Source organism: Rheinheimera pacifica, assembly GCF_024809855.1.
GTDB classification, from domain to species: Bacteria; Pseudomonadota; Gammaproteobacteria; order Enterobacterales; family Alteromonadaceae; genus Alishewanella; species Alishewanella pacifica_A.
The window spans coordinates 115,343-230,685 of the sequence record NZ_JANUEM010000002.1; the positions used below are offsets into that span (position 1 = coordinate 115,343).

A 115,343-nucleotide genomic window follows, 5' to 3' on the forward strand; every position below is an offset into this window, starting at 1 on the left:
CAAAAACGCCACTTTGCTGGATGTGTATAACGCCGATATCTACCCCAACGACCCGGTAAGCCGACGCAGAGTTGATATTGCAGTACCACTGCCAAGCGGCACCGGTGGTGAGTTATATCTGAATAAACTCAGTGCGGCATTAGAGCAGCTAAGCAGCGGCTATAAACTCGCTTTTGTGGTAGCCGGTACAGATGTTTTAGCGACAGACCCGCTTGGTGGTTTATCGCTTAGCGTGGCCGACGTAGCACAAAGCCATAAGCTGGTGTACCAGCGCTTAAAATCGCTGCATATTCCAATGGTGTTTTTAGGTGGTGGTGGTTATGGCAAAGATAGCGCAGTAGCGATAGTGGCCGGTGTGAAGGCTGTGTCTGGCGGCTAAAAACCAATGCCATTGATCCTATTGATTTTAGGGATAGCTATTAGTCATGCTGTCATTAACTTCTTAATATAAAGCTGCTGACAAAATTCTATATTTGAAATAAGCTTGCCCAATGAATTTGGTATTTTATTAATAATAACAATGTAGGCTGTAATAATTTAATGCTCAGGACAAGTTTAGCTGTATATGGCTGGTTAAATTGGGCTGCTCGAGGTTATCAAAGAGCTAGTAGCTATATTGCAAGTTCTTGTGGCTTATTTGTGCTTATAGACACAGAAGAAAGTGAATTTCTTAGCACTAGGCCGATAATAACTAAGTTTGTACAAGAAATTCAAAATAATATGTTCATTCTTTTCTGTATATTTCTGGTTCTTGCTGTTATTGCCCATATTTTAACCAAGAAAACCAGCCTTGATGTTTGGAAAGAGATAAAGTTTATTCTTGATAGATACCAAGAAAAGTGTTTTCCAGACAATAAAGAAAAAGATTTACACCGAGTGACTTTGTTTAGATTAGAAAAACGCAGTCTGTTTAGGCGACACTGGTCCTCTAAAAGTTGGCTAAACTTCAGGGGGCATTGCAGGCTGTTTTCGAATTTCTTGGTGCCGGTGCTACGTTCAGGCCATATTAACGGCAAATCGAATACTTTTTTCCAAGTTGGTAGTGATCAGAACTATGAAGGTGTTGCAGGTCTAGCTTTTAGACAGAAGTCACAAGTTACGGTAAAGAATTTACCAGATCTAAGCTCACCATTGATGGAAAAAGTAAAAGATAGAAAGCGATTAATTACTGAGTATGCGCAGCAAACAAATTGTAAAAGAGAGATGATCGAAAAATGGGTTGGGCTTGGTAAAACAGTTCCAAGATCAATTGCTGCAACTCCTGTAGAAGTTAATGGTCAGATATGGGGTGTTTTAGTGTTAGACAGTACATCGCCTGAAACATTGAGTGCCGAATCAGTTTCAGACTATACTGTTGTCATAGCTGTTATTGGAAAGCTATTGGAGAGAATGTGATGTTAGTTACTAAATGGGTGCATGTACCTGAAAAAGCGATTAACAAACCTCGCCAAATTGAGCAGGATGGCGTCAAATTTACTCAGTCCATATCACCATGGGATTTACCTCAGCAGTTCCGATTTTTAATTGACAGAGAGTCTCTAACAATCGAATGGCGTTATCTCTCTGATTCTGAACCAGTAAGACGTAAAGATTTTCCGGATGGTTTTGCTGTTGAAATAGGTAAAACGTCTTCAAGGATATACAAAATTACTGTTTCTTTATCAACACTAGAAAAGAGCATTTCAGCTATGCCAACAGATGAAGCTGAAGCTGCTACAAGTGCTTTAATAAAAATGAGAAATGCTTTAGCTGAAATGGAAAATTACCCTAACGAAAACAATAAAGTTGCAATGACTAAAACAGCACATTGGTGGGCCAATCTCCCAAATAAAGCAGAGTTATTTGCGGACGCTATGTAAAGTTAAAACGCCGGAAAGTTTCTATCTCCGGCGTTTTTAATTCCTTAGAATATAGATCTTGATGAAGTATTACTTGTCATCACTTCTTCGGCTGGGCGATTTTTAAAATTTCGGTTAAACCGGCTACTGCGCCGCCGATATTAGCCAGCTCGGCTGGTACTATCATGGTGTTGTTGGCTTTGGCCAGGTTACCGAACTCTTTTACATATTGTTCTGCTACGCGCAGGCTTACTGCTTCTTGTCCGCCCGGGTGGTTAATGGCTTCGGCAATCTGGCGGATACCTTCGGCGGTAGCAACCGCGATAAGCTCAATTTCTTTTGCGCGGCCTTCGGCTTCGTTAATCTGGCGCATTTTGTCACCTTCAGACAGGTTGATGACTTCCTGCTTTTGGCCTTCAGATACGTTAATCATGGCCTGGCGCTCACCTTCTGATTTGGCAATAGCGGCACGGCGCTCACGTTCGGCGCGCATTTGTTGCTCTAATGCGTCTTTAATGCTGATTGGCAGCTCAATATCGGCAATTTCGTAGCGCAGCACTTTTACGCCCCAGGGGGCTGCGGCTTCGTCCAGTGCTTTTACGACTTCTTCGTTAATTTTGGCGCGTTCTTCAAAAGTTTTATCCAGATCGGTCTGGCCGATAACCGAACGCATAGTCGTTTGTGCCAACTGCGCTGAAGCGTAACGGTAGTCATTGATACCGTAACTGGCTTTGTGCGGGTCAATAACCTGCAGGTATAAAATGCCGTCAATACCTACCTGTATGTTATCCCGGGTTACACAGGTTTGGCGCTGCACATCGATCACTTCTTCTTTTAAGCTATGGATATAGGCTACTTTATCGACAAAAGGGATCAGAATATGAAAGCCTGAATCCAGCGTGCGTGAATACTTACCAAGGCGTTCAACAACAAAATTGCTTTTTTGCGGCACTACGCGCGCGGTTTTAATAATGGTAATAACAACGGCGATGGCGAAACCAGCCATTAAAATAGTGTTGATATCAATGGTTTCCATCAGATTTACTCCTTAAACAGATGGTTATTTACAGAAATTAGGTTGGGTTGGTGGCAGATACCACCAGTTTGATACCGTGATTGGCCACAACAAAGGCTACATCACCGGCTTTTAGCGCATCGGCTGACTCGGCATCCCACTGTACGCCGTTTAACACCACGCGCCCGGCACCCTGCTGAAAATCGCTGTGTACGGTAACGCGGCGGCCAATATCATCAGCCAGCCGGGACGGTTGCTCTGTGCTGTCGGCAGTATAACCAACAAACCAGCGTTTACAGCGACCACGGGCAGTAAACAGTAATACCAGCGATAACACGCCGAACAATAAATACTGCACGCTGTAGCTTTCAATCAGGCCGAAATTCAGCAATAAACCAACAATAATGGCGGCAATACCAAAAAACACCGCAACTATGCTGGTGGCCATAAGCTCAGATAAAATCAGCACTATGCCAACGATGATCCAGATGGTAGCAATACTCACTTATTTTGCTCCGTAACAATTGTTATGCTGCACATTAACGTAAGGCATACAAAGCGGTCAATCTAATACGTAATTGCTTTGTAACAGCATTTTACGCCGTCGGCACCAACGCTATACAAGCCAGTGCCGGGGTAACGTAAATGGCTAAACCGGGCTAAACAGTTTTTGCTCCAGGGTTTGGCCTTTGGTGAGGTTGCGGTAGCGCCAGCCATTGGCCGCTAAGCATTGCAGCACGGCCAGGTCAAAATCGGCGTTGTGCTGCGGGTTATAGCTTAGCACCAGCTCTCTGCGCTGGGCACAGTGCAGATCAATTAAGCCGGGCAATTGGCGCAGAGCCGCGCTGATGGCGTCGCTATTGTCCTGCTCTAAGTGCAGGGTAAGGTGTTGCAACTGCTGTACGGTATTGTCGCTGTTGCTGTGTTGTTTTAGCTGGCCATTTTCCAGATACAGCACGTTATTACACAGTTGCTCCAGCTCAAAAATATTATGCGAGCTAATCATAAAGCTAACTTCACCACTTAAGCGGCTGATCAACTGGCGAATATGCAGTGCATTTACCGGGTCCAGCCCGGCGGTGGGCTCGTCCAGCAGCACCAGTTGGGGGGCGCCGATAAACGCCTGGGCAATAGCTGCCCTTTTTCGCATGCCGTGGCTTAGTGCGCCGGCTTTATGTTGTAGTTGCTCAGTAAGGTCTACCAGTGCCAGCACGCGCTTGCTTTCTTCGCGGGCGGTTTTACTGCTTAAACCTTGTAAGCGGCCGTAAAAATCCAGTTGTTCGCCAATGCTAAAGGCGGGGTCAAACTGGGCATCTTGTGGCAGGGCGGCAACCTTACCAAACAGGGCGCTGCTACCGGCTTTATGGCCGAAAATACGGGCGTTGCCAATGTCCGGGCGCAAATAGCCGCATAAAATGCTGAATAAGGTGGTTTTACCGGCGCCATTGGGGCCAATAAGCGCAGCGACATCGCCCTGGTGTAGTTCAAAACTAAGTTGCTGCAGCACAGTTTTGCTGCCAAAGCGCTTTGCCAATTGCTGGCACTGAATAATGGTGTTCATAGGGCTTTCCTTGTTAACAGCATTGTGGCACCACTTAGTAGCACCAAGGTTTGCAGCAGCGGCAGCATGGCATGTTGCAGAGTTTGCCAGCCTTGCATAGGCAGCAACTGCATGACCTGGGTGCCAGGCATATAACCGAGTAAAAACAAGAAATCAGGAAAGTAGAAAACAAAAGTGCTAAGCAGCACAAACGCCAGCCCCAGGCTGACAATGGCCAGGCTTACCGCAAGGCGGGATGAACGCACCATGGCAGAAAAACAGCTCATTAGTGCCGTAAAAGGCAGTAACACCAGTAGTAAATTAACAGCAATAATAGCAGCGGCGTTTAGCATAGCCAGGGTTAAGCCGCCTTCACGCCAGGCTGCCAGCGACAACGTGGCTACCAGGGAGAGCAATATTAAGCAGCTTTGCACCAGCATCTGGCCGCTAAAACGGCCCAGTACTATGCTTAACCGGCTGCTGCGCAGTGCCAGCAAGCGCAGCGTGCCCCGTTCTAAATCACTGCATAGTTGGTTAGCGGTAAAAAATAAGCACAGCAGCGGCAACAGCAATAAACTGAGGATCCAGTATATTGCCAGCTCTGGCACGGGCCAGGCAAATAGCTGGCTTAAACCAAAAGCACCAAAAACATCGCGAAACATTTGCTGAAAGCCTTCACTGGCAATCAAATCGCTGGCGGGAGCTATGGCATAACGTAGTAGAAAAAACCACAACACCGTTGTAGCGGCTAATGTCATCAGGCCTCGGCGGGTTAGCCACAGGCGGCGTAGTTCAAAACCGGCATACAGCCCGGCGTGTTGCAAAGTCATTATAAGTTTTGGCATAGCTGCTTCCTGAGCATGGTGTTATCAGAGGTTTAACAGCTAATGCTAAGCAGCAATAATGCCAATTATTTAGTTGTTAAAAATCATTGCTTTATGTTTTTCGCCATCTGTCTTTGGTGCATGTTTGCCAAACAATAAGTGAATTTAACCACTAAAATGGCATTTCAGCGCCCGTGTTTGCCATAACCCGGATGTATTATTGTGCGGCAATAATTTTAATTTCAATTTTCCAGCCCGGATCCGCCAGTTTAGCCTCAACAGTAGCGCGGGCCGGTGCTTGCCCCGGCGCAACCCAGTTATCCCATGCCAGGTTCATTGCGGCATAATCGGCCATATCGGCCAGGTAAATAGTGGCGTCAACCAGTTTGCTTTTATCGCTGCCGCACTGGGCTAACAAGGCATCAATTTGTGCCAGCACATCTTCTGTCTGTAAGGTGGCATTGTTGCTGGTGGTAGACGGCACCATACCGGCACAAAAAATTAAACCGTTAACAATTACCGCTTCAGAATAGCGGCTGGCAGGTAAAATACGTTGAATAGTCATGTGTTACTCCTTTGATCTTTGGCAACAGGTTAACCTGAAGCACAGCTTATAACCAGTTAGAGTAGTATTGGTAGCAGGTAAAAAAAGACGCGCTGTCAGGATGAGAGCAGCGCGCCAAAGTCGTGGTTGGGAGGTACACGAATCCTTTTGTTAGTTAAATACGGGCATCAGTTGTACAGGTAAAACGCTGTGCTGTTGTGGCTGTTTGTTTCAATTAAATCGTATTGCTTCATTTGTGGTATTGCTTGCTGAATTTGACTTTCCAGCGCATCTAAGGCTTGCAGGTTGCTGCACATGGCATCGCCACGTTGTTCCAGCGCCTGGGCTTTAATATCCATCCGCGCTTCTAAATCTTTACCAAAGTGTTCCATGCGTTCGCCAAAGGCTTGCATGCGTTGCTCAAAATTGCCTTCGCTACTGGTCATGGCTTTACCCACCTGCATTAAAATACTGCCCATCGAGTTGGTAACGGCTTCTTCAATGGCTTGCTCAAACTCGGCACCAAAGGCGTCATCCAGGCTGTCTAAACGGCTGCCGTATATGTTGATATTCTCGCCACTGCTTACAACGATGTTCCCGGTGCTGGTTTTAATGTTGTCCAGCGCAGTTTGCAGCGCCGGATGCTGCTTAAGCGAACTACCGCTAAGCTCGGTTAACACTGAATCTACTGCATCAGCCGCCAGCACCAATGCGTCTTCTACCAGAGCTACGGTTTCCAATGCTTGCGTGCGGACCCCGGCCTGATACTCGCGCAGCAGTGCCTGGGTATTGCTGTCGGTGGTAACAGCTTTGCCATCCAGCCACAGCTGGCCGTTGTTATTAATGCGCCACAGTTCGGTATTGCCATCTTTCATGCTGACCAGCTGGCTGCTGATAGCCAGGTCTTTATCAAATTTAATGTTACAGCTGTGCCCGTCGTGTGCCATCACGGCAGTACTAATGCTGGTTAATATAAAACTGCCGGCAATAAGTAAGTTTTTCATTTTGGTTATCCTTTAGGCTGTTAGCCGTTGTTAATCACGCCAGAACTATTACAAAGTTAATACTTACAAAGTTGATGCCAATGTTTAAGTCGATGTTATTTATAAAAAAGTTTGAATGCCGCTGCGAAATATTTTTCCGTGCTTAGCATTTTTCACTATTTTTTGGTCTGTTTATCAGTGCTGCGGTATAACAAAGTAGCCGTTTTTAATTACTTATTGGAATAAAGAAGAGAGATCCATTCTTTTACTGATATACATATAGATGGCTAAAATGGCTGTAACTATTGTGAGCAGGGTGTTTTATGCTTTTATCTTCGTTAGTAGCGCAGGCCAGTCCGTTGTCTGAGCAGCAGGTAAGCCAGCTGCAGGGCTTAGTAAGCCAGTTAAACCCTATCCAGCAAGCCTGGGTTAGCGGTTACCTGGCGGCCAGTGCCCAGCTTGCCGGGCAATTAGCTGGCGCGGCGACAGCGGTACCGGCTGCGGCCAGTGCCGGCCTGACCATTTTATTTGGTTCACAAACCGGCAATGCGCGGCATCTGGCAGAAGCTTTAGCCAAACAAGCGCAGGGTAAAGGCATGGTGGCCAAGGTGGTTGATATGGCCGAATACAAAACCACTCAACTGAAGAATGAGCAATATCTGGTTATTGTTACTTCTACCTATGGCGAAGGCGAACCGCCGGAAAACGCCATTGGCCTGCATAATTTTTTATTTAGCAAAAAGGCACCGAAATTAGCCGGGCTGAAATATGCTGTGCTGGGCCTGGGCGATACCAGCTATGAGTTTTTCTGTAAAACGGCGCAAGACTTTGATCAGCGCTTAGCCGAGCTGGGTGCCAGCTCTGTACTGCCGCGCATTGATCTGGATGTTGATTATCAGGCCCAGGCTGATAGCTGGAGCAGCGAACTGGTTACTAAGCTGGAGCCGGAGCTTAAAGCTTCTGCTGCCCCGTCAGCACAGGTTATAGCCTGGCCCCGCGTGGATTCGCCGGGCGCAGACACAACCACAGGTGCCGCCAGCCAGTACAGCAAGCAACAGCCATTTACCGCTGAGCTGTACACCAACCAGAAAATTACCGGCCGTGATTCAACAAAAGATGTGCGCCATATCGAAATTTCACTGGCTGGCAGTGGTTTAACGTATCAGCCGGGTGATGCGCTGGGTGTATATTTCAATAATGATCCCGAGTTAGTACGCGAACTGCTGCTGTTAACGGCTATTGCCCGTGATACGCCGGTTGCGCTCTCTGATACCAGGCTAACCATAGAACAGGCATTAACCGAGCAACTGGAGTTAACTCAGTCGTATCCGGCTTTTGTCGAGAAATACGCTGCTGCTACCAACAATGCGGCGTTAACCGCGCTGACCGCCGACAAAGCTGCACTGCGCGCTTACATTAACGAGCGGCAGATTATCGATATAGTGCGCGACTATCCGGGCTTACTCAGTGCCCAGCAGTTAGTGGATGCACTGCGCAAGCAACAGCCACGGTTATACTCTATTGCCTCAGCCCAGGCCGAGGTAGAAGACGAAGTGCATTTAACCGTCGGTGTGGTGCGCTACGATGCTTACGGCCAGCCGCATCTTGGCGGTGCCTCCGGCTTTTTAGCTGAGCGCCTGGCAGAGGGCGATAAGGTAAAAGTGTTTATTGAGCACAACAATAACTTCCGCTTACCCGCTAACGACGACACGCCGGTAATTATGATTGGGCCCGGCACTGGTATAGCGCCGTTTCGCGCCTTTTTACAACAGCGTGATGCCAACGGCGCCGCTGGCAAAAACTGGTTATTTTTTGGTAACCCGCACTTTACCCAGGATTTTTTATACCAGCTGGAGCTGCAGAATTACCTCAAGCGTGGCCTGTTAACTAAGCTGGACGTAGCCTTTAGCCGCGATCAGGCGCAAAAAGTGTATGTGCAGGACAAACTGCGCCAACACGGCAGCGAAGTGTGGCAATGGTTACAAGACGGCGCCCACCTGTATATTTGCGGTGATGCCAACCGCATGGCGAAAGATGTGCAACAGGCGTTACTGGATATAGTGCAACAATATGGCGCTAAAACAACACAACAGGCGCAAGCTTATTTAGACGAATTACGTGTCGCAAAACGTTATCAGAAGGATGTGTATTAATGAGTCAGTATCCAATTAATCCAGATTTAGTGGCTCCGGGTGCACTGTCTGATAACGAGCGTTTAAAGGCTGAAAGTCAGCATTTACGTGGCACTATCGCAGCCGATCTGAAAGATGAGATCACCGGCGGTTTTAACGGCGATAACTTTATGCTGATCCGCTTTCACGGCATGTATCAGCAGGACGACCGTGATATCCGCGCTGAACGTACTGCACAAAAGCTGGAGCCGCTGCACAATGTAATGCTGCGTGCCCGTATGCCGGGCGGTATTATTACGCCGCAGCAATGGCTGGCAATTGATAAATTTGCTGCCGATAACACTATGTATGGCAGTATCCGCTTAACCACACGGCAAACTTTTCAGTTTCATGGCGTGTTAAAGCCACATATTAAACCAATGCATCAGTTTTTAAACAGCATTGGCATTGACTCTATAGCTACTGCCGGCGACGTTAACCGCAATGTGCTTTGTACCTCTAACCCGGTGGAATCAGAACTGCACCAGCAGGCATACCAGTGGGCGGCAAAGATCAGCGAGCATTTACTGCCGAAAACCCGTGCTTATGCCGAGATCTGGCTGGATGACGAAAAGGTAGAAACTACCGAAGTAGAGCCAATCCTTGGCGATACTTACTTACCACGCAAGTTTAAAACCGCAGTGGTTATTCCGCCGCATAACGATATCGACGTACATGCCAACGACCTCACTTTTGTTGCCGTAGCCGAACATGGCCAACTGGTGGGTTTTAACGTGCTGGTAGGCGGCGGTTTAGCCATGACGTTTGGTGATGATGCTACTTACCCGCGTATGGCTGATGACCTGGGGTATGTCGCGCTGGAACATACGTTAAAAGTAGCTGAGCATGTGGTAACGGTGCAGCGTGATTACGGCAACCGTTCCAACCGTAAAAATGCCAAAACCAAATACACGATTGATCGCATTGGCCTGGAGGCGTTTCGTGCTGAAGTTGAAGCGCGCACCGGCGTGGCTTTTGCGCCTGTAGTGCCATACAGCTTTACCAGCCGTGGTGATCGGATTGGCTGGGTAGAGGGTATCGACGGCAAACACCACTTAACCCTGTTTATTGAAAACGGCCGGGTGCTGGATTTCCCTGGTAAGCCGCTAAAAACCGGTTTAGCGAAAATTGCCGCTATTCATCAGGGGGATTTGCGCATGACGGCGAACCAAAACCTGATTGTTGCCGGTGTACCTGCCGCGCAGAAAGCCGAAATTGAAGCGATTGCCCGCAGCCACGGCTTAATTGACGATGGCCACAGCGAACAGCGCAAGAACTCAATGGCTTGTGTGTCTTTCCCCACCTGCCCGCTGGCGATGGCCGAAGCCGAGCGTTATCTGCCGGAGTTGGTAACTAAAGTAGAAAGTTTATTGGATAAGCACAGTATTGCTGATGAACACATAGTACTACGTGTTACCGGCTGCCCGAATGGCTGTGGCCGTGCGATGCTGGCCGAAGTTGGCCTGGTAGGCCGTGGCCCGGGCAAATACAACTTGTATTTAGGCGGTAACCGCGAAGGTACCCGTATTCCGCGCCTGCTGCTGGATAACGTTGGCGAAGCCGATATTCTGGCCACGCTGGATGGCTTAATTGGCCGCTGGGCCACTGAGCGCAGTAACAATAGCGAAGGCTTTGGTGATTTCGTGATTAGGGCCGGTGTAATAGCGCCGGTAGTGGTGCCCAAAGATGACTTCCATAGCTAAAGCATCGCGTACAGATTACCGCGCTATTCTGCAGCAGGATGATGCTACGCAACGTGCCTGGCTGGCTGAGATTAACCATCATCTTACGCCGCTAAGCGCGGTAGAGCGGGTGCGCTGGGCGCTGCATAACCTGCCGCAAAACCCGATGCTAAGCTCCAGCTTTGGTATCCAGGCGGCGGTAATGCTGCATCTGGTTACGCAGCAACAGCCGGATATTCCGGTGGTATTAACTGATACCGGCTATTTATTCGCCGAAACCTATCAGTTTATTGACCAGCTTACTGAGCAACTTAAGCTGAACCTGAAAGTATACCGGGCACAGCTAAGCCCGGCCTGGCAGGAAGCACGCTTTGGTAAATTATGGCAAAGTGCGGAGGGCATTAAGCAGTACAATCAGCTAAATAAAGTAGAGCCAATGCAACGTGCCCTGCAGGAGCTGAATGTAGGCAGTTGGTTTACCGGCCTGCGCCGCAGCCAAAGCAGCAGCCGCGCCGATAAAGCCATTGTTGAGATCAGCCGCGGTGTAGTGAAAATTCAACCGATTATCGACTGGAGTAATAAAGACGTATTTTATTACTTAAAAGAACATGGCTTAAGTTACCACCCGTTGTGGGAGCAGGGTTATGTTTCGGTAGGTGATACTCACTCCACGCAAAAGCTGGAGCTGGGTATGAGCGAAGAAGACACCCGCTTTAACGGCTTTGGCCGAGAGTGCGGCCTGCACGTAGACGGAGATGGTATTTAACCTTACCCAATAAAAAAACTGATGTTACTTTTATTCAGTCTCTGCCATAGTCAATATTAGTAGGAGTACTTAAGCAGAGTTAGGGTATGCAGAAAATCTGGTCAGGCTTGGTTGTTGTCATGTCAGTGTTTTTAACTGCTGCTGCGCCGGTGGATAGTGGGCTGACCATTTACACTGAGCATTTCCCGCCATACAGCTATTTGGCCAGTGACACTGTTACCGGCCTTAACACTGAACTGGTAAGGCTGAGCTGTGAAAAAGCAGGCTTAAATTGTCATTTCTTACTTTACCCCTGGTTACGTGCTTATGAAGCGGCGCAAAAAGAACCGGCAGCGGCTGTTTATTCTACCTCGCGCAACGCACTGCGTGAGCCGCTGTTTAAGTGGGTTGGACCACTGGCGCATTCGCATGCCAATATGTACCGGTTAAAAACCCGGCCTGATATTAACCCTGCTACGCTGGAAGAGGCAAAACGCTACGTGGTGGCGGTTGCGCGGGGCGATGTGTATGAACTGTATTTACAAAGCCAGGGCTTTGAGCACGGCGTTAATTTGCTTGGCCTTACTGCCAAGGCCGATGCTGTAGGTTTATTTTTGCAGGGCAAAGTGGATCTGCTTATTGGCTCGGAGCTGATTTTGCCGGTGTGGCTGGCAAAATATAACGAAACGCTGGACAGTATTGAGCCGGTGCTGGATTTATCTGTTGTGGGGGCAAATTATTTAGCATTGAATCTGGCAGTACCAAACGAAACGGTTGAAAAACTACAGCTCGCATTAGACGAGCTGTATAGCAACGGCGAGTATCAGCGTTTGATGCAGCTTTATATTCATAACAACTCAAACTGATATTCCGTGTCATCTTTACGTAATGTCATCACATTATTGTTAAACGTTACTTTGGGTCTGCTTTGCAAAAAGCTGCTAAACGCTTGTTCGCGCTGCATTATGGGTTCTGAACATGCCATCATGGTACCGGCCAGTTGAGAAACCACCAAACTGCCCTCATCTATGCTGTAATTGCCAATCATATTGTTGCAACCGGTAAAACCTGTCAGGCGGTTGTCCTGCAGGCTAAGGCGCAGTGGTTTGAGAGGAGTATCGTTGTTTAGTTGCTGGTACTGGCCTTGTGGCAAGCTTAATTGCTGGCAGGCAGTAACTAACAGCAGCAGACAGCAAGCTGCGACAGTACAGAGAAAATGCTTAGTAAACATAACAGGCTCCTGATGCGTTGTGTGGTGATACCACAATGCCATAGCGTAGCTAAGCACAGGCTGAACAAGCGGCAAAAAATATTTTACATCAAAAAAAGCGATTAAATTAATTTGTTTTATTCGTTTTGACAACTGATTGCAGCACGGTACACTGGCTGCAGTTGAAACATTACCTGTGAACCAACCTAAAGGAGTAAGACTATGTCTTCTATTATCAACACTAAAATCAAGCCGTTTAAAGCTACTGCATTCCATCAGGGTAAATTTGTACCAGTTACTGAGCAAGACTTAGCAGGCAAATGGTCGGTTGTCGTATTTTACCCGGCTGACTTCACGTTTGTATGTCCTACAGAATTAGGTGACCTGGCTGATTTCTACGCTAAATTCCAGGAAATTGGTGTTGAAGTGTACTCAGTATCTACTGACACACATTTCACGCACAAAGCATGGCACGATGCGTCTGAAACTATCAAGAAAATCAACTACCCGATGATTGGCGACCCAACAGGTGCCATCACCCGTAACTTCGGTGTAATGATTGAAGAAGAAGGTTTAGCCCTGCGTGGTACTTTCGTAATTAACCCTGAAGGCGAAATCAAAGTTGCTGAAATTCACGACTTAGGTATCGGCCGTTCAGCTGCAGAACTGTTCCGTAAAGTACAGGCTGCACAGTATGTTGCTAACCACGATGGCGAAGTATGTCCAGCTAAGTGGACACCGGGTGAAGCTACTCTGGCTCCATCACTGGATCTGGTTGGTAAGATCTAAGTAGTGCAACAAGCTGCAGTTAATGCAGCGGGATCTGGTTACAGCCTGCCTTAAGAAGCTGTAACTCAGCTTCCCTCTGCCAAACTCCGGTTTGGTATCCGGGCAGGCAACGCCTGCCCGGATTACCCCAAAACTGAATATTCACAGTCTGTTTTACAGGCTGAGGCTTTGTGACGCTGATTTTTTATCGTCTTATTATTTACCCAGTTAATTTTCCGGGAGTTTTTATGTTAGATACTAACCTGAAGCAACAATTAAAAACCTATTTGCAGAACCTGAAAACCGAGGTTGAACTGGTGGTATCTTTAGACGATAGCACCAAAGCTGCTGAAGTAAATCAACTGGCAACCGACATTGCTGAGTTGTCTGATTTAGTGTCATTGCGCCGCGATGACAACGCCCTGACACGCAAACCCGCCATGCTGGTGCGGTCGGTGGCTAACGACACCCATATCACCTTCGCCGGTGTGCCACTGGGCCATGAGTTTACCTCTTTAGTACTGGCGCTGCTGCACTCAGGCGGCCACCCGATTAAAGTGGCAGCCGATACTATTGAGCAAATCCGCCAGTTGCAGGGCAGCTTCGCCTTTGAGACCTATGTGTCATTAAGCTGCCAAACCTGCCCGGAAGTGGTACAGGCGCTGAATATTATGTCGGCGATTAACCCCGGCATTACCAACGTAATGATTGACGGTGCCATGTTCCAGCAGGAAGTGGCCGACAAAAACATTATGGCTGTGCCATCAGTGTACTTAAATGGCGAGTTGTTTTCACAAGGCGCCATTACACTGGAAAAAATTATCCAGAAACTGGATGTAAACGCGGAAAAACGCCAGGCAGAAGCACTGAAAAACAAAGCTGACTTTGATGTGCTGGTAGTGGGCGGTGGCCCGGCCGGTGCGGCAGCTTCTATTTATGCTGCCCGTAAAGGCTTAAACACCGGTATTGTTGCCGAGCGTTTTGGCGGTCAGGTAGCCGATACAGTAGGCATTGAAAACTTTATTTCGGTGCAGTACACCGAAGGGCCAAAACTGGTAAACAGTTTAGAAGCCCATGTGCGCGAATATAACGTTGATATTATGAACAACCAGCGCGCTGTAGCACTGCGTAAAGATGGCAAGGTACAGCTTGAGTTGCAAAACGGCGCCGTGCTGAACAGCAAAACGGTAATTTTAAGCCCCGGTGCGCGCTGGAGAGAAATGAATGTGCCTGGCGAGCAGGAATACCGTGGTAAAGGCGTGGCGTACTGCCCGCACTGTGATGGCCCACTGTTTAAAGGCAAAAAAGTAGCTGTAATTGGCGGTGGTAACTCGGGAATTGAGGCGGCTATCGACTTAGCCGGTATTGTTGAGCATGTTACCGTGCTGGAATTTGCTGCTGAATTACGTGCTGATGCGGTACTGGTGAAAAAAGCCAAATCGATGGGCAATATCACTATTATCACTGAAGCGCAGTCGACCGAAGTTACCGGCGATGGCAGCCGTGTAAATGGTATTAACTACACTGATCGTAAAACCGGTGATAAACATCATGTGGAACTGGCCGGTATTTTTGTACAGATAGGTTTGGTGCCAAATACTGAATGGTTACGTGGTGCGGTGGAATTATCACCGCGCGGTGAAATCATTGTCGATGAGCGTGGCCAAACGTCACTGCCTGGCGTGTTTGCTGCCGGTGATGCCACTACAGCGCCGTACAAGCAAATTATTATCGCTATGGGCTCGGGCGCCAATGCTGCCCTGGGTGCTTTTGACTATATGATCCGCCAGTAAGCGGATAGCGTAACAGTTTAGCTTCACTCTCTCTGTAGCTTTGACGGCAACTTCGGTTGCCGTTTTTTTGCTTCCGGCTTCATCGCTGCTTATTACAATCTTTGCATTAATTCCTTTTAGTTATATCTGAGCGTAATTAACTATTTTATAAAAGCCATACAGACGGCTATGCTGCAAGCTTGAAATTCAAGTAGCAACCTGACAGCAGGAGCTGGTGTGCAGTACTTACCCTTATTTGTAAAGTTAACCGATAAACCGGTGCTGATTGTTGGCGGTGGCTCGGTAGCGCTGCGCAAAGCTGGTACTCTGCTAAGTGCTGGCGCCAGGCTAACTGTTGTTGCTAAGCAATTCGCCGATGAATTTGTCCAGTGGCAACAACAAGGTAAAGCCACTCTGATCCCCGGCAGCTTTGACCCGGTGCAACTAGATGGCAAGTTGTTGGTGATTGCTGCTACCGATGATGAACAGCTAAACGACAGCGTGTATCAGGCAGCTTCGGCGCGCAATATGCTGGTCAATACTGTGGATGATCAGCCTAAATGCGGCTTTATCTTTCCGTCGATTATTGACCGCAGCCCCATTTTAATTGCTATCTCCAGCTTTGGCACTGCCCCGGTGTTGGCAAGGCGGCTGCGGGAAAAACTGGAAACCCTGCTGCCACAACATTTAGGACCGCTGGCTGAATTAGTGGGGCGTTTTCGCAGCAGAGTTAAGGCGAAAATAAGCGGTTTTGCTGCCCGGCGTCAGTTTTGGGAGCAGGTATTCGATTCTGATGTGGTGCGTGATGTGCAGGCAAACCAACTGGAAAACGCCGAACAACGCTTACAGCAACTACTGGATGAACCACAGCAACAAGCCGGTGAAGTTTATATCGTCGGTGCCGGCCCCGGTGACCCGGAGTTGTTAACACTAAAAGCCCTGCAGCTGATGCAACAGGCTGATGTAGTGGTATACGACTACTTAGTGTCGGCACCCATTATGGAACTGGTGCGCCGTGATGCTGAGCGTATTTGCGTTGGCAAAAAAGCTGGCGATCATTCAGTGCCCCAGCAGGATACTAACCAACTGCTGATTGATTTAGCTCTGGCCGGTAAAAAAGTTTGCCGCTTAAAAGGCGGGGACCCCTTTATTTTTGGCCGTGGCGGTGAAGAAATTCAGGCACTGATACCACACCATATTGCCTTTCAGGTAGTACCGGGAGTTACTGCTGCTGCCGGCTGTGCGGCCTACGCCGGTATACCGCTAACCCACCGCGACCATGCGCAAAGTGTGCAGTTTGTTACCGGCCATTGCCGGGCAGATGGCAGCGAGCCGGATTGGCACAGCATGAGTAAAGCTAACCAGACACTGGTTATTTATATGGGGCTGATGAAAGCCAGCCATATTCAGCAACAGCTATTACTGGCTGGCCGGGCGGCAAATACACCGGTCGCCATTATTGAAAACGGTACCCGCAGTGATCAGCGGGTAGTTACCGGCAGCCTGGAGCAACTGGCACAACTTATCGCGCACCACCAGCTCGGTTCACCAGCTTTGCTAGTTATTGGCGAAGTGGTAAGCTTGCAGCAGGACTTACATTGGTTTGGTAAGCGGCCGCAACCTGCGGTGTTTAACCAAACCATTACCCAGATGGAATGAGGATCATAAACATGTCTGAAGTAGCAGGCACTTTGTCACATCTACAGCAGCTGGAAGCGGAAAGCATTCATATTTTCCGCGAGGTGGCCGCCGAGTTTAAAAAGCCGGTCATGCTGTATTCAATTGGTAAAGACTCGTCAGTATTACTGCATTTAGCCCGCAAAGCCTTTGCGCCGGGCAAAATACCGTTTCCGTTGTTGCACGTTGATACCAACTGGAAATTCCGCGAGATGATCGAGTTTCGCGATCGCCTGGCCAAACAGTACAACTTTGAGCTGCTGGTGCATAAAAACCCGGAAGGCTTAGCAATGAATATTAACCCTTTTATTCATGGCAGTGCCAAACACACCGACATTATGAAAACTCAGGGTTTAAAGCAGGCGCTGAATACCTACGGCTTTGATGCGGCCTTTGGTGGTGCGCGGCGCGATGAGGAAAAATCCCGTGCTAAAGAGCGGGTGTATTCGTTTCGTGATAAACACCACCGCTGGGATCCGAAAAACCAGCGGCCGGAACTGTGGAATCTTTACAACGGTGCTATTAACGAAGGCGAAAGTATCCGCGTGTTTCCGCTGTCAAACTGGACAGAGCTGGATATCTGGCTGTATATCCTGCAGGAAAAAATCGACATAGTACCGCTGTATTTAGCCAAGCCGCGGCCGGTTGTTGAACGCAGCGGCACGTTGATCATGGTAGATGATGACCGTATGCCACTGGAGCCGGGTGAAACACCGCAGCTAAAGTCAGTACGCTTCAGAACCCTGGGCTGTTATCCGTTAACCGGCGCTATTGAATCTACCGCCGATACGCTTGAAGGCATAGTGGAAGAAATGCTGCGTGCCCGCACATCAGAGCGCCAGGGCCGGGTGATTGATCAGGATCAGTCGGGTATGGAATTGAAAAAGCGCGAGGGGTATTTCTAATGTCAGCATCTTCGGTTACCTCGTTAAACGAGCAATTAAACAGCCTGGGCATTCGTGGTTATTTACAGCAGCATCAGGACAAAGGCTTACTGCGGGTACTCACCTGTGGCAGTGTGGATGATGGCAAAAGCACCTTAATTGGCCGCCTGCTGCACGATAGCCAGCAACTGTATGATGATCAGTTGGATGCGTTAAAGCGCGACCATAAAGGCCGCAACAGTGACGGCGAGCTTGAACTGGCAATGCTGGTAGATGGCTTGCAGGCTGAGCGTGAGCAGGGCATTACTATCGACGTGGCCTACCGTTATTTCTCTACTACCGAGCGCAAGTTTATTCTGGCCGATACGCCCGGCCATGAGCAATACACCCGTAATATGGCTACCGGCGCATCTACCTCGGACGTCGCCATTTTGCTGATCGATGCCCGTTACGGCGTGCAAACTCAAACCCGGCGCCACAGTTTTATCTGCGCTTTGCTGGGTATTAAGCATTTAATTGTTGCCGTTAATAAAATGGATATCGTTGGCTACAGCGAGCATATTTATAACACTATAGTGCAGGACGTACAGGCACTGATGGCGCAATTGCAGGTGCCAACGGTAGATGTGGTGCCTATTAGTGCGCTAAAGGGCGAGAACATTTTAGCGCTGTCTGCCAATATGCCGTGGTACACCGGTACAGCCTTACTGCCACTGCTGGAAACCCTGCCAATACCACAGCATGGTGGAGCCGCCACCCGGTTTCCGGTGCAGTATGTTAACCGGCCGGATCTGGATTTTCGTGGTTTTGCCGGTACTTTGGTCAGCGGCCGTTTAGCTGTTGGTCAGGCTGTTACGGCGTATCCTTCGGGCAAAAAAAGCACCATTAAGCAAATTGTCAGCTTTGCCGGTGAACAACCTTCCGCCCGCGCTGGCGAGGCTATTACGCTGACTCTGAGCGACGAAATTGATATCAGCCGTGGCGATTGGCTGGTGCCGTCAGACGATACAGTTAACCTGAGTAACCGGGCTTTGGCCTATGTAGTGTGGTTTAATGAACAGCCGCTGCAAACCGGCCGCCTGTACGATTTAAAACTGGCGACGCGTAAAAGCAGTGTTAGCATTAACCGGCTAAACCATAAGGTAAATATTAATACGCTGGCGCAGGAAGCGGCAGAGCAAGTAGCAATAAATGATATTGCACTGGTAGAGCTGGAGTTAACTGAAACGCTGCCGCTGGATACCTTCAGAACCCAACCCGGTACCGGTAACTTTATTCTGATTGACCGTTTAACCAATGCCACAGTAGCGGCCGGATTAATTCAGAATGTGCTGGCAGAAGAAAAAGTTGCCGCCAGTAATATCAGCGCTTTTGAGCTTGAGCTGAATGCACTGATCCGCAAGCATTTTCCACACTGGGGCGCGCAGGATGTGCGTGAGTTGTTTAAGGCTGGATTGGATAAGGAAAAACCATAATGCCGTATCAGCAGTACGGTGTCATCGCCCTGCTACTGGCGTTGGTAGCGGGGCTGGTGCTCAGCAAGCGCTCGCCGGCACAGTGGTTTGGTGGTGCTCTGCTGCTGAGTTATTTGCTTGGCTGGTTACCGCTGGAAAGCGCCTTGCAAAATTTCGCCAATCCATCGCTGATTACGCTGCTATTGCTGTTATTAGTGTCAATTGGTATTGAAAAGTCGCAGCTGGTTAGCTGGTTAAGCCGGGGGTTCTCCGGCAAACGTTTAAGCAGTGTTATTGCCCGTTTAAGCTTATCCAGCGCTTTGATGTCGGCTTTTATTAACAACACTGCGGTGGTATCTACGCTGATGTCATCGCTTCGGCATCATAATCATTTTGCCGCATCAAAATTGCTGTTACCGCTGTCGTACAGCGCTATTCTCGGTGGTATGCTCACACTGATTGGCACCTCAACCAACCTTATTGTTAATGGTTTTGTCGAGCAAAGCGGTGAACCGGCGCTGGGCTTTTTTGACTTTACCCTGCTCGGTGTTTTGGTGTTAGCCGCCGGTACTGTTGTGCTGGTGATCGGCAGCCACTGGCTGCCCGACAACAGCAAAAATGCCAGCCAGGCCACGCCATATTACCTTACCGCCCATGTGCGTAGCGACAGCCAGCTAATTGGCAAAAGTGTAGAGCAAAACCAGCTGCGTGAGCTGCAGGCACTGTTTTTGGCAGAAATTCAGCGCGGCCCGCAGCGTATTTGCCCGGTAACGCCGGAAACGGTAATTGAAGCCGGTGACGAGTTGCGGTTTGTCGGCGATCTGGAAGCGGTATCGCGCTTACAGCAATTTCCCGGTTTAGAATTACTGCGCCAGGATCAGCAGCAGGGTGAGTTACTTGAAGCTGTGCTGAGTTATAGCTCGCGTTTAGTGGGTAAAAGTTTAAAACAAATCCGCTTTCGCCATGAATATGATGCTGTGGTTATAGCAGTGCGCCGCGGCCATGAACGCCTGCAGGGCGGTTTAGGCGATCTGGTGCTGCATGCCGGTGACGTATTAATTTTATCCGTCGGCAAACATTTTCCCGGCCAGCATCAGCTTAGTCAGGAGTTTATTTACGTTAATGGTTTAGCTATTTCTACACCTTTATCAAAAAAGCGCAGTCATTGGGTATTGCTCGGTTTTGTTGCCGCACTGGCGTTGTCTGTTTTTGACATAGTGCCGCTGATTAAAAGCTTGCCGGTACTGCTGCTTGCCTACGTTGCCGGTGGCGCGGTAACGGTAAATGAAATTAAAAACCGTTTTCCGCTGGAGCTTTGGTTAATTGTGGGGTCGGCTATCGGTTTGGCGCAGCTGATGATCCAAACCGGCGTAGCCGGGCAGGTGGCAGCTGGCTTAATTACGCTGGTAGATGGTAGTGGTGCTTATGGTGCATTAATCGCCGTATTTATTGCCACCTGGTTATTTACCGAGCTGGTAACCAATAATGCTGCCGCAGCACTTACGTTCCCTATTGCCTATGCGATAGCGCAAAACCTGGGCGTAGACCCGGTGCCATTTTTTATGGCAGTAGCCTTTGGCGCTTCAGCCAGTTTTATTTCGCCGTTTGGTTATCAAACCAACCTGATGGTGTATTCGGCCGGTAATTACCAGTTACGGGATTATATTCGCCTCGGCGTACCGATGGCGTTGGTATACGGTGCGGTAGTGTTGATATTTTTACCGCTGATTTATCCGTTTTAAGTGATGAAAAGCAATGACACATAACGATATTAAATGGCAACAGCACGATGTTAACGCTGCGCAGCGCGAGCACTTATTTGGCCACCAAAGTGCAGTGATCTGGTTTACCGGTTTTTCCGGCTCGGGCAAATCGACTGTGGCTAATGCACTGGAGCAGGCGCTGGCCGCACAGGGCAAACATACTTATTTGCTTGATGGTGACAATGTGCGCCACGGTTTATGCGCTGATTTAGGCTTTAGCGCTGAGGACAGAACCGAAAACCTGCGCCGTGTTGGCGCAGTAGCAGGTTTAATGGTTGATGCCGGTTTGTTGGTGTTAAGCGCCTTTATTTCGCCGTACCGCAATCAGCGTGAACTGGTAAAAAGCCTTGTTCCGCCGGGTAAGTTTATTGAAGTGCATATCGCTACCCCGCTGGAAGTATGCGAGCAGCGCGATGTAAAAGGGCTGTACAAAAAAGCCCGCGCTGGTGAAATTAGCCACTTTACCGGTATTTCTGACCCATACGAAGCGCCGCAAGCTGCCGATCTGGTGCTGGACACTTCGGTAACATCGCTGGAAGATAGCGTGCAGCAGTTGTTGGCGTTGTTAAAGCAAAGGGAAATTATCCGATGAATTATTTGCCAGCCATTATCGACATAGCAGAACAAGCTGGTCAGGCGATCCTGACGGTATATCAACAAGACAACGCCGCTTTTAATATCACCGGCAAAGCCGATGCCTCACCGTTAACAGCCGCCGATTTAGCTGCGCATCAACTCATTGTTAAGGCGTTAACGGCACTGACACCAGAGTTGCCGATTTTATCTGAAGAAGCCGCTGATATCAGCTGGAGCATCCGCCAAAACTGGCAGCGTTACTGGCTGGTTGACCCGCTGGATGGCACCAAAGAGTTTATTAAACGCAACGGCGAATTTACCGTTAATATCGCGCTTATTAATAATGGTGAACCTGTAATGGGCGTAATTCACGCCCCCGTGCTGGCAAAAACCTACTATGCTGCTAAAAGCGAAGGCGCTTTTGTTAAAGCTGCTGGTGAGACGCGTGCTATTCAGGTTGCCAAATCTGGCAATACCGTGCGGGTGGTAGGCAGTCGCAGCCACCCCAGCCCTGATCTGGCAGGTTATCTGGCGCAATTTGCGCAGCACGAAATGGTGCCGGTGGGCAGCTCATTAAAGTTCTGTTTAGTGGCCGAAGGCAGTGCCGATGTGTATCCGCGCTTTGGTCCGACTATGCAGTGGGACACCGGCGCAGGCCATATTATCGCGCAGGAAGCCGGTGCTACAGTAAGCTTTGATGGTATTGCCGCTAAGGTGTATCAACGCGAAAACCTGCGCAACCCTAACTTTATTGTGTCTGCGCTAACGCCGTAAAACGGCACTGAGTTAGCGACGAACAGGCCAAATTTGGTTACACTAGCTAAATACCCAAACTAATTGAAGTTGTAGCTAGGCGGCAAGCGAGTGAATCCCCATGAGCATAGACTGCTATGTGATTGGGGTGAGCGAGCGCAGCCAACAACGCTGCAGCTTTAAGTAGGACGGGGATTTATAGGTGAATTATGCGTTTAGATAAATATATATGTGACTGCACCGGTTTAACCCGCAGCCAGGCCGGTAAAGTGATCCGGCAAAAATTAGTAACAATAAACGGCGAACTGGTAAAACAAGCCGCTTTGCAGGTTAACAGTGACGACGTAGTGTGCCTTGATGGCGAACAGCTACAACTGATTGGCCTGCGCTATTTTATGCTGCATAAACCGGATGGCTATATTTGCTCTACCGACGACCCGGATCACCCGACAGTATTCACCTTAATGGACGAGCCGTTAATAGAGCGGCTGCACACTGTCGGTCGGCTCGATTTAGATACTACCGGTTTAGTATTAATCACCGATGACGGCCAGTGGTCGCACCGTATCAGCAGCCCGAAACATCACGTAGCCAAAACCTACCGCGTCTGGACAGCTGACCCAATTCCTACAGCAGCCATTGCGCAATTTGCCGAAGGTGTAATGCTGCGTAACGAGAAAAACGCCACTTTACCCGCCGAACTGGAAATTATCAGCGAAAACGAAGCCCTGCTTACCATTCATGAAGGCCGCTACCATCAGGTAAAGCGTATGTTTGCTGCTATTGGCAATAAGGTTGAGCGGCTGCACCGGGAAAAAATCGGCGGCTTGCAATTGCCGGATGATTTGGCGGAAGGGGAGTACCGGCAACTGACAGCGGTTGAGCTGTCGCTGTTAAAGGGCTAAAGCTATGCGCTGCGCGCTGTTTTTCTTGTTATGTTGCAGTAGCGCTGTAGTCGCGGATGACGCTGAATGGCGTTTTTATAAGGCGGCAGGCGAAACCCGCGTAGAATACCGCCACGATGCCGGGAAACTATTGGAAGTCAGAGCGCAAACCAGGGCTAATTCAACGGCCGCAGCCTTCCTGCATTTGTTGGAAGACACCGCCAATATCAAAACATGGGCGGCAAACACCGAAAAAGCCGAACTGCTGGGCCAGCCAGATACCAACACTCATATAGTGCATACTTATTTCAGCGCCACCTGGCCTGTATCGAAACGCGATATGGTAACACAATCAGTTTGGCAACAAGATGCTGTCAGTGGCGTGCTGACCATACAGGTGAGTGATGTAGGGCAGCTTTATCCACTGGTTAAAGGCTATATGCGGATGCAACGCGTGCAAGGGTTGTGGACTTTAACGCCGCAGGCTGATGATGTATTGCTGATCCAGTATCAGGGCCAGGCCGACCCCGCCGGTAAGTTACCGCACTTTATCGGTGATAAAGTGGCGTTAAAATCTGTTCTGGAAACATTTCAACAGTTGCAGCAAGTGCTGCCCGCATACCAACGCCCTGATCCTAAAATGTAGGATAGTGCCGGGGCACAATTTCATATTGAACAATACCTTTACTAATATCACATCTTGCGCTGTAATTTTTATTCAAGTACATTTTGCTGGTGCTTACGCAGCACTGGGTGCCAAGTTGTAAAGCAGGGATTGCTTCAATAAAGCTTTTCTTTTAACTTCTTCAATCTTGTACAGATTGAGCACTGTATCCATAATAAAAAACATAAAGGATATCAAAATGAATAAGATTCACTTAATAACGGCTTTGTTATGTGCTGGTCTGATGGCAGGTTGTACCATCAAACACCCGGTTGCTAAAGACTATCCGCAGTATCTTGCTAATAATAAAGGCGAAGTTGTGCTACCTAAATCTACATTGGAAGCAGACTACGAGATTGCTACAGGTACAGAAACGCATCGTTATGAGTTCCGGGCAGCTACGGTGGGCTATGCGCATTTGTGGATCGTGGAATTTGGTCAGATGCTGGATGCAACGTTAAAGTCAGATGATGTACAGGCATCATTTGGTAAACTGTCTAAAGTAAATGGAACACAACAGAACCCTGGCTTACTGCGTTTCAACCTGGAAAATTATGAGTTTAAAGATCATATGGCGCATGTGACATTAAATATTAGTCTGGAACAGAATGGCAAAACCGTGCTGAATAAGACATATCATGCCAAAGGTAAATCGCAGGGCGGTAAGATGTTTTTTGGCGGTCCTTTTGCAATGAAAAATGCAACGCAACAATCGACTAAATTTGCTATTGATGAAATTCTGCGGGACTTTATCAATGACAGTAAAGTTGCAGCTGTGGCCGGTATTTAATTAATTTAAAGAAGGCGCCATTTCGGCGCCTTAATATCAAAACTTAACCAAATCGCCTTTTAATGCGACACCGGCCATAATGGCACCGGCTCCGCATTGGAACTCAGTAGCACTGCTGAATTCTTTATTCTGATAGTTAGAGCGGATATTGACGACAGCATCATAACCCCTTTGCTGGGCGGCTTCTTGCAGCACTTTCAGTGCAGACAACAATACCCACTGGCAGGCCTCTTCGTCTGATTTACCAAATGCATTGGTTTTACGGCTGGTACTGATTTCGCCCCAGTTGCTGCTAACGGCCGGATGGCTTTGGCCGGCAAAGTATACCGGCACGTTATGTAATGCCTGATTAGCTTTATCGGTACCGATAATTTTATCCAGTGGCAGGCTTAATACATCGTTTCTGGCTTCAGCGGTACCGCAAATCAGTGCTGCTGACATTGCAACTAACATTATTTTTTTATTCATCTAAAGCTCCGTATTGTGTGAATTTCCATCGCAAAACATACACCGACATATCGCGGCAGGCTGCTGTTAGCTTTGCCAGCGTTTAAAAATCAGTGAGGTATTAATGCCACCAAAGGCAAAATTGTTACTCATGACATAGTTGGTATCCAGCGTGCGGCCGTTGGCGGTTATATAGTCCAGCTCAGCGCAGGCGGGGTCTACTTCGGTCAGGTTCAGGGTGGGCGCATACCAATTGTCCCGCAACATCATAATGCTGGCCCAGCTTTCTATCGCGCCACAGGCGCCGAGCGTATGGCCAAGATAGCTTTTTAACGAGCTGATCACCTGTTGTCTGCCAAATACTCTTGCTGTGGCGTGGCTTTCGGCTATATCGCCTCTGTCGGTGGCAGTGCCATGCGCATTAACATAACCTATGTAACCGGCGTCCAGTTCAGCGTCGGCCAGTGCCAGACGCATAGCGGTTTCCATAGTCGTGTCTGTTGGCTGGGTAACATGTACGCCGTCAGAGTTTGAACCAAAGCCTACCACTTCGGCGTAAATTGTCGCACCTCGTGCCAGAGCATGCTCCAGCTCTTCCAAAATCAGCGTACCGGCGCCTTCGCCAATCACCAGGCCATCGCGTGCTTTATCAAACGGCCTTGGTGTTAACGCCGGTGTGCTGTTTTTGGTGCTGGTAGCGTACAGAGTATCAAATACGGCCGCTTCGGTTGCACACAGTTCTTCAGCACCACCGGCTACCATCAGTAGCTGCTTGCCGTACTTTATCGCCTCATAGGCATAACCAATACCTTGTGAGCCAGAGGTACAGGCCGAGCTGGTGGTATATACCCGGCCTTTAATACCAAAGAATACGCCGACATTGACGGCAGTGGTATGCGCCATCATTTGGATATAGCTGGTTGCGGTAACGCCGGTCATATCGCCGGTAGACATCATGCGGCCAAACGCCAGTACCGGCTCTGTACTGCCGGTAGATGAACCATAAGCAATGCCACAACGGCCATCACTTATTGCCGGGTGTTGCAGCAGGCCTGCGTCACTCAGTGCCAGTTCGGTGGCGCGGGTGGCCATTAATGATACCCGGCCCATAGAACGCACCAGTTTTCTCGGATAATGCACCGGCCGGACAAAACCCTGTACCGGTGCGGCCAGCCGGGTTGTCATACTGCTGAACCTATCCCAGTCTGGCATGGTACAAACAGCGTTGCGGCCCTGTTGCAGCGCTTGTTTAAATTGCGGCCAGTTATCCCCCAATGCAGTAACGACAGACATACCGGTAACAACGACTCTTTTCATTAAACTAAACCACCGTTCACCGAGATCACCTGCCGTGTAATATAAGCCGCAGGTTCAGAAAATAAAAATGCCACCGTGGCGGCGACTTCATCGGCCGTGCCGGCGCGGCGTAGCGGTATCATTTTCATCAGCTCTTCCTGCGCCAGCTCTTGCACCATGTCAGTATCGATCAAACCGGGGGCTACACAGTTAACTGTAATTTTACGCTTGGCCAGTTCCAGTGCCAACGCTTTGGTGGCACCAATTAAGCCAGCTTTGGATGCGCTATAATTCACCTGACCACGGTTGCCGGCAATGCCGGATACCGATGCAATAGTTACAATGCGGCCACCGCTACGCAGCTGGATCATCGGCATCACGGCCGGATGTAGCACATTGTAAAAGCCATCAAGGTTGGTATGAATCACGCTGTCCCAGTCGGTTTCGGTTAACGCCGGAAAAGCGCCGTCACGGGTAATGCCAGCGTTACAGACTACGCCATAATAGGCTCCGTGCTCTGCAATATCCTGCTCCAGTGTGGCTTTGGCAGCTGCCCGGTCGGCGACATCAAATTGTAACAGCCAGGCTTGCTTACCCAACTGGCGTACCTGGCTTACTACGGCTTCGGCGCTGGCACGATCACTGCGACAGTGTACGGCAATATCAAACCCAGCGGCCGCCAACTGCAGCGCTATAGCTTTGCCGATACCACGGCCAGAGCCGGTAACTAATACTCTTTTCATTACTACTCCGTTAGCCAGGAACGATGATTTTCCGGTTGAAATACATTTAGTTTGGCGTCAACCAACAGTTGCTGTTGCTGATAGATCTGGCAGTCAAATACACTGAGGCCTGAGTTATCTGTCACCACTTGTGTGGCCCTGACAGTTAAGTCTGCACCTAGTGTAAACAACGTGGTTGAAGGCACATATTTACGACAGCCGAGTAAAAAACCTATTTGTACTTTACCGCCTTCAGCCAGATTATTGGCTCCGGCATAAGCTGCGATCGTTTGTGCCATGTATTCAAGCCCGACATAACTGGGAACACCTGCCAGTGCGGTATTGTAAAACGGGCTTTGGGGGCTAATCTGCACGCGGCACAATGCATGTTCGTTGCCGGCTTCAATAAATTCATTCAGCAATATCATCGGGTGCGCATGGGGCAACACTTGTTCTATGCTGTAGCCTGTTATCATATTGTTTTACCCAGTATCAATGCCACGTTATTGCCACCAAATGCGAAAGAATTAGACAGGCAATAGCTTACTGCCTGTTGCTGGCCAATACTAACCAACGATAACGCTGGCAAAGCAGGATCTGCCTGGCCGTCCCAGCAATGCGGCACCAGATGTTGGCCGGTATTATAATCAGACAGTGTCAGCCAGCAAAGTGCTGCTTCAATAGCTCCGGCCGCGCCCAGCGTGTGGCCGGTCATACTCTTGCTGGAACTGGCTGCAACTTTTGTCAGCGCTAGCGTAGCCAGAGCATGGCTTTCCATGCTGTCGTTCAGAGCGGTGGCAGTACCATGCAGATTAATATAATCCAGTTGTGCTGGCGTAATAGCTGCCTGCTGGCAAGCTTGGGTGATAGCATTAATTGCCCCCAGGCCTTCAGGCTGTGGCGCCGACACATGATGAGCATCGCCGCTTGCGCCGCACCCAAGCAAGGCAATGCCTGAGCCATGCTTTTGCATCAGAAACAGTGCTGCACCTTCGCCGATATTAATACCGTCACGTTGCATACTAAAGGGTTGGCAGTGGGCAGCCGAAACCGATTCCAGTGCTGCAAAACCATTGAACGTAAGCTGGCACAGAGAATCCACGCCACCCACTATTACTGCATCAGCCAGATCGGCCAGCAATAAGGTCCGGGCACTTATCAGGGCTCGGGCGCTGGAAGAACAGGCAGTAGAAATGGCATAGCATGGGCCACTGACATCAGCCAGCCGGGCAATAAAGTGGGCCGGGGCCAGCATCTCCTGCATCTGGTAGTGGTAGCCTTTTGGATAATCTTGCTGCGCCATATAGTGCTGCATTGCACGTTCACCCTCGGCAATACCAGAGGTACTGGTGCCAACAATCACTGCAATGCGAGCTGCGCCATATTGTTGACGTGCTGCTGCCACATCTTCGGCAATTTGCTGATAAGCCAATGTTGCCAACTGGTTGTTACGGCTTTGGTAATGTGCGGGCCAGACGCTTAGGTCGGGTAAAGCGCCACTGACTTCGCCAGCGATGACTGCCGAGCCACTGGTAAGTAAATCGCTGCGCCAGCGCATACCCGCACGGCTACCGGTAATGGCATTGTGCCAGACCTGCTGTTTGTTATTGCCCAAAGCACAGCACAAACCCAGCGCGGTTAAGTGCGCTATTGTCATGGTAAAAAATCCTGCTGTAAGGTCGTAATTTGCAGTTGATAGTGGTGGCCTTTTAACGTGATTGGCGTCATGGTGCTGATTTGAGCACTGTGATCAATTTGCAATATCAGCCTGCCATTGGCATGGTTTATATACCGCTCTGTGCCAATAGTTGTTGTGTGCTCTGTCAGCGTTAAGCCGTACAATCGCGGTGTAATTATACTGCTGTCCAGCAGGGCCAATTGCATTTCAGCCAGCAGGCGCTTGGCAAACTCTGGCTGGTTAAATGGCGCTATGCCGGACAACGTTAGCTGATGTTGCGGCTGGTAATGCAGGCGCCATAACTCTTGCCCAATAGGCGATAACGCCACCAGCAATATACTGTCTGCTGTAAGCAAAGCACTGAGCACAAATTGCTGTTGCTGCTGCTCATCGCGCCAGTTTATCTGCTGCAATAACTGTTGCGGCCGCTCAGGCCAGTTGTCAACTAGCTGGTAATAGCCGCCATCCAGCATAACCCAGCCTTTTGCAGCCGGCGTGCGCCACTGCTGGCAGCCGCTAAGTAATAACAGGCAAAGTGCCAGTGCTAATCCACGTCCAGACATAGTGCCCTTAACACATTTAAGCGCCGTTCCGGCTCTGCTACATAGGGATTAGCCGGATCCCATGCGTAACCGGCCAGAATTGCGCTAATCATAGCTGTTACTTTAGCCTGGCGTTTTTCGCTGAAAATAACATCCTGAAACCGGCCATCATACCAGGCAGTAACAAAGGTACGGAAAGTATCTATACCTTTACGTAGCGGTTTGCTGTATTGCGTTTCCCAATCCGGCATATCGCCGTTTAGTTGGCGTAATACCAGTGGCACTGCCATGGCGGCAGAGCGCAGTGCTATAGTGACGCCGGATGAAAAAACCGGATCAAGGAATTCTCCGGCGTTACCCAGCAGCGCAAAATTATTGCCGTGCAAAGTGCGTACATTGGCTGAGTAACCTGTCAGTGTTTGTACCTCGTTCACCGGTGTGGCCTGCGCCAGCAATTCTGCCAGTTCTGGTGTCTGGTGGATATGTTGCCAAAGATTGTCTGTTGCACTTAACGCACTGTCAAAACGCTGTTGCTTACCGACTACACCCAGGCTTGCTGTGCCGTCACTAAATGGGATCAACCAGAACCAGACATCCGGCAGGCTTGAATGCACGGTGATCAGGATTTTATTGCGATCAAACCGTTCATCGCTGATGTTGTCACGTATATGACAAAAACACGCCTGACGTACCGGGAAATCAGAAGGTACCTCCAGATCCAGCAGCCGTGGCAACACCCGGCCAAAGCCGCTGGCGTCGAGTATAAAGCCGGCACTTAGCTGATACTGGCTGTTAGTTTCATCACTTACTGTCAGTACGGCCTGCCGTGCCTGCAAATGATCACATTGTTGTACTGTGACGCCATAGCGTATTTGCAGACCCTGCTCGGCGGCGGCATCAGCCAGTAGTTTATCAAAAGCGGCGCGTTTTACCTGAAACGTCGTACCGGGCCCAGGGCTAAATTTGTCGGTAAAATCAAAGGCAGTACGGATATCGTTTTTTAAAAATGCTGCGCCATTTTTAAACTGAAACCCCAGGCTTTCAGCATGGTGCTGCAAGGTGGCAGCCATACCGGCAGCGGTTAAAAATTCCATGCAGTGTGGTAATAAGCTTTCACCAATACTAAAGCGCGGAAAATGCTGTTTTTCCAAACACAGCACCCGCTTACCGGCTTGTGCCAGCATGGCTCCGGCACAGCTGCCTGCCGGGCCGGCGCCAATAATAATAACATCAAAGTGTTCCATGCTTATCGCTCTCCTTTACGCTGACAACAGTTAACAGCGGAGCCAGCAATGCTGCCAGCGCAACGCCACAAAACACGGTAAAACCGAAGCTGGCTACGGCAGGTGTTTGGCTAAAACTCAATAAACCAAAGGCTAAACAACTGGTAACCGCTGATAATAGTACGGCCTGATAAACATCGGCGCTGCTTAGGCGGGCAGTAAAAAATACGCCGTAATCCAGAGCCAATGCCAGCACCAATAAGGCCGCTACCAGATTAAAAATATTCAGCTGTTGCTGTAGTAGCTGGCTAAGTAACAAAGCGCCGCCTACTGCAATCAGTAACATCAGTGTAATGGCACATGCCGCTTTGATGCCGCGCCGCCATAGTAAAATCACTAACGTAACAGCCAATGCCAGTAACAACCAGTGGCCCAGTTGGCTGCGCAGTTGAACCAGCACCTGATTTGTATCGGCAATAGGGTCCAGCCAGTGTATTTGCGCCATGCTATTAAGCTGCACCCGTTCGTTATCCGGTATGTTAACCCCGCTGAGCAATATTACGCTGGCACTGTGTTGTTGCAGGCTGAATAATTGTTGTAGCAATACTGAGTTAAAATTGTCTGGTTGTAAGCGCTCTGCCCGTGGTGCTGGCACCGCCAATTGTAACTGTGATAAATATTGTTGCACCGTTTCACTTTGATAAGCCAGTTGCAGTTGCTGTTGCAGGTGGTCCTGCAGTTGCACCGGAGGGAGTTGTTGTGACAGCGCCTGCCAGCTTTTCAACCAGCCTTGCTGCTGCCAGTGCTTAAGTAACGGCAGCAGTTGTTGTTCTTGCTGCAATACCTGCTCTGCATTATCGGCCAGCACGACAATAAAACGACTGTCCCACTGCTGCGAGCCCATACTGCGCACCTGCTGTTCTTGTGCCAGTAAACCGGCAGGGCTTTGGTTAAATAAGCGTACGTCATCGACAAACCTTGCCTGGTTTAGCAGCAACAGGCAAACCAGTACGGCCAGCAACAGTGCGCCACTCCACACCTTTAAGGCGGAGGTATTGTTATAGCGGCCGCTTATCTTTTCACAGCAGTGCAGTAAACTGGCATTGTTATGCAGGCTTTGTGGTGCCAGCCAGTAAGGAAATAATAGCCAGACACTGATAAAAGCAGCAGTTAAACCGGCACACATAAAAATTGCTACCTGATTTAACAGCGCAAAAGGCAGCAGTGTCAGGGTAAGGTAACCCAGTAAAGTCGTCAGCAGGCCCAGCGCCAGGCTTGGCAGCATGGCGTTGAAATAACGCTGGCCTTTGTTGGCGGCCAACATGCCATGAAAGGAGTAGTCTATTGCTATGCCAATTAACGTGGTGGCAAATACCAGAGCCAGTACATGGGGCTGTGGCACCCATATCAGCAAAGCTGTCAGTCCGCTCAGAGTGGCACAGCCGAGTACTACACTGGCAAGCAGCAAAGGTTTGATACTGTAAAAACTAACGCCTAACAGCAGCAAAATAGCCATTAATGATAAACCACCGTAAAACTGCATTTCAAAGCTGGCGTTGTCAGCCGCATTAACGGCATGAAATAACACTCCGCTTCGCGCCAACTGTAACTCCGGGGCATTTTGCTGCAACTGCTGCAGTTGATGTTCCAGGGCGGCGGCCAGTTTCCCTGCGTCAGTACGGTCAAAGGGATCTATGCTCAGGCTGGCATGTAACAAAATAGCCGCGGGCTCAGTGCTTTCAAACCAGGACTGGCGTGGCTGCATGGATGAAACAGGTGTTTGTTGTTCGATAAACTGCTGTGTTAGCAGTAAAGGGTCATGCTGCAATGCTTCTGCCAGCAATGGCGCCGGGCTAAGCAGGCGCTGCCAGGCAGCATCGACCAGTTGCTGGTATTGCCCGCTTTGTAATTGCGCCAATGCCGCAGGTGATGCCAGCAGAGCCTGATGCTGCTGGTATTGCTGTTGCAGCTGTTGCATTAAGACTCCAGGCTGATACCAGCTCAGACCGGGCAGTGTTTGCTGTTGTAATAGCGTAGCGGCCTGGCGCAGTTGTGGCAGCGGTTGGCCGGTTAGTAACAGGCTCAGATGACGGCTACTACTGTTTTGCTGCATTAGTTGGTTTTGCCAGGGCGTTGTTGTACCGGGCATAGCGGCAGTAATGCTGCTGTTCCAGTGCCGCTGGGGCAGTTGCAGCAGCACATACACCAGCATCAGCGCAACGGCTGCCAGCCACAGTATCAATGTAAGGTTACGGCGCATAGCTAGGGTTTACCCGCCTGGGGTTGCAGGCTGATATCAGTATGGTTGCCATTCAGCTCAGTTAGGGTCAGCTGTTCCAGGGTTTGCTGACCACACAGTTCAATCTGGCTGAATAGCTGGTTTAACGGTGGTTGTACCGGCTGTAATAGCAGACAGTTATTTGGCCCTGTAGCCAACTGAAAATGCGCCAGAATAAAGTCTTGCTGTTGTTGCAGTACTGCCAGCAGTAACTGGCCGATAAATTCACTGCCTGCTACGGCAACATATTGTTGTTGCTGCCACTGGCTGACCCCCGCCGGGCTTATCAGCAATTTGGTATCTACCGGTGCTGTGGTATGCCACAGCAGCTTGTCGGCACTGATCTGCAAATAACCACTACTACGCAATGGTACCGGTAAACCTTGCACTGTTTTCAACTGGACAAAATCCAGCTGCCCCTGCAGTGGCGCAAAGCGTAACAGAGAGGCCGACTGATCTGCCACGGCAACAGGTGGTAGCAACACGAGCAGTAACAGTAAAACAATAAACCGGTTCATGGTTTTGCGTATCCGAGTTTTTCAAATAAAACCGCTGGCGACTCAAAGCACATCTGCTGAGTGCTGATATCAATGGCTACCTGCGTAGTGCTGGCTTTCGTCAGTTTTTTACCGGTTTCGATATCAGTGATCAGATAGCTGATTTTTAAACGGTTTTCCCATTCTTTTAGTGTTGCTACGATCTTGATTTTTCTGGCAAAGCGGGCAGAACCCACATATTTTACGGCTAAATCGACAATAGGCCACATATAGCCGGATTCAGACATTTGCGGATAATCGTAGTTAAAACTACGTAGCAGTTCACAACGTGCCACTTCCAGATATTTTATATAGTGGCCGTGCCACACTACCTGCATCGCATCAACGTCGAAAAAAGGCACATCAATGATTATTTCTGCCGTTTTCATGTCAGGCGTCCTGATATAAAGGCCAGTACTGCTGTTGCAGCTGGCTGACTAACTGCCGCAGGTTGTACTCCAGCGGCCTGTCTTCTGCAACTACCGGATGTTGTTGCTGCAGTTGTCGCAACATCTGCTGAATATCGCTGTTCAGGCTGTTAAAACATAATTCACCCTGAGCAATACGCAGCTGCACCGCTTGTTGTACAGCCAGCAGTGACGCTGCCATGACCTGTTCTGTCAGTTGCAATACCCGCAGGCAGTCACGGGCAGCAATGGTACCCATGCTAACTTTGTCCTGATTATGGCACTCAGTTGAACGCGAAAACACGCTGGCCGGCATGGTTAGTTTTAACGCTTCTGCCGTCCAGGCGCTGCAACCAATTTGTACCGCTTTAAAGCCGTGATTGATATAGCGTCGCTCTGGTGTTGCAGCGGATAAGTTGGCTGGCAAACCGTGGTTGAACTTGGTGTCCATTAGCAGCGCCATTTGCCGGTCATGTAAATCGGCCAGATTGGCTACCGCGGTTTTCATTGTATCCATTACCATAGCGATATGGCCGCCGTAAAAATGGCCGCCATGCAACACATGCTCACCCATGCCGTCGATAATAGGGTTGTCATTGGCGCTGTTCAGTTCGTTTTCTATGGTTTGTTTAAACCACGGCAGCGCATCGCGTAATACACCGATAATATGCGGCGCACAGCGAATAGAATAACGGTCTTGCAGCCGGTCTGAATTACGCGGATGCTCAACGTGGTTTAAGTCTGCGCGGATCCAGGCCGCTACCTGATTTTGCCCCTGATGCGGTTTTACACTGAATAAAATATCATCAAAGTGGTGGCTGTTGCCCTGCAACGCCAGACTGGCCAGTGCAGTAATACGGCTGGATAGGCGGGTTAGGTATTCCGCGCGCTGATAGGCCAGACACGCCAGAGCCGTCATCACCGCCGTGCCGTTCATAATGGCCAGGCCTTCTTTGGGGCGCAGCTTCAGTGGTTGCAGCTGATGCAGCGGCAATACGTCTGCTACCGGGCGTACTTCACCGCCATAATACACATCCCGCTCGCCAATCAGGCTGGCAGCAACATAAGACAGCGGCGTTAAATCGCCGCTGGCGCCAACGCTACCTTCCTGCGGAATGCGTGGCACTATATTCAGGTTCAGATAAGCACTTAACTGGTGTAGCAGCTCAAAGCTGACACCGGAATAACCCTGTGTCAGCGAGCACAAGCGGGTGGCCAGAATAGCGCGGCCTTCTTCAACACTGAAATAGTCACCCAGGCCGCAGCCATGAAAGCGGATCAGATGCACCGGCAGTTCGTACACCTGCTCCAGTGGTACTTTAACGGTAACGCTGTCGCCGTAACCGGTGGTTACGCCGTAAATTACCCCGTCTTCCTGCAGCAGTTTATCCAAAAAGGCCACGCCGGCATTAATGCGCTGTACAAAGGGTGCATGCTGGCTAAGGCTAACCGCTTGTTGCTGGCGTGCAATGGCTGTTATTTGCTCTATGCTGATCCGGCCCTCGCCAAAGCAGACAGCGGTAGCGCTGGCGACATGTTGTGCTGTGCCGGGTTCAGTTACTGCTGTTGTCACCGGTGCTTTCCTTTTGTTGTTTGGCTGCGGGCAATTGCCAGAAGTCATAAAAATTAAACCATTGCATAGGGTAACGGCAAGCCACTTGTTCCAGTTGCTGCGCATAGTGTGTCACGATGTTTATCAGAGCCTGTTGCCGGGTTTTGCGTGGCAGCACGATCTGCTCAGCAAAGGGTTCAAACATCAGGTTGTAGCCTCGGGCTTCTTTAAGACAAAACATCAGATACACCGGGCATTGCAGCACACTGGCCAGCACCCAGGGCCCAATAGCAAAAGGCGCAGGTTTGCCAAGAAAGCTGGCCCATACCGCACGCTCAGGAGCTTGTGCTGAAATGCGGTCACCCACAATAACGACCAGCTCGCCATTATCAATACAGTCGGTCAGCATAGCGCTGACCGCCGGTGTCAGCTCTGTAACCTCAATCAACTGCAGGTCAACTTCGCTGTTGCTTTCTTTCAGAATACGGTTAAAAGCTGCCGTATGCCGGGTATGTGCCAGTACGTTAATCCGCACCGGGTATTTGCTACGTACTAGAGCCCGGCATACTTCCAGGTTACCCAGATGGCTGCCTATTAGCACTGCGCCTTTATTGTGATGCATAATCTGCTCAAAGCCGGTACTACCGCCATAATGCACGGGTATTGTATTTAACCGGCCGAGCCAGGCGTCGATTTTAGCCAGTGCCGCCATAGCAAATTGCCAAAAATGTTGATATGCCTGCAAATACCCCGGCATTGTGCTAAAAGGGCTGTGCCGGCCTTTGTAGCGGTGCAATTGCTGCAGATAACCAAGCGATGAACGCCGGGCTGTACCGTCTTTGATAAAAAAGTATGCCAGTACCGGTGCCAGTACCAGCAAAATTACCCATTTGCCACCATAGCGATACAGGGTAAGCAGTAACTTTATGGCATAGTAACTGCCATTTTCCTGCTTTTTAGCCCAGTGTATGCCGCTGTTATCAGAAGGCGTCATCCGTGAGTCCATTTGCGTTTTAGCAATAAGGGCATCCGCCATAACATGCCAAAAAACAGTTTGGTGTGCATTTTGCTGATCAGCCAGTTATCTTGCAGCAGGCTAAAGTGAGAGCGGCCACCTTGCGGATAAACTACCCGGGTTGGAATAAAACGCACTTTAATGCCTTGCCAGTACAACCGCACCATAATTTCAATATCAAAGTCCATGCGCTGGCCCAGTTGCACCTGATCAATCAGCTTGATGGTAGCATTGACCGGGTACACCCGGTAGCCCAGCATGGAATCGCGGATATCACGTGACAAGGTTTCGATATTAACCCAAAAGTGTGTAATGTGGCGGCCAATACGGCGGCTGCGGGGCATAGATTCGTCATACAAGGGGGCTCCGCTAATCAAATCATCCGGGTGTTGCGTCGCCAGTTGCCAGAAGGCCGGAATGTCGTTGACATCATGCTGGGCGTCCGCGTCTATCTGCAAAGCATGGCTGAAACTACGCGCGGCGGCCCGGCGCAGCGCCGCACTTACTGCCGCGCCTTTGCCGCCATTCTGTGGCAGGGTAACGATATCAACCAACGCATAACAGCTGGCCAGTTGTTGCAGTGCCTGTTTAGTCTGGTTGTCGGAACCATCATCCGCAATGATAATAGGCAGTTGATACGGCAGCAACGCCTGTACCGTGGCCGCTATAGTGTCGTGATGATTATAAATAGGGATCACAAAGCAATTATGCATCTGGCTGCAGGCTCCATTTTAACCGACCAGAGGCTACTTTTTTTCCATCTTTAAGGTAAGTAAATAAGGTAGTGTTGCTGTTGCTGAGTTCCAGTTGTAATGTAAGAACATCCTCTGGGCGAATCATCAACTGAAACTTCAGTACTTCTACCGATATCACTTCCTGTAAACTGGCAAAATACTGTTTGCTGTAGTGTACGACCCAATGCAACTGAGTCACGCCTGCCAGTACCGGGGCTTGCGGAAAATGACCGGCAAAATAATCAATATCGGCGCTGATATGCAGTTGCAGCTCAACATGCCGGGCGTTTTGATTTTGCAGCTGAAGCAGGGGAAATAACTTAGTCATCAGTAAACAGGGCCTCCAGCAGTGGCTGCGGTAATTTGCCCTGCTGATTGTAAGGTAATGCGGGTAAATAACGAAAACGTTTTGGCAGTAACACGGGCTCAAAACGTTGCAACAGATGCTGTCTTAGCAGGTTATTCATCGCCAGCTTACCGTTATCACTTAGTATGACTGCACCATTTGCAGATAACACTACAACCAGTGCCAGTTGCACTTTGGGCGAGCTCAACATAACTGCAGCAGCCTCTGTTACCAGTTCAGAATTACAGCAAAATTGCTCCAGCTCTGGCAGAGACAGGCGTTTTTCTGCCAGTTTAATAATACGGTCCAACCGGCCTAACAGGTGAAACTGTTGGTTTGTGATAAGCTGCACCTGGTCCTGGGTTTGGAAATAATCATTGTTATCAAGATGAGGCGACATGACCTGCAATGCCTGCTGTGCATCCGTGGCCAAGGTTACACCGGTAAACGCCTGCCAGGGTATATCGGGTAGGCGGCGTTGACGAAAAGCTATGCCACCGGTTTCGGTGCTACCAAAAACTTCTGTTGGCGCTTGCCCCAACGCTTGCTGATACAACGCCGGCACCGGTGCAGGCAAGGGGCCGCCAGAGCTGAAAATACGGCTAATTTGCTGTTGCTGCGGCGAAAGTTTAGCAATGTCATCAAAACGGGCCAGGTGCGCCGGGCTGGCTACCAGCACTACTTTATTTTGTTGCAGCAATGCCTGCCATTGTTCAAAAAAACTAAGCTGCTGGCGATATAATAGCCGGCTGCTGCACAAAGGCCACAACAAGCGGAACAGCAGGCCGTAAATATGCTGCTGAGACACTGTGGCGGCAAACAGGGTATTAGCATCCAGTGTGCTTCCAAACTGCCGCTCAAGCGTTTGTACTTCAAGCAGCAACTGACACAGCCGTTTGCTTATCAATTTTGGCTGGCCGGAGGAGCCTGAGGTGAAAAAGCTGATACGGCATTCTTTACTAAGTGACAACTGCAATGGAGCATTTGCTTGCGCAGCACTAACAGGCGGTAGTTGTACCGGTACCTGCCAGTTACAGTGTTTCAGCACCATTTGTGTGGTGTGAGGCTGGTTGTCGGGTGCCAGCACGATATGTTTACCCTGCATAGCCAGTGCGACAAACCACAGGCTAAAATACAGGCTGTCTGGCTGATACAACAACACTGTATCGCCTGGTTGAGAGAGCGCATACTGCACTGCAGCGGGCAGCATGGTATGCCATTGCTGATAACTCAGGTAGTGGCTGTCATCTAATATTATTGCCTGTTGTGGATCAGGCCAGCTTAGCTGCCAGTGGTTAGCGAGCTGCTTTAACACGACGACGCACCAGCCATTCAATCAGCATCAGTAAACTCATTAATACATAGGCAATAAAGCCGTTGTATAACACCCATAAGTTCCAGTTACCCCACCAGGCAGTAAAAGCTGCAACGCTGCCGTTTAAGATAAAAAATACACACCACACCATTGTAACACTGCGGGTATAACGCACAGCTTTAGCGTCCAGTTCACCTTCCATTAAGCGGGCAAGACGCTCCACCACTGTTGGCGGATAACATAACGACCAGCCAAACAGCAGTAACATACCGGTATTGATCCATACCGGATAATACAACATAGCTTGTTCGGCTTTACCCAGCAGGCTGGCAGCCAACAGCAATACGGCACTGAGCAGAAAAAACCAGCGCTGTGAGGTATCGTTGTGGCTGGTCAGTGCTTTAGCTAGCGCCAGTAACATTATTGGAAGTACCGCCAAGGCCGGGTGCCAATTACTGACTGCCCACCAAACATAAAAAGGATACAGCAACAACGCCAGTTGTAAGCCCGCTTTTAGTGGTGTTCTGGCCTGCATCAGGCCTCGATCAGCGCGTAAACTTGATCCACCACATTGCCAACGGTACGCACCGCTTTAAAGGCGTCAGGCTCAATTTTCTTGCCCGTCAGCTCACGCAACTTCACGACCAGATCTACTGCGTCAATACTGTCGAGATCTAAATCTTCGTAGAGGTTGGCATCCAACTGAATTTGCTCTGCGTCCAGTTCAAACTCTTTTATCATCAGCTGTTGCAGAACGTTATATACATCTTGTTTGGTTTTCATGGCGAAGCTCCATTTACTGCTGTTGTTGCTGCACATAAAGCGCCAGATTATGCAGGCTGGCGAAATGCTGCTTATTTTGCTCTGAGTTAGCGTCAGGTTTTATGTTGTATTTTTTCTTTAGTGCCTGCCCCAGCTCCAGAGCATCAATAGAGTCCAGGCCAAGACCTTCTACAAAGAGTGGCACGTGGTCATCGATATCATCCGGGGTAATATCTTCCAGTTCCAAAGTATTAATAATAAGTAGTTTTAGTTCTTGTTTTAATGTGTCCATCTTAGCTAAGTACCTGCTGATAATAAGCTTGTAAATCCCTTGTCAGCTGCCGGGCAGCCAGCGAAGGGGACGATAAAGCCCGATATTGATCAATATAAATAGGCTTTAAAAAATGAATTGCCAGTGTTGGTTTAATGCTGGGTACGTTGTACCACTGTTGCTGTTTTGTCAGTGTACTTGGCTGACAGCAAATATGTAATGCCAGATAATCACTGCCTGACCTCAAGGCAATATTAGCGGCGCCCCGCTGAAACTGTAAAGGCTGGCCTGGTGTGCTGCGGGTACCCTCCGGGAAAATAATCAAATTATTACCCTGCTGTAATGACGTTGCACAGTCATCCAGCAACTGATCGGGATCTGAGTTGCTGATATAGCCAGTACAGCGGATCACCCCCTGAATAAAAGGATTACGAAACAGCTGTGCTTTCACCACACAGTCGGCGTTAGGTGTCATTGCTATCAAGGCGACCACATCGATCAGGCAAGGGTGATTAGCGATAATAATTTTACCTTTGCACCTGTGCAGTTGTTCGCTGGCTGTAAAGTTAAAATTAAACACCCGAAAGCAGCGTATCAGACTTATAAAAAAGCGAAAAGTACTATGCACAGTGCGCCGAGCTACCCGTTTACGCTGCTGCTGATCAACAATAAACAGGCGCTGCAATGGAAAAATTAGCACAGACAGCAACAAAGCACCGATACCAAAACAAACAAAACATAATCCGGTCGCCAAAATGCGATAAACATGATTCAGCTTTTGCATCATCAGGCCCGCTGCCATAACCAATGGCGTTGATGCCCGGCGATACTCAGTTGTGTTGTGTTGCCTTGTAACAAGGGCAATAATTGCAGCGCCTGATCATCCGATGCATTACTGGCGGCATCAGACTGCATAGTAAATAGCAGTTTGTCGCCATCTCGCCCCAACAGCAGCGCCAGAGCTATGGGCACAGACGGATCTTTGCAGAATATTTGGTAAGGAGCCGGTACCGGTTCATCGGCATATACTACCAGTAATTGTTGTAAGTGCGGTTCGCTGCGAAAGCGTGCTGCAGCTTCTAACAACGCATAATGTAAGCTATCAGCCCCGGCGGCAATTGCGTTGCTGTCAGCATGATTCTGGCTGAAAATACTAAATTGCCCGCTAATAGCGTTATGCACCGACAGTGCAAATTGAGATGGTGAGATATCATCCTGTTCAGCCAATTGTTGTAGTAAGCCCAGCGTTTTATGCAAATCGCCATGACGCGACGCAAAAATCGTGCTGATCTGTTGTCCGGGCTCTACGTTACTTAGCGCAACGTCAAAGGCAAGTTTAGTTAACTTGCTTAAGCGGCGCCGTGTCATGGCGGGTACTGCAGTTAAAGCAGGCAAGCTGGCATCAGGTGTATCCTGTGGTGTCATTGCTGACGGTGGCATCCATACCGCCCAGGACGTTAAGAAAAGTTCCATCAAAATTTGTTACTCACTGAGCCGCAGAAAACTATTAAAAGCGGCGTATCATATAAAAAAACACCCCAAGAAGTAAATAAAAGCAAAGCTGTAATCAAAAGCAGTATTGTCGTGCAGATTTAAACATCACTGATCAGATACTGAGTTATGTTAGTTGGTAAGTTCAGGTAAATAAAAACAAACAGGAAATAGCAGCGCATTTTATGATATCACTGGCATATCGGTTACAAACATTAAGCGTTGAAGACTGCCGGGTATGGTTACATGAGAATGAGTGGCAGTACAGCCTGACGCTAAGCAACAAACGTGCCCGTGAATTTTGTAATGGCCGGGCTCTGATACGGCAGCTGTTGTTGCAACAACGTGGTGTGGTGGTGGCAGATATTCAGATTGCTCTGCCTTCAGAGCAAGCTCCGGTAATGTATGTTAAAGGTCAAAAGGTGGCATTAAGTATTAGCCATTCACGCCAGGCAGTAGCAGTAGCATATAGCCCACAACAGCCGGTAGGGTTAGATTTGGAATATATAAAAGTACGTAATTTTGCGCAGTTAAGTGGCGAATTTGCTGCATTAAACACTACAACCGGCAGCACAGGCTTTTACCAAAGCTGGACCGCCGCTGAAGCTTACAGCAAGTTTAGCCAACAACCGCTGTTATCGGTGTTAGCTCATCCGCTACCGCAAAATATCCAGCTAAAGCACTTGTCATTGCCCGGTTATATGTTGTGCTTATGTTATAAAGTACCAGATGCGATGTTAAAAATTTTAACCGATATATAACTAATATTTTTAGTGAAAAGTAAAAAATCGCCGGAATTTGCCAGTGTTGATACTGGCTGTAGCAATATCAACTTTGACCCTAATGTATTAAGCCGTGGCTTTAGCGCCAGTGACGACTCGGTGCTAAGAATGCGCTCGCCAGCCTATGCTATTTCATTTGGTAAACGGTTAAGTGGGCAGTAAGGATTTCAGAACAAATCCAGCGACTCGCCACTTGTTGGTGAGTCTGTGTCTTTTTTCGCTTTGGCATTTAATCTTGCGCGGCGCTGCGTGAGTAGTTTTAAAATATGCGCGCGTTCGGCAACGGATTTGGCATGCCAGTTAAAGCGTTCATCGCGTGAGCGCAAACAGCCAATGCAGTAGCCTCGGCTGTTGCTTTGGCAAACACCGATACAGGGATTGGGCAGGTCAAACAGCTCTAACTGATCCACAGGCTACCGCGCTGATTTACGAATAACTTAAGTGTACGTTGTCGATCACTACAGGTGCAAACTATCGAACCGGTGTACACACACCAACACGCCGTAAATACTTCCCTGTAGGCTCGATTATAAACTTCATCCATGAAGTTTATCCTGCGGACCAGCAGAGCTGTTCAAATTCGCTCCGGGCGAATTTGTCAGCATCCTGGCCTGTAACGGTTGGTTTAGTGTAAGCCGATTCTCACTCCAGTGCTGCCGTTTCCCAACTGACTATTTTTTAGCAAAGCACAAAAATCTGTTGACTTCAGACTGATAGACGGCTATTTCTAATAGCAATTAGATCTGCATAGCAGGTCAACATAACTAAAACTATTTTTAACCAAGTAAATAAGTAAGAATCAAATTATGCGTTTAGCTGCTGTTCTGAACATTATTGTCCTCGTGGTCGTGGTGATTATTAATCTCCGCGGGGGGCGGTGTTTTGGAAAAAAAGTAGCGTAAAAAGCGAATTCCAACAAAACCCCCGCTCCGCAAGGACCGGGGGTTTTGTCGTTTCAGGGCTTTAGAAAAGTTAATCAGGGCAAGAGGACAGAACATGAAAGGCGCAGAATTGGTACTACAGGTGCTGCAGCAACACGGGGTCGATACCATTTTCGGCTACCCCGGTGGCGCTATTATGCCAATTTACGATGCCTTGTATCAAAGCAACGTAAAGCACTACCTGTGCCGGCATGAACAGGGCGGCGCCTTCTCGGCCATTGGTTATGCCCGTGCATCGGGCAAAGTGGGAGTGTGCATGGCCACCTCTGGCCCTGGCGCAACTAACCTTATTACCTCGCTGGCCGATGCCATGCTGGACTCGGTACCGGTAGTGGCTATTACCGGTCAGGTATCACAAGCCGTGATGGGCAGCGATGCGTTTCAGGAAATTGATGTATTAGGTTTAAGCCTCGCAGTGACCAAGCACAGCTTTATGGTGCGCAGTGTAGAAGAACTGGCGGCTACCTTACATGAAGCCTTTGCTATTGCCTGTAATGGCCGCCCCGGCCCGGTACTGGTTGATATCCCTAAAGATGTGCAATTGGCAGAAGTTGATTATCAACCTGAGCGTGGCTCAACAGCAAAAGCGGTACCAGTAAATACCTCGCTGGCTAATGCCGCCAAAGCGCGGGCTTTAATAGCCGCAGCGCAAAAGCCGGTGGCTTATATCGGCGGCGGTGTGCATATGGCCGGTGCCATGCCGCAGCTGCAGCAGTTTTTAGCGGCTAACCCTATGCCGTCAGTTACCACGTTAAAAGCGATGGGCTCGGTAGCCAAAGACAACGCGCATTATTTGGGCATGCTGGGTATGCACGGTACTCAGGCGGCGAATTTAGCGGTACAGCAGTGCGATTTACTGATCTGTTTAGGTGCCCGTTTTGACGACCGGGTTACCGGCAACCTGCAAAAATTTGCCCCGCATGCCAAAGTGATCCATGTCGATATCGACCCGGCTGAAATTAACAAGGTGCGCTTTGCTAACGTGGCGCTGCTGGGCGATATGAAACAAATTCTGCCCGCTATCAGCACTAACAATAACTATACCGATTGGCTGGCGCATTGCGCCCAGTTAAAACAGCAATATGGCTGGCGTTACGATCACCCGGGCGAGCGTATTTATGCCCCGCTGATGTTAAAGCAATTAAGCGAACGCATGCCGGACAACAGCGTAGTATGCTGCGACGTAGGCCAGCACCAGATGTGGGTGGCGCAGCATATGCGCTTTAGCAGCCCGCGCAACCATTTATCCAGCGGCGGGCTGGGCACGATGGGCTTTGGTTTGCCAGCGGCTATAGGTGCCAAGTTAGCCCGGCCGCAGGACACGGTAATCACGGTATCGGGTGATGGCTCTTTTATGATGAACGTACAGGAGTTGGCCACCATTAAGCGGTTTCGGCTGCCGGTAAAAATTGTCATTGTTGATAACCAGCGCCTTGGCATGGTGAAGCAGTGGCAGCAGCTGTTTTTTAATGAACGCTACAGCGAAACCGACTTATCTGACAACCCGGATTTTGTCGCTCTGGCGGCCGCTTTTGCCATACCGGGACACTGTATAACCCGCAAAGATGAAGTAGAAAGCGCGCTGGAAGCCATGTTTACCTGGCCCGGGCCTTATTTACTGCACGTATGCATTGACGATAAAGACAACGTTTGGCCCTTAGTACCGCCGGGGGCGGCGAATGAAGAAATGATCACGGAGCTAAAAGCATGAACCATATACTGAATATCACCGCCACTAACACTCCGGCTGTAGTTGAGCGTCTGCTGCAGGTTACGCGCTATCGCGGCTATGAACTGGCTGGCTTGCAATTGACACCGCGTAGCGACGCCAAAAGCTTAAGCATTACCTTAACGGTTAGCAGTGATAAGCCGATCCACTTATTAACCAGCCAGTTGCATAAACTGTATGACGTGCAGCAACTAGAGCTGGCCGGTAGCGAGTTGGCGGTATTAAGCGCCTGAACCAATATTAACAACCGTTAACCCTATACTTTTTATTTACCGAACACACGGAGTACCACAATGCCAAAGTTAAGATCCGCCACCGTTACCGAAGGCCGCAATATGGCGGGCGCCCGCGCACTGTGGCGTGCCACCGGTGTTAAAGACACCGATTTTGGTAAGCCGATTATTGCCGTAGTGAATTCGTTCTGCGAGTTTGTACCCGGCCATGTGCACCTGCGTGATTTAGGCAAGCTGGTGGCAAAAAGCATTGAAGAAGCGGGTGGCATTGCCAAAGAATTTAATACCATAGCCGTGGATGACGGCATTGCCATGGGCCATGGCGGTATGTTGTACAGCTTGCCGTCACGCGAGCTGATCGCCGACTCGGTGGAATATATGGTGAATGCCCACTGCGCCGACGCCATGGTGTGTATTTCTAACTGCGACAAGATCACACCAGGTATGTTAATGGCGGCAATGCGGTTAAACGTACCGGCCATTTTTGTTTCCGGCGGCCCGATGGAGGCAGGTAAAACCAAGCTGTCGGATCAAATTATCAAGCTGGATTTAGTCGATGCCATGGTGTCTGCGGCAGATCCTAAAGTAACCGATAGCGACAGCGAACAAATTGAGCGTAGTGCCTGCCCCACCTGTGGCAGTTGCTCGGGTATGTTTACTGCTAACTCAATGAACTGCCTGGTTGAGGCTTTGGGTTTAGGTCAGCCGGGTAATGGTTCCTTGTTGGCAACCCATGCGGATCGTAAAGAGTTATTTGTGCAGGCCGGGTTCAGAATTATGGAGCTGTGCAACCGCTGGTACAAAAACGATGATGACAGCGTGCTGCCGCGTAGTATTGGCAATAAAACCGCTTTTGAAAACGCCATGATGCTGGATATCGCCATGGGAGGCTCTACCAATACCGTATTGCATTTGCTGGCTGCCGCGCAGGAAGCAGACGTTGACTTTACCATGGCCGATATTGACCGTTTATCGCGCATAGTGCCGCATTTATGCAAAGTAGCGCCGTCAACGCAAAAGTACCATATGGAAGATGTGCACCGTGCCGGTGGCGTTATCGGCATTTTAGCCGAGCTAAACCGTGCCGGTTTGTTAAACCCCAATACGCCGCATGTGTCAGGTAGCTCGCTGGCAGCCGTGCTGGAGCAATGGGATATTAAAACCAGCCCGTCTACTGAAGTGCAGCAATTTTACGCTGCCGGCCCGGCTGGTATCCGCACCACCCAGGCGTTTTCACAAAACTGCCGTTACCCCAGTGTCGATGATGACCGGGTAGAGGGTTGTATCCGCAGTAAAGAACATGCCTATTCGCAAGACGGTGGCTTAGCCGTGTTGTTTGGTAACCTGGCGCCGCAGGGCTGTATTGTTAAAACCGCCGGGGTTGAAAAAGAAAACCTGGTATTTAGCGGCCGCGCCCGGGTGTTTGAAAGCCAGGATGATGCAGTAGAGGCAATATTAAAGGGCAAAGTAGTGGCAGGCGATGCGGTAATTATTCGCTACGAAGGCCCTAAAGGTGGGCCTGGCATGCAGGAAATGCTTTACCCCACCAGCTACTTAAAATCGATGGGGCTGGGCAAAGCTTGTGCCTTGATCACCGATGGCCGGTTTTCCGGTGGTACCTCGGGGTTATCGATTGGTCATGTGTCGCCGGAAGCCGCCAGTGGCGGCGCTATCGCGCTGGTACAGGAAGGCGACAAAATAGAAATTGATATTCCTCAGCGCAAAATTGGCATTGCCATCAGCGATGACGAACTGACCGCGCGCCGCACAGCGATGGATGCCAAAGGTAAGCTGGGCTGGAAACCAGAGAGCCGCCAGCGGGTGGTGAGTTCTGCATTGAAAGCCTACGCGCTGTTGGCAAGCAGTGCGGATAAGGGCGCAGTAAGGGATTTAAGCAAGTTAGAAGAGTAAGTGTCGGAATGTCTTAAGTTGACTTCGACCACAAACTGCACACAAGGACGCCGTGAATACTTCCATGTAGGCTCCTCTCCGGCCTCCCTGCCGGAGACGCCTTGTTTAGCAGTTTCTGGTCTTCGCTTGAGAGTATGCAGTAACTTAATACAACCGGAGTAACAATGAACAACCTGGCAACAGTACAAACAGCGCAGACAGATACCGATTTGATGCAGCAGTATCTGCGTGAGATTTTGCTGTCGCCGGTATATCAGGCCGCGGTAGAAACCCCGCTGGATGCCATGAGCAAACTTAGTCAGCGGCTGGGGCACAATGTGCTGCTAAAGCGCGAAGACAAACAGCCGGTGTACTCGTTTAAACTGCGCGGGGCCTTTCATAAACTGCATAAAGTAAAGCAGCACAGCCCCAACGCCAGCGTGGTATGCGCCTCGGCCGGTAACCATGCCCAGGGCGTAGCGTTATCTGCCAGCAAGCTGGGGCTTAATGCCACTATTGTAATGCCCATTACTACGCCGGAAATCAAAGTCGCCGCAGTAAAAGCGCTCGGCGGCAATGTAGTGCTGCACGGCACGGCTTTTGATGAAGCCAATAGTTATGCCATTAACCTGGCCAATACCGAAGGCGCTATCTATATCCCGCCGTTTGATGACTGCGATGTAATTGCTGGCCAGGGTACGGTAGCCAAAGAGCTGCTAAGCCAGCACAACCAGCTAAATGCGGTGTTTATTCCGGTTGGCGGCGGTGGCTTAATGGCCGGTATGGCGGTGTATATCAAGGCCATACAGCCAAATGTAAAAGTAATAGGCGTAGAGCCGGAAGATGCTGCCTGTTTAAAAGCCGCGCTGGCGGCAGGCGAGCCGGTTACGCTGGAGCGGGTCGGCCTCTTTGCCGATGGTGTAGCGGTAAAGCGCATCGGCAACGAAACCTTTAATCTGGCCAAACGCTTTTGCGATGAAGTTATTACCGTGTCCAGCGACGAAATTTGCGCGGCAATAAAAGATATCTTTGATGATTTACGCGCCGTAGCGGAACCGGCTGGTGCGCTTGCACTGGCAGGCTTAAAAAAATACAGCCAGCAGTTAAAAAACAGCACTTTAACTAAACCACAGCAGTATGCTGCCGTGCTAAGCGGGGCCAACTTAAACTTTGATACGCTGCGCTATGTGTCAGAACGTTGTGAGCTGGGTGAGAAAAAAGAAGCGGTGTTTGCGGTAACCATACCGGAAGAAAAAGGCAGCTTCCGCCGCTTTTGCCAAACGCTGGGCGGCCGTGCCATTACCGAATTTAACTATCGCTACGCCAGTGACAACAAAGCGCATATCTTTGTGGGTATTAAACTGCGCCATGGCCAGCAAGAGCTGAACACGGTAAAAGAGCTGCTCAGCAAAGCCGGTTATGACTATCAGGATCTGTCTGACGACGAACTGGCCAAGCTGCATGTGCGGCATATGGTCGGCGGTATGCCGCCACGTGAACTGAAAGAGCAGGTGTATCAGTTTAACTTTCCGGAATACCCGGGCGCATTAATGAATTTTTTAAATACGCTGGGTGAGCACTGCAATATTACGCTGTTTCACTACCGTAACCACGGCGCCGCCACCGGTGATGTACTGGCTGGTTTTGAAGCTGCCAGCCATGACGATATTGCGGCTTATCTGGATAAGTTGGGTTACCAGTACCAGCAAGTCAGCAGCAACCGCAGCTATCAGACGTTTTTAACTGCAGGGTAGGTGTCACTGAACTTATCACCCTTGCTAAGGCCTAAGCCCGCAGTTACACTTTGCGCGTTTTTCCAACAGGAGTAGCAAGATGAGTAAACCAGCGGCAATTGAGCATGGCCGCGGCGAGATCCGCGATAATGCAATTAAGGCCTTAGTTACCAGTAAGTTGTTTCAAACCAGGGTGGTAAAGGCGAAAAAGGGTAAAGGCTCCTACAACCGAAAAGGGCGTAATTCAAAAGATTACGCCCTTGTTGTTTCTGCAAGTCGCTGCGTTAAAAAACATACCGTTGCTTTTAATTGCTTTTCACCCGCATCCGGCCAACAATTACTACGTTGAAGGAGTGCAACTATGCCAAGCCCGTTAAGAAAAGATGAAGCCCATAAACTGATAGATAAACTGCCCGCAGATGCCACCTGGGACGATCTAATGGAGCAGATTTACGTACGCCAGGCGATAGAAAATGGTTTACGTGACAGCGAACAGGGCAAGTTGCAATCTGTGCAGGAAATCCGGCAAAAGTACGGTTTGCCCGAATAAGAGTGAACTAAGTGAAAGTACTTTGGTCTGCAAATGCTGCAGAACATCTTGATGCTATTTTTCAATACATCGCTTCGGACTCAACAGTTTATGCACTTAAAACGGTTGATGAAATAACACGCCGCTCTGAGCAAATCGCCCAACATCCTTTATCCGGCAGAATAGTGCCTGAGTATAATCTGGCACAAATTCGTGAGGTGCTATACAGGGATTACCGGATTATTTATTACATCAAACCTGATCAGATTGAAGTACTAGCGGTGATCAGAAGCCGAATGCATTTAACTGACATTGGCTAGCCGATGAACCAAAACTCAATACTTAAAGATTATATTGCGCTGCTGTTGTTCGGCATTTTGCTGATCGTTGGCAGTTGGACATTACTTTACTCACTACAGACACAATTCGCTGAAGTTAGCAGTGGTAAACCTCTTGTTGTACTAAGCAGCTTTCACGGCTACCTACCCGGTGCGTTGGTGGGGCTGGTGTTTATGCTTGGCTATGCCGCGAATAGGCTATGGCGAAGGTTGCGCCAGCAAACGCTCTCCGCTGACAACGGCAAGATCACTGCAATAGGTGTTTTGGCCGGTTTAGTGTTGGTAGTTATCGGCAGTTTTGCCATTAACACTTACTGGGACAACAAGGCAAAGTACGCCGGTTATCAACCGTGCCCAGCGCTAACTCTGTTAACTAACCGGGTAACTATAACCGCATGGAGCAAAAACGAAGCCTTGTGTTTTGATAATGATGCGCGTCGCATTATTGTGCGCGGCACATCAGATGAAACAGCACAATTGGCGCAACATCTGAGCGCCAGAGAAAAACAGCAACGAGCGAAGCAACAGTTTTTGCATCAGGAAGCGGAAGGCCTGCGGCAAATTAATCAGTAGTGATATAGCCTAAAAGCTGTTTCAAACCTAGGTGATTGAAGCGAAAAAAGTAAAGGCTCCTACAACAAAGGGCGTAGTTCAAAAGATTATGTCCTTGTTGTTTTGGTACAGCGCCACTGAACACTTCGTTATACTATTGCCATTTCATATACACGCAGAGCACCCCATGCAACCCGAAGTAGAAATTGAAGGCCTTGTTGAAGGCACTGGCAAAGCCGCTGAGCGCGGGGCGCTGATTACTGCGCATTGCCGCGGTTGTCTGGAAGATGGTACTGAGTTTGACTCGTCATATAAACGTGGCGAGCCGTTTCAGATAGTGCTGAGTAATAACCGCGTGATCCAGGGCTGGATATTGGGTCTTAAGGGTATGAAAACCGGTGGTAAGCGCAAACTATGGCTACCGGCTGCACTGGCGTATGGCGAGCGCCAGATTGGCACTATGATCCCGCCTAATAGTAATCTTATTTTTGAGATTGAGCTGCTGGAAGTACTAACACGGGGTGACTAAGCAGCAAAACATAAAATGAAATAACAGCCGTCGCTATAGCAACGGCTGTTGGCATACTACATTTGCTGCAGTAAGGCGGTTAAATCGGCCGGGCTAAAGTGGTAGGTGGTGTTGCAGTATTCGCAGCTAATATCCAGTTTACCTTCGGCGATATGTTCGTTAATCACGTCGCGCCCCAGGCTAATAATGGCTGAGGCGCATTTCTCTTTTGAACAACCACAAACAAAGCTGACGGGTTGCGGGGCAAACAGCTCTACCTCTTCCTGATGGAATAAGCGGTATAGCAGTTGCTCGGTAGGCAGGCTGAATATTTCGTCTTGGGTTAGGGTATCGCTTAACACCACTAAATCTTCAAAGTCGGCTTTGGCTTTTTGCTGATCTACCGGCAATACCTGCAGCATAAAGCCTGCTGCGCGGCAGCGTGCTGCTTGCAAGTCGGTATACAGGTATAACCGGGTGGGCAGTTGCTCTGACTGGGCAAAATAAGCTTCCAGCGTGCTGGTTAAACTGTCACCACTTAACGGGATAATACCCTGATAACGTTCGCCTTGTTTTGGCGTAATGGTTACCAGCAGATAACCCTCACCAATCAGATCGCGAAAGCTGTCACCGGAAATTTCTGCCTGCATCCGCACTACACCGCGAAATTGCTGTTGATCAGTGCCATTTACCGCAGCAAAACGTACCGGGCCATCGCCCTGAATTTGTACGGCTATATCGCCATCCAGCTTCAAAGTGGCAGTTAGTAAACTGGTAGCCGCAACCAATTCTGCTAATAACTGTTTTACCGGCAATGGGTAATTATGGTGTAGCAGCATTTGGTCCAGGCTATCTGCCAGTTGCACCAGTTCGCCGCGTACATTGCGATTTTGAAATAAAAAGCGGAATAAATTATCTGAATTCATGCTGTTCTCTTACTGCTGCGATTTTAATAAAAGCAGCTTACGCCGCTCTTTTTTATCTGGTTTGGTTTCCGGATGCGGTGCAAACAAGCTGTTGGTTTTTCTCAGCTCGGCCCGTTTTAACCGTTGCTCTATGCTGTCGGCGGTTTCTTCGTACAGTTGTTGTGCCAGCGGTGCGGCCAGGCGTTTCTCCGACAAACCCAGCACTACTACCACTTTTTCATCGGTGCCCTGTGGCAGGCGTACTGTCGCACCGGGTTCTACTGTTCTGCTGGCTTTGCAGCGTTGGCCATTATAATGTACTTTACCGCCTTCGATCATCTCTTTGGCCAGAGCGCGGGTTTTATAAAAACGGCAGGCCCACAGCCATTTATCTAACCGCAATGTTGTTGCGGTATCCTGCGCAGGTTGTTTTGCTGACGACATAATTTACACTTTATGGCCGAACTAAGATCGCCATTATAGTGCCAAAGCAGGCTAAATGGCGTTAGATACAAAAAAAACATGGTTAATACCTTGTAAATTTCAGTGCTGGCCTTGTTGGCTGGCAGACAACTGGGTAAGATAAATTCCTCTCTTAAAGTAGAAGTGTGCAATGAAGCCGTTATTAGACACGCAGCAGTTAGTGAGACAACTACAAAAAGTGCCATTAAACCGGGTGCAGCAGGTGCTGAACCTGGTTTTGGTTATTGTACTGGCATGGCTGTTGGCACGCTTTAGCTGGCAACTGGTACCGGTGCCTGAAAATAGTGCTTTACCACCGGCGGCAGGCCCTGCAGCAGTTAAACAAAGCGGTGGCGTTAGCCTGGCAGCGTTAACCGGTTTTTCATTGTTTGGCAAAGCATCTGCGGTGCCGGTGCAACAGGCTGCGCCGGTAGTGACTGAAGCGCCAAAAACCCAGCTAAATGTTAAATTAACCGGCCTGGTAGCGGTGGGGGCCAGCCCTAATCAGGGCAGTGCTATTATTGAAAGCCGTGGCAGTGAGGCAACCTATGCCATTGACGATACCATTGAAGGCACCAGTGCGGTGTTAAAACAGGTGTTGTCAGACCGGGTGTTACTGCAACAAGCCGGACGTTATGAAACCCTGATGCTGGACGGTTTTGAGTACACTAAAATTGCACAAGCTAACGCCGGCCTTGGCCGTGCCGATGAACAAACAGACGAGCCTGTAATGGATATGGCACCGGCACCCGAACCTATGGAAATGCAGCCGTTACAGGTAAGTGAAGACCTGGATTTACGGCGTGACGAGCTGATTGCCCAGCCAATGAAGTTTTTCGATTATATCCGGGTGTCGCCCCAGCGGGACAACGGCCAACTGGCAGGTTACCGCTTAATGCCCGGTAAAGACCCATCTTTGTTTACCCAGCTTGGTTTACGGCCGAATGATTTGGCGGTAGAAATTAATGGTATTCGGTTAAATGATATGCAGCAGGCAATGAACGTAATTAATGAATTGCGCGATGCCAAAGAAGCGGCAATAAAAATAGAGCGCGATGGCGAGATCAGGGATATTCTGGTTAATCTGTCACAATAATTATTAAAACTAATTGGTTATAAATTAATGAAATCAGGGCAATTTTCTTTATTCTCCCGCCGTTCGCTGGCCAGTTTGCTGGTAGCGGCTGCGCTCACTGCTGTTGTACCTGGTGTTACTGTTGTAGCACAGGAAGAGGTGATGTATTCGCCTAACTTCAAAGGCACCGATATTAATGAATTTATTAATATTGTCGGCATGAACCTGAAAAAAACCATTATTGTTGATCCGCAGGTACGTGGCCGTATTAATGTACGCAGCTACGAAATGCTGAACGAGAAACAGTATTATCAGTTTTTTCTTAACGTGCTTGAAGTCTACAGTTTTGCTGTAGTAGAAATGGAGAATGGCGTATTAAAGGTTGTGCGCAATAAAGATGCCAAAACCAGCAATATTCCGGTGGTAACCGATGATGCACCGGGCCAGGGTGACGAAATGGTTACCCGGGTGGTGCAGGTACGCAATGTATCGGTACGTGAGTTGGCACCGTTACTACGCCAGTTTAGTAACCAGGCCGGTGGCGGCCATGTCGTTAACTACGATCCGTCTAACGTTATTATGATGACCGGCCCGGCCGCCGTAGTAAACCGGCTGGTAGATATTATTCAGCGGGTAGATAAAGCTGGCGATCAGGAACTGGAGATCGTCAAACTGCAATATGCTTCTGCACCTGAAATTGTACGTATTCTGGAAAGTATTTATAAAAGCCAGGGCCGGGCTGAACAACCGGATTTTCTGGTGCCGCGCATCGTTGCCGATGAGCGTACTAACAGCGTCATTGTCAGCGGCGAATTGCAGGCACGCCAGCGCGTTATTGAACTGGCGAAACGGCTGGACAGCGAGCTGCAAACCAGCGGTAACACCCGGGTGTTTTATTTAAAATACGCCAAAGCAGAAGAGCTGGTGCCGGTATTAAAAGGCGTAAGCGAATCTATAGTGGCTGAAGTACAGGGCGGTAGCGGTGCAGCGGGGGCGCAGGGCGGGCGCAGCGCTGCGGCCAATACCGGCCGGTCTATCAGCATTGAAGCTCACGCCGATACCAACTCTCTGGTGATCACTGCCCAGCCGGATATGATGCGCTCTTTAGAAGGCGTATTACGTCAACTGGATGCTCGCCGCGCCCAGGTGCTGGTTGAAGCCATTATTGTTGAAGTATTTGAAGGTGATGGCACCGACTTTGGTGTGCAATGGATCAATGCTCATGGTGGTGGTACTAACTTTAATAATGGTAATACGATACCGATTATTAATGTAGCCGGTGGTGCGGCGGTAGCTTCACAGATAACCCGTGGCACAGTTACCAGAATACCTGATCCTAATACTGGTTTAGTCACGGAGACGGTTACTCCAGACTCAAATCGCGACTATTCAGCGTTAGCAAATGTACTCAGCGGCTTAAATGGCGCTATGTTAGGTTTTTATAATGGTAATTGGGGCGCAATTTTGCAGGCTGTACGCACCAGCACTAATTCTAACGTACTGGCCACGCCGCATATTACCACCATGGATAACCAGGAAGCTTTCTTTCTGGTAGGCCAGGAAGTACCGGTTATTACCGGCTCTACCACCGGCTCTAATAATACTAACCCGTTCCAGCAAGTAGACCGGCAGGAAGTAGGTATTAAGCTTAAAGTGACACCGCAAATTAACGAAGGGACTGCGGTTCAACTGACTATAGAGCAGGAAGTGTCCAGTATTGGTGGTGCTACCGCGGTGGATATCACTATTAATAAGCGTGAAATTAAAACTACCGTTATGGCCGATGATGGCGCTACTGTGGTACTGGGCGGTTTAATTGACGAAGATGTGCAGGAAAGTGAGTCAAAGGTGCCAATTCTGGGCGATATTCCTATCTTGGGGCATTTATTTAAATCGACCAGTGTTACCAAACAAAAACGCAACCTGATGGTATTTATTAAAGCCACTATAGTACGCGATGGCTCGGCGATTTCCGGTATTTCTAAAACCAAATATAACCATATACGTGCTGAGCAGCTCATTCGCGAGGAGGAGGGTATCCGCTTAATGCCAAACACCAGGCAGGTGGTATTGCCAGAGTGGGATGACTCTTTAACCCTGCCACCTACTTTTGATGATTATATGAATAAACAGCAACCACCTGCCGGCATTGAGCAAGGGAAGCAAGACTAATGGACGTGCTGGAAGCAGAACAGGTAAAACCTGCCAGCAGTCGCATCCGCCTGCCGTTTGGTTTTGCCAAACGCCATGGCGTCTTGCTGAAATTACAGGCTGATGAAGGCTGGCGGCTGTATATTCATACCGCAACCACTGCTGCTGCCGTGTTAGAAGTACGGCGTATGCTGGCCGAACCGTTTCAAATTCAGCGTTTATCGGCGGTAGAATTTGAAAGCATGCTGGAAGCCAGCTACCAGCGGGATTCCTCAGAAGCGCAGCAGCTGATGGAGGATATAGGTAACGAAGTAAACCTGGCGTCGTTGGCTGATGATATTCAGGAAAGCGAAGACTTACTGGAGAACGAAGACGACGCGCCGATTATCAAGCTGATTAACGCCATGCTGGGTGAAGCCATTAAGCTGGGCGCATCTGATATTCATGTAGAAACCTTTGAAAAAGCCTTAATAGTGCGTTTTCGGGTAGACGGTATTTTACGCGAAGTGCTGCGGCCAAACCGGCGCTTGTCCAGCTTGCTGGTGTCGCGTATTAAAGTAATGGCCAAACTGGATATTGCTGAAAAGCGCGTACCGCAGGATGGCCGGATAAGCCTGCGTATTGCCGGCCGGGCGGTAGATGTGCGGGTGTCTACCATGCCGTCCAGCCATGGCGAGCGGGTGGTCATGCGGTTGCTGGATAAAAACAACTCACACCTCAATTTAGCTGACCTTGGCATGACGTTATCGGTACAGCAGGCGTTTTCGCAGCTTATTTTAAAACCTCATGGCATTATTCTGGTTACCGGCCCTACCGGCTCGGGTAAAAGTACAACCTTGTATGCCGGTTTAACTGAAATTAATACCAAAGATCGCAATATTCTTACCGTAGAAGATCCGATTGAATACGAGCTGGAAGGCATCGGCCAAACCCAGGTTAATTCCAAAGTGAGCATGACGTTCGCCCGCGGTTTACGCGCTATATTACGGCAAGATCCTGATGTGGTGATGGTAGGTGAAATACGCGATCTGGAAACTGCACAAATTGCCGTGCAGGCCAGTTTAACCGGGCACTTAGTGTTGTCTACATTGCACACCAATACTGCCGCCGGTGCCATTACCCGGTTGGAAGATATGGGCGTAGAAGCGTTTTTATTATCATCCAGCTTACTGGGCGTACTGGCACAGCGCTTAGTGCGTACTTTATGTACCCACTGTAAAGAAGCCCATGAACCCGATAAAGAAGAGCGCAACCTGCTGGGTGTGGCCAAAAAAGAAGACGTGCTGATCTACCGTGCCAAAGGGTGTGATCAATGTAATTTTACCGGCTACCGCGGCCGTACCGGTATTCATGAATTGCTGCTGGTAGACGAACATATCCGTGAGTTAATCCACAACGGCAAAGGTGAGCAGGCTATTGAAAAATATGTACGCCAGCACAGCCCCAGCATTCGCGCCGATGGTTTTAGTAAAGTACTCAGTGGCGAAACCACGCTGGAAGAAGTACTGCGTGTTACGCGTGAGGATGTATAGTGCCAGCCTTTGAATATCAGGCACTGGATGCCAGAGGCAAAAACAGTAAAGGCGTGCTGGAGGCCGATAACGCCCGCCATGCCCGTTCGTTGTTACGTGAGCAAAAGCTAACGCCGGTTAGTGTGGCGCTGGCGTCGCAGCAGGAAAAACTGCTGGCATCGGGCAAACAGTGGTTTAAGCGTAGTATTTCTGCCTCTGAGCTGGCGCTGATTACCCGCCAGTTGGCTACGCTGGTTGAAGCTGCCCTGCCGATTGAAAGCGCACTGCTGGCGGTTGCTGAGCAGTGCGATAAGCCCCGGCTAACCAATATGATGATGGCCGTGCGCTCTAAGGTGGTGGAAGGTTACAGCCTGGCTGAGGGCCTGGCTGAGTTTCCGCACGTGTTTGATCACCTGTTCCGATCTATGGTGGCAGCCGGTGAAAAATCCGGCCATTTGGATCAGGTATTAAACCGGCTGGCTGATTACACCGAACAGCGCCAGCATATGCGCAGCCAGATTTTGCAGGCATTGCTCTACCCTATTATTCTGACCTGTTTTGCCGTGCTGGTAATATCAATTTTGCTGGCGGCAGTGGTACCAAAAATTGTTGGCCAGTTTGAGCATATGGGGCAAACCCTGCCCGGCACAACGCTGTTTTTAATTGCCGCCAGTGACTTTTTACGCGCTTACGGTTTATTTGTCCTGATTGGTTTTATGCTGGCAATAGTGTTATTTAAACGGGCGCTGCTAAAGCCAGCGTTTCGTTTTCGCTGGGACGCACTGGTACTAAAAAGCCGCCTTATCGGTAAAGTTACCAAAGGGCTGAATACTGCCCGCTTTGCCCGCACCTTAAGTATTCTTAATGCTTCAGCAGTGCCATTACTGGAAGCTATGCGCATTAGCGCCGATGTGTTAAGCAATACTTATATGCGCCAGGCAGTAACAGATGCTACTGCCAGGGTGCGTGAAGGTACCTCACTGCGAAACGCGCTGGAGCAAACCAAGCTGTTTCCACCGATGATGCTGCATATGGTTGCCAGTGGCGAAAAAAGCGGCCAGCTTGACTCAATGCTCGAGCGCGCTGCTAATACGCAGGACCGTGAGTTTGAAACCTTAGTTACAGTGTCGTTAAAAGTGTTTGAGCCGGTGTTGGTAGCGGTAATGGCCGGTATGGTGTTATTTATTGTCATGGCGATTTTGCAGCCAATTTTAGCGTTAAACAATATGGTAGGTGGTGGTTAATATGTTAAGGCAACACAAATTCAAACAGCACAGCGGTTTTACGCTGTTAGAAGTCATGGTGGTTATTGTTATTCTGGGCATTATTGCCAGTATGGTGGTGCCGAATCTGATAGGTAACCAGGAAGCTGCTGCACGGCAAAAGGCAATAGTAGATATCCAGCAACTGGAAAGCGCACTGGATATGTACCGGTTGCGCAATGGCTTTTACCCCACCACAGAACAAGGCATGCAGGCGCTGGTTAATGCGCCAACGTCACAACCTGTGCCGCGTTCATTTCCGGAAGGTGGCTTTATCCGCCGTTTACCGAAAGATCCATGGGATGAAGATTACATTCTGATCAGCCCGGGCCAGGTAGGCCGTATTGATATTTTAAGTAAAGGCCCGGATCGTACTGCCGGTACTGATGATGACATCGGTAACTGGAACCTGGATGCCAACGGGAATTCAAACAACTAATGCTCTCGCTGCCAGCTATTCAGCGTCGTAGCTCTGGCTTTACCCTGGTTGAGGTAATGCTGGTAATGTTGCTGATTGGTTTGCTGGCCACCACCGTGGTGATGAATTTTACTGGTGAATCACGCGAAGAGCGGCTGGAAAAAGAAGCCGAGCGGTTTCAGCAATTATTTCAGTTTGTGGCAGAAACCGCCATGTTAAAGCAGCAGGAATGGGGCTTATATGTGTTACCCGACCGCTACGGCTTTTTATATTACAACAACAGCGAAGGCAAATGGGCTGAGGCTAATGAACCGGCCGGTTTACGGCAATATACATTACCGCGGGATATTGCCTTAAAGCTGGAGCTGGAAGGTTTGCCCGGTGAGGAAACCAACCTGCTGAGCCAACTGGACTGGCAACTGGATGACGACGACAGGCAAACCAGTGAAGATAGCAAAGTGCCGGTGTTGCCACAGGTATTTGTGCTGTCGTCGGGCGAAATCAGCCCGTTTCAGCTGTTGCTGATCGAGAACTCAGATCTGACACCACTGTACAGCGCAGTATCGACCGATTTTGCCATACCGCTTAACCGTACACCGGTATCTGCGGAGCTGCCATGAAACGTAACGGCTTTACCCTGTTGGAGCTATTGGTAGCAATGGCCATTTTTGCTACCGCCGGTATGGCGATTATGCAGTCCAGCTCTGCCCATATCCGTAGTTTAAGCCAGTTGGATGATTTAACTATGGCTAGTTACATTGCCAACAATCAGATGCAACTGGCGATGATAGAAACTGAGTGGCCAGGCAAAGAAAAAGATCAGGGCCAGGTAGAAATGGCTAACCGTAACTGGTTATGGCAGCAGCAACTAACCAGAGTACCGGATGAAGATTTGCGCCTGATACAAATCAGTGTCAGCCTGGCAGAATCGCCGGATCAGGTGTTGTTTCAGTTACAAAGCTACAGGGGCAAACCCGGTGGTTAAGGCAAACAGTGGCTTTACCTTTATTGAAATGTTGCTGGCGGCAGCCATTTTTGCTTTGGTGGGGCTGGCGTCGGTAGCAGTATTAACCAGCGTAACGCAAAGCGATGAGCTATCGCAGCAAGCCAGTGAGCGGCTGGTACAGTTGCAGCGCACTATGCTGATGCTGGAGCGTGACTTTATGCAAATCAGCGTGCGCCATGTGCGGCTTGATGGCGAAGCCGCGCAAAAATACCGTTTGTTTGGTGAAAAGTTTTTATTAGAAAGCGAAGACCATGGTGTCAGCTTTGCCCGGCAGGGCTGGCGTAACCCGGGCATGATTTTACCTCGTAGTGAAATTCAAACTGTTGCTTACCGGCTGCAGGAAGGTACCTTACAACGCTTATTTACGCTGTACCCGGATGCAGTTACTGGTACTGAGCCTAAAGTGCAGCAGTTACAAAGCGGCCTATCCGGGTTTGAAGTGCATTACCTGCAGGGTGACGAATGGCGGGAACGCTGGCAGGATGCGAACTTCCCTGCTGCAGTGCGTATTACCTTGGTTGATGAAAACCTTGGTCGCTTAGAGCGTATATTTATGCTACCTGATGCTGCCGTTGCCGCAGGAGCAATAGAATGAAGCCGCATAAGCAATCCGGCGTAGCGCTGGTTGCGGTACTAATGATTATTGCCATCGTAGTGGTGATTGCAGTAAATATGACCGGCCGCTTGCAGTTGCAGCTACAACGCCAACAAAATATGCAGCAGCAACAGCAGGCATTCTGGTATGCCATGAGTGCCGAGCAGTTTGCCCGCGTGCTGCTGACGCGCGAGCTAGCCGGGCAGGAAACAGTAAACCTGTCGCAAAACTGGGCGTTAGCCGGTGCTACTTTTCCGGTAGAAAATGGCACCATAGCCGGTGATATTACTGATTTGCGCAGTTGTTTTAACTTAAATGCGCTGCAAAATGTTACGCCGCAAAGTGGTGGCAGAATAGAGCAAAGCGCGGCACAAAAAGCTTTTCAGCGCTTACTGGAGCTAAAAGCAGCCGATTTATCTATGCCGGCAGAATACCTTACGGCGCGGCTGGGCGACTGGCTCGACGAAGACAGCCTGCTAAGCACGGCCGGTAGTGCCGAAGATGATGACTATGCTGCGCTGCGGTTTCCGTATTACGCTGCTAACAGCCTGATGGCCAGTGTGTCGGAGCTACGGGTAATACTGGATATAACACCGGCAGATTACCAGTTACTGGCACCTTTTATTTGTGTGGTGCCGGAGGATAACCGCTTATTGCTGAATATCAATACGCTGACCGAAAACACTGCGGTGATACTGGCTGCGCTGATCCCTGAACTGACAGAGCAGGCCGCACTGGATATTATCGCTAACCGGCCGGAAGAAGGCTTTACCACATTGGAAGAGCTGTTTGCCACCGCCGAACTTAGTGCGATTACCGTGCCGGAAGAAGCGAAAAGTATGCTGGCGCTTAAATCAGACAGTTTTCAGCTAACAGCGACAGCGGCCTATCTGGAAAGCGGCTTTGTATTAACGTCGGTACTTAAAATAAATGATAATAATCAGGTCAAAGTATTGGCCCGGCGATTTGGAGGCCAGGGGTGAGTGAACAGTTGGTGATCCGGCTAGGTAGCCGGGCAGAACAAAGCATCAGTTGGCTGGTGTGGGCCAGCCATAATCAGGAAGTGATCGCCAGCGGCGAACTTACCGGTACTGAACAATTGCCGGAATTGGCCGTAAGGCTGGGTAACCGGCCTGTGGTGGCGCTGGTGCCGGCATCCGATGTGGTACTAAAGCAGGTAAATCTGCCGGGTAAGCCTAACCGGCAATTGCTGCAGGCACTGCCTTATATGCTTGAAGAAGATCATGCCGAAGACATTGAGCAGCTGTTTCTGGCGCTGGGTGACGTAGTGCACCACGATGGCCAGTACAGCCAGCAAGTAGCAGTATGTCAGCACCAGCGGTTGCAGCAATGGCTTGATGCTTTACAAAGTGCCGGTTTTACCGTTAGCCGCATGGTGCCCGACGCGTTATTACTGCCCGAGCAGCAGCTACCCGCCTGTATTCAGTTGCATGATCAGTGGTTGCTAAAGCACAGTAGCTGGCAGGTTGCCGCCATTGATGCTGCCTGGTGGGCCGATTACCTGCAGCTGGCAGCGTTGCCAATGTTAACCAGCTACAGCCCCTGGCCAGCTGAACTGATGCAGCCGCATCAACTGGCAGAGCCGGAATTACCATTAGCCTTGCTGGCCAGCCAGTTAAGCCAGAACAGCTTTACGCTGCTGCAGGGTGAATACAAACCCAAGCGCCAGGTTAACCGGCACTTACAGCTATGGCGCAGTAGCGCTATTCTGGCCGGCGCTTGTTTAACTCTCTATATACTGCAACTGGGTTTAACTAACTGGCAGTTAGGGCGGCAAAGTGCTGCACTGCAACAACAAAGCCTTAGTGTTTACCAGCAGGCCTTTCCGGATGAGCGGGTGGTTAACCTTAACCTGCAAATGCAGCAAAAACTTGCAGCTGTCGGGGGTAGTAATGAACAAAGTTTTCTGGCGTTGCTGGACAGCCTGCAACAACAACTGGCAAAAGTGCCTGACATCAGCCTGGAAAACCTGCGTTTTGACGGCAAACGCGCCGAGTTGCGCTTTCAGGCCAAAGGCGAAGGTTTTCAGAGTTTTGAGCGTTTAAAAACAGCGCTGGAACAGGCTGGTTTTATTGTTGAGCAGGGCGCGCTGAGTAACGACGGCGGCAAGGTGCAAGGCAGTGTCGCGATGCGGGGCAAAGTATGAAACAGCAGTTTTTAACCTGGTGGACAGGGTTACAACAACGCGAACAACGGTTGGTTGCCGGTGCGGCAGTAGTAGTGGTGCTAGGTTTATTTTACTGGATGTTGTGGCAGCCGCTGCATCAGGCCCGGGATGTACAGCAACAAAAAGTGCAAAGCGCCCAGCGCCAGCTTAACCAGCTACAGCAATTGCTGCCGCAGTTAAAAGCAGCTTCGGTTACTACTGCACGCAGTGGCGGCAGCCTGGCACAAATTATCAGTAACAGTGCGCGCAGCAGCGGTATTAGTGTTAGCCGGATGCAACCACAAAACGAACAGCTAACACTGATGCTGGAAGACGTTAGTTTCGAAAAACTGTTAAGCTGGCTGCATGCGTTGCAGTATCAGCATGGTGTAAAACTGGTAAATTTAGACGTAGCCACTGCTGACTCACCCGGCATAGTGCGGGTGCGGCGTATGGTAGTGGAGTAAGCAAAGCTATGTCAAAAACCAAACTTATTGTTATTGGTGTAATCAGCTATTTAGTATTTACGTTGTTATTAACGCCAGCCAGCTGGTGGCTAAAGCTGGTGCCAATTCCGGCCCAATTACAATTGGGCACAGTGTCAGGCACTTTATGGCAGGGTGAAGTGGCCGGTCTACGTTATCAGCAATTGCAGTTTGACAACCTGCAGTGGTCATTAAGCCCCTGGCGCTTATTTACCGGCAAGCTGCAGTTTGAACTGCAAAGCGGTAGTGCACAAAACCCGGCCCAACCTTATGTAAAAGCGACTGCCAGTTATGGCTTTGGCGGTGGCGCTTTGCAAAACAGCCTGTTAAAGCTGCCGGTAGCGCAGCTGGTGCCTATGTTACCCTTGCCATTGCCGGTAGACGCCAGCGGCGAACTGGTGTTGGATGTAGCAGAATTTAGCCAGGGCCAGCCCTGGTGCAAGGCTTTAAATGGCCAGGCCAGCTGGCAGGATGCCCGCTTACAAACGCCAACCGGCACCTGGCTTGAGCTGCAAAGCCTGTTTGGTGAGTTAAGCTGTGCTGATGGCACTATAGTGCTGACAACCGACGGCGCTAACCGGCTGGGGCTGGATATTAAAGCGGTAATTAACGCGCAGCAACTGCTGGTAAACGGTACGCTAAAGCCCGAAGCCGATATGCCAGAAGAAGTGCATCAGGCGATGCAATTCCTCGGTAAACCCGATGCACAGGGCCGTTATCGGATCAGTTTCTAAGCTTTGATCTTATTGGTTTAACTGCGGTAGTTACGAATATCATCCAGCAGTACGGTGTAGTCGGTAATGGCCGGAAATTCAGTAATTTGCCGGCTTAATTGCTGGCTGTCGGGGTTGGCTACGGCCAGCAAGTGCTTAATACCAAAATCCTGTGCGGCTTTTAAAATTGGCAGGCTGTCGTCAACAAACAAGGTACGCTGCGGGTTAAAACAGAGCCGTTGCTGCAGTTTCTGCCACAGTGCCCAGTTTTCTTTGGTAACACCAAATTCGTGGGTAGAGATCAGTGTGTCGATATAACTGGCCAGCTCGGTACGCTCAATTTTAAGCGATAAACTATCCGGGTGGGCATTGGTTACCAGGGCTATCTGGCGGCTACTTTGTTTTAACGCGGTAAGAAATTCCGGCACATCGGCACGCATAGCAATTTTATGCATCACTTCGCGCTTTAACTCGTTAATCGGCAGTTGCAGGCGCTTACCCCAGTAATCCAGACAATACCATTCCAGCTTACCGGTAAGCTCGGCGTACTCGGCTTTTAATTGTGTTTCTGCATCAGCAACGGTAATACCGCTAATTTCGGCCCAGCGCTTAGGCAGGTGTTGCAGCCAGAAGTAATTGTCAAAGTGCAGATCCAGCAAAGTACCGTCCATATCCAGCAGCACGGTATCAATTTCAGCCCAGTTCAGCATAGGTTTTTCCTGTTAATCGTTTTATAGTAGCAGCATTGGATTGTACCAGAGGTGGCAGCATGGCGCAGCGGCAGGATGACAAACACAGCAGCAAGCAAAAACCTGAAATTTTAAGTACAGATATTGTTGCGCAAAGCCGCTTATTTAAAATTGAACAACTGGAATTGATGTTCAGTAATGGTGAGCAGCGCACCTACGAGCGTATGCGTGGTAGTGGCCGGGGTGCGGTAATGATTATTGCCTGCCCTGATGCAGAACATTTTTATCTGATCCGTGAGTATTGTGCCGGCACCCATGATTACCAGTTGGGCTTTCCAAAAGGTTTGATTGATCCGGGCGAAGATATACTCACTGCTGCAAACCGTGAGCTAAAAGAAGAAATTGGGTTTGGCGCGCAGCGTTTTGTACAACTGAAATCACTGGCCTTAGCCCCGGGCTATTTTAATGCTACAATGCATATAGTTCTGGCCTTTGATTTATATGCACAAAGCCTTGAAGGTGACGAACCCGAGCCACTTGAGCTGGTACCATGGGCGCGGAAAAACAGCGAAGCTCTGTTACAGCAGGCCGATTTTACTGAAGCCAGAAGTGTCGCCGCTCTGCTATTAGCGCAGCAATATTTGGAAGCAAACCCGGATGTTTTTAAGCAGACTGCTTGACCCTGTTAAATCTGCGGCCAGAGAAGCCGGCGCAGAGCTATGGCAGCTATATCAAAGCGGTGATTTTCAGCAACAGCAAAAGGCCGATTTAAGCCCGGTAACCTCAGCCGATCTGGCCGCCAACCGTATTATCATTAACCGTTTGTCTGAGCTGACCCCCAGTATCCCGATTATTTCAGAAGAATCCCACCTTATTCCGCTGGCACAGCGCCAGCACTGGCCTCGTTACTGGCTTATCGATCCTATGGATGGTACCCAGGAGTTTGTTGCAAAAAGCGGTGATTTTGCTGTCAGCATTGCGCTGGTTGAACATGGCTGGCCTGCGCTTGGTGTTATTTACTGGCCCAAAGAAGATATTATGTACTATGCCAGCCGGGGAAATGGTGCTTTTAAGCAACGGCGTAACCTGATTAACCGGATGCGGGTTAACCAGCATCAGGCCGGGCAAACCCTGAAAATAGCGGTTAGCCGGCGCCAGCCGTTGCAACCGATAGTCGATTTACTGCAAAGCCAGCACGATGTGGAATATATTGCCCTTGGCAGTTGTTCATTAAAAAGCTGTCTGGTGGCAGAAGGCAAAGCCGATTGTTATATGCGTCTGGGCCCTACCGGCGAGTGGGACACCGGTGCAGTGCATGTTATTGTTGAAGAAGCCGGCGGTAAAATTCTTGACAGTGAATTTACCCCATTAAGCTACAACCAGCGCGATACTTTGGCAAACCCTGACTTTATGGTGATGGGGCAAGCCAGCATTCCGTGGCCCAAATTAATTAAATCCCGACCTACCGAACGCAGCCTTACCGCCTGAAGCTGAAAGCTTTCGGTATGGGTTACAAAGGGTTGTAAAATACTAATTTGTAAAAACAACTGGGGCATCAAATCCAGAGCTGGCGCGGTTTTTAGCCAAATCAGCGCATTTTCAAGCTATCTTTTATGCTGGCAAAACGCTATTATGTAGCCGGGTTTTTGCACAGAAAAACAGCATATTGTGACAAAAATACCGAAAATTAAGTCCGCCAGAGACTGCACCCTTACCTACAGTACCCTTAGGAGTTACATCATGTCCGATATGGATCTGGGCCAATACGGCATCACAGATGTCACGGAAATCATTTATAACCCTTCGTATGATCAACTATTTGCGGAGGAAACCCGCAGTGATTTACAAGGCTATGAACAAGGCAAACTGACTACACTGGGCGCGGTTTCAGTTGATACCGGTATCTTTACCGGCCGTTCGCCAAAAGACAAATACATAGTACGCGACGACACTACGCGCGACACTGTGTGGTGGTCTGATCAAGGTAAAAACGACAACAAAGCAATTACACCTGCAGTATGGGCTGATCTGAAAGCGCTGGTAACCCGTCAGCTTTCTGGCAAGCGCTTGTTTGTTGTAGATACTTTCTGTGGCGCTAACGCCGATACCCGTTTAGCTGTGCGTTTTATTACCGAAGTGGCCTGGCAGGCGCATTTCGTTAAAAACATGTTTATCCGCCCGACGGATGCCGAGCTGAAAACTTACAAGCCAGATTTCATTGTTATGAACGGTGCCAAATGCACTAACCCGAACTGGCAGCAACAGGGCCTGAATTCAGAGAATTTTGTTGCCTTTAACCTGACTGAGCGTATTCAACTGATTGGCGGTACCTGGTACGGCGGTGAAATGAAAAAAGGTATGTTCTCGATGATGAACTACTTTTTACCGCTGCAGGGTATTGCTTCTATGCACTGCTCGGCTAATGTGGGTAAAGACGGCGATGTGGCGGTATTTTTTGGTTTATCCGGCACCGGTAAAACCACCTTGTCAACTGATCCCAAACGCCAGTTGATTGGCGATGACGAGCATGGCTGGGACGATGACGGCGTATTTAACTTTGAAGGTGGCTGTTACGCCAAAACCATTAACCTGTCGAAGGAAAACGAGCCGGATATCTACAACGCTATTCGCCGTGATGCCCTGCTGGAAAACGTAACCGTATCAGCTGACGGTGAAATTGATTTTAACGATAGCTCTAAAACTGAAAACACCCGGGTGTCTTACCCGATTTATCATATCGATAATATTGTTACCCCGGTGTCTAAAGCGGGCCACGCGAAAAAAGTGATTTTCTTAACTGCTGATGCTTTTGGTGTATTACCACCGGTATCTAAGTTAACCAAAGAGCAGGCTAAGTACCATTTCCTGTCGGGCTTTACTGCCAAGTTGGCCGGTACTGAGCGTGGTATTACTGAGCCCACCCCCACCTTCTCCAGTTGCTTTGGTGCGGCATTTTTAAGCCTGCATCCAACTAAGTACGCCGAGGTATTAGGCAAGCGTATGGCGGCATCGGGCGCCGAAGCTTATCTGGTTAATACCGGTTGGAATGGCAGCGGTAAGCGTATTTCCATTAAAGCCACGCGTGCCATTATTGATGCCATTTTAGATGGCAGCATTGAAAACACCGAGTTTGTGCAACTGCCATACTTTAATCTGGCCATGCCAACTGTGCTGCAAGGCGTGGATGATGTGTCGATTCTGGACCCGCGTAACACTTATGCTAATGCAGCAGAGTGGGAGCTGAAAGCGAAAGATTTAGCCAAACGTTTTGTCGATAACTTTGTTAAATTTACTGACAACGATGAAGGCAAAGCTTTAGTAGCTGCAGGCCCGCAGTTGTAGTTTTTTATAAATATCTATCTGGCCGCTTATGCGGCCTTTTTTTATACTGGCGCTTATGCTGTTGTCGCAAATATCCTGCTACTATGTGCAACAGTAATATCATTAGTAGTTTAGGGCTAGGTTTGCTAGGGTAACTAGTAAGTAAGCCCTATTTTGCAGTGCTTCATAATGTGGCGACAGAGGTAACCGATGTTAAGAAAAATTTCGATCCAGAAACGGCTGCTGGCCGCTTTCGGTGCGCTGGCACTGTTGCTGGCGGTAACAGGCTTATTTAGTTTGCAAAGTTTGTCTGCCGTGCGTACGCAGGCTGATTTATTAGAAACCAATATAATGCCATCTATCAATGCCGTACGCGATGTTGAAATCAACATTACCAGTGCCAGGGCGCTAACACTGCGGCTATTGCTGACGTTAGATATTCAGCAGGAGGGCCCTACTATTCAGGCTATTACTGACTTAAGAGAAGCAGTAAATAAAGCCGAAAAAGATTATGCAGTATTTATATACACACCGGAAGAGCGCAAGCTATACAACGATTTTGGCAGTGTTAAACAGCAATACTACGAGTTACAACAACGCGCGATAGAATTACTCTTAAAAGATGAGGTGGGTGCGGCAACCGATTTGCTGGATCAGATGAACCCATTAACAGACCAGATCAGCAGTATTTTACTGCAACTCACCGATTTGAATCAAAAAGCAGCGGATGATGGCAGGGCAAAGGCTATCGCAACCTATGATACTGCGATATGGGCGGTTAGTGTGCTTATTGTTATAGCTGTTATAACTGCGCTGCTCATTGCCATTTTTATCTCCCGCAGTATTAATCAGCCGCTGGCACAGGCGGTGGTATCTGCACAGTACATTGCCGATGGCGATCTCACCCAGCAAGTTGCGGTAGAAGGCAGTGATGAGCTGAGCCAGCTGGCTACAGCACTGGCGCAAATGCAGCAAAAGCTGCGTGATGCTATCAGCCATATTTCGAGTTCGTCCAGCCAACTGGCATCAGCGGCAGAAGAGCTGAATGTGGTTACCGATGAATCTGCCAAAGCACTGCAACTGCAAAATGATGAAGTACAACAAGCAGCAACTGCTATTACCGAAATGAGTTCTGCGGTAGATGAAGTAGCCGGTACGGCAATGAAAACCTCTGAAGCTTCATCGCAATCGGCTAATCTGGCCAAAGACGGTACGCAAAAAGTGGTACAAACCCGTAGCGTGATTGAGAAAATGAATGCCGATGTGCGCCAGAGCACTACTGTTATTAACACCCTGGCCGAGAAAGTATCCTCTATAAATCAAGTGTTGGAAGTTATCCGCAATGTAGCAGACCAAACTAACTTGCTGGCACTTAATGCTGCTATAGAAGCTGCGCGTGCCGGTGAGGCTGGCCGCGGTTTTGCCGTGGTAGCCGATGAAGTGCGCAGCCTGGCGCATCGCACTCAAACCTCTACCGGTGAAATTGAGCAGATGATTCAACAAGTGCAGTCATCCGCCAAAGAAGCGGTAAATGCGATGCAGTTGATCAGTGGCAATGCCGATAATGCGCAAAATGTTGTCAAAGCTGCTGCCGATGCGCTGGAGCTGATCGCCGAAAACATTATGGCTATCAGCGATCAAAACCATGTTATCGCCGGTGCTGCAGAAGAGCAGTCCAAAGTAGCGCGCGAAATAGACCGCAACATAGTGACTATCAGTGATTTAGCTGCCCAGACCGCAGCAGGTTCAAATCAAACCACCGCCAGTGCATCTGAACTGTCTCGTCTGGCTATTGAACTGAATACGCTGGTAAGTAAGTTTAAGGTGTAGCATTTTTGCAGTAATAAAACAGGCCGCAATTGCGGCCTGTTTTATAGCGTGAAGTGTTAGTTAGTCTTCCGACAGGTTCTTCATTTTGTGTTCCCAGCGGCGTTTGGCAAAGCGGCGCATATTCGGAATATCGTCGGTTTCATCCATAATGGGCTGGCCGATAATGGTTTCAATCACATCTTCCATTGTAACCAGGCCCAACCAAGTGCCGTATTCGTCGTACACTAAACACATATGCTGGCGTTCATGCATCAGTTGGGCCATCAACTGCTCGGCGCTCATTTTGTCTGAAATAACTTTAACCGGTTTCATTAAATCAGCTACGGTTTTCTGGTCAGTAATATTCAGCATATCGTAACGAAAGGCGATGCCCATCGGTGCCTCATCTTTATCCAGTACCGGGTAGCGTGAGAACTGGCCTACCTTAACGCGTTCAGCAAATTTCTCCAGTGTTTCCTCCGGGCTGGCGGTTTCGCACACGGTACGCGGTGTCATAATGTCGCGCACTTTTATATCGTGTAAATCAAGGATATTGGCGATAACACGCTGCTCGTCTTCGTCCAGCTTGTTTAACTCACGGCCGAGAACTGTCAGGGCTTTAATTTCCTGGCGTAAGTCATGCTCATGATGGCCACCACCAAACAGCTTCATGATTTGATCTGATAACCAGATAAATGGCTTTAACAGTGTAATCATGCCGTTAAGCATAAAAGGCAGTATAGGTGTCAGTTGCGGCCAGTAACGTGCACCTATGGTTTTAGGCATAATTTCTGACAGCACCAGAATAAGAATAGTCATTATCGCCGAAGCAATACCCAGATAACCGTCACCAAATACTACTGTAACCTGGGCACCTACTCCGGTAGCGCCTACAGTGTGGGCAACAGTGTTTAGCGTAAGAATAGCCGCCAATGGCTGATCTATCTTGTCTTTTAACACTTTGAGCTGTTCATACAGCTTAGGCCGGGTTAATTTTTGCTGGGCAATATAGCTTGGGGTTATCGATAGCAAGGCTGCTTCGAGAATAGAACAGATAAAGGATACAGCTATTGACAGAACGACAAAAGCAATTAAAAGGCTCATACAGGTTGGTTACAACACTCCGTTTTACTAAGACAGGAGCAGTATAAAGGTGATGCTACAAAAAAGCGAGCCACACAATAACAGTGTGGCTCGTATATCAGGCGCTATAAATATTGTTTATCGCTTTTATCGCAGTTATAAAATTACCTCCGCAGGAAGTTGATTTACAACACATTAGCTTTAAAAACGATGAATCACGCCCAGTTGTATTCCCCGAATAGAGGCATTGTCTACATCATAGTAGCTGGCAGCAACTTTCAACGACCAGTTTTGATCTAAACGCCACTGAAGCTGAGCTTCGACAAAAGGTATATTTTCGCTTTGTTGCAGCCTGGTATATTCTGTGCCGCCATCAAACCGGGTTTTACTCTCCATAACCCAATAACCGGCACGCAAACCAGGCGTCAGGCGTTCGGCAATAACAGTGGGTTGCCACAACAGGCTAAGCTCTACTCCACGACCAGATCTTGGAGTAATGGCTTTAAGTTGCTCTACGGATGTGGTGGAAGCCAGCCCGGTAAAATCAGTATCAATAGAACCCAAGTCTAACCAGCCAAACTCTATTGCCACATTTGAGGTGATCTGCGTACCTGCGTAGAGACGAATTCCGCTACGGTTATCGTTATCCAATACAGCTTGGCCCGTAATACCAGACTGGTTCAGGCGGCTGGTTAGTTCGGCACTGCTGGTATCGCTGTTTACATACAGGCCATCGGCTCCAAGGTATACAGATTGCGCTGATACGCTAAGTGGTAACACCGCTGCTACAAGCCATAATTTACGTTGCCGCAGTGCTGCAATAGCTGCTAAAACCAGTGCTGACAAAGCGCCGAAACTACCACCCGACCTGGCTTTTACTTCTTTTGGCGGAACAGGAACCACTGGCTCAACAGCAACTGCCAACACACCCGGATCCCGGATTAAATTATTTGCCTGACCGTCATCGTCATTCGGGCCGCCATCTTCTATAGTTAGACGGATACAGGCATGGCCTGCCGTTAAACCGCTACTCCATATATCAGAAGATACACCAGGACACTGACCCAGCGCATCGCGGGCTGAACTGTCAATTTTGTTTGCCGCATCGACTACAAAGTTTTGCCATTGGCCGTTGATATATTTACGCCATACCGAATTTGCCGGGATAGTGGAGCCCGCAGGCAGCGGAATAGCGATAGATACCGCTTCTCCGGGGATTTCCAGGCCGGTTATATCAAAGTTTATGACCAGACCTAACTGATTGAAATCCGGATCAGCCAATGTTTGATCAGTCACTGCTATACCAAACTGGCCAGATCCCCATGACTGCTCTTCGGTTATTGTTCCCAGAGTTAACTGGTATTGATTTGCCACTTCAGCATACAGCTTTTGAGAGGCTTCAGACTGACAACTGCCAACTCTGTTGTTTTGGGTGGCATTCGGGCATAAAGGTATACGGTTTGGTGTAGCAGCAAAGGCATTTTCCGAAGCCGGGATAGCAGAAATGCCGGCACAGCTCTCAAATGGGCAGCTGGCCACTACACGTAGTGCTAGCTCGTACTTTCCTTCCCGGCCATCAGCTGATTCAGCATTAACTGTAATGGTATAACGACCTGCAGCCAGATTTACCGGATCAAAACTTGCCGATGTATCCCCGGTCTGTAGGTCCAGATCACCTGAGGCAGCCCAGCTATAGGTAGCAGCAACAGCATTCAGCTCGCTGGCTGATAACGTTACCGGGCCATCATTTTGTGTTACCACATAAGTAGCCAGTTCATTCTGCACAGCGGTCACTTTCAACGCCAGAGCTGGTATGGCTTGCTGCACGACCAAATCATGCACAGACGGTGTTCCCAGGTGTGCATTAGTGATCCCGGTAGATTGCAGGGTGATCCGTGCCGTTGTGTTGGTTGCAGTAACTTCATAAGTGCGGCGTAACTGATGCTGCGCAGCCAGTTCAATTTTCTGGGTGGTCATGCTAGCGCCATCTGTAACCACCGTAGCGATAACAGGATATTCAATCGGTTCATCGCTTAACCAAACCCGTAAGGTAGATTTAACATCTTGCTGCACCGGCTGCCGGCTTGAAGTAAACGCCAGATAAGGCAGTACATCGAATGTTACCTGTAGCAATTCTCCGGACACTGCATCGATAAACTCCAGCGTATAACGTCCGGTGCGGTTGGCACTGAATAAGTAGCTGCCATCTTCCTGAACGGTCAGTAAAGCGTCTGCATCTGTTTGCTCCAGTACGCTTTCAGTACCAGAGCGTAACAATGAAACCTGAGACAGATTTTTGCTGCCTGCACCGCCAACAAAACGGAAACTGACAACGGCATTACTGACAAGCGGTTCAGCAGAGCCTTTCTCTATGCTGGTATTTGGATAAACGTTAACCGTAATCGCGCAATCGGCTCTTAATACTGCCGTTATAATCTGGTTTCCAGATAAAGCCGCTGCACAATTATCACTGCTGGACAGCCTGACAATGTCATCAGCGTTTGTCAGGCTTAAGTTAATAGTTGCTGCACTGCCATAAGGCACCTGCTGGCTGGCCGGGCTAATGCTGGCTTCACCGGTTACGGTAGCTGTTACTGTAACCAAAGCTGCGGTGTATGAAGCTGTAAATGTCATATTCTGCGCAGGCATTGTAGCAGGTACTACTGGTGACCAACCGGTAAAGGCATGGCCTTCCTTCGTAGGATCTGCAGGTGCAGTAATCGCCCTGCCGAAATTGGCAGTAATAGGTGCAATAGCAGAGCCACCGGCGCTGTCAAAGGTCAGGGTGTATTGGTTTACAACCCATTGTGCGTACAGGGTTGTGTTTACTGCTGGCATAACGAAACTGCCGGCGGCACTGTACATTGTTCCTGAACCGTTAGCAGCTGTATTCCAGCCGGTAAAGCTGTGGCCGGTATGATCCGGTGCTGCTGGCAGTGTTACGTTGGCACCGGCTGTCGTTTCTATATTTGCTACGGCAGTGCCGCCCTGGCTGTTAAAGCTCAGGGTAGCAGGAACAGCATCTGATTTTTCAACAGTGACATTAATAACGATAGTTGCGCTGGTGTTACCGTCTTCATCGGTTACCTGCAGGCCAATAGCTCTGGTTGAATGATCACCTGGAGCCAGAGATGGATCTGCACCGGCCTGATATGTCAGCGTTCTTAATACTGTCTGGTAATCTGCCAGTGAAGCCATACCACTCAGTGCCAGTATTCCGCTTGCACTGTCATAGGACGCAGTAATACCTGTAATGCTTTGTACCGCCAGAGTGTCAGTGCTGATAAAGCCGCTTTCTACCGACACAACAGCAGACAGCAGGTTATTGCTGTCTGAATCGAAAATTTCCAGCATATTATCCAGAGTTACAGCCGCACCCTGTACCTGAGCAGTTGCAGTCGTCTGGCTTAAACTAATTGCCGGAGTAGGTAAAGAGAATACTACCAGGCTACTGGCTGCCTGGCCTGCCACATAAAGATGGCGGTTTAATGGGTCGGTACTCATGCCGGAAGGACCATCCAAACCGGTTACACCATTGGTAAGGTTCTTTACCGCAGTCGCCAGCGTTAATAAACCGGTAGAAGCATTGCGCTCAAACACAGTAACCGCATCGTCGGTAATTGCACTCGCCAGCACATAGCGGCCATCCGGGCTTACTGCAAGACTGCGCGCACCTGTAAGCGAATCAACACCATCCACTCCATTCATCATTTTACTCAGATAGGTCAACTCACCCGAGGTGTTATTGATACTGAATATCGCTACTGAATTCTCACCCTGCCCGGAAATATAAAGGTGTTGTCCGTCTGGTGAGCGTTTAGCTGATGAGGCAGCCTGAAGCCCATCCACACCATCAACGCCGTCTTTATAAACTGCTACCTGAGTTAACGCACCGGTATTCGCATTTCTGCTAAACAGGGTAACCGCGTGATCGGCCGTGGATGTAACATACACAAACTGACCGTCAGCACTGGTAACAATGTTTTTAATCGGGCTGGTTGTGTTACTAAATAATTGACCCAACGCGTGGTCATTGACGTTGTCTTTATAATCATGCAATACAGTCAATGCACCTGTGGTCTGATCACGGTTAAATACCACCAGTCCATTTGCATTTGGATAGCCACCGACACCATACACATGTTTGTTATCCGGGCTGACACTGACAGAAACAAAACCGCTGGAGCCGCCGATATTCGTAACTTCGCCTACCTTAGTGAGTGCTCCTGTTGTTATATCGCGAGAAAAAGTATGTATAGCTTGGCCGGTAGGAGAGGCCGCATAGACATTTTTATTGTCGCTGCTGACATCAACGCTGAATGCAGCAGGAATACCTGTATTCTTACTTCGATATGTCAACGTGCCGGTGACCAAATCACGTTCGAAAACGCTGACAGCACTTGAGCTGGTAGAGGCTGTATAAATAAAACGGCCATCCTGGCTTACCGCAACGTCGCTAACAGCGTTCAATGAGGTATCAATATTGGCCTGAGTTTCAATGTAGTTGACGGCATCTGCAGACACAGGGTTACTTAGCAAAGTAAAACTAAAAAGCAGGAACGAAAATAAAATAGTACTAAACCATTTGGGGCTGGCATTGCTCATGCAAGTTTCCGTTTACAAAGGATGATATATTTTCATCAGAAATAGCATAGGTTTTTCCGGGAGGGAACAGAAATAGAGCTTAATACATTGGAAATTATAAAAATTTATTCTTTACATAAAGTAATTAATGGGCTGTAAATCTAAAAATATCATTGCCATAACAATATTATATTATCTTCCTATTTTCTATTTTGGGTGCAGGCCGCATTTGCGGCCTGCTTGTGGGAAGGCTTAATAAATTAAATTAATCTGATATATTGCCGTGGTGCCGCTCACTTCATTACCGATAATCAGCAGCGGTTTACCGTTAGGTGAGTTTTCTGCACTAACAAAAGTAATGCCTTCAGGCCCCAAATCTCCGGCATTTGCCAGTGTAGTGCCGGGATCGGCTGTCGTCCAGTCTTCACGGGTATTGAGGTAATCAACAAAAACAGGGGCTGTAGGTGTACTGATATCAAATACCATTATGCCGCCCATGCGCTCTAAGCCAACAAAAGCGAAGGTTTTCTCACCAAAGCTGCCAATAGCCAGCGCTTCCGGCTCAGGCCCTTTGTTATCGCTGCGGTTACCAAAGCTGCTACCGGCGCTGTGGTTAGAGTTAAAATAGTCAGCACAGGCAATATCGCGGGCACTGCCAAGCTTGCACTCGCTACTTGCCAGATACTGTTCAAAGAAATCGCCTGAATCCCATACCAGTTCACCAGTGGCAGACCAGATGGCAAAAGAGCGGCCACCATAGGCATATACCTGGTCGTACATCAGGCGGTCACCGTTTTCGTCTTCAACGCCGTTGCTGTTAAACAGCACCGGATTGCCGTTGGCGTCTTTACGATAACCATCGGTCCAGGCCACGGTTAAACGGCCCAGCACATCATCTTCACGGCAGTTACCAGGTTCACCCGGTTCTGCACCGCAATAGGCAAATACTTCCGGGTTGAGCAAAGCACCTGCCGCCAGACTAATAAGCTGTGGCGGCATGTCTTCGCCGACACGACGGGCAAAACCGCTTTTATGGAACAGGTGCTTAAAGCGGATTTCTTCAACAAAACCCTGGCTGGCATCGCCATTCCAGTATGCCGGGTTGGTTTCTCCCCAGGCACGGGCATCGCCTTCATTGGCGGTCACAATATAGGTAGCGTCGTCCACGGTGTAACTGGCGATAGTATCTGGCTGGTACATACCTACCAAACCCGGCCACAGCGCAATATTTATCTCGCTTTGTGTATCGCTGGCAGCAATGCCATTGCCATCAATGCCATGATCTTTATAGCCAAGTGGCAGAATATCAGTAATGGTTGCTGAGACAATATCCAGTACGGCCAGAGCATTGTTCTCCTGCAAGCTAACCCAGGCCGTTTTGCTATCGGCTGACACGGTTATGTATTCTGGCTCTAAATCCTGCGCTACGCTGGCGTTGGGGCCGAAAATACGTACACCAGCAGTTTTTAGCTCGGCTTTTTTACTATTAAAAGTGCGGAAATCGGCTGTGGCAGCAAACAATACATCAGGGTTGCTAACATTGATTATACTGACAGAACCTTCGGGGTCTATTTGGTAGTCGTCGCTGGGTTCGCCTTCGTTGGCTACCAGTATATAGTTGCCATCGGGGGTAAAGGTCAGCATATCTGGCAGGGCGCCTACCTCAATACTGTCGCGCAGGCTCAGATCTGCGGCGTTATATACCGCAACAAAACCACGGTCTGTTTTCGGGGCACTTTCAATGGCCAGCGCCACCAGGCCATTATGCACCGCTACGCTGTTAACTACGGCATGTTCTGCTATTGCTGTGGCGCTGATGCTATCAAGATATACCGGGTTTTGCGGGTCAATCAGGTACAGCACATCCACTACACCAGATTGCGCATTAACTACAAAAGCGCGTTGGCTATCCGGGTCGTAAGCGGTAATTTCAGCGGCACTAACCAGATACTCGCCACTACTGTGGCGGCCTAACAAACTTAAGCTTAATGTTGCAGGTGTTTGCACTACAGGTTCAGTGACAACAGGTTCCGTGTTATCAGATGAATTACAGGCAGTAAGCACTGCCAGTGCCAGTGCGCTTAACAGATAACGGGTTTTCATTATGGCTTGTTTCCTAAGGGGTAGAATACTAGCCCTTTAACATAAACAAGAAAAATGAAAGCGTTATGGCAGTTTTATGTCGTAATTATGACGTTTGGCTGTGTTCCTGCTGCAAAAATAACTGCTTTGGCATCAGGTTAATGCTTTCATGTAGTTCAGAATACACAATCACAGTTTCGCCACTTTTTAGCTGGTGTTTTACCGCAGCGACTTTTTCTGCCATTGTTATTTCGTGCTCGCCATAATCGGTGCCTTCGCGCAGTACATAGTATTCAATCAGGTTGTTTAGCGTATCTTCAGCGATGTCGGTATAGGGAATAATCATATGGCTAACTGCTCAATAATAAATTGGGGAATACGCTGGTTTAACCAGAATCTGGGTTTTAACAGGCTGCCATAAACAAAACCGACATGGCCGCCACCGCTGGTTAGCTCGTAGTGAATATGCGGGCTTAATTCACCAGCTTTGGGGATCACATCATCGCTTAAAAATGGGTCATCTTTGGCATGAATAATCAGTGTGGGTACGCAAATATGGCGTAAAAATGCTTTGCCACTGGCTTTCTGGTAGTAATCCTCTGCGTTTAAAAAGCCGTGAATAGGTGCGGTGTAGTATTCATCAAACTGCTCAATGCTGCTAAAACGCTTTACCTGCTGTGGCGTTAGCGGCAGCGGAAAATCGGCAAATTGTTTCAGTTTGCGTAAAGTGCTGTGCTTTAACCGCCCCAGCAAATAGCGCTGATATAACTTACTGCTGCCGGTATTAATGCGCTTAGCACAGGCCGACAGCGATAGCGGCGGGCACACAGCAACGGCGGCTGATAGCGGGTTTTGCCCGGCCTGCTCGCCGCAGTATTTCAGCAATACATTGCCCCCCAGCGAATAACCTACCGCCACCAATGGCCGGTTCGGGTAACGGCGCTTAACTTCTGTTATCACCAGTGCTGTATCGGCAGTATCGCCACTATGATAAGCGCGGGGCAGTTTATTCGGTTTGCCGTTACAACCACGAAAATGCAGCAATACCGCTGTCCAGCCAAGCGTATGGCATTGGGCCAGCATTGCCTGAATATAATGGCTGTTAATATCACCGGCTAAACCGTGCAGTAAAATAATTATGGGGGTATTGTTGCTGCCGGTTTTACTATGTAGCCAGTTTAGCTGTACTTCATCGCCATCTGGCAGGGATATTGTTTCTGCTTCAGTGTTCAGCCGGTGTTTCGGGCTTAAATATTTGGCAAAAATGGTTTGCAGATGCGCATGTTTCAGCCACCAGGCAGGCTGAAACGGTGTATGGCTTACTGGTCTGATCTGGTCTTGCAAAGTAGCGTATCCTGATAAACAATAAGTGAGTTTTTACTGCAGGCGCAGCATTATGGATCGGCGGCAATTTATTTTATCTGGCATAGCCTTAGGTACTGCCACCAGCTTAGGTATCGGTAGCTTAAGTTGGCAGCGCAGCCTGCAGCAGCATAATGATAACCGCGACCTGGTACTGTCTGCTTTATTACCTGCGTTATTGTACGGTGCTTTGCCACAGGATGCGACTTTAGCTGCCACTGAAATTAACCGCACTAAAACTGCCATTTCTGACTTTATGCCGTTTTTGCCACAGCGCCAGCAGCAGGAGTTGCATCAACTATTTAACCTGCTGGCCAACCGGGTTACGCAGCTGGCATTAACCGGCCATATTACTGCCTTAGCACAGCTTTCGATAAGCCAACGGTTGCAGTTGCTAAACCAGTGGCGCGACAGCTACCTGTGCTTATTGCAGCAAGCCTACCATGGCCTGCGTGAACTGTTGTTCGGTGCCTATTACGGCCAGAGTGAGCACTGGCAAGCGCTGGATTATAGCGCGCCAAGGTTTAGATAAGTTTGACAGATGGCACGACAAGTTGTGACAAGGTGTTCTTACGTAGCAGCGGCAGGGATGCCGCGGAGGCTGAGACAGCACAGGGACGTGCTGTCGAAGGCGGCGAAGTGAGAATTTCCTTGTCGCAACTATTGCAGCAGATTAGTGAGATAAATACATGATGACTCGCCATCTTGATGCCAGCCAGTTTACGCAAAACCGGCAGTTTGCAGCGGATATCGTTATTGTCGGCTCTGGCGCCGGCGGCGGTATTGCTGCAGAACAACTGGCACAGGCTGGTTTTAAGGTACTGCTGTTAGAAGAAGGGGCGTACTACAGCCGCGATGATTTTGTTATGCAAGAGCGCTGGGCTTATCCTCAGTTGTATCAGGAAGGGGCTGCGCGTAAAACCCGCGATCAGGCCATCGGTATTTTACAGGGTCGTACCGTCGGCGGTTCTACCACGGTAAACTGGACGACATCAATTCGTACACCAAAGCCAACATTAGACTACTGGCATGCTGAGTTTGGTGTCAATTTTAGTGGGGCTGATGATCTAACCTCTTATTTTGCGATGGCAGAGCAGCGGCTGAATATTCAGCCCTGGCCGGTGCCGCCCAATGCTAATAACGCCAAACTGCAGCAAGGCTGCCAAAAGCTGGGCTGGCAGTACACGGTAATTAACCGCAACGTTAATGGTTGTGCCAATTTAGGTTATTGCGGTATGGGCTGCCCGATTAACGCCAAACAATCGATGCTGGTAAGTACCATTCCGGCGGCGATGGCGCTTGGCGCCACACTGATATCGCGTATTTCGGTACGTAAACTTCACTGGCAGGGCGATAGCATAACGGGGCTGGATGCCGTGCCGGTAGATCAATATTTTCAGCCGCGCAGCGATGTCCGTATTTGCATTAAAGCGAAACATTATATTGTTGCCGCTGGTGCCATTGGTTCACCGGCGTTATTGCTACGTTCAAAGGTACCCAATCCGTCCGGCCGCTTAGGCAAGCATACGTATTTACACCCGACAGTGATTTCCGGTGCTTTGTTTGAAGAGGCTATTAACGGCCACAGCGGTGCGCCGCAATCAATATACTCTGATCAGTTTGTCTGGCCGGATAACAGCGATAAAGCCGGGTATAAACTGGAAGTGCCGCCGCTGCACCCGGTGTTAATGGCAACCAAGTTAACAGGCACCGGCGGGCAGCATGCCGCGCTGATGCAGCAATTTAACCATTTACAGGTCACTATAGCGCTGCTGCGCGATGGTTTTCACCCGCAAAGCCAGGGTGGTACGGTGCAATTAGATGCAGCACAGCAACCGGTGCTGGATTACCCGATCAGCGATTATCTGTGGCAGGGTATGCGCCAGGCGTTGCTATCGATGGCTGAGCTGCAATTTGCTGCCGGGGCTAAAAAGGTACTGCCAATACATCACGATGCCAACCTGTATAACAACTGGGGCGAAGCAAAGCGCGCTATATTGGCGTTGCCAATGCAGGCGCTTAAGCAAACAGTAGTATCAGCCCATGTAATGGGCGGTTGTAATATGAGTGCCAGCGTGGCCAACGGCGTGGTAAACCAAAATGGCCGCCATCATCAACTGCACAACTTGTCGGTATTCGACGGCTCTATCCTGCCAACCAGCCTGGGGGCGAACCCGCAACTGACTATTTACGCTTTGGTATGGCGCAATTGCCAGCAGTTAATTAAAGAGCTTAAGATGGAAAAAATTTAAATTAGCTGCAGCAAACTTTAATGGCAAAACTTTATGAAAACAGTTACTGCATTATTGATAGTTTTAAGCAGCTTTGCGCTGCAGGCGGCCACAGTAAATTGCACTAACCCTGATCTGGAAATTAGCTGCAGCGAGGGGCGTTGTTATGCTACTGCGGCAGGAGATTTCACACCAATGAGCCTGGCATTTACCAGCAACGGCTCTGTTAGTGCCTGCGCCTATGCCGGCTGTTGGGAAGGCGAGGGTAAAGCAGCAGGCGACAGCCGTTACCTGAGTATTATTGCCCGCGATCTGCCCTTTACACCCAATGTAAACCCGCAGCCAAATCTGGAGGATGTCGTAATACTGTGGGACAGACAAGACAATATCGCCCTGTTGAAATTGGCCGGTTATGCTCAGCCCATGCAATGCCGGATACTGCAGTAAGAATATTAGCTTTATTTTATGTAAACCGGCCTGTACCACCTGATATCCTTGCCGAACCATGCTAAGGTTTAACTAATTCTCTGTTGTAGTAGTTTCGCAGTGTTATGAATACTGACAGTTACAAAGCTCTTAGCCAGTATATTGATTTACTGCTGGATGCCATCTGCGTAGTGGACAAAGATGGCCGGTTTGAATTTGTCAGCGCAGGAGCTGAACGTATTTTTGGTTATACCCCACAGGAAATGCTGGGGCGGCCAATGATTGAACTGGTACACCCGGATGACAGAGCCCGCACCTTGCAAACGGCCAGTGAAATAAATGCCGGTGCGGTAAAAGTAGATTTTGAAAACCGCTATATCCGCAAAGATGGCCAGACAGTGTATTTGCTGTGGTCAGCCCGTTGGTCAGAGACAGATAAACGCCGCGTGGCAGTAGCACGTGATATTACCCGCAGCAAAAAAATTGAAGCGCGCCAGGCAGCAATTTACGCTATTTCAGAAGCTGCCTTTGCCAGCGACGACTTACCAGCGTTATATCGCAGCATTCAGTATATTATTGCTGGCTTAATACCCATATGCCGTTTTGCTATCGTATTGCCAGGTGCAAACGGCGGGCAATTGGATTTTGCCTATGACTCGCTACTGCAAGCAAGTGCAGTAGCCTCAGGTTTTGATATTTTGGCATTATGTGCTGAGGTGGTCAGGCGTTCAGAAACTGTGCTGCTTACCGGTGATAATAAAGCGGACCTGCCGGCAAAATTACAGCAGTTGGTAGCCGGTGCCGCAATAAACTGGCTTGGTGTGCCGTTAAAATCACACACGGCTGTTATGGGCGCTCTAATGGTGCAAAACAGTGCAGACGCCCCCCGTTACAGTAATAGTGAAATGGAGTTACTCGAATTTGTTTCCGTACAGGTGGCGGTAGCCATAGAGCGTAAACAAATGCTGGACCGGCTGCACCGCAATGCTCTGTATGATCAGTTAACGCAATTACCAAACCGTGAACTGTTTTACGACAGGCTGCAGCTGGCGCTGACAACGGCTGAACGTGAGCAAAGCCAGTTTGCGTTGTTATATCTGGACTTAGATAAGTTTAAACAGATTAATGATAATTACGGCCATCATATTGGTGATGAATTACTGCAGCATACCGCCCAGCGGATACTATGTTGCTTACGTAGCAGCGACACCGTAGCCCGCTTTGGTGGCGATGAGTTTGTTATCTTATTGCAGCAAATAGATAATGAAGATTTGGCTTTGCTACTGGCAGAGAAAATCCGCCAGGCGCTAAACCTGCCCTTTAATGTATCTGGTAACGCCCTGCAGGTGTTACCCAGTGTTGGTGTGGCGTTGTATCCACAACACAGCAAAGAAGTACAAACATTAATACTCAGCGCCGACAATGCCATGTATCTGGCAAAAAAAGCCGGCGGCAACAGAATCATGTTAAGTGAAGCTACAGCAGTAAAACACCGGGTTTCTGCGCCCTCTGCGCCCGTTTAAGCCAACATTGCCAGTGCTACAGCCTCAGCTACTTTAATACCATCTATACCGGCCGACAAAATACCACCAGCGTAACCGGCACCTTCGCCGGCAGGGTACAGGCCTTTGATATTAATGCTTTGGTAATCCGCGCCACGTTTAATGCAAATGGGTGACGAGGTACGGGTTTCTACGCCGGTTAGTAAACCATCAGCTTTGGCAAAGCCTTTAATTTGTTGATCAAATGCCGGTATGGCTTCACGCATAGCGGTAACGGCAAAATCCGGCAGCAACTGGGCTAAATCCGTCAGGGTGATATTGGGTGTATAAGACGGCTTAACTTCGCCAAGCCCGGTAGAGGGTTTACCGGCCAGAAAATCGCCAATCAGCTGGGCCGGGGCGTGGTAGTTCTCTCCGCCGAGTTTAAATGCCTGCTGCTCCAGCTTACGCTGTAATGCTATACCTGCCAGCGGGTGGCCGGGGTAGTCACGCTCCGGGTCTATACCCACTACAATAGCGCTGTTGGCATTGCGTTCGTGGCGTGAATATTGGCTCATGCCGTTGGTAACCACGCCGCCGGGCTCTGACGCAGCGGCTACCACAGTACCGCCGGGGCACATACAAAAACTGTAAACGCTGCGGCCATTGCTGCAATGGTGTACTAATTTATAATCGGCGGCGCCTAAAATCGGGTTACCGGCGTTAGGGCCAAAGCGGCACTCGTCAATCATTGACTGCTCATGTTCAATACGAAAGCCGATAGAGAACGGTTTGGCTTCTACATACACGCCTTTGTCATACAGCATCTGAAACGTATCGCGTGCGCTGTGGCCTACCGCCAGCACCACGTGCTTACTGTACAACTTCTCACCGGTAGACAGTGTTAAGCCGGTTAACTGGCCATCTTCAATATGCAAGTCGTCTACCCGGCTGCTAAAGCGAATTTCTCCGCCCAGCGCAATAATTTCTGCCCGCATTTTTTCTACCATCGCCACCAGCTTAAAAGTACCGATATGCGGTTTGCTAACATACATAATCTCGTCTGGCGCACCGGCGGCAACAAATTCGCTCATTACTTTGCGGCCATAATGTTTCGGGTCTTTTACCTGGCTGTACAGCTTGCCATCGGAAAAAGTACCGGCGCCGCCTTCACCATACTGTACGTTTGATTCGGGGTTTAATTCTTTATCGCGCCAAAAACCAAAGGTGTCTTTAGTACGCTCACGTACTTCTTTGCCGCGCTCTAAAATAATGGGTTTAAAGCCCATTTGTGCCAGTAACAAACCGGCAAATAAACCACAAGGGCCCAGGCCGATCACAACAGGGCGCTCGCTTAACGTGGCCGGAGCCTGAGCGACAAACTTGTAGCGGGTATCTGGCGCTGGTTTGACATGCTGATCTTTGGCAAATGTTGCCAGCAGTGCTGCTTCGTTATCTACCTCGATATCCAGGGTGTAAATAAGCTGGATATCGGTTTTTTTGCGTGCGTCAAAACCGCGCTTAAACACATGAACGCTAAGCAGTTGCTCTGGTTTTAGCTTAAGTTTGGCCACAATAGCGGCATTAATGGCATTTTCATCATGGTTTAACGGCAGTTTTATTTCGGTCAGGCGCAGCATAGGGGTTCCAAATCGGTGTCATTGCTGCGCAGCAACAAGCGGGCAGCTCACAAGATAGCGGCTATTTTACGCCAAGCCTGAGGCATTGTCCGTATTCGTTTTAAAACTGACGGACTTTTCAGCGAGAACCTGACTACTCTAAGCTAACCGTTGCAGGCCAGGATGCTGACAAATTCGCCGGGAGCGAATTTGAACAGCTCTGCTGATCCATAGGATAAACTTCATGGATGAAGTTTATAATCGAGCCCCAGGGATGGGTTCACGGCGTGTTAGCGTGAGTTGTCAGGTTCGTGCCCCATAGCAGCTGATAGTTTGTTTTTTTCCAGCGCTGCAGTATGATCGCCAGCCTGAAACATTAGGAACCAATACACTATGGCCTTTGTGGTGCTGGATAACTGTATAAAATGCAAATACACCGACTGCGTAGCGGTATGTCCGGTAGATGCATTTTTTGAGGGGCCTAATTTTTTGGCTATCGATCCGGTTATTTGCATTGATTGCGGCCTATGTGAGCCGGAATGTCCGGCCAATGCCATAGTGCAGCAAGACAAGGTGCCGGCAGAGCAGCACGGTTTTATTCAGTTAAATGCCGAACTGGCCGCGCTGTGGCCAAATATCCGCGAAGTAAAACCAGCACCAGCAGATGCCGATAGCTGGAATGGTGTACCGGATAAACTGCAGTATCTCGATGTAGGCTAATGTTGCACTTTATTTATTGTCTGGCTGCTCGTGCCCAACCTTATACATAAAGTACACGGCGTAAAAAATACATAAGCCAATCACAATAGCCAAACCGGTAAAAGAGATAAAAATTACCGGATCGTTTAAAAATTCCTGCCACAGGTTCATAACCTTGCCCTCTTGCTGTGTTGTTATGGCAAGTGTAGGTAAAGCTATAACTCGCTCAGCTGATATAGATCAAAGATCAGCCGCCGTGTTGGTTTAAGCGTTGGTAAGTTTGACGCAGATCAATTATTTGCGCGGCCAGCATAGCGCTGTCGGCGTTGTTATCAGCTTTAAGCTGGGCCAAATACAGCTCCAGCAGCGGGGAGGCTTGCTTGCTTAGCGGCGGGCAGTGTTGCAGCAGTAGTTGCTGTTCTAACTGTTCCAGTGTCAGTTCAGCCTGCAACAAAGCCTGTTTTAAGCTTTGCTGTTGTGCCGGTGTTATCGCGGCAATAGCGGTATTTTTACGTAGTGCGCGCAATGGCTTGGTAAACTGTGCACTAAAGTTGTTTAGCTGGGCTGCCAGTTGCTGCAGCTCAGCGGCGCTTAAACTACGTTGCTGCCGCTCTAAGTAGCACAGTAACAGCAGCAGGTTTACATTTGCGCCAAGCTCGTCCTGCCATTGCAGGCACAGCGGTTTAACCTGCGGATACAACTGCAGGCTAAACTGCCACAACTTGTCTGGCGTAATGGTTTCAGGCATTTTTTCTGCCGCTATTAAGCATTACTGCTCCAGAACTGCTCAGTTTTTTGCTCCAGTTCGTCCTGGGCCATAAACCAGTCTTCTTCTGTGCTGTTTAAGCTGCTGCTGGCCGCGGCCTGTTTTGCCAGCAGTTCTGTTAGCTCGGCCTTACGTTTGGCGTCGTAGATATCCGGATCGGCCATTTTCTGCTCAATGGCTGCCAGCTCGTTGGTCAGCTTTTCTTGCTGTTGTTCCAGTTTTTCTATTTTTTGCTTTATCGGGCGTAGCAAATTACGTAGCTCGGCTTCCAGCCGTTTTTGGTCTTTACGTACCACGTTGCTGCTAACAGTAGCCTCAGCCTGGGCGGCATTGGCTGCTTGCCGGGCGTCTTGTTGCAGCCATTGGTAATAGTCGGCTAAATCGCCGTCAAACGGTGCTACACGGCCATTCGCAACTAAATAAAACTCGTCGGTACAGCTGCTAAGCAGGTGGCGGTCGTGCGATACGATAACAATAGCGCCTTCAAATTCCTGCAGCGCCATAACGATAGCTTCACGCATATCTAAATCAAGGTGGTTGGTTGGTTCATCCAACAGCAACAGGTTGGGGCGTTGGTAAACAATAAGCGCTAGTACTAAACGGGCTTTTTCACCGCCGGAAAATGGTGCACAGGCTTCCAGCGCTTTATCGCCGTGAAAGCCAAAACCGCCTAAAAAGTCGCGCAACTTTTGCTCGGGCACCAACGGGTCTAACCGCACCAGATGCTGCAGTGGTGAATCCTGCGGCCGCAGTGTTTCCAACTGATGCTGGGCAAAATAGCCCAGACTTACGCCATTGGCATACCATACTTCACCGCTTTGCGGTGCCATACCACCAGACAAAAGCTTAATTAGCGTAGATTTACCGGCACCGTTGCGGCCAAGTAAACCAATGCGGCTGCCGGGCAGTAGCTGAAATTTAATCTGGCTTAAAATAATTTTGTCGGCATAACCGGCCTGCACATTTTCCATTTTTATTAATGGATTAGGCAGTGCTTTGGGTTCGCGAAAACTAAAGCTGAATGGCGAATCTACATGCGCCGGTGCCAGTATGGTCATGCGCTCCAGCGCTTTAATACGGCTTTGTGCCTGCCGCGCTTTGGTGGCTTGGGCTTTAAAACGGTCGATAAACTTTTGCAGGTGCGCCACCTGGCGCTGCTGTTTGTCAAAGTTTGCCTGATGCTGCGATAACTGCTCGGCGCGCTGGCGCTCGAACTGGCTGTAGTTACCTTTATATAAGGTCAGGGTCTGGCGTTCTATGTGCACAATATTGTCGGTTACCGCATCGAGAAAATCGCGGTCGTGGCTGATTAGCAGCAAGGTACCCTGATAGTTACTCAGATATTTTTCCAGCCACAATACGGCGTCTAAATCGAGGTGGTTGGTCGGTTCATCCAGTAACAGCAGTTCGGCGCGTTGCATTAACGCCCGCGCCAGGTTTAACCGCATACGCCAGCCACCTGAGAATGATTTTACTGCCTGCTGCTGTGCTTCACCGCTAAAACCAAGGCCGTCGAGCAAAATACCGGCTTTGGCTTCTGCACGGTAGCCGTCTAAGGCTTCAATTTGCAGGTGTATTGCGGCTAGATCACTTTCGCTGCAACCGGTACGCACTTTTAACAATAACGGAAACAGTTGCTCGTCGCCTTGCAGTACATAATCCATGGCGCTGCAGTCAAGCGCTGGTGTTTCCTGGGCTACGGTAGAAATATGCCAGCTGGCCGGAATGCTGACAGAGCCTGCGTCGGCGTGCAGTTTATTTTGCAGTAAGGCAAACAAGCTGGATTTACCACAGCCGTTTGCGCCGACAATTCCCACCTTTTGCCCCGGAAATACGGTAAGATCGGCGCCCTGAAACAAACACTGAATACCACGGCGCAATTCGACCTGTTGCAGTTGGATCATGTTTTTTCCTGTGTACTGAATTGGGTTGCTAATTTACCCGTATAACCGCAACAAACCAAGGCTTGCCGGATAAAATTGCTGCCACTGAGAAATGAGATACAAGATGACAACACGTAAAAAGAAACGTTTTATTGCCGGTGCCAGCTGCCCGAAATGCAAAGCGATGGATACGCTGATGTTGTTTTTGGAAAATAACGTAGAAAAAGTCGAGTGCGTGGAATGTGGCCACCAGATGGTGCAGCCCGAGGCGCAGATAGCCAAAGCCAGCCGCGCCGCCGAGCAGGTTATTGGTGTTTTTAAGCCAGAATAAAATCAATAATGCGGCGGTGGTGGCTCTTCCTCCGGTCGCAATATACCCTGATCATCCGGCAGGTTGCGTAGTTTCTCGGCCAGCAGCATTACCTGCTGTGTTAGCCGGTCTATGCGTTTTTGGTGCTCCAGCAATTCATTGCTTAAGCTGTTTACCGTATCTTCCTGAAACGCCAGCTTGCTTTCCAGTTCAACAATATGCAGCTGTAATTCCCGCTCACTTGGTGTCATGTGTTATTTCCCATACTTCGGCTATGCCACTGGAGCTTTCGCTTATCAGCTTATTATCTGTTAAAAAGGCTACCGCATGCACTACTGCACTGGGTGGGCGGCTGTCTGGTTTTACGCCAACCTGCCATTGCTGTAACTCGCGGCCGCTTTGTACATCCCATAACGCCAGTTTACGCGTGGGGGCGCCGGTAGCCAGATATTTACCATCGCGGCTAAAACGTACCGCACTGAATATTTGCTGGCGGGCGGTGAATTTTAATGCACTGACTAATTGGCCGGTTTGAATGTCCCAAATTTGTGCTAAATCCTGGCTGTCGGCGGTAAAGGCATAGCGGCCTTGCGGGTCCAGCGCGACTTTGGTTACCCGGCTGGGGTGGCTGAAGCTATATAAAATTTGCGCGCTCTGTGTGTCCCACAAATGTGCTTTGTAGTCATTGCCGCCGGTTAGGGCATAGCGGCCATTGGGTGACATGGCTACACTGTTAATGCGCTCGGTATGGCCTAAAAACTCCAGCCGCCGGCCGGATGCCAGTGTAATATGCTGCACACCGCCATTGCTTTTGCCAATCAGTAAATGTGCGCCGTTGTCTGATACCGCAACATCACGCACAGTGGCGGCATCTAACTGCCAAAAACCGACATTTTCGCCGTTACTTACCTGCCATAGCGCATAAGTATTTTGATCGGCCGTTAGTACATGGCTGTTGTTATTGCTAATAGCCAGACTGAATACCAGGTTTTCTGCGTTGTCTTTATGCTTCCACTGGTATTTTAAGGCATTGGTTTGCAAATCCCACAATGCCACGCCATCCTGAATAGATGATACGGCACTGTAGCGGCCATCATCTGACAAAGCTGCGGCGTAGCTGCCTTGTGCGACATGCGGAAATTGCTGCAAGGGCGGCGTTGATGTCAGTTTTTCGCAGCCGCCAAGCAGTAATAGCAGAAAAAACACAGGATATTTCATGTCGGGTGTTAACCTCATCCGCACAAACCGTTAGTATAGGTCAGTTCATTGGACACTATTAAAACATACTTTTGCAGCCTGGCTGCGTAAATCTTGGAGAACCGAATGCGCTTAGTTACCAAAATGTCACTGGTCGCAGTGGCTGTTATCACTCTTGCAGCCTGTCAGAAAGAAGCAGAGCAAAAGCCAGCTGCGCTGGATACTGACGAAGCAAAACAATCTTATAGTTTAGGTGTGTCTGTTGGCCGTTATCTGGACAGCACGCTGGACGAATACAGCAAAATGGGCCTGTCGCTGGACAGCGCATTAATTTTACGCGGTGTACAAGACGCCATTGCTGATAAAACTGCACTGACCGAAGAAGAAGTGCAAACCATGATGACGTCGCTGGAAGAACAATTCCGTGAAAAACAAGCTGCAATAATGGAAGCTGAAGCTTCTCAGGCTATTGCAGCCGGTAAAACTTACTTAGAAGAAAACGCTAAGAAAGAAGGCGTAAAAGTTACTGATTCAGGCTTACAGTATGAAGTGTTGCAAGCGGCAGAAGGTGCAAAACCTGCAGCAACAGACACAGTAAAAGTACATTACGTTGGTACCTTAACCGATGGCACTAAGTTTGACAGTTCACTGGATCGTGGCGAACCGGCACAGTTCCCGTTAAACCGCGTTATTCCGGGCTGGACAGAAGGCGTACAACTGATGAACGTAGGCTCTAAGTTTAAGTTTACTATTCCGTCAGAGCTGGCTTACGGTGAACGCGATATGGGCGTTATTAAGCCAAACAGCGTACTGGTATTTGAAGTAGAGCTGTTGGATATTGTGCCTGCAGAGACAGTAGAACAATAATCCGGGCCTATAAAAACAAAAAAGCGGCTGTGGCCGCTTTTTTGTTTTAAGCGTAATGCTTATTGCACTATCGGCTCAATATGAATTTCTACCCGGCGGTTCAGGGCACGGTTAGCCTCAGAGGTGTTTGGTACTATTGGGTAACTTGGGCCATAGCCTTGGGTTTCAATACGGATAGCCTGCACATTTTGTGCTGTCAGGTACTGTTTAACGCTGTCTGCACGCGCCTGCGATAGCGTCATATTGTATTGATAGGCGCCGGTGTCATCAGTGTGGCCGGCAATAACCAGCATAGTTTTTTCATAATCGCGCAGTACCTTGGCAATATCATTGAATACCGGGAACAGGTTAGAGCGGATGTCTGAGCGGTTAATATCAAATGTTAGCTGGGCAGGAATATCCAGGCGTAATTTGTCACCATCGCGTACTACTTTTACCCCGCTGCCGCTTAATTCTTCTTTCAGCGCTTTTTCCTGATTGTCCATATAGCTGCCGACAGCTGCACCGGCTAAAGCACCTACAGCAGCACCAATTACCAGACGTTTGTCTTTATGGTTACCGGTGGCTTTACCTGCAACGGCACCCACTACACCGCCTATAGCCGCACCCTTGGCGGTATTGGAATATTCTGTAGATGCACAACCGGCCATCACCAGGCTGGCAGATAATAAAGATACTAACAAAGCTGAACGGCGCATAATAATAAACTCCCGATAAATTATTCTGTTTAGCATAGTACTGACAACTGAATTCGGGCTGAACTATAACGAAACTATGAGAAAGGTTTTGTTGCTATTTTGTATATTTATGTAAGCTTGATTCACTTTAGGTGGTTTTTTCAGTATTGTAAGCAGGACTTTGTCAGCATGCCGTTTACCGGTGTGCTTTAAGGGATTGAATCATGACAATAATAATACGTTTATATTTGTTGCTCGCTGCTATGTTGGTAGTGCCTTATGCCAGTGCTGAAGTGTATAAATGTACGGCAGCTAACGGCGATGTGGTATTTCAGGGCGAGCCCTGCCGTGGAGGTAATGAAGTAAAAGTAGATATCCGCTTTGGTGAGCAGCCGGTGGTGGATATTAATCAGCTGATTTCTGGTAGTTGGTGTGAAATTGGCACCTCGGTGGCACTTGACGGTACTGTGACACTGGATAACGCTATGCGCAAAACCTGGATTTTCAGTGAGCGCCAGATGGTGCAGCATATTAGTCAGGGCCAGCGGCAAGACACTTTCAGATATGCTATTCGCCAGACTCCAGGCTCGTTTGTGATTGATCACCCGGCCTTTGGCAGCGGCCAGGTTAGCTGGCAGGTAAGAAAGCTGACAAACGAGCAACTGGTTATTTCAGCCTATGGTGGTTTTACCCATTTATTGCCCGGCAACTGTGAGGTACAAGTGGCCCGTGCACAAAATTAAATAGACATATAGACGCCTGAACTTTAAGCTGCTGGCACTATAGCAGCGTGAAGGTGTGTCTATGTTAAATTCAGCCTGGAGGCGCATTGTGATCAAAGTAGGCAGTGCGCTGATTTCCCCCGATGCCAAAGGGTGTTCTACCCGTTATTTGCTCGCCATTGCCCGCTTTATCAGCGAATGCCGCCAGCAAGGCGTTGAAGTTGTGCTGGTGTCTTCCGGCAGTGTGGCTGCCGGGCGCTCGGCCATTGCTTTCTCACACCATCCGTTACCTATTAATATTAAGCAGGCTATGGCCGCGGTTGGTCAAACCCAGATGATGGCTACCTGGAGCCATTTATTCGATTTTCGCTGCGCGCAGATTTTGCTGACGCACGATGACCTGGCCGATAGGCGCCGTTATCTTAATATCGATAACACCTTGCGTACTTTGCTGGCAAATCAGGTGCTGCCGGTAGTAAATGAAAACGACAGTGTTGCCACCGCCGAGCTGAAAGTGGGCGACAACGACAATCTGGCGGCTATGGTGGCGGTACTGGTTGATGCTGATGTATTGATTATTTGTTCGGATATCGACGGCCTGTACAGCGCCAACCCCAGAACCACGCCAGATGCGCGTTTTATCCCCAGAGTAGAGCGGGTTGATGCCGGTATTTATGCCATGGCCGGTGGTAGCCACCACGCCATTGGTACCGGCGGCATGGTAACCAAAATTCAGGCGGCAGAAAAAGCTACCCGGTTGGGGGTAGATACGCTGATTATTAACGGCCAGAAGGCGGAAAGTTTTGAGACTTTACTCAAAGGAGAGCAAGCCGGTACTTTATTTGTGCGCCAGCAAGACCGGCTCAGTGCAAAAAAACACTGGTTGCTGCACAGCCTGAAAAGCCATGGCAGTATTGTGCTGGATAGCGGTGCAGTGCAGGCGCTGCTGCACAAGGGGGCATCGCTGCTGGCCAAAGGCATTGTTACCGCTGAAGGTGATTTTGATAAAGGCGATGCTATCTGGCTATGCGATAGCGGCGGCAAGCAACTGGCAAAAGGCATCAGCCAGTACAGCGCTGTTGAATTAAAGCGGATTTGCGGTGCCCACAGCCAGCAAATTGCGGATTTACTCGGTTATTGCCCGAGTGAGGAAGTAGTGCACCGCGATGATTTGGTATTGCTTTAAGTATCCGGCTCCAGCAGTTGCAGTACTCGGGCCTGCTGGGCATAACTGCTGCGGTTAGCTGCCATGTCGCGTTGCAGTTTGTCTAGCTCCTGACGCTTTGCTGTTAGTTGCTGATTGTTGTTGTTTTGCAGGGCCTGATGTGAATTACGTGCCGACGTCAGCACTTTATCTAAATCTTCCTGCTGTTGTTTCTGGCTGCTGTTAAGCTCGGCATTTTGGGCTGAGCCCTGGGCTGCAAGCTGCTGGCTGATATTGTCAACCTGGCTGCGATACTCGGTATTCAAGGCGGCCAGTTTATCACGCCGGTTGTTATTGTGTTCTGCCTCTCTGGCCTGAACCTGAGCCAGTTGCTGGTTATAGCTTTGCTCAATTTCCTGGTTTTTACTGCGTAATTGTTCATCCAGCCTGGCTTTGTGCACAGTGTAGTCGGCCCGGGCCATGCTTTTGCGTGCGGCTTCTGCTTCCGCATTATTACTGCTGCGTGCTGCTGTGCGTTCAGTGTCGCGCCATTGCCGCAGCTTGGTTTTCTCGGCGCTGAATTCAGCCGTTTTTAGCCTGTGCTCTTTATCTGCCTCGGCAACTGCCGCGTCGTATTGTTGTTTAAATACACCGGTTTGCTGCTGGCGTTGCGCCTGTAGTTGCTGCTGCGCATCCTGGCTTTGCGCCCGGCTTTGGCTATACAGTACGTTACGCTGCTGCTGGTAATCTTGCTGTTGCTTGTTTAATTGTTCGGACGATAAACGGGATTTTTCGGCCAGCTCTTGTGACAACGTATTATATTCAGTCAGGCCTTGCTGGAAGCGTTGATCGTCCTGCAGGATCTGTTGTTCTAATTTTTCCAGTTGCTGCCTGGTAGTTTTGATCAGCTTTTTATAATCGCTGCTGCCCTGCACCACGACTTTATCTTTGTAAGCAGACAGCGGGCTGCCATCTGCGGGTGGGCTGCTTTCCATATTAAACTGCGTCTGCCATTCGCCCTGGTACATTCTGGCGTGGGCTTTGCCATGTAGTTTGCTTTCTGTGCCTTTCTTCACAACAACACTGACAATATCGGTGTCCATTAAGCGGCCAACACGCTGATGCAGATGCTCCTTGGGTGATACTTCGGCAATAAAGCGGTACTCGAACACAGGGTCAACCTTAGTGCCTCTTTGTTCTTCGGCCTCAATTTTAAAACTTTCCAGTTGCCAGTGTGCAGGCAGGTCTTTGGCATACTGCTCCTTGATATTGGGCGCGTCGCTGCAGCCTTGTATCAGAAACAGCAAAATAAGCTGCCATTTAAGATAGTTCCTCATAATGTATGCTCCATAATATGCTGATATACAGTACATCTGGTGGTACTGTTGGTGCTGAGAGTTTGTGTTAGTGCGACTGCTGCCGGAGTGGTTGGTAAGGCTTTATGGCACGCATGAAAAGTGTAGTTAACAGTTGCAGGCTTCTCCAGATCAAGCGGGGATAACATATGAAAGTAGCAGTAATAGGTGGTGGCATTAATGGCTTAAGCAGTGCCTGGCAATTGGCACTGGCCGGGCATGATGTTAGCCTGTTTGAGCGTGACGGCCTGATGCAGGCTACCAGCCAGGCATCTTCAAAGCTGCTGCATGGCGGCCTGCGTTATTTAGAGCAGGGGGAATTCCGTCTGGTGCACGAAGCATTACAGGAGCGGCGTTGGTGGCTTAAAAAAGCACCGCAGCTAACCCGCCGCCTGCCTATTTTATACCCGCTTTATAACAGTTCGCACCGGGCTCGCTGGCAACTAAAAATAGGCCTGTGGTTGTATGACACCTTTGCCGGCAGAAAGGGTATTGGCCGCCATCGCTGGTTAACGGCTGCGCAGGCATTGCGTTGTTCACCACAACTAAACAGCGAAGGTTTAACCGGAGCTTATTTGTTTTTTGATGGTCAGATGGACGATAAAAAACTTGGCTTATGGATGGCGCAGCAATGTACCAAAGCCGGAGTACATATTTTTGAGCATAGCCCGGTGCAACAGGTTACCCCCACAGGCAAGGTTTTGCTAAGCAGTGGCTGGCAGCAGTTTGACCGCATAGTTAATGTGGCCGGGCCCTGGAGCCAGCAACTGTTGCAACAATCAGACTTGCCGCAGCAGCCGCTGGATTTAGTGCGCGGTAGCCATTTATTGCTACCGCCAATCAGCCGCTATGGCCATATGCTGGAGGTGCCGGGCGAAGCGAGGATTGTATTTGTGTTGCCGTATCAGGGTAAAACCTTGCTGGGCACTACCGAAGTGCGTCAGCAATTGGATGAGCCCATCGTATGCTCAGATGCCGAGCGCGATTACTTATTGGGCGTATATAACCATTACTTTTTACCTGCACGTGAGCGCAGTGCAGTGCTGGCTGATTTTGCCGGTGTGCGGCCCTTACTCGGCGGCACGGCCAATGCCAGCAAAGCCAGCCGCGAATATCAGCTTAACTGGCAGGGCCAGCTATTAACCGTGTCGGGTGGTAAGTGGACTACTGCGCGGGCCTTAGGTAAGCAGGTTGCCGCGCAGATACAACAGCCGGGCTGATTACAGCGTAATCGCCAGAATTTTTGAACGGCGTTGGTAGTTATACAGCTGCTTTTTCTGTGCTGGTAAATCGTCTACCGTTAACAGTTCAAAGCCCTGTTCTAAAAACCAGTGAATGCTGCGGGTGGTCAGGGCAAACAGTTTGTCGTATTTACGTTGCCGCGCCTGCTGAATAATGCTTTTTAGCAACAGGCTGCCGCGGTCGGCATCACGGTAATCCGGGTGTACCGCCAGGCAGGCAAATTCACCGACATTTTCTTCCGGAAACGGATATAGCGCCGCACAGCCAATCACCAAACCATCGCGTTCAATTAAGGTAAACTGGTTTATTTCCATTTCCAGTTGTTCGCGGGAGCGGCGCACCAGCAGGCCTTGTTGCTCCAGCGGCCGGATCAGATCCAGAATACCGCCAATATCAGAAATAGTTGCGGCCCGCAGCTTTTCTGCCGATTCAGTTACAATTTGTGTACCGATACCATCGCGTGAGAACAGCTCCTGCAGCAGGGCACCGTCTTCATCGTAGCTAACTAAGTGGCAGCGCGGTACACCCGCACGGCAGGCAGTAATAGCGGCATGCAAAAATGCCAGTGTGCCGGGGCAGGCATCGGGCTTTTGCTCCATATCCAGCATAATTTTTTCGGCGTAGTTTGGCATTAACTCTGCCGTTATCTCGCCATTTTCGCCAACAATGCCGCCAATTTCACTAAAGCCAATCATTTTGTCGGCTTTTAGTTTTACCGCAACCTGAGTAGCTATATCTTCAGCGGTAAGGTTGAAACTTTCACCGGTAACCGAAGCGGCTATCGGCCCCATCAGCACTATGCCGTTGTTATCCAACTGGCGGCGGATACCGGCTGCATCAATACGGCGTACACGGCCGCTGTGGTGATAGTCGATACCTTCATCGACACCCAGTGGCTGGGCGATAACAAAGTTGCCGCTTACCACGTTAATTTGTGCGCCCTGCATGGGGGTGTTGCTTAAGCTCATCGATAGCCGGGCGGTAATATCCAGTTGTAGCGCACCGGCGACTTGTTTGATCAGCTTAAACGAGTCGTCATCAGTTACCCGCACGCGGTTATGATAGGTTGGCTCTAAACCTGCCTGTTGCAGTGCTGTATTAATTTGTGGCCTTGCGCCATACACCAGCACAATTTTAATACCCAGGCTGTTTAGCAGGGCAATGTCGTTAATAATGCTGCGAAAACCACTTTGGCTAATCGCTTCACCACCGAGCATTACCACAAAGGTTTTGCCGCGGTGAGCATTAACATAAGGGGCAGACTGACGAAAACCGGAAACAAGTTCAGTAGTACGCACGGGCTTGGGGCTTCCTTCTGAAAAGACAACACAGGTGTAAGGCTTAAAGATGGCAGCAAGATGACAAAATGCCAACTGCAACTGCGACAAAGTCGGCATTTTAGGTGATTAGTGGGTGTATATCTACTTTTTAAGCATATTTATTCTTCGCCTGTTACGGCCTTGAAAGACGTATACTAACCATCAAGATACCAAGGCTGAGCAACATCATTAGCAAAGTAGCAGGCTCTGAAATAGCAGCTGTACCTTCTACCATCATTGTAGCGTTAATAATCTGACTGTTAAGCGCGTTTCCCAAACCATCGGCTAAGCCATTTAAGCTGATCGTTAAATCTGCGTTTCCGGGGCTTAGTGCTATCAATGTCAGGCTGGCAAGAACAAAACTATTGGCCTGAAAATTATTCAGATCAGTGGGAAGGTCAAAAGACAAATCGAAAATTCGTAGTTGGCCCGGAGCCAGCAGTTCAGTTCCCAGTATGTTTAAACCTAAATTGAATAAATCCAATTGGCCGCTCGGATCGATAATTACGTTATCCAGCACACCATCAGCATCTGCATCGGTACTATCCACTCCCAGGCGCGCACTTGTAAACGTAAATACCAGATCAAAAGCACCCAGCGATGGCGCACCGCCGGGAGCCAGTTGGTCAATCACAATATCTACAGCGAAGCTTTGTCCGGGTAGCACAGAACTTTGTGAAGGAACAATGCTGATAAGTGCAGCCTGGCTAAAACCAGATGCCAGTAATATCAGCAAGCCTAGCAGTAATTTTATTGGGTTGATGCTCATTTTTTAATCCTTATCCTTGTTAGTTTAAATGTCGGGGAAAGTGTTAATTTTCCCCGCTCCTTTATCAGGTTCATTCCTCAGCACATTGAGGACGACTGCAACGTAACCTCAGTAAGCGTGCATCGAGGATGTTGATAATGCCATCCCGATTCAAATCCATGGCGGCATTGCCAGCGTTAACGGGTTGATTTAACTGGCTCATCAATAATTCCAGATCTTGCCGGTCGACATCGCCATCACCGTCTAAATCGCCTTCGACCTGTCCGGTATAACCTTCAAACTGGTTGGCAGCATACGCCTGGGTGATGGCGCCGACTGTCGACACCAGATTGGCACCGTTATTACTGAATACCAGTAGATCCCGAACGGTGTAGGGCCCAGCTATGCCATTGCTACCGATGGCGTGTCCGGGATAGTTCAGGATTAATGACTGATTACCCTGATTCAGAAAGCCCTGACTGCTGCCCAAAGACAGTACCCTGCCATTAACATCTACCAAGCTGGCGGTCCAGTTATAATTGCCGGCCAGTACTACCTCGATACCGATGTTTACCCGCAGGTTGTCAAACAGGCCGTTGCCATTGGTATCTATACCCTGATCACTGTTGCTGCCATTAAGCCGCAATTGTGATGTCTGGCTGGTATTTTCGAATTCTTCATAACTGAAACTTTGAGTAGTCTGCGGCACAATAACAACATCAGATATATAGTTGTTGGCAGTCTGAGCCAGTATCAGTGTCAGTGTGTAAGGACCATCCATTTGCAAGTTATATATAGCAGCACCGTCAAACAGGAAGCGCAGTAACTGGTTGCTGTTGTCAAAACGGATACTTTGTTCAGCAACCAAAAGTTTATTGCCGCTGCTGTCTCTGAGCGTGGCTCTGATATTGAAGTCACCAATGGTACGGCTCAATACCGGAATATCCACCCGCAACTGATCAAATCTGCCGTTGCCATTGCTGTCAATTCCCTGCGCCTGCAGGTTGCCGCTGAACTCGATCACTCCTTCAAACTGCAGATATTGATAGGGCTGGCTGAGCAGGGTTTTGCTGGCTACGGTGCGATCATTCATATCGGCGATATTGATTGCAATCTCAAAAGGACCGTCCGTTTGGGCGCGATAAATGGCCACGCCGGAGAAATCCAGGCTAAGGCTTTGGCTGCCTTGTCTCAGGGTGACAGGCAGCAGGATATTCTGCACACTGTTGCCGGCACCGAGCAGTGTGGCTTTAACCTGATATTCGCCTGCTGTCATAACATTTAGCTCAACCTGAACACGCAGCAAATCAAACAGAGAGTCGGCGTCTACATCAATACCCTGATCGGTTCCAGACAGTATAGACAACGGCCGCTCGCCAAACAGGCGATGATCCAGTATTGGTGACACTGCAGATACCGCAAAGTGGACACCACCAGGCCCTACAGCCTGCAGATTGAGTTCATAAGGGCCATCAACACCAGATTCGAGGATCTGCTGGCCGGAGAAACGCAGGCTGATTTCATGTGAACCCGCTGCTGGCGCATCAAAAAACAAACTCACCGGTCTGGAATCATTATCACTGGTACGGTTGGCTACCAGTGAGCCATCTTTAGTCAGCGATGCCTGAATGAAATAGAAGCCTGCGCCGGGGAAGTCCAGTGACAGCCGGACCTGTAATTGCTCAAACATATCGTTGCTATCCTGATCTAGGGGTTCAAATACAGCTTCGGCTTGTACAGACATTGTGGCGTGTTGCGGGGTATCTATGAGTGGCACCACAGGAGCAAAAGGAACCGGGGCCAGATATTCATAAGCCCCCCAGGCTTGTTCGTACTTGTTGGGTATGGCCGGAGCATAACGATAAATTTTTGCGCCTTCCTGCGTAGTATAATGCGGGCCTCTTCCATCGGCAGACACACCGTCGATATTCCAGGCAATAAATTCATCATCCTGACTATACCTGCCGTTAAAGGTGGCATCATAGTAAACGGCTGAGCGCAGGCGCAGGCTGTGAGTGGAGAACAAATACCGGTCATAACTACCACCTATCGGTTTAGCACTGCCGGGGAAGGCAGGGTCGAGCGAGGGGGCCGCGTTGGTTATAAAAAGGCCATCTGCAGCGCTGCCAACTTTCGTGATCGGGCTAAGTCCACTGACGCCCAACAAACCAGACATATTTTCAAACACATCGCTGAATACGTAGCAGTCTGAATAGTTGCAACTGATAGGGTCGGCCATCAGCTCTGTCCATGAACATTTTACTACTGGTCCAAATGGGCCGGCATGTGCACCATAGCCATACTCCCAATGACTGTTGCCATAGCCGTATACTCCTTGCAATACTTTGGTCAGGATCTGCTGGTCATCAGATTCGCCGCTGGCCCAGGTAGTCGCTTGCTCATACCAGTATGACAGCGGTTTGGCCAGGGTAGGGGCGCGTTTAGTTACGTACAAAGTGCGGGTAACGGTAGGCAAAGCCTCGCCATTCACCTGATAGTCAAAGCTGACATTGTAAGCTCCTATTTGGGCCGGCACATCAATAGACACGGTGCCGGCAGAGCCGGTCCAGGATGCGCTACCCTGCTTAGACGTGCCCTGAATTGCCCATTGCGCCTGTACCTGTGCATCGTTGAGTAAATCGCTGGGACAGGAGCTTAACTGGGCATCCACATCCACCAGAGCGGCATCACTGGCAGCTGAAAAAGGTTTGTCTGCTGCAGGACTACTATCGTCTGTCAGGTTGCAATTAGCATCCAGGCTTTGGGCAAAAATGTCGGTTATCCGGGTGGCACTATCTTTCCATACCGGATTGCTATTGCTCGGTGTTAGTTTTAACGCCACAACGGGTTTAATTTCCAAGATCAGCGCGACCCAGTCAATTGAGGTACACCAGCGTCCACTAGATAAGGTGTCGATATTAATTTGGACCTGGTTAGCTTGCGAGGCGCCACTGCCCGGTGCAGGGAATCTGATCCTCCGAATATCAACGCTAAAGTTGTTCAGCATCCAGATATTATCATCGCCGGTAAGGGTACCTAACGATTGGCCGTTAAATATCACTTCATTGCGCTCCGGTGGTGGTGCTCCGTTAACATCCACGTCAAAAGCAGGCATCAAAATACCCACAGTAGAAGGAATTATCCCTTTAGCAATCAGAGCATCAGCATTTAGCAGATAACCATTTGCATCGACCGGGCCTACAGCTTTGTCAATCATTACATCGATCAGCAGTGGATGTCCGGGATCGGTGTTGAAAGTGCAACCGGTATCCAGACCTGGCCCTGAATCTGCTACGAAGCTATGGTTAGCTGGCGGGTCAAAAGGGGAGGAGCGGGATAATATGTTGAACTGATTTCCTGTTTCTACCCGTATGTCACCATCTTGGGTATGCTGGTCGGCAGCAAAGCTGACGGTAGATGAGAATAAGACGGCAATAAAGCCAAGTGTTTTGTGTAGCATCGTTAGATTTCCGTTAGTCGGGTTTGCTGAATACCGCTGGCAAACTTTTGCTCAATGTAATGGCGGTAAGAGAACATCTCCTTGACTCACCGGCCGCTGATTCAACAGCGCCAACAAAGCAATAACTGCACCACAATTATTTACAATAGTAAAAACAATGGCGTGTTAGTTTAACATTTATGATTTATTGTAAATGTGACAGAGGTTGTAAAATATTTTGACAATTGAGGCCGCACAGGCGGCCTCAATACTGCCAGCTTACCAGCTACATAATTGTGTCCAGCTGCTGTTGCTACCGGGAATGGATTGGGTCCACCAATTGGCCTGATACAGTGCGTTTTGGTAGATAAGGTGATCACCTGCAGCGGCGTGTCCGGGCTGGCCCTGGCTGTTGCCTTGTGGCCAGTCGGGGTAAGTTTTTACACTGTTAAGGTTGTAACCGGGGCAGTTACCAGGCGGGTTATTGCCGCCGCTATCTGCCGGGCGCAGGTCGAGGTTATAAAAGTTGCTGTTATCCCGCACATAGGCACGGTTAGTTGCCAGATCGCTGCTAAAAACGACATTATCGCCGCTTAACACCCCAATTTGCAGCAGGTTACCGTATTGAGTGTTTACCTGCATGGCCAGCTCCGTCGCCCATTGCGCATTGCCAATATTGGCGTTGGTGATCTGCCGGCTTTCGTCTATCAGTTCTTGCCCGTTGGCATCAAACAACCGTAGCTGAGCATAACCGCCGACTTCTGCCGGTGTTTGCAGGTTAACAAAAGCACCTTTATCAAACCACAGCACCGGCGGGGTATCGCTGTTGCCATTTACTAATTCGATATCTGAGCAGTTATAAAAGCCTTCGCCAACCACATCTACCCGCTGCCAGCGGGTGTAAAGCACGGCCAGGCCGCTGCGATCTGCAGGTAGTTGCAGATTAAGGTTATAGTAACCGGCTTCGGCGGGCACGTCGGCTTGCTGGTGTATCAGCTGTAACTGGTTCCAACTGAGTGTTTCGCTGGCACTGTCGAAGCCGGGTTTACTCAGGTAGATTTGCCAGTAGCTGGGGTTGTGTGGTGTGGTGGCACGAAAACGCAGTGTGATCTCATTGCTTTGTGCAAGGTTAATGCTGGTGCGCTGCCAGTGTGGCGATGGAATATCCATACCACTTTTGCGGCTGTCGCCGCCGGCGCACAGGCTGCCATCACTGACCACGGCCTGTACTGCTGCCATATTGCGGTAATCGGCAACGTTGGCCGAAAATTCATGGTGCTGCGTTAGCATATAGCCACCCGATTGCTGGTAAGCAGCGCGACAGGCGGAATTAGCTATACCGCTGCCATCAGCCGGCCACCAGTAGCCGCCGTCGTCTTTACAAATTTGCTGGCGGGCTTTGGGGTAGTCGACATAGCCATGGCTGCTGGCCTGCAGGCTGGTAAATAGCAGGCTTGTTGTTAGTAGTGTAGGGAGTAAGTGTTTGGGTTGCATAGTGATTTCTCTTGGTTATGAGGCTTGGCGCTCCGGGTCGAAGACCTTCTCAGGCTCGCCACAGCAATTAGCGTGAGCATCCTGCCCACGCCCTTTCAGGCCAGCTTCGCTGTTCAAATTCGTTCCAGACGAATTTGTCGTTCGCACTGGCGTGCGGACTCAGACACTCTGTGGCGCCCTGATAAGGCATCGACCCTCGCAAGGAAAAGCGGTAAGTCTGCTACTCACCGTTTTGCGCTTGGCAACAGCTTATAAATTACAAATAAAGCTCCAGCTGCCATCACTGCCCGGCACTGAGTTTGTCCACCAGTTAGCTTTGTAAACGCCGCCCTGATAAGACAGGTAATCACCATTAACAGCATGGCTGGGGTTACCGGCCCAGTCGGGTTGCGGCCAGGCCGGGTACGGGTGAATAGTGGCAGTAATACCGCCACAACTCTCGCCGTTACCGTCGCCATCTCCGTCACCGGGGCCATCGCCACTGCCGATGCTAACAACCGGCAACTGCGGATACTCTTCGGCAAAGGCATAGTGGTCACCATTGGCGCTAAGGATCCAGTTAGACGGCATCGGCATAGGCAACTGATAATTCAGCGTAACGGTAACGCTTTCGCCACTGGCTACACTTAAGTAGCCAGGCAGATTAAACGCGACCCGGTGCAGGTTATTTTGCAGGCCACCGATATTATTGCCGCTGGCGTTGCGGCCGCTTTCTACCACCGTTAAACCAAAACCGCTTTGATCGCTGATGGTATCGGGTATTGCTGTGGGCACGTCAAAGCTGAAACTGCTACCGCCGGGAATAGTGCTGTTGCTGTGGTTAGTCAGTGTAAGTTTGGGGTTGATGGGGAAGTTTTGATCGCCGAGCTTAAAATCACTGATGCTTAAACGTACATCTGCCGCCTGGGTTGGCATGGTGCGTTCGGCTTTTACTACGTTATAAGGGCTGGCATTTTTAAAGCTGTTATAAAATAGCGATGTCAGTGTATTGCCAATAAAGTACTCGCCTTTTGCTGCGTCCCAATCGTAATCACCGGCAAGTTCCCAAAACATTACACCGCCAATGCCGTTATCAATGACATACTGCGCTTTGGTGCCGATGCTTTGTTCGGTTTCTACCGACAAAAACACCTGCTTTTGCGCATTCCACAGCCAGGGGCCTACGGCTGTAGCATCATAGTGGCGGCTGTAACTGCCGCTAAGCTGGTGCTCAGGGTTAGCCGGATCAAGATCATACAGGCTGAAGTAGCTGCCGCTGATACCTTCGGCCAGGTTCATGGTGTGCCATAGCGGGTTAGAGCCTGCAGGCATCTCGTTGCCCTGAGTGTTTTTGTCGTGCCACAGATTATCAATACCTACGGCACCATTACCGCACTGGCTTACTGTGCTGCCACCGGTGCCGGGCGGGCATTGGCTTTGGTTTGGTAGCGCTGCGGTGCCCCATAAACCAAAGCTGCCGCCCTGCACATCTTTCCAGCCGCGACTGTAATACGGAATACCAATATTAATGCGACCGGCCGGCATAGTGCCGCGAAAGTAACGGTAAGCCCAGTCGGTATTCAGGTAACCAATTTGCTGATACTGGCTGGTGTTGTAGTAATTCCATGCTGCCAGTTCAGCGTCCTGGCCGGTATCAAACAGCGCTGCGTTATGGCCAACAAACTGGTTCCAGGCGCCGTGCAGGTCGTAGGTCATAATATTAACGTAATCCAGATACTGGGTTACCTGAAAGGCTTCCATACCACGCAGCAGGTAGCCGGATGAGGGTGAAGCTATGGTAAGCAGATAGTGCTTACCGTCGGCAGCTCCGGCAGCATCCAGTTTTTGCCGCAGCACTTTCATCAGCTCGACATAAGAGCGCATCAGGCCGCCACGCAAGCTGTTAGCCAGCGCAAAGTCGTCCGGGTTACCGGCGTCATTCATACTGGTGGGGTATTCGTAGTCTATATCCACGCCGTCAAAACCATACTGGCGGATAAAGGCTACCGCCGAGTCTGCAAAAGTATTAATACCCTGAGTGTTAATGCTTAAATCGCTGTTGGTGGTCATGCTGTAAAAACCACCGCTGGCAACCCGAACGCCGTTGTCATCAAAATAGCCGCCGCTTTCGGCCCAGCCGCCGACCGAAATCAGTGTTTTTACATGCGGGTGCTGCTGTTTGTATTTTTGCAGCAGGTTAAAGTGGCCTTTATAAGACAGGTTTGGATCCAGCTCTGCGCCGGTAATACCGGGCCATTCCATACCGGTTGATGCATTGTCAGGCGAACCTGTATTACCTACAGAAATTTGGTTGGCGCCGTTTACATGGGCAAAAGCGTAGTTAATATGGGTTATCTTATCCCACGGAATATCTGAGGCTAAATACGCTGGCTGGCCGTTTTTGCCATGACGCCAACTGGTAAAGTAACCAATAATGCGCCGTGGATGATCAGGGCTGATTATTTCGCGGCCGTAAGTGTCGTACACCGTGCAGTAGGGTACATTAATGCCGGGGGTTTGGTACAGGCCATCGGGCCGGCAGTTGTTATGATCCGTTTGCTGTGAAAATGCCGCTGTGCTAACCAGTGCCAGCAGCGACAGTAAGATAGGTTGTTTCATTGTGGTATTCCCGGAAAATGCCGCAGGTTGCTGCAGGTCGAACCAGCTTGCTCACACCAACACGCCGTAAATACATCCCTGTAGGCTCGATTCGGCCATCCTGGCCTGCAACGGTTGGTTTAGAGCAAGCCGAGTCTCTCTATACGAGATAGCAACAACCGGCCGGCAATGTCAGTTATTGCTGCGTATGGCCTAAGCCTTCATGCATCGCGTTTAAAATATGGCCGTTGTCGGCATCTATTTCCCAGGCGAAAATACCGCCCAGCTGATGCTGCAGAATATAGGCACCTTTTTCCCGTACCGAGCGCTTGGTATCAATGCTGATCAGCGTATTGGTTGCAGGGTTCCAGACATAACTGGCCTTAGCGGTGTTATCCCAGCCTACGGTAAAACCGTTAACGCCGCTGGCTTCAGGCCCGCCCATATAGTCGGTTTCAATTTTTTTGTAGTCCATAATGCCGGGTTCCCAGCCGCCACTGATACCTGCACCACCGGTGCCGGTAAAGGGGTTATTACCGGTTACACCCGCCACGTTTTGCCAACCGCGGCCATACATGGCAGCACCCAGGGCAATTTTGCCTGCCGGTACGCCACGGTTAAGCAGGTATTGCACCGCTTCGTGAGCGCTAAAACCCGGCGTAGGAGAATTGGCCGACGGATACAGGCCGGTCTGGTGGCCCAGTACGCCATTCCAGGCACCGTAGTAGTCGTAGGTCATCAGGTTAATGTAATCCATGTACTGGTGGGCATCTTCCCAGTCAACCACACTGAGCTTTTCTACCCCGCCTGACATTGCAGCAGCCAGCTCATAATCGCGGCCGGTTTCTACACTCAGGGCATTCAGGGCTGCACGTAGTTCCTGCATCAGGGTGGCAAAACCAGCACCGTCCTGGGCAGAGCCTAAATTAGTGTTGGCACCACCGCCGCCGGGGAATTCCCAGTCGATATCAATACCGTCGAAGAAATCATAAGTGCGGATAAAATCAATAATAGAATCAATAAATACCGCTCTTGCTGCCGGGTTAGTACCTACGTCGTACAAGGGATCAGAAAGCGTCCAGCCGCCAACTGATGGCAAAATTTTAATGTGCGGATGAGTTTGCTTTAAACGGTACAGCTCGGCAAAAACACCGCGTATCGGCTGATCCCAGACATCACCGGGATAGCTTTTTTCCAAAGCGGCAAATTTATCGTGCACAACCACCGAGTAATCCGGTTTGCCGGCACACTGGCTGTTAAGGGCGGCGTAGCCTTCCGGGTTTGCCTGCTGTAGACCGGCGTTCGGGCCGCATAGCGGAATAAAGCCATAGTATATATGCGTCAGGTTTTGTGCCGGTATATCGGCGGCATGAAAAGCCCGGCCATAAATACCCCATTCAACAAAATAAGCCCCCACTTTTTTGCCGGTGGTATTCTGATACGGCAGATTGCTTTGTTTTAGCGGGTGTGGCCAGGCAGTTACATCGAGATCTGTCCAGGGGTTAAAGCCGCCGCCATTGTCACCACCACCGTTGTCACCTCCATCACCGCCGCCGTTACCGCTAATATTAATGGTGGTAATGCCGCTGCTGGCGCACTCTTCCACAGTACCTGTTACCTGGCACAAGCTTGCCTGTAACTGATAACTACCCGGCTGGGTAAACGTAAGGGTGGTAGTGCCGGTTTGCGCATTCTGGCCGTTTGGCACTATCGCGGCAGAAAAGACAACGCTGTCATTTTGTTTTAAATGCCACTTGTTGCCGTTGGTTCCCCACCACATATCCCAGCGTACCGGTACTTGCACACTACCATTTTGCAGGCTGTACTCTGTGGGCATCCAACTGATCACCGGTGCGTTAGGTGTGGCAGCCTGTATGTTGGCTGCCAGTAGCAGTGAAACACCACTACATAGCTTAACTGTTTGTTTAAACATAACTTCCTCCAGTATTGTTACTTATTTTTCTTTTTATTTCGTAGCGCCAGCCAGGGTTTACTGCTGTTGCGCATACGTGATATTGCACATTCATGCGCCAGCCTGGCGTAGAACCCGGATCCGTATCGTTTAGAAAATGAGCGAATTTACTATGGCAAAAATGACAGCGTTGTCAAAATTGTGAGTTAATTTTTTGCTGATAATTTTTTGATTTAGCCTTAAATGCCTGAAATAAGAAGAAATATTTTTACAGTATAGTGCCGGATTTTTTTACATATGATAGGGCCAAAAATGCACTTATCGGGAAGGATGTTAATTTTTACCGGAGCGCCTCAGCCTGCGCTCCGGTACGTAACTGAGTTAATCGAGGATAATATGTGGTAAAAAGCGTGAGCTGTCTTTGGTGATCAGGCTGTTGTCTTCACGTATGCAAATGCCGGCCGCGCTGTCAGCAACTACCCAACTGCCAATCAGGGTATAGTTGCCATTAAACTGTGGCAGTGCTGCTAATGCCTGGCGGATATAGCCGCTGTCGTTGTAAGGGCCGTCTTGCTTTACTGTTTTACCATCGCTGGTAAGCAGCTCGATGTTGGCACCTTCGCGCGATAACAGCGGTTTACGTACCCAGCCGTTTTGCAAGCTGCTGCCATCATCAAAAAACGCTGGCAGCAGGTTAGGGTGGCCCTGATATTTTTGCCATAACAGCGGTAATATGCCTTTGTTAGATAGCAAGCATTTCCACAGTGGCTCAATAAACCGGGTTTGGCTGGTCAAAACAGTGCTGGCAAATTCTTCCTGCAGCATAAATTCCCAAGGGTACAGCTTGAACAGGCCTTGTATAGGAAAGCCTTCTAAATCAACTAGCTGGCCGTCGATATCACCTAGCTGCTCTAACTGAATATACCGGCTGTTTAATCCGGCTTGCAGCGCAATATCCATCAGGTAATCTACTGTGCCTTTATCTTCAATGCTTTCGGTTACGCTGGCAAAGTAAAACGGCTGCGGCAGGTTAAGTTCGCTAAAGGCTTGTTGCAGTTTGTCCTGTAACGAGTTGAACTGATCAGCACCTTGCGGTAGTTCGCCACGCATCAGTTGGTCTTCCAGCCATACCCACTGAAAAAAGCCGGTTTCATACAGCGAGGTTGGCGTATCGTAGTTCAGCTCCAGTAACTTAGCCGGGCCGGTACCGTTATAGCTAAAATCCATGCGGCCGTATAAGTGCGGTTCTTTGCTGTGCCAACTGGTGCGCACGGCATTCCAAAACTGCGTTGGAATTTGCAGTTGCCGCAGTTTTTGTTCATCACTGACAATATCATCTACCAGATCCAGCGCCATTTGATGCAGTTCTTCGGTCGGGTCTTCCAGATCCTGTTCTATCTGCTGCAGGCTGAACTGATAATAGGCACTTTCATCCCAATACGGTTCACCGTCAAAGGTATGAAAATTAAAGCCAACGCTTTGCGCAAAAGCTTTCCAGCCCGGCCTTGGGGTGCTGTTAACACGTTTCATCAGTAATTAACCACCGTTGCTGCTAACATTACGCTGCGCTGCCTGGGCACCAAAACCGCCACGGCGCGCCATAGCTGCTGGTTTAGGTTGTACCGCAGATGGCCGTATGTTTGTGGTACCGCTCTGGCTGGCAACTGCAGTATTGGTTGCAGTACGAAAAGTGCTGCGGTCATCGCGAGATTTATACAGTGGCTGGTTTGGCACCGCTGAGCGGTTGGCCGCGGCTGTCTGCTGCTGCGGTGCGCTGGCCATGCCTCCGCGGTTTAACATTTGCCCGGCCATAAAACCCATCATCATTGGCATAAAAAAGCCGCTGCTTTGCTGGCTTTGTTGTGTTTGCTCTGCTGGCACAGTGTTGTTTGCTGCCAGTACCGGTGCAGTTTCGCACTGGCCGGTGCCAAAATCGGTTTCGCATTCCTGCCGGCTGGCGTAGCGCGGTGCCACCTGCGGGTGCAAAGCTTTGGCATCGTCAAAGGCGGCTTTACATTCTGCCGGTGGGTTATAGTAAGCGGCGCATTCATCCGGCGAGTTAAATACCTGTACCTCAACCGGTTTTTCACCACAGCCTGCCAGCACCATGCCTGCGGCAGGTACCATCATGATCAGGCGGGCGGTTTTGCTGCGTTTAAATGTTTTGGTTGTCGTCATAATGCGCTCCTTAATAACTCATACAGGCGGCGTTTAGCATACCAACACTGACAGAACTGCAAGCTGAGAAAATGCCAGCGGCCAGCTCACCCTGGGTAATACGCTGCGGCAGTTTTTTTAGCACAGCAGTGCTGATAAAAAAGGTCAGAACCTGTACCAGCAAGGCTACGCCACCCCAGATAGCGCAATCGAGTAATGACATCGAGTGTGTAATGGCGCTGGACAATGGCAAGGCAAAACCAATTAATGCCCCACCAAAGGCAATTGCTGCAGCCGGGTTGTTGGCCCGGATTAAACCGAACTCGTCGTGTGGTGTTACCAGAGTATATAAACGTACAAATAATAGTATCAACAGTGCTGCCAGGGCGAAGTAAGCAGCAAAAGCCGGTAAACCGTTAAGGGATGTCAGAGCCGTATCCAGCATAAAAAGTCCTTAGATAAATAGAGTTGTGCCGATCCTGCGGAAAATAACGCCGCAGTTCAAGTTAAATTGGTCTTTAACGGCTGGTTATTTATCGCAGCAGGCATTCTGCTTAACCTGTATTGGCTGGACAGTGCTAATCATACTTCTACACTGGCCTGCGTTAAAGCAATAACAATGTTAATAACCAGGAACCACTCATGAGAAAAATCACAACAGTTGCGCTGAGCATTGCGCTGGCGCTGGGCGTGGCATCGTGCTCGAACAGCAATGTAACAACTGACAATAATAGCGTAGTACAAACTCAAACCGGCCTGAGCTCAGGTATTGAGCTGGCGAATATGAACCCCGGTGTCGCGCCACAGCAAGACTTCTTCCATTATGTAAATGGCAGTTGGATGGAAAAAACCGAGATTCCGGCAGATAAAGCCCGCTGGGGTAGTTTTGATGAATTGCGCGAAAACGCCGAAAAACAAGTTCTGGCGATAGTGCAGCAGCTGGCCACTGAACAGCAAACCAAAGGCTCTGATGAGCAAAAAATTGCCGATTTATACAAATCTTTCCTCGATGCAGAATTAGCCGAAGTACTGGGGTTAAATCCGCTTCGGCCTGAACTGGCGCAAATTGACAATATTAAATCGCACCAGGACTTAACAGCTCTGTGGGGAGAATGGCAGCGTTACCGTGTTGGCACACCTGTGGCGCTGTTTGTCGGCCAGGATCAAAAGCAATCTGATCAGTATATTACCGGCGCGTCGCAGGCGGGTTTGGGCTTACCGGATCGTGATTACTACTTAAAAGAGGATGAGCGGTCGGCCGAATTGCTGGGCCAGTATCAGGCTTTTATTGCCAAACTGTGGACCCTGGCCGGTATGGATAACGCTGAACAAGCGGCAGCTGATATTGTCGCGCTGGAAAAGCAAATTGCAACTGCCCAGTGGAGCCGGGTACAAAACCGTGACCGCAACGCCACTTATAACAAGCTAACTATTGCTGAGTTAACAAAACTGGCGCCGGGCTTTAACTGGCAGGCGTTTGTAACTGCAGCGGGGCTTGGCAACATTAACGAATTGGTGATACGCCAGCCCAGCTATTTTACTGAGTTTGCCAAACTGCAGGCTAATACACCGGTAGCGCAGTGGCAGCAGTATCTGAAGTTTCATTTAATCCGCAGCAACGCCAGTAACCTTAGCAGCGCCTTTGCTGATGCCAGCTTTGATTTTTACGGCAAAACCTTAAACGGCCTGCAAGAGCAACGTAGCCGCGAGAAGCGTGCAGTTAGCCTGGTAGACAGCAACCTGGGTTTTATGGTCGGTAAAAAATACGTAGAGCAACATTTTAAGCCTGAAGCCAAAGCCCGTATGGATCAGATGATTGAAAACCTGCGCCTGGCGTTTCGCCAGTCAATTGACGAGCTGGAGTGGATGAGCCCGGTAACAAAAAAACAGGCACAAATTAAGCTGGCCAAATTTAACACCAAAATTGGTTACCCGGATAAATGGCGTGATTACAGCTGTGTAGAAATTAGCCCTACTGACTTAGTTGGCAACCTGCGCCGCAGTGCTGAGTGTGAATATCTGCGAACTATCGGGCGTTTAGGCAAACCGGTAGATCGCAGCGAATGGGGCATGACACCGCAAACGGTAAATGCCTATTACAGCTCTACTATGAACGAAATTGTGTTTCCTGCTGCTATTTTACAGCCGCCGTTTTTTAACGTAGATGCAGATGATGCAGTAAACTACGGTGCTATTGGTGGTGTTATCGGCCATGAATTTACCCACGGTTTTGACGATCAGGGCCGCCGCTCAGACGGCGATGGCAACCTGCGTGACTGGTGGACAGAACAAGACGCGGCCCAGTTTCAAAGCCGTGCACAGCTGATGATTGATCAATACAGCAGCTTTAACCCGATAGACGATTTACACCTGCAGGGCGCTTTAGGTTTAGGCGAAAATATCGCTGACTTAGGCGGTTTAACCGTGTCGTATAAAGCGTACCAAAACTCACTGCAAGGGCAACCTGGCGCGGTAATTGATGGCTTTACGCCAGAGCAACGCTTTTTTATGGGCTGGGGCCAGGTATGGCGGATTAAATTCCGCGATGAGGCCCTGCGCCAGCAAGTGATCACCGGGCCACACTCACCGGGCATGTACCGCGTGTTAGGTACCTTGTCGAATATGCCGCAGTTTTACCAGGCTTATGATGTAAAACCGGGTGATGGCATGTACCGTGACGACAAAGTACGGGTAAAGATCTGGTAAATTAAGCGGTTAAATAAGTAGTTCAGAAATCGGTGCTAAGTCTGATGCCGGCCAGTTTAACTGGCCGGCATTTTTTTGCGCCTTAAGTTTGCCTGATTGCCAGAAACACGGATAGCAGCAGAACTATCTGATAACTATGGTTTTGATAACAGATATTTAAATGTGATATATATGTGATAAATTTTTCGAGTGATTGGATAAAAGTTTGTTTAGTGTTAGTAGTTAGGTGCCTAATGGCAAGCTTCACTAACTGATTATTTAAGAAAGGAAGATTGTTATGAAACTAGAGTTAAATAAAAAGCAACTGGTAAACTTATCGCAAGATGCTCAGGTTCTGCCCAATGAACTCACCCCTCAGGTTGGTGGTGGTGTTAATACTCAAGGATGTCCCGAACCGTCCTATAATTATCCTAATCAACCTGGCTGTGGAGTCTCTGATCCGTCGGGCTTTACACATATGTGTTGCCTTGTTCCCTGAAAAATACTGCTAAACGCGACAGAAGTATGACTATAGCTTTCGTTTATGATGCAAATTAAAGGAATATAAAATGAAACTTGAATTAAACAAAAAACAACTCGTGAACTTATCGCAAGATGCTGAAGTTCTGCCAAATGAACTTACTCCTCAGGTTGGTGGCGGCGCAGTAACGGAGTGGTGCCCAGAGCCATCTGTGGATAGCCCAAACAGACCTGGCTGTCCAATTTCTGATCCAACAGGTTTTACACGTCCTTGCTGTCAAATTCCTTAATCTGACACTTTTTACCTCTACAGGCAGGGTAAGCAACTCTCTGCCTTTTTACCAAAAACTTTTCAGATAGTGGTATTTATGAAGCCACACATTGACTAAAGAAACATTTAAGGAAAATGATGCAACAAAGCAGTGTGACTGATGAAGCAGAGAGTATTGTCAGGGAACTGATCAACGAAATACAAAATATACCGGAAAAAGCCTTCAGTTCTGGCCTGTTAACTGGGCTTAGCGGGCATCTGTTATTTTTATGGCATGCAGGCAAGTTCTTGCCGGAGCAGGTATCTGAACCGTTATTTAATAAGCGTCTGTCGGAAATGGAAACGGTTGATCATACCAGGCCTTTTGGCATGTCTTTTGGTCTTGGTATAACCGGCATTGCCTGGTTATATGAAACCTTTTTGCAGGAGCAGGCAGACAGCTATCAGCCAGAGTTTAATCAGAACACTGATATTCTTGTACAACAGTATCTACAACAGGTTTCAGATAGCACCGATATCGAATATGTACTTGGAGTGAGTGGTATTGCAGTATACCTGGCACGAAGAAATCGTTGCCAGCAAGCGCTGGGTTCTAGTGAATTACTGATCTCAGTTTTGCAGAGGCAAGCGCATTTCCTGGATGAATCATCTTGTGCCTGGAACACGCCTCCGTCTTCAATCTATCGTTTCAATAAAGATAATAACAACCCTGAGTTTAACCTGGGATTAGCTCATGGTGTTCCGGCTGTATTGGCCGCTTTAATTGCTTTACATGACGGATTAACCGGGCAAAAAGAAAAAGCAAGGCAACTTTTGAATGCAGGCTGTAATTGGCTATTGAAACAACGTCAGGATCCAGAAAAATATGGTTGTTACTTTGGTAATGTTGCAGAGCAAGCATCAACATCCCGGTTGGGGTGGTGTTACGGAGATCTGGCAATTGCGCTGACATTATTTCGTGCAGGGAAATTACTGCAAAGAGATGACCTTATTGGTGCCGCGACTGAAATTTGCCTGCATGCCAGCCACAGAACATACAAACAAAGTTTCGTTCAGGACGCGGCTATCTGTCACGGTATAGCTGGTTTAGCACTTAGCTTTCGCCTGTTATCGGAATATTGTCCAGACCCTCAGATAAAACTGGCTGAGCAATTCTGGCATAACGAACTCTTAGCGTTATATCGAACTCAGGGCTTGAAAGGTTTTTATCGGTTTGGGGAAGAGGAAGGACAACCCACTTATCTGGAGGATACCTCTTTATTGAATGGTTATTCCGGAATAGGTTTGTATTTACTGACTGCTCTGGGACAAAAAGCTGATTGGACAGAAGCCCTACTGCTGCAATAAATAAAAATAATAGAAATACAGGTGTTTAATGGCCAGTACTGCGAAATTAGAAGCCAATTTTTTTGTTCTCCGTGTTCCGCGACTTAGCTGCAGAATAGTCAAAGAGCTCCCTGCTTCAGAAGCTGCACTGCGGGATTATTTGTCCGGGTGGCTGGCATCACCCGGAGTAAAAGAAGCACTTTATCTGGCAAGTCCGTCACTGCTGGAGCGTTTAGCACTCTGGCATGCTAAACCCGACAGTAAATCAGGTATGAAAGTCACTTATGCTTTGCTTAAATACCTTATACGCATGGGGAGCAGAGCAACGCCTTTTGGTTTATTTGCCGGGGTAGCTACAGGCAATTTTGCTGAAAACATCAGGCTTAAGCCTGCCCCTCTGACCGCTGAGCAACGTAAGACCCGGCTGGACATGTTTTATTTGGGAACTATCCAACAGGATTTGGCACAGAACCCGGCTGAAATAGCACTGTGTTCTTATAAGCCGAACGCAACACTTTATTTGCTGGGCCACACCTATCACTATATCGAACCTTATCAGTCTGCAGATAAACGTCAGTACCGGCTTAGTGCGGTTGAACAGGATGAGTATCTTGATACTGTGCTGAAGCTGGCCGCAAAAGGGGAAAAGAAAGCGCTGTTAGTGCAGAAGTTTTCGGAACAGTATCCGGAAGCAGCTATCCCGGATATCGAACATTACCTTCAGCAACTTTTGCAGGAACAAGTGCTTATTCCTGAGCTTAAACTACCTCTTACGTCTGGTAATACTGGGGAATCATTTGTTACCTCTCTGAAACAGGCCGGAGCACAGCAAACAGCACAGGCGCTGGAGAAAATACTGGCAGATCTGCAAAGCTATGATCGACTCAACGCCTGCACACCCGATGCATACCGGGCGATGTATCAGACACTGCAGGAGCTGCCTTATAAAGTCTCAGAAAATAAACTGTTTCAGAGTGATACCTGGCGAACAATGGCGTACGCTGATATTGACACTTCTCTTGTAAACACCTTACAGCAAACAATTCTGGCTTTAAAAACTACAGCATCTGAAAAGAAAGGGCATTTTGATGCTTTTATCCGGCAATTTAATCAACGGTATGAAGGTCAGTTTGTGCCACTGTTGCAGGTATTAGATGACGAAGCCGGGATTTCTTTTTCGTCGGATACAGGCTATGAATCACCTTTGCTTGCCGGTTTGAATATTACTGTGTCACTTGGCACAGACAAGAGTAATCAAGTCAGTAAGCTTGAGCAGCTTTTGTTACGGGAAATGCCATTTAAAAACAATATTTCAACTTTGCAGCTGAAATCAGAGGCTCTACTAAAAGACCGTGATAAAAGCATAATATTCAAACAACTCCCTGCCTCATTCGCAATGAATGTTTCGCTGTATCAGGATGAAAATAACCAGCTATTAGTTCATCTGCATGGTTTGTCCGGACCATCTGGCGCAAATATGCTGGGGCGTTTTTGCCACCTTGATGAACAGTTACTCAGCAGCGTAAGGCAATACCTGAAGCGAGAAGAAAGCTTGTCACCGGGTGCCATATTTGCCGAAGTAGTGCATATGCCGGATGGTCGCCCGGGTAATGTTATTGCAAGGCCATCATTGCGAGACTATGAAATTGTATTTCTGGCTGATACTACTTTGGATGAAAACAAACAGATTGCTGTCAGCGATCTGTTTGTATTTATCGAAGGTGGCCAGGTAAAGCTGTGGTCTAAAAGGCTTAATAAGCAGGTGGTTCCCCGCCTGACATCTGCACATAATTACTCATCCCACGCTCTTGGTGTTTACCGCTTTCTCTGTATGCTTCAGCACCAACAAGCTGAATTACCTCATTTTGTTATGCCGGCATCCTTCAACCAGATGGAGTATGTGCCCCGCGTACAAATTGACAACGTTATCCTGCATGAAACTCACTGGCGGGTTAAACGCGATATGCTGGCGGCGTTAGTACAGCATGAAGAATGGCAGGCTGAAGCGTGGGACCAGTTGTGTGACAGATATCAAATTAAACGTTATGTCTGTTATGCCGTTGCAGACAATGTGCTTACTTTAGATTTACACAATCCGTTTATGGTTAATCTGCTGTTGGCGGAAACTCAGCACCAAAGGTATGTGTTGTTAAAGGAGTCGCTGGTCATGCAATATCAGAGCTATGTCAGCAATGACGAAGGCTCATTTGCTCATGAGATTATTGTGCCGCTAGTTAATAATGCCGCAG

Annotated in this window: 113 protein-coding genes (2 of these 113 running past the window's edge); 60 read left to right on the top strand and 53 right to left on the bottom strand. The window is 49.2% G+C overall.

What is annotated here, in order from left to right:
* The 3 genes from M2404_RS03410 to M2404_RS03420 all read left to right on the top strand — a co-directional run.
* On the top strand, positions 1-379 hold the 3' end of the coding sequence (locus M2404_RS03410; protein WP_259238323.1) for an arginase family protein. 530 nt of this gene lie to the left of the window's left edge; 379 of the gene's 909 nt are visible here — the last part of the coding sequence; its start codon lies beyond the left edge, outside the window; it ends in the stop codon at positions 377-379.
* Positions 380-540: 161 nt separating this feature from the next.
* Positions 541-1,395: a GAF domain-containing protein gene (locus M2404_RS03415; RefSeq protein WP_259238324.1), complete on the top strand. Its 855-nt coding sequence runs from the start codon at positions 541-543 to the stop codon at positions 1,393-1,395.
* Positions 1,392-1,859 (top strand): hypothetical protein, encoded by a 468-nt coding sequence (locus tag M2404_RS03420; protein ID WP_259238325.1) that lies wholly within the window; start codon positions 1,392-1,394, stop codon positions 1,857-1,859. The genes M2404_RS03415 and M2404_RS03420 overlap by 4 nt, the downstream gene beginning before the upstream one ends.
* 79 nt (positions 1,860-1,938) lie before the next feature.
* On the opposite strand, the gene M2404_RS03425 is transcribed toward M2404_RS03420, so the two are convergent.
* The 6 genes from M2404_RS03425 to M2404_RS03450 form a co-directional block, all read right to left on the bottom strand.
* The gene (locus M2404_RS03425; protein ID WP_259238326.1) at positions 1,939-2,874 is read right to left on the bottom strand and encodes an SPFH domain-containing protein; all 936 of its coding nucleotides are present in this window, start codon (positions 2,872-2,874) and stop codon (positions 1,939-1,941) included.
* A 37-nt stretch (positions 2,875-2,911) separates the two neighbouring features.
* Positions 2,912-3,358: an NfeD family protein gene (locus M2404_RS03430; RefSeq protein ID WP_259238327.1), complete on the bottom strand. Its 447-nt coding sequence runs from the start codon at positions 3,356-3,358 to the stop codon at positions 2,912-2,914.
* Between the two features lie 144 nt (positions 3,359-3,502).
* Positions 3,503-4,414, bottom strand: a complete 912-nt coding sequence (locus M2404_RS03435; protein ID WP_259238328.1) for an ABC transporter ATP-binding protein — start codon at positions 4,412-4,414, stop codon at positions 3,503-3,505.
* Positions 4,411-5,238 carry an ABC transporter permease gene (locus M2404_RS03440; RefSeq protein WP_259238329.1) on the bottom strand — a complete coding sequence of 276 codons (828 nt, stop codon included), beginning with the start codon at positions 5,236-5,238 and terminating at the stop codon, positions 4,411-4,413. The genes M2404_RS03435 and M2404_RS03440 overlap by 4 nt, the downstream gene beginning before the upstream one ends.
* A 196-nt stretch (positions 5,239-5,434) precedes the next feature.
* Positions 5,435-5,782: a RidA family protein gene (locus M2404_RS03445; protein ID WP_259238330.1), complete on the bottom strand. Its 348-nt coding sequence runs from the start codon at positions 5,780-5,782 to the stop codon at positions 5,435-5,437.
* 167 nt (positions 5,783-5,949) lie between these two features.
* Positions 5,950-6,765 carry a YggN family protein gene (locus M2404_RS03450; RefSeq protein ID WP_259238331.1) on the bottom strand — a complete coding sequence of 272 codons (816 nt, stop codon included), beginning with the start codon at positions 6,763-6,765 and terminating at the stop codon, positions 5,950-5,952.
* A gap of 302 nt (positions 6,766-7,067) precedes the next feature.
* On the opposite strand from M2404_RS03450, the gene M2404_RS03455 reads away from it, so the two are divergent.
* The 4 genes from M2404_RS03455 to M2404_RS03470 all read left to right on the top strand — a co-directional run bounded on the left by M2404_RS03455 (position 7,068) and on the right by M2404_RS03470 (position 12,208).
* Positions 7,068-8,897, top strand: coding sequence for an assimilatory sulfite reductase (NADPH) flavoprotein subunit (locus M2404_RS03455; protein ID WP_259238332.1), 1,830 nt, complete (start codon positions 7,068-7,070; stop codon positions 8,895-8,897).
* Positions 8,897-10,618, top strand: a complete 1,722-nt coding sequence (gene cysI / locus M2404_RS03460) for an assimilatory sulfite reductase (NADPH) hemoprotein subunit (RefSeq protein WP_259238333.1) — start codon at positions 8,897-8,899, stop codon at positions 10,616-10,618. The genes M2404_RS03455 and cysI overlap by 1 nt, the downstream gene beginning before the upstream one ends.
* Positions 10,602-11,363: a phosphoadenylyl-sulfate reductase gene (locus tag M2404_RS03465; protein WP_259238334.1), complete on the top strand. Its 762-nt coding sequence runs from the start codon at positions 10,602-10,604 to the stop codon at positions 11,361-11,363. Before cysI ends, M2404_RS03465 begins: the two co-directional genes overlap by 17 nt.
* Before the next feature lie 86 nt (positions 11,364-11,449).
* Positions 11,450-12,208 carry a substrate-binding periplasmic protein gene (locus M2404_RS03470; RefSeq protein ID WP_259238335.1) on the top strand — a complete coding sequence of 253 codons (759 nt, stop codon included), beginning with the start codon at positions 11,450-11,452 and terminating at the stop codon, positions 12,206-12,208.
* On the opposite strand, the gene M2404_RS03475 is transcribed toward M2404_RS03470, so the two are convergent.
* Positions 12,190-12,573 (bottom strand): META domain-containing protein, encoded by a 384-nt coding sequence (locus M2404_RS03475; RefSeq protein ID WP_259238336.1) that lies wholly within the window; start codon positions 12,571-12,573, stop codon positions 12,190-12,192. The genes M2404_RS03470 and M2404_RS03475 overlap by 19 nt on opposite strands.
* A gap of 201 nt (positions 12,574-12,774) precedes the next feature.
* Here M2404_RS03475 and ahpC point away from each other — a divergent pair, with 201 nt between their 5' ends.
* The 11 genes from ahpC (at position 12,775) to M2404_RS03530 (ending at position 24,537) form a co-directional block, all read left to right on the top strand.
* Positions 12,775-13,341: an alkyl hydroperoxide reductase subunit C gene (ahpC, locus tag M2404_RS03480; protein WP_259238337.1), complete on the top strand. Its 567-nt coding sequence runs from the start codon at positions 12,775-12,777 to the stop codon at positions 13,339-13,341.
* Positions 13,342-13,568: 227 nt separating this feature from the next.
* Entirely contained in the window at positions 13,569-15,113 is a 1,545-nt protein-coding gene (gene ahpF / locus M2404_RS03485) for an alkyl hydroperoxide reductase subunit F (protein WP_259238338.1), read from the top strand.
* Between the two features lie 216 nt (positions 15,114-15,329).
* Positions 15,330-16,751, top strand: a complete 1,422-nt coding sequence (gene cysG / locus M2404_RS03490; RefSeq protein WP_259238339.1) for a siroheme synthase CysG — start codon at positions 15,330-15,332, stop codon at positions 16,749-16,751.
* Positions 16,752-16,762: 11 nt separating this feature from the next.
* Positions 16,763-17,674 (top strand): sulfate adenylyltransferase subunit CysD, encoded by a 912-nt coding sequence (gene cysD / locus M2404_RS03495; RefSeq protein WP_259238340.1) that lies wholly within the window; start codon positions 16,763-16,765, stop codon positions 17,672-17,674.
* Entirely contained in the window at positions 17,674-19,128 is a 1,455-nt protein-coding gene (cysN, locus tag M2404_RS03500; protein WP_259238341.1) for a sulfate adenylyltransferase subunit CysN, read from the top strand. The genes cysD and cysN overlap by 1 nt, the downstream gene beginning before the upstream one ends.
* Positions 19,128-20,849: an SLC13 family permease gene (locus M2404_RS03505; protein ID WP_259238342.1), complete on the top strand. Its 1,722-nt coding sequence runs from the start codon at positions 19,128-19,130 to the stop codon at positions 20,847-20,849. Before cysN ends, M2404_RS03505 begins: the two co-directional genes overlap by 1 nt.
* A 13-nt stretch (positions 20,850-20,862) precedes the next feature.
* On the top strand, positions 20,863-21,462 hold the full coding sequence (cysC, locus tag M2404_RS03510; RefSeq protein WP_259238343.1) for an adenylyl-sulfate kinase: 600 nt from the start codon (positions 20,863-20,865) through the stop codon (positions 21,460-21,462).
* Positions 21,459-22,220: a 3'(2'),5'-bisphosphate nucleotidase CysQ gene (cysQ, locus tag M2404_RS03515; protein ID WP_259238344.1), complete on the top strand. Its 762-nt coding sequence runs from the start codon at positions 21,459-21,461 to the stop codon at positions 22,218-22,220. Before cysC ends, cysQ (M2404_RS03515) begins: the two co-directional genes overlap by 4 nt.
* Before the next feature lie 188 nt (positions 22,221-22,408).
* The gene (rsuA, locus tag M2404_RS03520) at positions 22,409-23,104 is read left to right on the top strand and encodes a 16S rRNA pseudouridine(516) synthase RsuA (protein ID WP_259238345.1); all 696 of its coding nucleotides are present in this window, start codon (positions 22,409-22,411) and stop codon (positions 23,102-23,104) included.
* 4 nt (positions 23,105-23,108) lie between these two features.
* Positions 23,109-23,729: an START domain-containing protein gene (locus tag M2404_RS03525; RefSeq protein ID WP_259238346.1), complete on the top strand. Its 621-nt coding sequence runs from the start codon at positions 23,109-23,111 to the stop codon at positions 23,727-23,729.
* A 217-nt stretch (positions 23,730-23,946) separates the two neighbouring features.
* Positions 23,947-24,537 (top strand): hypothetical protein, encoded by a 591-nt coding sequence (locus M2404_RS03530; RefSeq protein ID WP_259238347.1) that lies wholly within the window; start codon positions 23,947-23,949, stop codon positions 24,535-24,537.
* 36 nt (positions 24,538-24,573) lie between these two features.
* On the opposite strand, the gene M2404_RS03535 is transcribed toward M2404_RS03530, so the two are convergent.
* The 20 genes from M2404_RS03535 to M2404_RS03630 all read right to left on the bottom strand — a co-directional run bounded on the left by M2404_RS03535 (position 24,574) and on the right by M2404_RS03630 (position 41,134).
* On the bottom strand, positions 24,574-25,005 hold the full coding sequence (locus M2404_RS03535; protein ID WP_259238348.1) for an excinuclease ABC subunit A: 432 nt from the start codon (positions 25,003-25,005) through the stop codon (positions 24,574-24,576).
* A 66-nt stretch (positions 25,006-25,071) separates the two neighbouring features.
* Complete coding sequence (locus M2404_RS03540; protein ID WP_259238349.1) at positions 25,072-26,301, bottom strand: beta-ketoacyl-ACP synthase; 1,230 nt, start codon at positions 26,299-26,301, stop codon at positions 25,072-25,074.
* A complete protein-coding gene (locus M2404_RS03545) occupies positions 26,301-27,023 on the bottom strand; it encodes a 3-ketoacyl-ACP reductase FabG2 (RefSeq protein ID WP_259238350.1) in 723 nt (240 codons plus the stop codon). Before M2404_RS03545 ends, M2404_RS03540 begins: the two co-directional genes overlap by 1 nt.
* A gap of 2 nt (positions 27,024-27,025) precedes the next feature.
* Positions 27,026-27,478 carry a hotdog family protein gene (locus tag M2404_RS03550; protein ID WP_259238351.1) on the bottom strand — a complete coding sequence of 151 codons (453 nt, stop codon included), beginning with the start codon at positions 27,476-27,478 and terminating at the stop codon, positions 27,026-27,028.
* Complete coding sequence (locus M2404_RS03555; RefSeq protein ID WP_259238352.1) at positions 27,475-28,659, bottom strand: beta-ketoacyl-[acyl-carrier-protein] synthase family protein; 1,185 nt, start codon at positions 28,657-28,659, stop codon at positions 27,475-27,477. The genes M2404_RS03550 and M2404_RS03555 overlap by 4 nt, the downstream gene beginning before the upstream one ends.
* Entirely contained in the window at positions 28,656-29,243 is a 588-nt protein-coding gene (locus M2404_RS03560) for a DUF3261 domain-containing protein (RefSeq protein WP_259238353.1), read from the bottom strand. Before M2404_RS03560 ends, M2404_RS03555 begins: the two co-directional genes overlap by 4 nt.
* Positions 29,225-30,466, bottom strand: coding sequence for an NAD(P)/FAD-dependent oxidoreductase (locus M2404_RS03565; protein ID WP_259238354.1), 1,242 nt, complete (start codon positions 30,464-30,466; stop codon positions 29,225-29,227). Before M2404_RS03565 ends, M2404_RS03560 begins: the two co-directional genes overlap by 19 nt.
* Complete coding sequence (locus M2404_RS03570; protein WP_259238355.1) at positions 30,453-32,705, bottom strand: MMPL family transporter; 2,253 nt, start codon at positions 32,703-32,705, stop codon at positions 30,453-30,455. Before M2404_RS03570 ends, M2404_RS03565 begins: the two co-directional genes overlap by 14 nt.
* 2 nt (positions 32,706-32,707) lie before the next feature.
* A complete protein-coding gene (locus M2404_RS03575; protein ID WP_259238356.1) occupies positions 32,708-33,241 on the bottom strand; it encodes an outer membrane lipoprotein carrier protein LolA in 534 nt (177 codons plus the stop codon).
* Positions 33,238-33,648, bottom strand: coding sequence for an acyl-CoA thioesterase (locus tag M2404_RS03580; RefSeq protein ID WP_259238357.1), 411 nt, complete (start codon positions 33,646-33,648; stop codon positions 33,238-33,240). Before M2404_RS03580 ends, M2404_RS03575 begins: the two co-directional genes overlap by 4 nt.
* Before the next feature lies 1 nt (position 33,649).
* Positions 33,650-35,239, bottom strand: a complete 1,590-nt coding sequence (locus tag M2404_RS03585) for an HAL/PAL/TAL family ammonia-lyase (protein ID WP_259238358.1) — start codon at positions 35,237-35,239, stop codon at positions 33,650-33,652.
* Positions 35,220-36,212, bottom strand: coding sequence for an LpxL/LpxP family acyltransferase (locus M2404_RS03590; protein ID WP_259238359.1), 993 nt, complete (start codon positions 36,210-36,212; stop codon positions 35,220-35,222). The genes M2404_RS03585 and M2404_RS03590 overlap by 20 nt, the downstream gene beginning before the upstream one ends.
* Positions 36,209-36,946, bottom strand: a complete 738-nt coding sequence (locus tag M2404_RS03595) for a glycosyltransferase family 2 protein (protein WP_259238360.1) — start codon at positions 36,944-36,946, stop codon at positions 36,209-36,211. The genes M2404_RS03590 and M2404_RS03595 overlap by 4 nt, the downstream gene beginning before the upstream one ends.
* Positions 36,939-37,295 (bottom strand): ApeI family dehydratase, encoded by a 357-nt coding sequence (locus M2404_RS03600; RefSeq protein WP_259238361.1) that lies wholly within the window; start codon positions 37,293-37,295, stop codon positions 36,939-36,941. Before M2404_RS03600 ends, M2404_RS03595 begins: the two co-directional genes overlap by 8 nt.
* The gene (locus M2404_RS03605) at positions 37,288-38,628 is read right to left on the bottom strand and encodes an AMP-binding protein (protein ID WP_259238362.1); all 1,341 of its coding nucleotides are present in this window, start codon (positions 38,626-38,628) and stop codon (positions 37,288-37,290) included. The genes M2404_RS03600 and M2404_RS03605 overlap by 8 nt, the downstream gene beginning before the upstream one ends.
* The gene (locus tag M2404_RS03610) at positions 38,609-39,163 is read right to left on the bottom strand and encodes a COG4648 family protein (protein ID WP_259238363.1); all 555 of its coding nucleotides are present in this window, start codon (positions 39,161-39,163) and stop codon (positions 38,609-38,611) included. Before M2404_RS03610 ends, M2404_RS03605 begins: the two co-directional genes overlap by 20 nt.
* Positions 39,163-39,411, bottom strand: coding sequence for an acyl carrier protein (locus tag M2404_RS03615; protein WP_259238364.1), 249 nt, complete (start codon positions 39,409-39,411; stop codon positions 39,163-39,165). The genes M2404_RS03610 and M2404_RS03615 overlap by 1 nt, the downstream gene beginning before the upstream one ends.
* Before the next feature lie 13 nt (positions 39,412-39,424).
* On the bottom strand, positions 39,425-39,682 hold the full coding sequence (locus M2404_RS03620) for a phosphopantetheine-binding protein (protein ID WP_259238365.1): 258 nt from the start codon (positions 39,680-39,682) through the stop codon (positions 39,425-39,427).
* A gap of 1 nt (position 39,683) precedes the next feature.
* On the bottom strand, positions 39,684-40,448 hold the full coding sequence (locus tag M2404_RS03625; protein WP_259238366.1) for a lysophospholipid acyltransferase family protein: 765 nt from the start codon (positions 40,446-40,448) through the stop codon (positions 39,684-39,686).
* Positions 40,448-41,134: a beta-ketoacyl synthase chain length factor gene (locus M2404_RS03630; protein WP_259238367.1), complete on the bottom strand. Its 687-nt coding sequence runs from the start codon at positions 41,132-41,134 to the stop codon at positions 40,448-40,450. Before M2404_RS03630 ends, M2404_RS03625 begins: the two co-directional genes overlap by 1 nt.
* A 203-nt stretch (positions 41,135-41,337) precedes the next feature.
* Between M2404_RS03630 and M2404_RS03635 the strand changes: the two genes are divergently transcribed.
* Positions 41,338-41,913: a 4'-phosphopantetheinyl transferase family protein gene (locus M2404_RS03635; protein WP_259238368.1), complete on the top strand. Its 576-nt coding sequence runs from the start codon at positions 41,338-41,340 to the stop codon at positions 41,911-41,913.
* 12 nt (positions 41,914-41,925) lie between these two features.
* Complete coding sequence (locus tag M2404_RS03640) at positions 41,926-42,096, top strand: hypothetical protein (RefSeq protein ID WP_259238369.1); 171 nt, start codon at positions 41,926-41,928, stop codon at positions 42,094-42,096.
* Between the two features lie 5 nt (positions 42,097-42,101).
* Here the strand turns inward: M2404_RS03640 and M2404_RS03645 are convergent, their stop codons facing one another.
* Positions 42,102-42,344: a DUF1289 domain-containing protein gene (locus M2404_RS03645; protein WP_259238370.1), complete on the bottom strand. Its 243-nt coding sequence runs from the start codon at positions 42,342-42,344 to the stop codon at positions 42,102-42,104.
* 586 nt (positions 42,345-42,930) lie between these two features.
* Between M2404_RS03645 and ilvG the strand changes: the two genes are divergently transcribed.
* The 9 genes from ilvG (at position 42,931) to M2404_RS03690 (ending at position 50,408) form a co-directional block, all read left to right on the top strand.
* Positions 42,931-44,586, top strand: coding sequence for an acetolactate synthase 2 catalytic subunit (gene ilvG / locus M2404_RS03650; protein WP_259238371.1), 1,656 nt, complete (start codon positions 42,931-42,933; stop codon positions 44,584-44,586).
* Entirely contained in the window at positions 44,583-44,837 is a 255-nt protein-coding gene (gene ilvM, locus M2404_RS03655; RefSeq protein WP_259238372.1) for an acetolactate synthase 2 small subunit, read from the top strand. The genes ilvG and ilvM overlap by 4 nt, the downstream gene beginning before the upstream one ends.
* 60 nt (positions 44,838-44,897) lie before the next feature.
* A complete protein-coding gene (gene ilvD / locus M2404_RS03660) occupies positions 44,898-46,748 on the top strand; it encodes a dihydroxy-acid dehydratase (RefSeq protein ID WP_259238373.1) in 1,851 nt (616 codons plus the stop codon).
* A 164-nt stretch (positions 46,749-46,912) separates the two neighbouring features.
* A complete protein-coding gene (gene ilvA / locus M2404_RS03665; RefSeq protein WP_259238374.1) occupies positions 46,913-48,481 on the top strand; it encodes a threonine ammonia-lyase, biosynthetic in 1,569 nt (522 codons plus the stop codon).
* A gap of 79 nt (positions 48,482-48,560) precedes the next feature.
* Positions 48,561-48,809 (top strand): ribosome alternative rescue factor ArfA, encoded by a 249-nt coding sequence (locus M2404_RS03670; protein ID WP_259238375.1) that lies wholly within the window; start codon positions 48,561-48,563, stop codon positions 48,807-48,809.
* A gap of 12 nt (positions 48,810-48,821) precedes the next feature.
* A complete protein-coding gene (locus tag M2404_RS03675) occupies positions 48,822-49,010 on the top strand; it encodes a hypothetical protein (RefSeq protein ID WP_259238376.1) in 189 nt (62 codons plus the stop codon).
* An 11-nt stretch (positions 49,011-49,021) separates the two neighbouring features.
* Positions 49,022-49,309 carry a type II toxin-antitoxin system RelE/ParE family toxin gene (locus tag M2404_RS03680; protein WP_259238377.1) on the top strand — a complete coding sequence of 96 codons (288 nt, stop codon included), beginning with the start codon at positions 49,022-49,024 and terminating at the stop codon, positions 49,307-49,309.
* Between the two features lie 3 nt (positions 49,310-49,312).
* Positions 49,313-49,900 carry a hypothetical protein gene (locus tag M2404_RS03685; RefSeq protein WP_259238378.1) on the top strand — a complete coding sequence of 196 codons (588 nt, stop codon included), beginning with the start codon at positions 49,313-49,315 and terminating at the stop codon, positions 49,898-49,900.
* A 166-nt stretch (positions 49,901-50,066) separates the two neighbouring features.
* Positions 50,067-50,408 (top strand): FKBP-type peptidyl-prolyl cis-trans isomerase, encoded by a 342-nt coding sequence (locus M2404_RS03690; protein WP_259238379.1) that lies wholly within the window; start codon positions 50,067-50,069, stop codon positions 50,406-50,408.
* Positions 50,409-50,464: 56 nt separating this feature from the next.
* Here the strand turns inward: M2404_RS03690 and hslO are convergent, their stop codons facing one another.
* Together hslO and hslR are read right to left on the bottom strand one after the other, a co-directional pair.
* Positions 50,465-51,313 carry an Hsp33 family molecular chaperone HslO gene (hslO, locus tag M2404_RS03695; RefSeq protein WP_259238380.1) on the bottom strand — a complete coding sequence of 283 codons (849 nt, stop codon included), beginning with the start codon at positions 51,311-51,313 and terminating at the stop codon, positions 50,465-50,467.
* A 9-nt stretch (positions 51,314-51,322) separates the two neighbouring features.
* Positions 51,323-51,736 (bottom strand): ribosome-associated heat shock protein Hsp15, encoded by a 414-nt coding sequence (gene hslR, locus M2404_RS03700; RefSeq protein WP_259238381.1) that lies wholly within the window; start codon positions 51,734-51,736, stop codon positions 51,323-51,325.
* Positions 51,737-51,905: 169 nt separating this feature from the next.
* On the opposite strand from hslR, the gene gspC reads away from it, so the two are divergent.
* From gspC to M2404_RS03760, 12 genes are read left to right on the top strand one after another with little or no spacing between them, the layout of a single operon-like run.
* Complete coding sequence (gene gspC, locus M2404_RS03705; protein ID WP_259238382.1) at positions 51,906-52,850, top strand: type II secretion system protein GspC; 945 nt, start codon at positions 51,906-51,908, stop codon at positions 52,848-52,850.
* 27 nt (positions 52,851-52,877) lie between these two features.
* Positions 52,878-55,001: a type II secretion system secretin GspD gene (gene gspD / locus M2404_RS03710; RefSeq protein WP_259238383.1), complete on the top strand. Its 2,124-nt coding sequence runs from the start codon at positions 52,878-52,880 to the stop codon at positions 54,999-55,001.
* Complete coding sequence (gene gspE, locus M2404_RS03715; protein ID WP_259238384.1) at positions 55,001-56,512, top strand: type II secretion system ATPase GspE; 1,512 nt, start codon at positions 55,001-55,003, stop codon at positions 56,510-56,512. Before gspD ends, gspE begins: the two co-directional genes overlap by 1 nt.
* Complete coding sequence (gene gspF, locus M2404_RS03720) at positions 56,512-57,735, top strand: type II secretion system inner membrane protein GspF (protein ID WP_259238385.1); 1,224 nt, start codon at positions 56,512-56,514, stop codon at positions 57,733-57,735. Before gspE ends, gspF begins: the two co-directional genes overlap by 1 nt.
* A gap of 1 nt (position 57,736) precedes the next feature.
* Positions 57,737-58,192 carry a type II secretion system major pseudopilin GspG gene (gspG, locus tag M2404_RS03725; protein WP_259238386.1) on the top strand — a complete coding sequence of 152 codons (456 nt, stop codon included), beginning with the start codon at positions 57,737-57,739 and terminating at the stop codon, positions 58,190-58,192.
* A complete protein-coding gene (gspH, locus tag M2404_RS03730) occupies positions 58,192-58,791 on the top strand; it encodes a type II secretion system minor pseudopilin GspH (protein WP_259238387.1) in 600 nt (199 codons plus the stop codon). The genes gspG and gspH overlap by 1 nt, the downstream gene beginning before the upstream one ends.
* Positions 58,788-59,156, top strand: a complete 369-nt coding sequence (gene gspI / locus M2404_RS03735) for a type II secretion system minor pseudopilin GspI (protein WP_259238388.1) — start codon at positions 58,788-58,790, stop codon at positions 59,154-59,156. The genes gspH and gspI overlap by 4 nt, the downstream gene beginning before the upstream one ends.
* Positions 59,149-59,772: a type II secretion system minor pseudopilin GspJ gene (gene gspJ / locus M2404_RS03740; protein WP_259238389.1), complete on the top strand. Its 624-nt coding sequence runs from the start codon at positions 59,149-59,151 to the stop codon at positions 59,770-59,772. The genes gspI and gspJ overlap by 8 nt, the downstream gene beginning before the upstream one ends.
* A complete protein-coding gene (gene gspK / locus M2404_RS03745; RefSeq protein WP_259238390.1) occupies positions 59,769-60,755 on the top strand; it encodes a type II secretion system minor pseudopilin GspK in 987 nt (328 codons plus the stop codon). The genes gspJ and gspK overlap by 4 nt, the downstream gene beginning before the upstream one ends.
* Positions 60,752-61,939 carry a type II secretion system protein GspL gene (gspL, locus tag M2404_RS03750; protein WP_259238391.1) on the top strand — a complete coding sequence of 396 codons (1,188 nt, stop codon included), beginning with the start codon at positions 60,752-60,754 and terminating at the stop codon, positions 61,937-61,939. Before gspK ends, gspL begins: the two co-directional genes overlap by 4 nt.
* On the top strand, positions 61,936-62,406 hold the full coding sequence (gspM, locus tag M2404_RS03755) for a type II secretion system protein M (protein WP_259238392.1): 471 nt from the start codon (positions 61,936-61,938) through the stop codon (positions 62,404-62,406). The genes gspL and gspM overlap by 4 nt, the downstream gene beginning before the upstream one ends.
* Positions 62,407-62,414: 8 nt before the next feature.
* Positions 62,415-63,158: a type II secretion system protein N gene (locus M2404_RS03760; protein ID WP_259238393.1), complete on the top strand. Its 744-nt coding sequence runs from the start codon at positions 62,415-62,417 to the stop codon at positions 63,156-63,158.
* A 17-nt stretch (positions 63,159-63,175) separates the two neighbouring features.
* Here the strand turns inward: M2404_RS03760 and yrfG are convergent, their stop codons facing one another.
* A complete protein-coding gene (gene yrfG / locus M2404_RS03765) occupies positions 63,176-63,847 on the bottom strand; it encodes a GMP/IMP nucleotidase (RefSeq protein ID WP_259238394.1) in 672 nt (223 codons plus the stop codon).
* A gap of 59 nt (positions 63,848-63,906) precedes the next feature.
* On the opposite strand from yrfG, the gene nudE reads away from it, so the two are divergent.
* The 4 genes from nudE to M2404_RS03785 all read left to right on the top strand — a co-directional run bounded on the left by nudE (position 63,907) and on the right by M2404_RS03785 (position 68,977).
* The gene (gene nudE / locus M2404_RS03770; protein WP_259238395.1) at positions 63,907-64,506 is read left to right on the top strand and encodes an ADP compounds hydrolase NudE; all 600 of its coding nucleotides are present in this window, start codon (positions 63,907-63,909) and stop codon (positions 64,504-64,506) included.
* Positions 64,484-65,314 carry a 3'(2'),5'-bisphosphate nucleotidase CysQ gene (gene cysQ / locus M2404_RS03775; protein WP_259238396.1) on the top strand — a complete coding sequence of 277 codons (831 nt, stop codon included), beginning with the start codon at positions 64,484-64,486 and terminating at the stop codon, positions 65,312-65,314. The genes nudE and cysQ (M2404_RS03775) overlap by 23 nt, the downstream gene beginning before the upstream one ends.
* A gap of 252 nt (positions 65,315-65,566) precedes the next feature.
* On the top strand, positions 65,567-67,168 hold the full coding sequence (gene pckA, locus M2404_RS03780; protein ID WP_259238397.1) for a phosphoenolpyruvate carboxykinase (ATP): 1,602 nt from the start codon (positions 65,567-65,569) through the stop codon (positions 67,166-67,168).
* Between the two features lie 189 nt (positions 67,169-67,357).
* Positions 67,358-68,977, top strand: coding sequence for a methyl-accepting chemotaxis protein (locus M2404_RS03785; RefSeq protein ID WP_259238398.1), 1,620 nt, complete (start codon positions 67,358-67,360; stop codon positions 68,975-68,977).
* A gap of 60 nt (positions 68,978-69,037) precedes the next feature.
* Here the strand turns inward: M2404_RS03785 and M2404_RS03790 are convergent, their stop codons facing one another.
* The 5 genes from M2404_RS03790 to M2404_RS03810 form a co-directional block, all read right to left on the bottom strand.
* Positions 69,038-70,060, bottom strand: coding sequence for a CNNM domain-containing protein (locus M2404_RS03790; protein ID WP_259238399.1), 1,023 nt, complete (start codon positions 70,058-70,060; stop codon positions 69,038-69,040).
* 180 nt (positions 70,061-70,240) lie between these two features.
* A complete protein-coding gene (locus M2404_RS03795) occupies positions 70,241-74,644 on the bottom strand; it encodes a beta-propeller fold lactonase family protein (RefSeq protein WP_259238400.1) in 4,404 nt (1,467 codons plus the stop codon).
* A gap of 231 nt (positions 74,645-74,875) precedes the next feature.
* Positions 74,876-76,726 (bottom strand): choice-of-anchor I family protein, encoded by a 1,851-nt coding sequence (locus M2404_RS03800; RefSeq protein WP_259238401.1) that lies wholly within the window; start codon positions 76,724-76,726, stop codon positions 74,876-74,878.
* An 85-nt stretch (positions 76,727-76,811) separates the two neighbouring features.
* Complete coding sequence (locus tag M2404_RS03805; RefSeq protein WP_259238402.1) at positions 76,812-77,051, bottom strand: YheU family protein; 240 nt, start codon at positions 77,049-77,051, stop codon at positions 76,812-76,814.
* Positions 77,048-78,049, bottom strand: a complete 1,002-nt coding sequence (locus tag M2404_RS03810) for a hydrolase (RefSeq protein WP_259238403.1) — start codon at positions 78,047-78,049, stop codon at positions 77,048-77,050. Before M2404_RS03810 ends, M2404_RS03805 begins: the two co-directional genes overlap by 4 nt.
* 52 nt (positions 78,050-78,101) lie before the next feature.
* Between M2404_RS03810 and M2404_RS03815 the strand changes: the two genes are divergently transcribed.
* The 4 genes from M2404_RS03815 to M2404_RS03830 all read left to right on the top strand — a co-directional run bounded on the left by M2404_RS03815 (position 78,102) and on the right by M2404_RS03830 (position 82,247).
* Positions 78,102-78,599 carry a hypothetical protein gene (locus M2404_RS03815; RefSeq protein WP_259238404.1) on the top strand — a complete coding sequence of 166 codons (498 nt, stop codon included), beginning with the start codon at positions 78,102-78,104 and terminating at the stop codon, positions 78,597-78,599.
* Between the two features lie 157 nt (positions 78,600-78,756).
* Complete coding sequence (locus M2404_RS03820; protein ID WP_259238405.1) at positions 78,757-80,319, top strand: GMC family oxidoreductase; 1,563 nt, start codon at positions 78,757-78,759, stop codon at positions 80,317-80,319.
* Between the two features lie 33 nt (positions 80,320-80,352).
* Positions 80,353-80,745, top strand: a complete 393-nt coding sequence (locus tag M2404_RS03825) for a hypothetical protein (RefSeq protein WP_259238406.1) — start codon at positions 80,353-80,355, stop codon at positions 80,743-80,745.
* 104 nt (positions 80,746-80,849) lie between these two features.
* Positions 80,850-82,247 (top strand): sensor domain-containing protein, encoded by a 1,398-nt coding sequence (locus tag M2404_RS03830; RefSeq protein WP_259238407.1) that lies wholly within the window; start codon positions 80,850-80,852, stop codon positions 82,245-82,247.
* Here the strand turns inward: M2404_RS03830 and M2404_RS03835 are convergent.
* Positions 82,244-83,845 carry an NAD(P)/FAD-dependent oxidoreductase gene (locus M2404_RS03835; RefSeq protein WP_259238408.1) on the bottom strand — a complete coding sequence of 534 codons (1,602 nt, stop codon included), beginning with the start codon at positions 83,843-83,845 and terminating at the stop codon, positions 82,244-82,246. The genes M2404_RS03830 and M2404_RS03835 overlap by 4 nt on opposite strands.
* A gap of 372 nt (positions 83,846-84,217) precedes the next feature.
* Here M2404_RS03835 and fdxA point away from each other — a divergent pair, with 372 nt between their 5' ends.
* Positions 84,218-84,544, top strand: coding sequence for a ferredoxin FdxA (gene fdxA, locus M2404_RS03840; RefSeq protein ID WP_215398658.1), 327 nt, complete (start codon positions 84,218-84,220; stop codon positions 84,542-84,544).
* 9 nt (positions 84,545-84,553) lie between these two features.
* Here the strand turns inward: fdxA and M2404_RS03845 are convergent, their stop codons facing one another.
* The 3 genes from M2404_RS03845 to M2404_RS03855 form a co-directional block, all read right to left on the bottom strand.
* Positions 84,554-84,694, bottom strand: a complete 141-nt coding sequence (locus M2404_RS03845) for a DUF3149 domain-containing protein (RefSeq protein ID WP_215398657.1) — start codon at positions 84,692-84,694, stop codon at positions 84,554-84,556.
* Between the two features lie 76 nt (positions 84,695-84,770).
* Complete coding sequence (locus tag M2404_RS03850; protein ID WP_259238409.1) at positions 84,771-85,271, bottom strand: TIGR02444 family protein; 501 nt, start codon at positions 85,269-85,271, stop codon at positions 84,771-84,773.
* 14 nt (positions 85,272-85,285) lie between these two features.
* Positions 85,286-87,193, bottom strand: coding sequence for an ABC transporter ATP-binding protein (locus tag M2404_RS03855; protein ID WP_259238410.1), 1,908 nt, complete (start codon positions 87,191-87,193; stop codon positions 85,286-85,288).
* 103 nt (positions 87,194-87,296) lie between these two features.
* Here M2404_RS03855 and M2404_RS03860 point away from each other — a divergent pair, with 103 nt between their 5' ends.
* A complete protein-coding gene (locus M2404_RS03860; protein ID WP_092790180.1) occupies positions 87,297-87,503 on the top strand; it encodes a YheV family putative zinc ribbon protein in 207 nt (68 codons plus the stop codon).
* 2 nt (positions 87,504-87,505) lie between these two features.
* Here M2404_RS03860 and M2404_RS03865 read toward each other — a convergent pair whose 3' ends face one another.
* A complete protein-coding gene (locus M2404_RS03865) occupies positions 87,506-87,733 on the bottom strand; it encodes a SlyX family protein (RefSeq protein ID WP_259238411.1) in 228 nt (75 codons plus the stop codon).
* Positions 87,720-88,700 carry a WD40 repeat domain-containing protein gene (locus M2404_RS03870; protein WP_259238412.1) on the bottom strand — a complete coding sequence of 327 codons (981 nt, stop codon included), beginning with the start codon at positions 88,698-88,700 and terminating at the stop codon, positions 87,720-87,722. Before M2404_RS03870 ends, M2404_RS03865 begins: the two co-directional genes overlap by 14 nt.
* A 105-nt stretch (positions 88,701-88,805) precedes the next feature.
* Here M2404_RS03870 and fkpA point away from each other — a divergent pair, with 105 nt between their 5' ends.
* Positions 88,806-89,546, top strand: a complete 741-nt coding sequence (fkpA, locus tag M2404_RS03875; protein ID WP_259238413.1) for an FKBP-type peptidyl-prolyl cis-trans isomerase — start codon at positions 88,806-88,808, stop codon at positions 89,544-89,546.
* Between the two features lie 59 nt (positions 89,547-89,605).
* On the opposite strand, the gene M2404_RS03880 is transcribed toward fkpA, so the two are convergent.
* Positions 89,606-90,244: a YiaD family glycine zipper/OmpA-like lipoprotein gene (locus M2404_RS03880; protein WP_259238414.1), complete on the bottom strand. Its 639-nt coding sequence runs from the start codon at positions 90,242-90,244 to the stop codon at positions 89,606-89,608.
* Between the two features lie 203 nt (positions 90,245-90,447).
* Between M2404_RS03880 and M2404_RS03885 the strand changes: the two genes are divergently transcribed.
* Together M2404_RS03885 and proB are read left to right on the top strand one after the other, a co-directional pair.
* The gene (locus M2404_RS03885) at positions 90,448-90,966 is read left to right on the top strand and encodes a DUF4124 domain-containing protein (protein ID WP_259238415.1); all 519 of its coding nucleotides are present in this window, start codon (positions 90,448-90,450) and stop codon (positions 90,964-90,966) included.
* A gap of 61 nt (positions 90,967-91,027) precedes the next feature.
* A complete protein-coding gene (gene proB / locus M2404_RS03890; protein WP_259238416.1) occupies positions 91,028-92,131 on the top strand; it encodes a glutamate 5-kinase in 1,104 nt (367 codons plus the stop codon).
* Here proB and M2404_RS03895 read toward each other — a convergent pair.
* On the bottom strand, positions 92,128-93,426 hold the full coding sequence (locus tag M2404_RS03895) for a coiled-coil domain-containing protein (protein ID WP_259238417.1): 1,299 nt from the start codon (positions 93,424-93,426) through the stop codon (positions 92,128-92,130). The genes proB and M2404_RS03895 overlap by 4 nt on opposite strands.
* A gap of 167 nt (positions 93,427-93,593) precedes the next feature.
* Here M2404_RS03895 and M2404_RS03900 point away from each other — a divergent pair, with 167 nt between their 5' ends.
* Positions 93,594-94,664 (top strand): glycerol-3-phosphate dehydrogenase/oxidase, encoded by a 1,071-nt coding sequence (locus tag M2404_RS03900; RefSeq protein WP_259238418.1) that lies wholly within the window; start codon positions 93,594-93,596, stop codon positions 94,662-94,664.
* On the opposite strand, the gene argA is transcribed toward M2404_RS03900, so the two are convergent.
* The 9 genes from argA to M2404_RS03945 all read right to left on the bottom strand — a co-directional run bounded on the left by argA (position 94,665) and on the right by M2404_RS03945 (position 108,777).
* Complete coding sequence (gene argA / locus M2404_RS03905) at positions 94,665-95,984, bottom strand: amino-acid N-acetyltransferase (protein ID WP_215398646.1); 1,320 nt, start codon at positions 95,982-95,984, stop codon at positions 94,665-94,667.
* Positions 95,985-96,138: 154 nt separating this feature from the next.
* The gene (locus M2404_RS03910) at positions 96,139-96,774 is read right to left on the bottom strand and encodes a hypothetical protein (RefSeq protein ID WP_259238419.1); all 636 of its coding nucleotides are present in this window, start codon (positions 96,772-96,774) and stop codon (positions 96,139-96,141) included.
* A gap of 70 nt (positions 96,775-96,844) precedes the next feature.
* Entirely contained in the window at positions 96,845-100,213 is a 3,369-nt protein-coding gene (locus tag M2404_RS03915; RefSeq protein WP_259238420.1) for a dockerin type I domain-containing protein, read from the bottom strand.
* 258 nt (positions 100,214-100,471) lie between these two features.
* Positions 100,472-101,686, bottom strand: a complete 1,215-nt coding sequence (locus M2404_RS03920; protein ID WP_259238421.1) for a lytic polysaccharide monooxygenase — start codon at positions 101,684-101,686, stop codon at positions 100,472-100,474.
* Positions 101,687-101,935: 249 nt separating this feature from the next.
* Positions 101,936-104,284, bottom strand: a complete 2,349-nt coding sequence (locus M2404_RS03925) for a glycosyl hydrolase family 18 protein (protein WP_259238422.1) — start codon at positions 104,282-104,284, stop codon at positions 101,936-101,938.
* Between the two features lie 175 nt (positions 104,285-104,459).
* A complete protein-coding gene (locus tag M2404_RS03930) occupies positions 104,460-106,196 on the bottom strand; it encodes a glycosyl hydrolase family 18 protein (protein WP_259238423.1) in 1,737 nt (578 codons plus the stop codon).
* 360 nt (positions 106,197-106,556) lie between these two features.
* Positions 106,557-107,705, bottom strand: coding sequence for a glutathionylspermidine synthase family protein (locus tag M2404_RS03935; RefSeq protein ID WP_259238424.1), 1,149 nt, complete (start codon positions 107,703-107,705; stop codon positions 106,557-106,559).
* A gap of 6 nt (positions 107,706-107,711) precedes the next feature.
* Positions 107,712-108,353 (bottom strand): DUF1190 domain-containing protein, encoded by a 642-nt coding sequence (locus M2404_RS03940; RefSeq protein WP_259238425.1) that lies wholly within the window; start codon positions 108,351-108,353, stop codon positions 107,712-107,714.
* A 10-nt stretch (positions 108,354-108,363) separates the two neighbouring features.
* The gene (locus tag M2404_RS03945) at positions 108,364-108,777 is read right to left on the bottom strand and encodes a DUF350 domain-containing protein (RefSeq protein WP_259238426.1); all 414 of its coding nucleotides are present in this window, start codon (positions 108,775-108,777) and stop codon (positions 108,364-108,366) included.
* 197 nt (positions 108,778-108,974) lie between these two features.
* On the opposite strand from M2404_RS03945, the gene M2404_RS03950 reads away from it, so the two are divergent.
* The 5 genes from M2404_RS03950 to M2404_RS03970 form a co-directional block, all read left to right on the top strand.
* Positions 108,975-111,038 (top strand): M13 family metallopeptidase, encoded by a 2,064-nt coding sequence (locus M2404_RS03950; RefSeq protein ID WP_259238427.1) that lies wholly within the window; start codon positions 108,975-108,977, stop codon positions 111,036-111,038.
* Between the two features lie 277 nt (positions 111,039-111,315).
* Entirely contained in the window at positions 111,316-111,516 is a 201-nt protein-coding gene (locus tag M2404_RS03955) for a hypothetical protein (protein ID WP_259238428.1), read from the top strand.
* 70 nt (positions 111,517-111,586) lie between these two features.
* Positions 111,587-111,787, top strand: coding sequence for a hypothetical protein (locus tag M2404_RS03960; RefSeq protein WP_259238429.1), 201 nt, complete (start codon positions 111,587-111,589; stop codon positions 111,785-111,787).
* 116 nt (positions 111,788-111,903) lie between these two features.
* Entirely contained in the window at positions 111,904-113,115 is a 1,212-nt protein-coding gene (locus M2404_RS03965; RefSeq protein ID WP_259238430.1) for a lanthionine synthetase C family protein, read from the top strand.
* A gap of 139 nt (positions 113,116-113,254) precedes the next feature.
* On the top strand, positions 113,255-115,343 hold the 5' portion of the coding sequence (locus M2404_RS03970; RefSeq protein WP_259238431.1) for a lantibiotic dehydratase. It continues 932 nt past the right edge of the window; only the first 2,089 of its 3,021 coding nucleotides appear in the window; the start codon lies at positions 113,255-113,257; its stop codon lies beyond the right edge, outside the window.

Excerpts from the sequence above, each read along its gene's own strand:
- M2404_RS03415 (WP_259238324.1), top strand. The coding sequence starts at position 541 with ATGCTCAGGACAAGTTTAGCTGTATATGGCTGGTTAAATTGGGCTGCT.
- M2404_RS03425 (WP_259238326.1), bottom strand. The coding sequence starts at position 2,874 with ATGGAAACCATTGATATCAACACTATTTTAATGGCTGGTTTCGCCATC.
- M2404_RS03435 (WP_259238328.1), bottom strand. The coding sequence starts at position 4,414 with ATGAACACCATTATTCAGTGCCAGCAATTGGCAAAGCGCTTTGGCAGC.
- M2404_RS03440 (WP_259238329.1), bottom strand. The coding sequence starts at position 5,238 with ATGCCAAAACTTATAATGACTTTGCAACACGCCGGGCTGTATGCCGGT.
- M2404_RS03445 (WP_259238330.1), bottom strand. The coding sequence starts at position 5,782 with ATGACTATTCAACGTATTTTACCTGCCAGCCGCTATTCTGAAGCGGTA.
- M2404_RS03450 (WP_259238331.1), bottom strand. The coding sequence starts at position 6,765 with ATGAAAAACTTACTTATTGCCGGCAGTTTTATATTAACCAGCATTAGT.
- M2404_RS03455 (WP_259238332.1), top strand. The coding sequence starts at position 7,068 with ATGCTTTTATCTTCGTTAGTAGCGCAGGCCAGTCCGTTGTCTGAGCAG.
- cysI (WP_259238333.1), top strand. The coding sequence starts at position 8,897 with ATGAGTCAGTATCCAATTAATCCAGATTTAGTGGCTCCGGGTGCACTG.
- M2404_RS03465 (WP_259238334.1), top strand. The coding sequence starts at position 10,602 with ATGACTTCCATAGCTAAAGCATCGCGTACAGATTACCGCGCTATTCTG.
- M2404_RS03470 (WP_259238335.1), top strand. The coding sequence starts at position 11,450 with ATGCAGAAAATCTGGTCAGGCTTGGTTGTTGTCATGTCAGTGTTTTTA.
- M2404_RS03475 (WP_259238336.1), bottom strand. The coding sequence starts at position 12,573 with ATGTTTACTAAGCATTTTCTCTGTACTGTCGCAGCTTGCTGTCTGCTG.
- ahpC (WP_259238337.1), top strand. The coding sequence starts at position 12,775 with ATGTCTTCTATTATCAACACTAAAATCAAGCCGTTTAAAGCTACTGCA.
- ahpF (WP_259238338.1), top strand. The coding sequence starts at position 13,569 with ATGTTAGATACTAACCTGAAGCAACAATTAAAAACCTATTTGCAGAAC.
- cysD (WP_259238340.1), top strand. The coding sequence starts at position 16,763 with ATGTCTGAAGTAGCAGGCACTTTGTCACATCTACAGCAGCTGGAAGCG.
- cysN (WP_259238341.1), top strand. The coding sequence starts at position 17,674 with ATGTCAGCATCTTCGGTTACCTCGTTAAACGAGCAATTAAACAGCCTG.
- M2404_RS03505 (WP_259238342.1), top strand. The coding sequence starts at position 19,128 with ATGCCGTATCAGCAGTACGGTGTCATCGCCCTGCTACTGGCGTTGGTA.
- cysC (WP_259238343.1), top strand. The coding sequence starts at position 20,863 with ATGACACATAACGATATTAAATGGCAACAGCACGATGTTAACGCTGCG.
- cysQ (WP_259238344.1), top strand. The coding sequence starts at position 21,459 with ATGAATTATTTGCCAGCCATTATCGACATAGCAGAACAAGCTGGTCAG.
- rsuA (WP_259238345.1), top strand. The coding sequence starts at position 22,409 with ATGCGTTTAGATAAATATATATGTGACTGCACCGGTTTAACCCGCAGC.
- M2404_RS03525 (WP_259238346.1), top strand. The coding sequence starts at position 23,109 with ATGCGCTGCGCGCTGTTTTTCTTGTTATGTTGCAGTAGCGCTGTAGTC.
- M2404_RS03530 (WP_259238347.1), top strand. The coding sequence starts at position 23,947 with ATGAATAAGATTCACTTAATAACGGCTTTGTTATGTGCTGGTCTGATG.
- M2404_RS03535 (WP_259238348.1), bottom strand. The coding sequence starts at position 25,005 with ATGAATAAAAAAATAATGTTAGTTGCAATGTCAGCAGCACTGATTTGC.
- M2404_RS03540 (WP_259238349.1), bottom strand. The coding sequence starts at position 26,301 with ATGAAAAGAGTCGTTGTTACCGGTATGTCTGTCGTTACTGCATTGGGG.
- M2404_RS03545 (WP_259238350.1), bottom strand. The coding sequence starts at position 27,023 with ATGAAAAGAGTATTAGTTACCGGCTCTGGCCGTGGTATCGGCAAAGCT.
- M2404_RS03550 (WP_259238351.1), bottom strand. The coding sequence starts at position 27,478 with ATGATAACAGGCTACAGCATAGAACAAGTGTTGCCCCATGCGCACCCG.
- M2404_RS03555 (WP_259238352.1), bottom strand. The coding sequence starts at position 28,659 with ATGACAATAGCGCACTTAACCGCGCTGGGTTTGTGCTGTGCTTTGGGC.
- M2404_RS03560 (WP_259238353.1), bottom strand. The coding sequence starts at position 29,243 with ATGTCTGGACGTGGATTAGCACTGGCACTTTGCCTGTTATTACTTAGC.
- M2404_RS03565 (WP_259238354.1), bottom strand. The coding sequence starts at position 30,466 with ATGGAACACTTTGATGTTATTATTATTGGCGCCGGCCCGGCAGGCAGC.
- M2404_RS03570 (WP_259238355.1), bottom strand. The coding sequence starts at position 32,705 with ATGCGCCGTAACCTTACATTGATACTGTGGCTGGCAGCCGTTGCGCTG.
- M2404_RS03575 (WP_259238356.1), bottom strand. The coding sequence starts at position 33,241 with ATGAACCGGTTTATTGTTTTACTGTTACTGCTCGTGTTGCTACCACCT.
- M2404_RS03580 (WP_259238357.1), bottom strand. The coding sequence starts at position 33,648 with ATGAAAACGGCAGAAATAATCATTGATGTGCCTTTTTTCGACGTTGAT.
- M2404_RS03590 (WP_259238359.1), bottom strand. The coding sequence starts at position 36,212 with ATGACGCCTTCTGATAACAGCGGCATACACTGGGCTAAAAAGCAGGAA.
- M2404_RS03595 (WP_259238360.1), bottom strand. The coding sequence starts at position 36,946 with ATGCATAATTGCTTTGTGATCCCTATTTATAATCATCACGACACTATA.
- M2404_RS03600 (WP_259238361.1), bottom strand. The coding sequence starts at position 37,295 with ATGACTAAGTTATTTCCCCTGCTTCAGCTGCAAAATCAAAACGCCCGG.
- M2404_RS03610 (WP_259238363.1), bottom strand. The coding sequence starts at position 39,163 with ATGCAGGCCAGAACACCACTAAAAGCGGGCTTACAACTGGCGTTGTTG.
- M2404_RS03615 (WP_259238364.1), bottom strand. The coding sequence starts at position 39,411 with ATGAAAACCAAACAAGATGTATATAACGTTCTGCAACAGCTGATGATA.
- M2404_RS03620 (WP_259238365.1), bottom strand. The coding sequence starts at position 39,682 with ATGGACACATTAAAACAAGAACTAAAACTACTTATTATTAATACTTTG.
- M2404_RS03625 (WP_259238366.1), bottom strand. The coding sequence starts at position 40,448 with ATGATGCAAAAGCTGAATCATGTTTATCGCATTTTGGCGACCGGATTA.
- M2404_RS03630 (WP_259238367.1), bottom strand. The coding sequence starts at position 41,134 with ATGGAACTTTTCTTAACGTCCTGGGCGGTATGGATGCCACCGTCAGCA.
- M2404_RS03635 (WP_259238368.1), top strand. The coding sequence starts at position 41,338 with ATGATATCACTGGCATATCGGTTACAAACATTAAGCGTTGAAGACTGC.
- ilvG (WP_259238371.1), top strand. The coding sequence starts at position 42,931 with ATGAAAGGCGCAGAATTGGTACTACAGGTGCTGCAGCAACACGGGGTC.
- ilvM (WP_259238372.1), top strand. The coding sequence starts at position 44,583 with ATGAACCATATACTGAATATCACCGCCACTAACACTCCGGCTGTAGTT.
- ilvD (WP_259238373.1), top strand. The coding sequence starts at position 44,898 with ATGCCAAAGTTAAGATCCGCCACCGTTACCGAAGGCCGCAATATGGCG.
- ilvA (WP_259238374.1), top strand. The coding sequence starts at position 46,913 with ATGAACAACCTGGCAACAGTACAAACAGCGCAGACAGATACCGATTTG.
- M2404_RS03670 (WP_259238375.1), top strand. The coding sequence starts at position 48,561 with ATGAGTAAACCAGCGGCAATTGAGCATGGCCGCGGCGAGATCCGCGAT.
- M2404_RS03675 (WP_259238376.1), top strand. The coding sequence starts at position 48,822 with ATGCCAAGCCCGTTAAGAAAAGATGAAGCCCATAAACTGATAGATAAA.
- M2404_RS03685 (WP_259238378.1), top strand. The coding sequence starts at position 49,313 with ATGAACCAAAACTCAATACTTAAAGATTATATTGCGCTGCTGTTGTTC.
- M2404_RS03690 (WP_259238379.1), top strand. The coding sequence starts at position 50,067 with ATGCAACCCGAAGTAGAAATTGAAGGCCTTGTTGAAGGCACTGGCAAA.
- hslO (WP_259238380.1), bottom strand. The coding sequence starts at position 51,313 with ATGAATTCAGATAATTTATTCCGCTTTTTATTTCAAAATCGCAATGTA.
- hslR (WP_259238381.1), bottom strand. The coding sequence starts at position 51,736 with ATGTCGTCAGCAAAACAACCTGCGCAGGATACCGCAACAACATTGCGG.
- gspC (WP_259238382.1), top strand. The coding sequence starts at position 51,906 with ATGAAGCCGTTATTAGACACGCAGCAGTTAGTGAGACAACTACAAAAA.
- gspD (WP_259238383.1), top strand. The coding sequence starts at position 52,878 with ATGAAATCAGGGCAATTTTCTTTATTCTCCCGCCGTTCGCTGGCCAGT.
- gspE (WP_259238384.1), top strand. The coding sequence starts at position 55,001 with ATGGACGTGCTGGAAGCAGAACAGGTAAAACCTGCCAGCAGTCGCATC.
- gspG (WP_259238386.1), top strand. The coding sequence starts at position 57,737 with ATGTTAAGGCAACACAAATTCAAACAGCACAGCGGTTTTACGCTGTTA.
- gspH (WP_259238387.1), top strand. The coding sequence starts at position 58,192 with ATGCTCTCGCTGCCAGCTATTCAGCGTCGTAGCTCTGGCTTTACCCTG.
- gspI (WP_259238388.1), top strand. The coding sequence starts at position 58,788 with ATGAAACGTAACGGCTTTACCCTGTTGGAGCTATTGGTAGCAATGGCC.
- gspK (WP_259238390.1), top strand. The coding sequence starts at position 59,769 with ATGAAGCCGCATAAGCAATCCGGCGTAGCGCTGGTTGCGGTACTAATG.
- gspM (WP_259238392.1), top strand. The coding sequence starts at position 61,936 with ATGAAACAGCAGTTTTTAACCTGGTGGACAGGGTTACAACAACGCGAA.
- M2404_RS03760 (WP_259238393.1), top strand. The coding sequence starts at position 62,415 with ATGTCAAAAACCAAACTTATTGTTATTGGTGTAATCAGCTATTTAGTA.
- yrfG (WP_259238394.1), bottom strand. The coding sequence starts at position 63,847 with ATGCTGAACTGGGCTGAAATTGATACCGTGCTGCTGGATATGGACGGT.
- nudE (WP_259238395.1), top strand. The coding sequence starts at position 63,907 with ATGGCGCAGCGGCAGGATGACAAACACAGCAGCAAGCAAAAACCTGAA.
- cysQ (WP_259238396.1), top strand. The coding sequence starts at position 64,484 with ATGTTTTTAAGCAGACTGCTTGACCCTGTTAAATCTGCGGCCAGAGAA.
- pckA (WP_259238397.1), top strand. The coding sequence starts at position 65,567 with ATGTCCGATATGGATCTGGGCCAATACGGCATCACAGATGTCACGGAA.
- M2404_RS03785 (WP_259238398.1), top strand. The coding sequence starts at position 67,358 with ATGTTAAGAAAAATTTCGATCCAGAAACGGCTGCTGGCCGCTTTCGGT.
- M2404_RS03790 (WP_259238399.1), bottom strand. The coding sequence starts at position 70,060 with ATGAGCCTTTTAATTGCTTTTGTCGTTCTGTCAATAGCTGTATCCTTT.
- M2404_RS03795 (WP_259238400.1), bottom strand. The coding sequence starts at position 74,644 with ATGAGCAATGCCAGCCCCAAATGGTTTAGTACTATTTTATTTTCGTTC.
- M2404_RS03800 (WP_259238401.1), bottom strand. The coding sequence starts at position 76,726 with ATGAAAACCCGTTATCTGTTAAGCGCACTGGCACTGGCAGTGCTTACT.
- M2404_RS03805 (WP_259238402.1), bottom strand. The coding sequence starts at position 77,051 with ATGATTATTCCCTATACCGACATCGCTGAAGATACGCTAAACAACCTG.
- M2404_RS03815 (WP_259238404.1), top strand. The coding sequence starts at position 78,102 with ATGGATCGGCGGCAATTTATTTTATCTGGCATAGCCTTAGGTACTGCC.
- M2404_RS03820 (WP_259238405.1), top strand. The coding sequence starts at position 78,757 with ATGATGACTCGCCATCTTGATGCCAGCCAGTTTACGCAAAACCGGCAG.
- M2404_RS03825 (WP_259238406.1), top strand. The coding sequence starts at position 80,353 with ATGAAAACAGTTACTGCATTATTGATAGTTTTAAGCAGCTTTGCGCTG.
- M2404_RS03830 (WP_259238407.1), top strand. The coding sequence starts at position 80,850 with ATGAATACTGACAGTTACAAAGCTCTTAGCCAGTATATTGATTTACTG.
- M2404_RS03835 (WP_259238408.1), bottom strand. The coding sequence starts at position 83,845 with ATGCTGCGCCTGACCGAAATAAAACTGCCGTTAAACCATGATGAAAAT.
- fdxA (WP_215398658.1), top strand. The coding sequence starts at position 84,218 with ATGGCCTTTGTGGTGCTGGATAACTGTATAAAATGCAAATACACCGAC.
- M2404_RS03845 (WP_215398657.1), bottom strand. The coding sequence starts at position 84,694 with ATGAACCTGTGGCAGGAATTTTTAAACGATCCGGTAATTTTTATCTCT.
- M2404_RS03850 (WP_259238409.1), bottom strand. The coding sequence starts at position 85,271 with ATGCCTGAAACCATTACGCCAGACAAGTTGTGGCAGTTTAGCCTGCAG.
- M2404_RS03855 (WP_259238410.1), bottom strand. The coding sequence starts at position 87,193 with ATGATCCAACTGCAACAGGTCGAATTGCGCCGTGGTATTCAGTGTTTG.
- M2404_RS03860 (WP_092790180.1), top strand. The coding sequence starts at position 87,297 with ATGACAACACGTAAAAAGAAACGTTTTATTGCCGGTGCCAGCTGCCCG.
- M2404_RS03865 (WP_259238411.1), bottom strand. The coding sequence starts at position 87,733 with ATGACACCAAGTGAGCGGGAATTACAGCTGCATATTGTTGAACTGGAA.
- M2404_RS03870 (WP_259238412.1), bottom strand. The coding sequence starts at position 88,700 with ATGAAATATCCTGTGTTTTTTCTGCTATTACTGCTTGGCGGCTGCGAA.
- fkpA (WP_259238413.1), top strand. The coding sequence starts at position 88,806 with ATGCGCTTAGTTACCAAAATGTCACTGGTCGCAGTGGCTGTTATCACT.
- M2404_RS03880 (WP_259238414.1), bottom strand. The coding sequence starts at position 90,244 with ATGCGCCGTTCAGCTTTGTTAGTATCTTTATTATCTGCCAGCCTGGTG.
- M2404_RS03885 (WP_259238415.1), top strand. The coding sequence starts at position 90,448 with ATGACAATAATAATACGTTTATATTTGTTGCTCGCTGCTATGTTGGTA.
- proB (WP_259238416.1), top strand. The coding sequence starts at position 91,028 with ATGTTAAATTCAGCCTGGAGGCGCATTGTGATCAAAGTAGGCAGTGCG.
- M2404_RS03895 (WP_259238417.1), bottom strand. The coding sequence starts at position 93,426 with ATGAGGAACTATCTTAAATGGCAGCTTATTTTGCTGTTTCTGATACAA.
- M2404_RS03900 (WP_259238418.1), top strand. The coding sequence starts at position 93,594 with ATGAAAGTAGCAGTAATAGGTGGTGGCATTAATGGCTTAAGCAGTGCC.
- M2404_RS03910 (WP_259238419.1), bottom strand. The coding sequence starts at position 96,774 with ATGAGCATCAACCCAATAAAATTACTGCTAGGCTTGCTGATATTACTG.
- M2404_RS03915 (WP_259238420.1), bottom strand. The coding sequence starts at position 100,213 with ATGCTACACAAAACACTTGGCTTTATTGCCGTCTTATTCTCATCTACC.
- M2404_RS03920 (WP_259238421.1), bottom strand. The coding sequence starts at position 101,686 with ATGCAACCCAAACACTTACTCCCTACACTACTAACAACAAGCCTGCTA.
- M2404_RS03925 (WP_259238422.1), bottom strand. The coding sequence starts at position 104,284 with ATGAAACAACCTATCTTACTGTCGCTGCTGGCACTGGTTAGCACAGCG.
- M2404_RS03930 (WP_259238423.1), bottom strand. The coding sequence starts at position 106,196 with ATGTTTAAACAAACAGTTAAGCTATGTAGTGGTGTTTCACTGCTACTG.
- M2404_RS03935 (WP_259238424.1), bottom strand. The coding sequence starts at position 107,705 with ATGAAACGTGTTAACAGCACCCCAAGGCCGGGCTGGAAAGCTTTTGCG.
- M2404_RS03940 (WP_259238425.1), bottom strand. The coding sequence starts at position 108,353 with ATGACGACAACCAAAACATTTAAACGCAGCAAAACCGCCCGCCTGATC.
- M2404_RS03945 (WP_259238426.1), bottom strand. The coding sequence starts at position 108,777 with ATGCTGGATACGGCTCTGACATCCCTTAACGGTTTACCGGCTTTTGCT.
- M2404_RS03950 (WP_259238427.1), top strand. The coding sequence starts at position 108,975 with ATGAGAAAAATCACAACAGTTGCGCTGAGCATTGCGCTGGCGCTGGGC.
- M2404_RS03955 (WP_259238428.1), top strand. The coding sequence starts at position 111,316 with ATGAAACTAGAGTTAAATAAAAAGCAACTGGTAAACTTATCGCAAGAT.
- M2404_RS03960 (WP_259238429.1), top strand. The coding sequence starts at position 111,587 with ATGAAACTTGAATTAAACAAAAAACAACTCGTGAACTTATCGCAAGAT.
- M2404_RS03965 (WP_259238430.1), top strand. The coding sequence starts at position 111,904 with ATGATGCAACAAAGCAGTGTGACTGATGAAGCAGAGAGTATTGTCAGG.